Below are 115343 nucleotides of genomic sequence, written 5' to 3' on the forward strand. Positions count from 1 at the left end.
AATAAAAGGAAAGGCAGCGGGGAAACCGACTGCCTTTCCTTATTAAACACGTGCTAGCATACGATCAAGTGAGATACGTGCTTCTATAGCTGTATTTTCATCTACTTCAATGCGATTTTGTGGCTGACCAGCAGCAATACTTTCTAGTGACCATAGTAAATGTGGTAAATCGATGCGATTCATCGTTAAACAAGGACAGAAGTTTTCGTTTAAAGAAATAATATGCTTATCTGGATGTTCTTTGATAATGCGGCGCACAAGGTTCATTTCTGTACCAATTGCCCAAGATGAGCCACTTGGCGCTTGGTTAATTGTATCAATAATGTATTTTGTCGAGCCTGCGTCATCCGCTGCCGCTACAACTTCACGACTGCATTCAGGGTGAACGATAATGCGCATCTCGGGATACGTTTGACGAATCATCGCTGTGTGTTGAACTGTAAAACCTTCATGGACAGAGCAATGACCTTTCCATAAAATCACTTGAATATTTTCAATTGGTTGTTCTGTTTCAAGCTTTTGGCTATGTGGGTTCCAAACAGCCATATTCTCAAGCGGAACGCCCAGCTCATACGCCGTATTGCGACCTAAATGCTGGTCAGGTAAAAATAAAATGCGCTGCTTTTTCGTGAATGCCCATTTAACCATTTCTTTAGCATTGGACGATGTAACGCAAGCCCCACCGTATCTACCAGTAAATGCTTTAATTGCGGCAGTAGAATTAACATAAGTTAGAGGGATAATCGTATCACCGAAAAGCTTTTGTAAAACCGGCCATGCTTGCTCTGTTTGATAAATATCAGCCATATCAGCCATTGAGCACCCTGCGCGCATATCTGGTAAATAAACATGCTGCTCGTCAGTTGTTAGCATATCCGCTGTTTCCGCCATAAAGTGCACACCGCAAAATACGATATGCTCTGCCTCCTTATTTGCTGCTGAAATTTGGGCGAGCTGTAAGGAATCCCCTGTGGCATCAGCGAACTGAATTACTTCATCTTTTTGATAATGATGACCCAAAATAAAAAGTTTGTTTCCTAAACTTTTTTTTATTTTTAATATGCGAGCCTCCATCTCAGCCACTGATAATGTTCGATAATGCTCTGGTAATAAAGATGTTTGCTGTAGTAAATTAGTGATTGACAAGACAATCTTCTCCTTTCAATTGAACAAGTGCGCTAATATCGAAAGCTTGTACGGAATGTGTAAGTGCACCAAGAGAAATCCACTGCACGCCAGATTGCGCATAAGCCTTTAAATTTTCAAGTGTAATACCGCCAGAAGCCTCCGTTGCAATATGACTAGGGATAGAAGGTAGCCACTCGCTTATTTCAGCGGGTGAACGATTGTCGAACATAATAATATCCGCTCCAGCAGCAACAGCTTCATCTAATTGTGCTTTTGTTTCAATTTCTACTTCAATTTTGACAGTATGACCAATTTTGGCACGAGCAGCCTGAACTGCTTTTGTAATGCTTCCGGCAAAAGCAATATGATTATCCTTTAGCATAATTGCATCGTATAAGCCGTTGCGATGATTGTAGCCACCGCCCACACGTACTGCATATTTATCAAGCATGCGTAAACCAGGAATAGTTTTACGAGTATCTAGTATTTTTGCTTCTGTGCCAAGCGTTTTATTGACGGCACGCTGAGTAGCAGTAGCAATTGCTGACATTCGTTGAATTAAATTTAAAATTACGCGTTCACCTATTAAAAGCTTTTGAAGTGAGCCTTGAATATGGGCAATTAAATCACCACTTTTAACAATTTCTCCATCTTTTTTATGAAAAGTAATGACGATAGATGGGTCAAGTAAGCGAAAGCCTTGCTCGATAATAGGGGCACCACAAAAAATTCCGTTATCTTTGGCATAAAAAGAAAATGCTCCTTGCTGATCTACTGAAAAAATAAGCTCGCTTGATAAATCGCCATCACCTATATCTTCATTAAAAAACTGCTTTAGCATTTCCTCGAGTTTGATTATATTCATATAAAGAATCCCTCACTTCCATTTGTCCTTGTGAAAAAATAATCCAGCGATTTGCCCAATTTGTATCCGCGCTAGGGTAGTCTGTACGGATATGTGCACCGCGTGTTTCAGTGCGAGTTAATGCGGCTTTTGCCATTAATATAGCAACAATATGCATCATGTAAAGCTCTAGTTGCTCGCACTTTAAGTTTTCCTTCTTAGTAGAAAGCAGCGTTTGTAATGATGGCAATTGCTGCAAAAAATCTTGAATGCTTAAAGGATTTCGCACGATACCCAATGTTTCCATTATCTTTTGCTGTAATTGGTCTTTAGTCCATAAATGGGGCATAGCACCCTCATTACTGCTTTGCTTAAATATAAAATTTTGCTGCTGCAAGCCTTTTTCAATAATCGCTTGTGCCATTCGCTGTCCAAACGTTATTGCTTCTAACAAGGAATTGCTTGCAAGGCGATTTGCGCCATGTACCCCAGTACAGGCAACTTCTCCTATAGCATATAAAAAAGGGATGGAAGTTTGTCCTGAACTATCCGCAATCACGCCACCCATTAAAAAATGGCTACCTGGTGCTACAGGAATTAAGCCATCTTGTAAAGATATGCCATTTTCAATACATAGCTTTGTAACCGTAGGGAATTTTTCCTTGAATTTTTCAATCATTGAAATATCTAGAAAGGTTTCTTCTCCAGCAAGGCGCTTCATAAATAGTGTGTGCGCCGTAATATGTCGAGGTGCTAAATCACGACCTTGCATAATCGGTTGTCGTTTGGCATTAACAAAAATAGCCCCTGCTCCACGTACCGCTTCGGATATTAAACCTTTTGCCTTGCCATTGCACCATAACAAAGTAGGGTGAAACTGCATAAATTCCATATCGCTAATAGCTGCCCCAGCATGATAGGCAAGGGCAATGCCATCACCAGTATTAGTAGAAAAATTAGAGGTGCAGCTATAAAGAGCACCAGCTCCGCCTGTTGCAATGACAGTGTGATGGGCAAGATAGCGTCTTGAACCTTGATTTCCTGTTGTAAGTGCACCGATACACTCGCCATTTGTATTTAATAGCAATTCATAAGCTGTCTCGTGTTCATTAATTGTAACGGCTCGAGGTAGCTGGTCTATTAAATAATGAATAAAGCATTTGCCAGTTTGGTCTCCTCCAGCATGCAAAATACGGTTATGGCTATGCGCTCCCTCTAAACCGAGGATTGGTTCGCCATTCGTATCCCTATCAACTGGTAGACCTTGTTGTAAAAGCTCATCAATAAGCTGTGCACCATTTTTTATTAATTGCTCAACATTCGATAAAATATGATGATATTCACCTGCGTTTAATGTGTCGTGAATATGGAAGTTAATATTGTCTGTTCGTGTTGTAACGGCAGCAATGCCTCCTTGCGCTCTGTAAGAGCTACTTGTTGTTATAGAAGACTTTGTCACAAGCTGCACCTGAAAATATTGCCCTAATATACGAGCGGCTTGAAGTGCAGCTATACCGCTACCGATAATAAGAACATCTGTCTTTATGTACATAATAAAACCTTCTTTACAGTTGTCTTGACACATATCTTTACATAAAATAAAGAAGAAAACAAGACTTAAGAAGAAAGAAGGGTAGAAAAATATGATTTATTTAGATTACGCAGCAACAGCACCAATGACAGAAAAGGCACTAGCGGTATATTGTGAAGTTGCAAAAAAATATTATGGCAACAGTGCTAGTTTGCACGATTTAGGTGGGCAGTCACAATATTTTGTAGAACAGGCGAGACAGGTCATTGCACAAGCCCTTAATTGTAATAAAGACGGTATTATTTTTACAGGCAGTGGGACAGAGGGAAATATAATAGCAATTTTGTCATTAGCGCTTGCCTCAAGTAAGGGGAAGCATATTATTTCATCACAAGCGGAGCATACGTCTGTTCATGCCGCGTTAAATACATTAGAAAAAATGGGCTATCGTGTTACGAAATTGTCCCTACAGCAGGATGGCTGTATTGATGTGGAACAATTGCGCGCAGCAATATGTGAAGAAACTGCATTGATTGCAATTCAGCATGTCAATTCTGAAATAGGCGCGATTCAGCCGATTGAACAAATAGCTCACATTGCAAAAACACATGATATATTCATGCATGTTGATTGTGTGCAATCTTTTTGTAAATTACCGCTACAAATTCAAGTCGATGCCATCACTGTATCAGCTCATAAAATTGGTGGTCCGAAAGGCTGTGGAGCAATTTATATAAATCCAAAACTAGGTGTGGCACCTTTAGCACCGGGGGTTACACACGAAAAAGGCTTGCGTGGAGGTACGTTAGATACACCGGCCATTGTTGCCTTTGCTACAGCCGTTGAAGAATACCATTATGAAAGAGGCCACTATGAAAAATTGCGTCAATATTTAAAAGAAAGCTTACCAGAAAGCTGTGAACTTATTGAATCAAAGGAGCAATTACCGAATATTTGCGGCGTAATAATGGAAAAGGTTGAAGGGCAGTATGTTTTATTAAAGTTAAATGAAGCTGGAATTGCAATATCTACTGGAAGTGCTTGTGATATTCACAGTGATTCAGGTACAAAGGCCATTTTATCAATGGGCTATTCAATAACCGCTGCTCGCCAATTTTTTAGAATGTCTTTTGGGGAAAGCACATCTATTGAGAGTTTAACAAAAGTACGACAAGCTCTTCTGTTGATTAAGTGAGGCGGCTGTGGGGTTTTTACGATGCAAGGAAAATTTAATTTCACCAATTCACTTCATTCGGAGAAAAATGCGCTAAGCGCAATGTTTCTACCGTTTTCCAAGAGCCTTTTGAAGAAGCACTAACGACAGTGTCCAAAAAAAGCCTGCTCTGCACGGCTTTTTGGATGCTCATTGCAAAAGGATCTTACACGCTTAACATCAAGAAAAAAATTGCCCATGGCTTCCTGCTTTAGGGAGAAGCCGGATTTCTTCATTCAAATGTGCCGATAAGTAATCGACATGAATATTTTCATCATACATATTATTGTAAACGTGATAAATGGGCTTATCTTTCGCTATATTTGCTAAAGTTTGTTGAAACGCTTCCTTTAACTCGTTTGAAAACTGATTAGCGACATGTGTGTGAAAAATAACGATTTGATGCGCATTAGAAATATTCTGAATGATAGATGGTAGTAGTTGAAGCACGTCTCCCTCTAATAATGTTTTGGGTACTTCTGAATGAATAGTTGACGCTTGATGTAATAACTTGCGTCGCTCCTTATGCTCTGGCCATATTAAAGCTTCTAGCCACATATAATCATCCCTATTTTGTAGCTGTAAAACATTCAAATCAATGCCGTAACGGTCAGATACTTGAAAGTCTCTGTAGCACGTCAAAGCATTTCCTATATTCTCGGATTTAAGTAGTACTTGGCTTTCTAGATGACCGTAATAAATAAAGGAATCACCTTCCTTTACTTCATAGCAATATTTATCAACATTCAATAAAAGACCCGCACTTGTGCCAATTTCAATTAAGGCTAACGGTTTTTGAGCTCTTTTCGCAATGTCGCTAAAAATAGGATATAAATAAGCGCTCCGTCGAACTTCATTTGTTTGAACACGCCTTGTTTGAAAGCATTGAATGAGCGCTTGTTCATACTTTTTTACAAACTTTTGTAAGGCTGAATAACTTTCTTCTATAGGTAAAGGATTTAACACGAACGATGGAATGTATTTTTTTAATGGGTCATCATATCTCATTAATAAAAATTGGATTGCTGCAAAAAACAAATTAGGTTTCGGTTGGGATTCGGGAATTTGTATAAGCAATTGCAGCATTTCCTTGTCATGAATAATTTTTTTGCACCAAAAGTAGTATAATGAACTATTATTCTTTGTTTCTATTTCGGCAAAGCGAGTAAACGATAAAATCAATTTTTCCATTGATAATCCTCCATATACTTTGATATTATCACTGTAAAATAATTATCAAATTAAATAAATTAATTAAATTTAATTGAATTGATTAAAAAAATTAATCAGAGGTGTAAAATGGAACTAAAGTGGATTCAGTCTTTTGTCGTCGCTGCTGATACAGGGAATTTCCGTGAAGCAGCGGAAAAGCTATTTATATCTCAGCCGAGTATTACAATACATATTCAGCTATTAGAAGAAAGCTTGCAAGTTAAGTTGTTTCATCGAGAGCACACAAAAATATGGCTATCAGAGGAAGGGAAATTCTTTTTAAAGCAAGCAAAGGAAATTTTACAAAAAGTGGAGGACAGTAAACGCGATACATTGTTTTACGCAAATCAGTATAGAAAAAGCATTACAATTGCTTTATCACCACTTCTAGTAGAAACAAATTTACCACTTATTATTTATCAATTTTTAATGGAGCATAAGGAATATGAAATTAAAATTGCGGTTGTGGATTCAGAGCAAATTGACGAGCAGCTTTTAGCTAATCAAGTACATATAGGTATTGGCATTGGAGGAAGCAGGCATCACCTTATACATGCTGAAAAAATTATGTCGAGTCCGCTACAGCTTGCTGTTCCATTAGATAGTTATGATGATGAGACGGGAGAACATTATGATTATCGTTCTTTATTTGAAAAATACCCCTTACTTACTGGACATTTAAAAGAATCGGTATTGATTGAGCCATTGCTAAAGAAACATTTTTCATTTATACGTACAATGTCAATTTCTCAAACTTATATTGTTAAACAGTTTGTTAAAGATGGACTAGGGATGGCCTTTTTACCAAAATCAACGATATATAAAGAGATGATGGAAGGCAGATTTAATATTATCGATTTTGATTTATTTGAATTACCAGTAATTGATTTATTTATAAAATACGATAAAGAAAATGAGCAGCTCTTGCCCTTATTAAAGAAAATAAGAAACTCTTATATGTATTGAAAAGAGCATGTACTATCAAGTTTCTTAATATACTATTATAATTAATTTCAACTGAGTGAAATTAGCTATTTTCTTTTAGAAAATCACTTGCTATAATGGGCAACAGAGTATTTTATTTTATCCCGCATTAACGGGCAGTAAGACGCCCACTTCAGATTTAATTGAAAATCGACTAATTGAAGCTTCACTTTATCAATTAGAAAAAAATATTATTTTTTTCAAAAAAAGTATTGCATAATGTGAGAGAACATTATATACTAATTCTTGTCTTGAAGAACGGATGAACGTTCTGAAATAGAGAATAGTCTAGTGATGATGGCAAAGAGGTCACACCCGTTCCCATACCGAACACGGAAGTTAAGCTCTTTAGCGCCGATGGTAGTTGGGGGCTTCCTCCTGTGAGAGTAGGACATCGCTAGGCAAATGGAGGATTAGCTCAGCTGGGAGAGCACCTGCCTTACAAGCAGGGGGTCGGCGGTTCGAACCCGTCATCCTCCACCATTCAAAATGCCGGTGTAGCTCAGTTGGTAGAGCAACTGACTTGTAATCAGTAGGTCGTGGGTTCGACTCCTATCGCCGGCACCATTTTGAGCCATTAGCTCAGTCGGTAGAGCATCTGACTTTTAATCAGAGGGTCGAAGGTTCGAGTCCTTCATGGCTCACCATTAAAGACCAAAATTCTTGCGGGTGTGGCGGAATTGGCAGACGCACTAGACTTAGGATCTAGCGCCGCGAGGCGTGGGGGTTCGACTCCCTTCACCCGCACCAATAAAAACAAACCTGTCAGAATAAAAAAAGCACATGCGGAAGTAGTTCAGTGGTAGAACACCACCTTGCCAAGGTGGGGGTCGCGAGTTCGAACCTCGTCTTCCGCTCCAACATGTGCCGGGGTGGCGGAACTGGCAGACGCACAGGACTTAAAATCCTGCGGTAGGTGACTACCGTACCGGTTCGATTCCGGTCCTCGGCACCATTTAAAAAAGCGCCCGTAGCTCAATTGGATAGAGCGTCTGACTACGGATCAGAAGGTTATGGGTTCGACTCCTGTCGGGCGCGCCAAAAAAGTTCGGGAAGTAGCTCAGCTTGGTAGAGCACTTGGTTTGGGACCAAGGGGTCGCAGGTTCGAATCCTGTCTTCCCGACCATGTACAACCAACGGGTAGTAAAAAATTATGGGGCCTTAGCTCAGCTGGGAGAGCGCCTGCCTTGCACGCAGGAGGTCAGCGGTTCGATCCCGCTAGGCTCCACCAACCATAAGTAAAGATCCTGGCGGCGTAGCTCAGTTGGCTAGAGCGTACGGTTCATACCCGTAAGGTCGTGGGTTCGACCCCCTCCGCCGCCATCTTAAGGACCTTTAGCTCAGTTGGTTAGAGCAGACGGCTCATAACCGTCCGGTCACAGGTTCGAGTCCTGTAAGGTCCACCATTTTAAACGTTCGTATAACGGAGGAATACCCAAGTCCGGCTGAAGGGATCGGTCTTGAAAACCGACAGGCGGGTTAAACCGCGCGGGGGTTCGAATCCCTCTTCCTCCGCCATCTTTTAAGAACAACTAAAATTGGTGAACAACATATTGATTATCGCGGGGTGGAGCAGCTCGGTAGCTCGTCGGGCTCATAACCCGAAGGTCACAGGTTCAAATCCTGTCCCCGCAACCAAAAGGTCCCGTGGTGTAGCGGTTAACATGCCTGCCTGTCACGCAGGAGATCGCCGGTTCGATCCCGGTCGGGACCGCCATTTTAAAAAAAGATGGGTCAGTAGCTCAGTTGGTAGAGCATTAGACTGAAGCTCTAAGTGTCGGCGGTTCGATTCCGTCCTGACCCACCATTTCTACGCGGGTGTAGTTTAATGGTAAAACCTCAGCCTTCCAAGCTGATGTCGTCGGTTCGATTCCGATCACCCGCTTCTAAATAGGGCCTATAGCTCAGCTGGTTAGAGCGCACGCCTGATAAGCGTGAGGTCGATGGTTCGAGTCCATTTAGGCCCACCATAAAAGCGTATTCCGAAGTAGCTCAGTGGTAGAGCAACCGGCTGTTAACCGGTTGGTCGCAGGTTCGAGCCCTGCCTTCGGAGCCAATTTTGGGGAAGTACTCAAGAGGCCGAAGAGGCGCCCCTGCTAAGGGCGTAGGTCGGGTAACCGGCGCGAGGGTTCAAATCCCTCCTTCTCCGCCAGCAACGAAGGCCCGTTGGTCAAGTGGTTAAGACACCGCCCTTTCACGGCGGTAACACGGGTTCGAATCCCGTACGGGTCATTTAAAAAGCAGTGCATGTCATAGGACGTGTACTGCTTTTTATTTGCAAACAAAGAATCAAGTAAAAATTCTGATGTTTCGTGCGAATTCCCAGACTTTGCGTGCGAAATCATTGATTCAACGTGCGAATTTCTGCGTCTTACGTGCGAATTTGACTGGTTAATGTGTGAATCATGACTTTTTGACTACTTCATAGTAAGAATTTGTTCAGGAATTTCATAATAAGTATGGCGCCCTTGCTTTATAACTGGAAAAAATTTGAGTAAACGTATCGCTGCATATCTTGATGGTATGTCACATAGCATGCAAAATTGCTGATTTGTTATTTTTGTATCTACTAATAAACGAAAATCATGTAATGCCTGAAAATACGCATATTTATCTTGTAAATGGCAGTGTGAGCAAACAAACCTCCCATGTACAAAATCCATTTTAGAAGCACATTTTGAACAAAATACACCATTTTTTAATTGAGCTAATTTGAAAGAAAACCTCTTTACTGGCGGAGACCGTAGCCCTATAAGTTTTTCATAAAAAACATCTAAATCAAGTAGTGGCTTACTGTACTGCTTTAAACTTTTTTCAATAAAGCTACAAATATAATCTGTATGGAAAATTGGGATGTGGGGACTTCGGTTACCAATAATTGCGCGGCGATTTGCGATGACGACTGCGCCAATTATAGGAACATGTGGGAAAAGAGAGGAAAGAAAACGCGTATGACGTCTTAGCTGCTCAACAGGATTTGGAAAACGTTCAACCACACCATCAGAACGTGTGCGTAGAAGCTGAGACGCCTCGATATCAAAATTCAATTGCCCGGTCATATTTTTCACTTCTAAACAAATAATTAAGGATGAAAAAATAACGATAAAATCAATTTCATGCATGTGCAATGCAGAATCGATTATACAAAAATTGCGCAATATCCGATGCGGTACGGCAAGTTCTTGTAAAAAATAAAAAACCTCATCTTCACCTGCTATACCAGCAGCAGTTAATGAATATTGCTCAACAAAATAATGATAATCAGGATGCTGATCCCCCACTCTCCTTATAATTGCTTCAAGCTGTCTATATTTCAATTAATTTCACCTCCTATCTATTTAATAATATTAGAGAAAATGAATAGATGGAAATGTTTTTTTGAGAAAAATTGAAATATCTATTTTGCCACAAAAATATAGAACGAAGCAAACCTTCAAACAAGCACAATAAAATTTTATTTTTCAATAATGTAATATAAAATTATTTAAAAGAATCCTTTGGCATTCTACAACCACGTCTCATCCAGCTTATCTGCATAAAATTGAATAGCTCTTTTATATTGTTGTACATTTATATCTGAAGAGCTGTTTATGAGACAATTCAGCAGGAGCTCCATAGCTTTTTGATGATCGTTTAAATTATATAAAGTCATGGCATAGAATACTTGCAGGGCTTGATTGTTTGGAAATAGTGCGACCGCTTTGTTTAGAATTTCCTTTGATTGTTCATACTTGCCAAGTGTTCTAAATGTGCTGCCAAGTCCTAGAAGGGCGTTTGCCATGTCCGCGTCATTTAGGTCACCTTGAATAGCTTTTTCGTAGTAAGGAACTGCTCTTGTTTCTTCCCCTAGGCTATCGAAGCTCCATGCACATTGGTAGTTTACATAGGCATTGTTTGGATTTTGTTCCGCTAGTTGTAGTAAAATTTTATTGCATTCTATTAATTTATTTTCTTTTCTAAGTTGAAGTGCGGAATTTAATTGCTCTGTCATGTTCATATGTTGTATCCCCCCTGTTATAAACTATTATAAAAAATTTGCAGTGAAATAAACAGGTTAGAAAAATTTTTTATATAAGATGTTGACCTTGACGTTACGTCAACATTTATAGTAAGCGTAGAGGTGATGAATAGATGAAAATTAATGAACTAGCTAAAATGTCAGGTGTTAGCACACGCACGCTACGCTATTATGATGAAATAGGCTTGCTGTCTCCTGCGATGAAAAATGAAGCCGGCTATCGAATTTATTCACAAAAGGAAATTGATTTACTGCAACAAATCTTATTTTATCGAGCACTTGATATGAAATTAGAGCAAATTAAAGACATCGTTCACGCACCGAATTTTAATGTGATGAATGCATTAGAAAGTCACAGACAGCACTTGCTAGAAAAAAATGCGATGATTGAGCAATTGCTGCAGACGGTAGACCACACAATTCAAGCGTTACAGGAGGGAAAAATGATGTCCAATGAAGAAAAATTTAAAGGCTTTAAAGAAAAGCTACTGCAAGAAAACGAAGAAAAATACGGTAAGGAAATTCGTGAACGCTACGGTAATGAAACGATTGAGGCGTCCAATAAGAAGTTGCTTAATATGACAGAGCAGCAATTTGAGGAGATGGGTCAGCTGGAGCAAAGCTTGTTTGAGCGATTGCAGGAAGCAATGACTGAGGGTAACCCAGCCTCACAGTTAGGAAATGAAGTAGCTGAGCTACACAAGCGGTGGCTAATGTTTTCATGGAAGGATTATTCGAAGGAAGCTCATGCGGGATTAGCGGCAATGTATGTTGCTGATGAACGCTTCACAGCTTATTATGATGAGCGTGTAGCAGTAGGAGCTTCGCAATTTTTACACGATTGTATCGTAGCATATACAATAGAATAATGTTTTAACTTGCCTTTTCGTAATAGACATATTAGAATAGTGGTAAGTTAATAATTGGTATGAGCGATTGAGAGACCGTTAAGAACATATATGCGATAAGTGTATATGCTTTTAATGGTCTTTTTTTCGTACATGGAGGAGGAAAAAGCTATGAGCTCAGCTTCATCGTTACAGCGCAAGCAAACAATTGAAGAGTTGCAAAGCAGGGAGTATGATTTATTAGTGGTTGGAGGCGGTATCACGGGTTGTGGCATCGCACTAGATGCAAGTGCTCGTGGATTATCGGTTGCCTTAGTTGAAATGCAGGATTTTGCAGCGGGAACGTCAAGTCGGTCAACAAAATTAGTGCATGGTGGTTTACGTTATTTAAAGCAGTTTGAAATAAAGGAAGTTGCAGAATTAGGGAAAGAGCGCGCTATTGTTTATGAAAATGGTCCACATGTAACAACGCCAATTTGGATGTTGCTACCGTTTCATAAAGGTGGCACATTCGGCAAATTTTCAACAAATATTGGGCTGCGTGTCTATGATTTTTTAGCAGGTGTAAAGCGCTCTGAGCGTCGCTATATGTTAAATGCCATTCAAACACGTAGCAAAGAACCTTTAGTAAAAACATCCGGCTTGCTCGGTGGCGGTGTTTATGTAGAATACCGTACAGATGATGCCCGTTTAACAATTGAGGTAGCAAAGGCGGCAATTGCAAAAGGTGCAATCTTGCTTAATTATGCAAAGGCAAGTCAATTTATTTATGATGCTAGTGAAAAAATTAGTGGCATCGTTGCACATGACATTGTCGATGATGTGCATTTTACAATTCGTGCAAAAACGGTAATTAATGCGGCTGGTCCATGGGTAGATGAGGTACGCAAAATCGAGGGAGCGCAGCAAGGAAAGCATTTAATCTTATCAAAAGGTGTGCATATTGTTTTTGATGAGGCTAAGTTTCCACTTCGCCAAGCTGTTTATTTTGATACACCAGATGGTCGCATGGTGTTTGCAATTCCAAGAGATGGAAAAACATATGTAGGTACAACAGATACATTTTATAAAGGTGATGCGTGCGAGATGGATATAGAGCAGGCAGACCGTGATTATTTAATGGATGCGATTCACTATATGTTCCCAAAGGTGCAAGTAACAGATGCTGATATTGAATCGAGTTGGGCTGGTGTGCGTCCATTAATTCATGAAGATGGCAAAAATCCATCAGAAATTTCTCGTAAGGATGAGGTGTGGACATCCGCATCGGGTCTTGTTACAATTGCGGGTGGAAAATTAACAGGCTATCGTAAAATGGCTGAAACTGTACTTGATATGATTGTGAAAGACTTAGCACCAAAATTAAATAAACAGATTGCGCCGTGCAACACGAAAAATATTGCCATTTCGGGTGGAGACATTGGAGGCTCACGCAATTTAAAGGCATTTATTTATAAACAAACAAAAAAAGGTATTGAGTTTGGGTTAACGGAACAGCAAGCGACATATATCGCGCAACAGTATGGTAGCAATGCAGATACGCTGTTAGCATATATGGAAAATAATGATACAGCTCTCCCAGCATGGCTTTATGCACAACTTTGCTATAGTATTCAGCATGAGATGGTTACACATCCAAACGATTTTTTAATTCGTCGTACCGGTTATATGTTCTTTCATATTGCACTTGTTCAGCAGTACAAAGCAGAGATTTTAAATGAGATGACGAAACAGCTAGGTTGGACATCTGAACAACGTGCACGATATGAGGAGCAGCTAGAGCAGGAAATTACAAGAGCGACAACAGCTAAATAAACAATAGAGAAGAGGCTGGAGTTGACCGAAAAGTCCATTTTGTTTTGACACCGCATTGAAATCAATGTTTTCATCGCTTCCCTTTTATTGAAGGATAATACTGCTAAAGCCAATGTTCATCCCATTTTTAAAAGAGGCGTTTTCTGTCTATATGAATCAACATTTTGTGAAACATCATCGCTACTGTCCAAAATGTCGGCTATGCAAGGCTTTTTGGACAGCTCCAATCTCTGTTACTATATTAAATATTCGCTGAAAATGCTTTTTCCTGTGGCAATCATAATAAATTGTCACTACCCTCGTCGCAAAGTGGTCGCCTCAAAATGGCTTTTCAGACGTCCCCTTTGTAACAAGGGCTGTTTGAAAATGCAATGCTTTTTCAAATAGCGATTTTCTTTCAAAAGGAGGAATTGTATGCATTTTAATGGGCAAAAAATTATCCCTGCGGCACGTACAGTAAAGCAATTTGATGAAATTTTGAATAGCTCTTTTGAATACATCGTGCTGCTAGAGGTACATATTAGCTTGCTGCTATCTTTGAAGCGGGAGGCGGAGCGCTTCGGAAAAAAATTAATCATTCATGCAGATTTAATTCATGGCTTGAAAACGGATAATTTTGCTGCTGATTTCTTATGTAATGATATTCGGCCAGCTGGTATTATTTCTACGCGTTCCAATGTGTTAGTGAAAGCGAAATCGCGCGGTATTATTGCGATTCAGCGTGTTTTTTTAATTGATACGATTGCGCTAAAGAAAAGCTATATGATGATTGAGACAGCGCAGCCGGATTATATTGAATTACTGCCAGGCATTATTCCGACGATGATTGCTGAAATTTATGAGCGTACGAAAACGCCTGTAATTACAGGTGGATTGATTCGTTCAACTGAGCAACTAGAGCAGGCAATTGATGCGGGTGCTATCGCTATTACGACGTCTGATAAAAAATTATGGGAAAATTTCAAAAAGTAGGTTGACTATCGTTGCATTTTTCTCTAGAATGGATACAAGTTCATACAAAGCGTGGTTAGGAAAAGGAACCCACATTTATGCATCTGCAAAAAATTTTGCAGGCTGTTTAAATGTGGGTCTTTTTTGTGCTTTCGCTTAATACACATTAACTAAAGGGGGATGTAAAATGTCAGCATTTACGGCTGAACTAATTGGTACAATGATTCTTATTTTATTTGGTGGCGGTGTTGTTGCAGGCGTATCATTGTACAAATCAAAAGGAAACGGTGGAGGATGGGTTGTTATTACCTTTGCATGGGGCTTAGGGGTAGCAATGGCTGCTTATGCGGTAGGTGGAATTAGTGGAGCACACTTGAATCCAGCATTGACGATTGGGCTAGCGACGATTGGTAACTTTCCATGGGCAGATGTGCCTGCTTATATCGTAGCTCAAATTGTTGGCGCATTTTTAGGTGCAACATTAGTGTATTTTATGTATTTACCACATTGGAAAGGCACGCAAGACCCTAATGCGAAGCTTGCTGTATTCTCGACGATGCCAGCAATTAATCATCCATTCTCAAATTTAATTTCAGAGATGATTGGTACCTTTATTCTCGTATTAGGAATTTTAGCATTAGGAACAAATACGATTACGGATGGTTTGAATCCATTTTTAGTAGGTATGCTAATTGTCGTAATAGGTATGGCACTTGGAGGACCAACAGGCTATGCCATTAATCCAGCACGTGATTTAGGACCGCGTATTGCGCACTTTTTATTGCCGATTCCAGGAAAACGTGACTCGGGCTGGTCATATGCTTGGGTGCCAATTGTTGGACCAATTTTAGGCGGCTCTTTTGGCGCATTGTTTTTCCAACAAATTTTTGAAGGTAAAAACAGCGTAGCATTTTGGGTTTTAGCTGTTATTATAATTGCAATTTTTGCTCTAGCACAAGCAACAGTAAAAAAAGCACATGATTAATGTATAATAAAGTGAACTTTCAGTTTAGGAGGATTCTTCTTAAAAGATTGTTCGTAGGGAACATAAGCTAAGAAAAGAACTTCACATTCTGTGAAAATGCTTGTGCAATCGACGTGATGTTGACTGAAAATAGGATTTTATAGACTGTTACCCCTCAACATCAATACATATTTTAATGTGGGCGCTTACAGTCTGTTAATACAGAATTTACGCTAGTTTAGATTTTCGAACTACCTGGTAGATGTTTTCTACCAAATTTAAGATAAAATTGGAGGTAATTTTAATGACAGAAAAAAAATATATTTTAGCTTTAGACCAAGGTACAACGAGTTCACGTGCGATTCTGTTTGATGAAAACGGTAACATCGTGCATACTGCGCAGCAGGAATTTCAACAATATTTCCCGCAAGCAGGTTGGGTAGAGCATCATGCAGAGGAAATTTGGTCTTCAATCTTATCATGTATTGCTGCAGTGTTATCTGAAAAAAGTATTGATTCCAAGCAAATTGCTGGGGTTGGTATTACGAATCAGCGTGAAACGACGGTCGTTTGGAACAAAAACACTGGCAAGCCTGTTTATAATGCGATTGTCTGGCAATCGCGTCAAACAAATGCAATTTGTGAGGAGCTGCGAGAAAACGGTTACAATGATTTATTCCGTGATAAAACAGGTCTATTAATTGATGCTTATTTTTCAGGTACGAAAGTGAAATGGATTTTAGAGCATGTAGAAGGGGCGCGTGAGCAAGCAGAGGCTGGCGATTTACTATTTGGTACAATTGATACATGGCTTATTTGGAAGCTGTCAGGTGGAAAAGTACATGTGACAGATTATTCAAATGCTTCACGTACATTAATGTACAATATTTATGATTTAAAATGGGATGAGGAATTACTAGAAATTTTAAATGTACCAGCTTCCATGCTACCTGAGGTTCGTCCTTCTTCTGAAGTATATGGCTACACTGAGGAATCATTATTCTTCGGAGCTTCTGTACCAATTGCAGGTGCAGCAGGAGACCAGCAGGCGGCATTATTCGGTCAGGCATGCTTTGAGGAAGGCATGGTTAAAAATACGTATGGCACAGGCTGCTTTATGTTAATGAATACAGGTGAAAAAGCAGTAAAATCGGATAATGGCTTATTAACGACACTTGCATGGGGCTTAGATGGAAAAGTGACTTATGCATTAGAGGGAAGTATTTTCGTAGCAGGTTCTGCAATCCAATGGTTACGTGATGGCTTACGTATGTTCCGTTCTGCGGAGGAATCAGAACAATATGCGGCACGTGTCGATTCGTCAGAAGGAGTCTATGTCGTACCTGCATTTGTAGGTTTAGGTACGCCTTATTGGGATTCTGATGTGCGCGGCGCAGTGTTCGGCTTAACACGCGGCACATCGAAAGAGCATTTCGTTCGCGCGACGCTTGAATCATTAGCGTATCAAACGAAGGATGTCCTGAGTGCAATGGAGGCAGATGCCAATATTCCATTAGCGAAGCTACGTGTGGATGGTGGTGCAGTAGCTAATAACTTCTTGATGCAATTCCAAGCAGATTTATTAAATGTGCCTGTAGATCGTCCTGTTATTAATGAAACAACGGCTTTAGGTGCAGCTTACTTAGCAGGGCTTGCAGTAGGCTACTGGCAATCAACTGAAGAAATCGGAAAGTATTGGAATTTAGAACGCCAATTCACACCTGATATGGACGAAGCGCATCGTGAAGCGATTTACAGTGGCTGGAAAAAAGCTGTAGCAGCAGCGCAGGCTTTTAAATAATAGAGGAGATTGTCCAAAAAGCAGTGCATTGCCTGCTTTTTGGACTTTTTGATGATGTTTCATCAAAGGTATTACTAGTTAAAATAGAAAAGAGTTTCTTTTGAAAGGTTGTTATTTTCACAAAAAAGATGATTTTGTATAGAAATCGCATTGAAAGAGGGATTTTGCTTCTTCTCTTTCATTTTGGAGAAACACAGCTAAACCCTGTGTTTCTAGCATTTTCAAAGAAAGCTCTTTCTACTTTATAGGAGCAAACACTTTGCAAAAACACCATCATCAGCGTCCAAAATGCCGGCTATGCACGACTTTTTGGCGCCCCCATCCCATTAAATTAAATGTGAAATCAATAAACTGATACCTAGTAAAAAGCCGAAAATCGTGTTTGTTTGTGCTGTATATTTCATGGCAGGCATAACATCTTTGGGCGCTTTATGAGCTCTAAAGATAGCGATTGCCTTTAAGGGCTTGGGCAAGCTAAGTAAAACAAGCAATGCCCATTCGGAAATATCATCAATGATAACGAGACCGATAATCCATAAATATGAAACGATGAAAAATAATGATAAAACGGTAATAGCGCTTTCACGTCCAACTAAAATGGCCATCGTTTTGCGCCCGCCCTCTGTATCGCCTACAATATCCCGAATATTGTTAGAAAGCATAATACCGCCGACTAAAATCATGCTAGGTACTGATAAAAGTACGGCTGCAAGTGTTACAGTGCCAGTTTGAATAAAGAAAGCAATTAAGACGATACCCATGCCCATCACTGCTCCAGATACAAGCTCTCCAAATGGCGAGTATGCGATTGGGTAAGGTCCACCTGTGTATAAATAACCAATGAGCATACAAACAAGCCCAATGGCAGCAAGCCACCAAGATGACATGGCACAAATATAAATTCCTAGTAATAGTGCCAGCCCATAGAAGCAGAGTGCAATCATCATAATTGTCTTTGGTGCAACACCGTGCCGCACGATTGTGCCACCGATGCCGACAGAATGCTCATTATCAAGCCCTCGTTTATAATCATAGTATTCATTAAACATATTCGTTGCCGCCTGAATTAACATGCTGGCAATAAGCATGGCGAAAAATAACAAAAAATTAATGTCATGCTTTGAAATAGCGGCAGCAATTGCCGTTCCTAAAAACACAGGAACGAATGAAGCTGTTAGTGTATGTGGGCGGGTTAAATGCCACCATACTTGAAAGCCCCGTTCTGCCTCAATTACCTTTGTCAATTTACTTCTCTCCCTCAAAATCAATTTCGCTTTGGCTATTGATGAACACAGTTTGCCACAAGCTTATCTTCATTCCAGTATGAATAAAGAAAAAAAGTACCGAATCTATTTTATACGAATATTAGAAAAATGGATAGTGGATACGCTTATTCATATTACAACACAGAAAAAAGTGATATGATAGTATTGATAGTCAAATAATCTTGATTCGGCAAAGAAGAAGCTGTCTAAAAATTGCAGACAGCCTCGTAAATTCTTGTTTTGCATGTACGAGGCTTTTAACAAATATTAAAAGGTAAGACATAGTGAATGCCCGACGGGATAATTGACAAATAATAGATAAGAAAAAATGCTACGTTTACATTGCAACAACGGAGGGAATTTTCATGCAACAAAAGTGGTACAATGCCACTGAAGTAGAAGCGGGCTCTTTAAATGCGGGGACAATCTTCTATATGGAAACAGTCGAGGTAAGCCGCTTATCGGCACTTGCCTTTTTTGCGGCTGGGGAAGAATCTTTTAAAGGGCAGCGCTATTTTTGGCAAAATCGAGAAAAAACATTAACATTAGTTGGCTTAGGACATGCGCATATTATTGAAAATAATTTATCAATGATGCGCTTTGATGAAGTTGAGAAGCAGTGGAAGCAATTAACGAAAAATATTGTAACGGAAGAGGAACTACAGCCCATTTTATTTGGCGGCTTTACATTTGACCCAGAGAATAAAACGGCGGGTGAATGGAGTGCCTTTCCAGAGAGTTATTTTACGGTCGCGACATTCCAACTAATGATTCGAGGCGATAAAGCGTATGTCAGCATTCATTTAATAACAGATGGCGATAACGCAGCGCCCCATTTTGATGAACTGCGTAAACAGCGTGATATTTTAATTCACGCTGCACAGGTAAAGGAAGTCAAAACTTATGCAAAGCCACAAATTACTTCCTATAATGAGCCACATAAAGAGGCTTATTTGCAGTCAATTGATGAGGTGACAGCGAAAATCAAAGCGCAAGAGGCAGATAAAGTAGTAATTGCGCGCTCGCTAGCATTGCAGTTTGAAGAGGCTGTGTCATCACCGCAAATTTTGTCTCATGTTGTCAATGAGCAGCCTGAAAGCTATTTATTCGGTATCGAACGCACGGATATGCTCTTTTTCGGTGCTTCACCAGAGCGCTTAGTAAAGGTTGAAAATGGACGTGCTTATTCCTCCTGTATCGCTGGCTCAATCAAGCGTGGTACGACAGCGGAGGAAGACGAAGCATTGGGACAAAGCTTGTTACAAGATAGTAAAAATCGTGGTGAGCATCACTATGTTGTAGAAATGATTACAGAAACTTTTGAGAAAAATTGTACAACTGTTAAAGTGCCACAGCAGCCAAAGCTCTTAAAAATTCGCGATATTCAGCATTTATATACACCTGTAGAAGGACAGCTTGCAGAGGGAGCAACGATTCTACAATTGGTGAAGGATTTGCACCCAACACCTGCTCTTGGTGGCGTACCACGAGCTGATTCAATGCAAATTATTCGTGCATTTGAGCCGATGAATAGAGGGCTCTATGCAGCACCTATTGGCTGGTTAGATGCAGATGGCAATGGCGAGTTTGCAGTAGCAATACGTTCGGCAGCCTTGCTCGGGAATGCTGCGTATTTATACGCTGGTGGCGGCATTGTAGCAGATTCTGAGGCGCAATCAGAATATGAGGAAACATTAGTGAAGTTTAGACCGATGCTACGCGCGCTGGGAGGAGCAGTTCATGAGTGAACGTGAAATATTAACGAATTATGTGTACCGTATAGTTGCTTCATTATTGCAGCATGGTGTAGAGGAGGTAGTCGTGAGCCCAGGCTCACGTTCAACGCCTCTAGCCTATGCATTTGCGTCAACAGAAAGCGTTAAGATGCATCGCCAAATTGATGAGCGAGCGGCAGCCTTTTATGCATTAGGTATTGCTAAAGCTAGCGCTAAGCCTGTCGTTTTATTATGTACATCCGGCACAGCAGCAGCAAATTATTTTCCAGCAATTATTGAGGCGAAATATGCTCGCGTACCTTTAATCGTATTAACGGCAGACCGACCACATGAGCTGCGTGAAGTAGGGGCTCCGCAAACGATAGATCAAATCCGTTTGTACGGGGGGCATGTCAAATATTCGATGGAATTTCCAATTCCAGATGCAGCTCCGCAAACTGTGCAATTTATCGAGCATCATATAGGACGTGCAGTGGCAATCGCTTCATCAGCGCCATTTGGGCCAGTGCATATCAATATCCCATTACGTGAGCCTTTATTAATTGATTTCAGAAGCTTAAATGAGCTGACATTTAAGGCGAGCTTTTTACAGGAAACCATACCATCACAGGCCGCACGTGATTTTTTAGCACAAACGATTAATGACACAGAAAATGGCATCCTCATTATTGGTGAATTGCCTTTAGGGCTAGATATAGCACCACTTTGGTCCTTTATTCGCAACTGTAAATGGCCAGTATTAATTGAGAGCTTAGCAAATATGCGCGGTGCTGTACCTGAAGACTGTTTGCCATATGTGATTTCAACATATGATGCAATATTGAAAAATGAGCATTTTAAGGAAGCGGTTGCAGCACATACTGTTATTCGCTTCGGTGCACAGCCTGTATCAAAATTTGTTATGCAGTTTTTAACACAGACGATGCCAGAAAAATATATTGTCATTGATGAGGATGCATTATTCCGTGATTCAACGAACAGTTCGACGCACTTCATTCAAGGTAAGCCAGGGGCATGGTTGGAGCAGCTCACGTTGCAAACAGACAGCAGTCATTATTTAACACTTTGGCAGCAGGCGGAGCGGATTGCAAGAAAGCATATCGCAGCATATACAGCGCATGCACAGGATGAGGGAGCATTCGTGCAAAAGATGCTTGAGCTTGTCCCTAATGGCAGTGATATTTTTGTTAGCAGTAGTATGCCAATACGCGATATTGATACATTTTTCCTAGCAACGAATAAGGATATACGCATTTTCGCAAATCGAGGAGCCAACGGTATTGATGGGGTAACGTCAACAGCGCTTGGTTTTAGTACGGTGCACAAGCGACCGACCTATTTAATTATTGGTGATTTAGCCTTTTTACATGATGCCAATGCCTTCATCGCTTCACGTTATCAAGCAAATGATTTAACGGTTGTTGTACTTAATAATGATGGTGGCGGTATTTTTTCTTATTTACCACAGGCGAGTATAGAGGCACATTATGAAGATTTATTTGGTACTCCAACAGCTTTAACTTTTGAGCAGCTTGCGGCAATGTATGATGTGCAATATGAACGTTTGGAGCATTTAGCAACATTTGAGGCAGCGTTGCAAGCAGATAAAAGTGAGCCGCTGCGTTTATTGGAGGTAATGACCGACCGTGCTGTTAACGTCACATCGCATCGTGCACTATGGCAGCGCATCTCTGAGGAGCTGAACAAATGGCTACAGAAATAGATGGCATCAAGGTGCATATACGTAGCTGGAACGACGAGGCATCACAGACAATTGTTTGTCTACATGGCTTCACAGGTAGCTCAAACACATGGCTACCGCTTGCCAACAATCTAGACGCACGTGTAATTGCTATTGATTTAATTGGTCATGGTTACACCTCTGCCCCCGAGGATGTGAAGCATTATACGATAGATGTGCAAGTGGAGTTACTAGACAAACTATTTAAGCAGCTTAACTTGCAGTCAATTATTTTACTCGGCTATTCGCTTGGCGGGCGTATTGCTCTTTCCTATGCTGTTCGTTATCCAAATAAAGTTCAGCAGCTAATTTTAGAAAGTGCATCGCCGGGCTTAAAGGATGAAGAAGAGCGATTGGTTCGTCAAAAGGCAGACAATCAGCTTGCAAATGAAATTGAGCAAAGCGGGCTCGTCGCCTTTGTGGATAAGTGGGAGAATATCCCGCTGTTCCAATCACAAAAGCGGTTGCCAAAGACTGTTCAGCAGGCAGTGCGCGAGGAGCGTTTACAGCAGCGTGAAAAAGGCTTAGCTAATAGTTTGCGTGGTATGGGTACAGGTGTTATGCCGCAGCTATGGGACAAATTAAAAGCGCTTGAGATGCCTATAACGTTAATAACAGGCGAGCTTGATACGAAGTTTGTTGCAATTGCTGTACAAATGAAGGCGCATTTGGCAAAAGTAAAGCATCGAACAATTAAGGATGTTGGCCATGCAATACATGTGGAAAATCCCGCAGAGTTTGCTACAATAGTAAAGGAAGTATTCCATGAAATTTAGGAGGTAACATTTATGACACGTCAATGGACTTCATTACATACGTATGAAGATATTAAGTACGAGTTTTACAACGGTATTGCGAAAATTACAATTAACCGTCCAGAAGTTCGTAATGCATTTCGACCAAAAACGGTAGTAGAATTAATTGCTGCTTTTACGCGCGCGCGCGATGATAAAAATATCGGCGTTATTATTTTAACGGGTGAAGGTGAGCATGCATTCTGCTCAGGTGGTGACCAAAAAGTACGCGGACATGGCGGCTACGTAGGCGATGATGAAATTCCACGTTTAAACGTTCTTGATTTACAGCGATTAATTCGTGTAATTCCTAAGCCAGTTGTAGCAATGGTAGCAGGCTATGCAATCGGTGGCGGTCATGTATTGCACGTTGTTTGTGACTTAACAATTGCGGCTGATAACGCACGTTTCGGACAAACAGGACCAAAAGTAGGTTCATTCGATGCTGGCTATGGCTCAGGCTATTTAGCACGTATTATCGGTCATAAAAAAGCGCGTGAAATTTGGTATTTATGCCGTCAGTATGATGCACAGCAAGCGCTAGATATGGGCTTAGTAAATACGGTTGTTCCATATGCAGAGCTTGAAGATGAAACAGTTAAATGGTGTGAGGAAATGCTAGAAATGTCACCAACGGCACTTCGCTTCCTAAAAGCAGCAATGAACGCTGATACAGATGGTTTAGCAGGCCTTCAACAAATGGCTGGTGACGCTACATTACTTTACTATACAACAGATGAAGCGAAAGAAGGACGCGATGCATTTAAAGAAAAGCGCAAGCCTGATTTCGGTCAATTCCCAAGATTCCCTTAATGCGAATCAAACTATAAAACAAAAGCATGCAATCTAAATTTATTTAGGCTGCATGCTTTTTATTGTTTCCCTCGATATTCTACTTGTATAACATAATAAGCCTATTACATAGCAATTATAAATGAGAGAAAATGATTCAAATTACATAGAAGGTTAGTTATAAGTGTGCTTATATTGTACTTTATTACCTAAAATATTATCAATATTATACTTTTCTATAATAATAAATGCTATAAGTTCCATTGAATTGTTATGCTATTAAACATATAATAAAATTATTACATTTAGTAATAATGGTGTATAAATATTCAATCCTCATTAGCTGTTACTTAATAGGGTACAAACTCTATTTTGTTTATTTATATACAGTATGGTTAAATAGCAAAGATTGAAGGGAGTGATTTATCAAAAAAATTTATACATAAAGACAATCATTAATACTAGGTGAAAGGGGAAAAGAGCATGAATTTTAAAACACTACGCGCAAAAATTTTATATGGTTTTATTATTGTTTTGATAATGATAATTGTACAAGGTGGTTATTCAATTTTTAATAATATTAAAATGAGCAATAACATTGAGTATATGATCAAAACGGAGCTCGAATTATCCATTTATGACCAACATTTAGCGAACTCGGTATCTTCGCGAATAGCTGCAGCAAGGGGCTATGTCTTGTCAGGAGATACAGTAAATAAAGAGCTTTTTTATGAGTATGTAGAGCAATCGTTAAGTAATGAAGAGGCAGTGCGAAAAATAATAAATGCTGAGAAGTTGGCTAATTCTAAGGAATTTGAGGATTTGTCTGCTAGGACTAGAGCATGGCGTGAGCAAATTGAAAATAATGTTTTTTCTGTTTATGATAGTGGTAATAAGGAGCGGGCGGCTACCAATATAGTTGGGCTTGCGGCTGAAGCGCGCGGTATTCAATTAGGGTTTGAACAATTGGCGAGTAGTCGCGAAGATTCAGTTCGTGCTACTGGTGCAGAAGTAATGAAAGAAATGCAGTTTTCTAACACGGTTAATATAATTGCGATAATTATCGTAATCATTGTAGCAATCTCAATCGCATTTTATAGCGCTTCAAGTATTTCAAGACCAGTTAAACGTATTTCAGAGCGCGTTCAACGCATTGCTGAGGGGGATATATCAGATGAAGCATTAAAGGTACATGGACGAGATGAGATAGCGCAATTAACAATTGCAGCAAATGCATTAAGTGAAAAATTAAACGGTATGATGCGACAAATTCAAGATATTTCAAATCAGGTCGTATCTCATAGTGAAGAGCTGCTACAATCAGCAGTTGAGGTAAGGGAAGGTACCGAGCAAGTGGCACTTACGATGAATGAAATTGCAGAAGGAACAGAGGCACAGGCAAGTAATGCAAGTGATTTATCGAGCCACATGGGTGATTTCGTGACGAATGCAAAAGAAGCAAGCAGTAATGGGGAAGATGCCCAACAATACTCGAATAATGTGTTAAACTTAACATCTACAGGCCGTACATTAATGGAAGCATCTACAATGCAAATGTCGAAAATTGATGATATTGTGCATGACGCAGTTGTCAAGGTGGAAGGCTTAAATAATAAAACACAGGCTATCTCACAATTGGTGCTTGTTATTAATGATATTGCCAACCAGACGAATCTTTTAGCTTTGAATGCGGCAATAGAGGCTGCTCGTGCTGGAGAGCAAGGCAAAGGATTTGCTGTTGTAGCAGATGAGGTACGAAAATTAGCAGAGCAAGTATCCGTTTCAGTAGTTGATATTTCGCAAATTGTAGAGGAAATCGTGGAGGAAACAGATACTGTGACGGATTCATTAAAATCTAGCTATAGCGAAGTGCAAAATGGTACAGAGCAAATTACAGAAACGAATCGAACATTCAATGAAATTGAATCGGCAATTTCCGCAATGGCTGAAAATATTTCAACTGTTTCGCAAAATCTATCACAAATTGTCGAAAACTCAGCCAATATTGACAAAGCGGTAGATGAAATTGCAGCAGTGGCAGAAGAGTCCGCAGCTGGAATCGAACAAACTTCTGCTACGATGCAACAAACGGCTGCCACAATGGAAGAAGTGTCTAATAGTTCGAATGAGCTATCGAAAATAGCAGAAGAATTAAATAATCATATTCAGCAGTTTAAGCTTTAGCTTTTTTCAGCATATTTTTTGTGAAGAGTAACCGCAGGAGCAGATGTTTTTTGCGACGAGTAACCGCAGGAGCACATTATTTTTGTACAAATAGCAAAGCGAAAGGTACAGAAGTTTCCATCCCTACAGGTGGCGAGATGCACTTAGAATGAGAAGAGCTCATGTAAAGACTGTGTATCCAGCATCGTACCAGCAGATGTCACAGATTTTGAAGGAAGGTCTAAGTGATGTAGGTCAGATAACGGTTGTCAAACGATGTGATGATTTTAGGTTAATGATTAAAAAGAGTAGAGGTTTTTTATCTTATTAGATTTTTATAGGTTAGATAAAATAGTGACTACAAAATGTCTGGAAAGTATGCGAACGCACTACTTTTCAGACATTTTTTTGCTCGCAATTTTACACAACACATGGCATAATGCAGGATATAAAGTGAACCTTCAGTCCGAGGTGGTTTTTTCGCACGATTCCCTTGGATTGGTGATTGAGGAAGAGCAGGTGAGGCTAGCGATGCGAAAAATTTTAGTTGTAGATGATGACCAACATATTTTACAGTTAGTGAAACTGCATTTACAAGCATGGCATTATGATATTATCTGTGCTGCAAATGGGGTTGAAGCATTACAACAAATGACAGAGGATGTCGATTTAGCAGTTGTTGATGTGATGATGCCAGAGATGGATGGTCTACAGTTAACGAAAAAACTAAAAGAGGAATGGGAAATCCCAGTATTATTATTAACAGCTAAAGGGCAGTTGGAGGACAAGCGAGAAGGCTTTACTGTTGGAGCGGATGATTATGTTGTAAAGCCCTTTGAGCCGGACGAATTATTATTCCGCATACAAGCGATTTTAAGGCGCTATGATAAGCCGACGGAGGCAGCAATTGAAATTGGGGATTTAGTGATTGATAGGCGTACATTGCAAGTTGTGAAAGGTCAAACGAAGCTTGTTTTACCATTAAAGGAATTTGAATTACTTGCTACTCTTGCAAGCAGGGCGCAAATTTTTCAGCGAGATTATTTAATGGAGCAGGTGTGGGGGCTTGATTACGAAAGTGATGATACGTTAAATACACATATTAAACGATTGCGGGAAAAGCTTGTACGCCTTGATAGTACAGTGCAAATCACAACAGTTCGTGGCGTAGGCTATCAACTTGAGGTAGTGCAATGAAAATATATTCTACTTTATATTTTAAATATATTGTAGTGGCACTTGCAATTATGTTTCTTAGTGGCGTTCTGGCATTACTTGCGACAAATACGTATTATCACCGTGTTATTAAAGAACAAAATGATACGAAAAATGTAGCCATTGTTCAAGAAATGACCGAATATATTAAAGAAAACGAGCAGTTAAACTTAGAGGCATATTTGCAAACAATTGCTAGTATCGGTTATCAACTATATGTAATAGACGCAGAGGGGCAGGCTGCATTTTACGGTAGTGATTTTCGTTTGACCGCGCTTGATGATAGCGTAAAGCAGGCTGTTATTGAAGGGCAAATTTACCACGGAATGCGTGATTACCCACGTCAGCTTTTTATTACTGGTTTTTTTGCTAATGATTTAACGAATTCCGTAGGCGTGCCATTCCAATATAAGGGTGATAAATATGCATTGTTTGCACGCCCTGATATACGCCTGCTATTTAATGAAATGCATGTTGTGCTTGGGAATATGATGCTGATTTCTTTAGTTGCTAGTTTAGCTGCTATTTTGCTTGCAGCATGGTATTTGGTAAAGCCGATTCGAGCTTTAACGGCTGCGACAAAGCAAATAGCAAAGGAGGATTACGATGTAGCAATTGAAATTGCACGCACAGATGAACTTGGATTATTAGCGAAAAGCTTTAATAAAATGGCACAAGATTTAAAGCAGCAAGACGAAACACGTAAAAGCTTTATTCGCAATATTTCTCATGATTTACAAACGCCGCTACAAAACATTCATGGCTATGCCAATCTGTTAAAAAATAAGCAGCTAACAGATGAAAACCGCCTGCATTATGCGGATATTATTGAAGCGGAAACGAGCCGTCTTTCAAGCTTAACAAGACAGTTACTCCTGTTAAATTCGCTAGATGAACTTGTCTATAAAAGACGGCAAACGACCGTAAATATTACACAGCAAATTGAGCGAGCGGTGCTGAAAAGTCAGTGGATGATTGAGCAAAAAGAGTTGGCTATATGGCTACAACTGGATGAAGCGATTTTTCATGGTGATGAAACATTGCTCGAAAATATTTGGGAAAATCTTATTGCAAACGCCATTAAATATAATCGACAGGGTGGAGAAATTAATATTAAATTGGTAAATGAGCCAACTGTAATTACGCTAGAAATTTCTGATACAGGCATCGGTATTCGACAGGAGCATTTACAGCATATTTTTAAGCGCTTTTACCGAGTGGATGAGGCGAGACAAACGAAGGGGACAGGCCTAGGGCTAGCGATTGTTCAAGAGGTCGTTCATTTTTATAACGGTCAAATTGCAATAAATAGTAAAGAAAATGAGGGCACGACAATAACGATTCAATTGCCAAAATAGCGTTGCAGTTCAGCTTGAGTTCAGATAACGTCGATACAATACTTCCATATGAAACGATATGGAGGTATTTTATTATGGAAAAAGTATGGAGCATACGATTAATTCGTTTAGCAGCAATTTTTGGTTTAATAGGAGCCATTTTAGGCTCTGATATGGCGGGCTCAGGGAATTACCAATTTAGAGCAATTCATGCACATATGCTCGTTGTTGGATGGTTATCTGTATTTGCATGGGGCTTGTTTTATAAAGTATACCGTGTTCGCATACAAAAATTAGTATCTATACATGGTTGGACAACTGTCATTGGCTCGGTAGGATTAACAATTGGCATGTTATTCTACAATATCAATCCATTTCAAATGAATGAAGTGTTTACATTAATTACATTTATCGCTGGCGGAACAGCATTATTAATCAGCTTTGCCTTGTTTATTGCCATCACATTTTTGCTAGAGGACTAAATTGTGTGAGAATTGTGTGTGTGCCTGGCACCCACACAATATGCTACAATTAATCCAATAAAGGAGGCGTATGAAAATGCAGCCAAATTGGATTAGGCAACGCGCATATTTAACACCGAATCGCATTGGACTTCGCTTCGAAGAGCAGAGCTGGACTTTTCAGCAATTGCATGAAGAAGCATTATATAAAGCAGGACAGTTGGCAACGCTTGCGAAGCAGGGGGAGCGGGTAGCAATTTTAGCTCCCTCTACGCCAGAGCTTATTAAAGTGATTTATGGGTGTATGCATTTGCAGTTAGAGATGGTGCTTTTAAATGGGCGTTTGTCAGCGGAGGAGCTTGCTTATCAAATTGAGGATGCGCAAGTAACAGTCGTATTGGCGGCAGCAAGCGAAGTACATAAATTACCGCAAAATATAGAGTTTGTTACATTTGAGCAGCTTATGAGCGTGCAGGCGGTTGAAGTCGAGATTGCGTCTACTTGGTCAGAGGAACAAACTGTTTCGATTATGTATACTTCTGGTACGACAGGCTTTCCGAAAGGTGTGCGTCAAACTGTAAAAAATCATAGTATGAGTGCCATTAGCTCGGCATTAAATTTAGGAACTACAGAGCAGGATGTATGGCTTTGTACTGTACCTATTTTTCATATTAGTGGCTTTTCCATTTTAATGCGCTCATTGCTGTATGGAGCAACTGTCAGCTTATATGAAAAATTTGATGCGATGGCTTGCGTACAAGAAATAGTTGAGGGACATGTGACAAATATTTCTCTTGTCTCAGTAATGCTTGAGCGTGTTATAAGTGAAATGGAACGCTTGCAAGTGCAAGCACACCCCAACTTCAAAATACTGCTTGCGGGTGGTGGTTTGATACCAGTTGATTATTTACAGCGCGCCGCGAAAGTGCAATTACCTGTTGTGCAAACATATGGTATGACAGAAACCGCATCGCAAACAGCAACGCTTGCTAGCGCTGATGCACTACGCAAAATTGGCTCAGCAGGAAAGCCGCTATTTTTTAATGAGGTGCGCATTCAAGGTACAGAGGAACCATTTGTGGAGGGAGAAATTTGCATCCGAGGCCCTCATGTCACACCGGGCTATATTGGGCGTTTTGCTGAACGTTCAAGCACTGAAAACGGCTGGCTACTAACAGGTGATATAGGCTATTTAGATGATGAAGGCTATTTATATGTGGTCGATCGCCGCGCTGATTTAATTATTTCTGGTGGGGAAAATATTTATCCAGCAGAAATTGAAAATGCTTTACTAGCACATCCAAATGTATTAGAAGCTGGTGTTTGTGGTATAGCAGATGATAAATGGGGACAAGTACCGATTGCCTTTATTATACAAAAACAAGCTGTAAGTGAAGAGGAGTTACGTGCATTTTGCGAGCATAAGCTTGCAAGCTATAAGCTACCAAAGCGATTTTATTTTGTTGAAAGCTTACCACGCAATGGCTCTAACAAGCTGTTGAGAAGAAAATTGAAGGAATTATTGTAAAAGAGAATGGGACTGTCTGAAAAGTCCATTTTGTTTTGCCACCGCATTGAAATCAATGTTTTCATCGCTTCCCTTTTACTGAAGGATAACACTGCTAAAGCCAATGTTCATCCCATTTTTAAAAGAGGCGTTTTCTGTTTATATGAATCAACATTTTGTGAAACATCATCGCGACTGTCCAAAATGCCGGCTATGCAAGGCTTTTTGGACAGTCCCCTTTTATTAGAATAAAAAGATTTGAAGCATATTTTAAATGGTTAAATTCCGTGCTTTTCAATTTTATCCTGCCGTAAGACTCCCACTGAAAGAACATTAAGGATAAGTGGGAGATTAATTGCCCGTAAAAGCCCGATTGGTTCAACTAACAATCAGTAGAGAAAAGCACCCACTAATTGAAGTTTCACTTTATAATGACCAAAGAGATTTCGAGCTTTTGGGAAGATTCTCATTTCATATGCCTTCTTAAAATATAGGCTTTATTGCAATGCCTTGGCTAATTGCTCAATATTATGCTGCATTAAAGTGAAGTAGTTTTCATTGTTTTTAATATCTTCCTTCGTTAAAACACTTAAATTATGCAATGTTAATGCCTCTGCTCCGACCTCTTTTTGGATGACCGTTGTTAAATTTGAAGAAACATTTTGTTCGAAGAAAATATAGCTAATGTTTTCTTCTTTAGCTAAATCAACGATTGCTGCTAATTGCTTTTGTGACGGCTCACTTTGGGAGTTTAGGCCAGCAACAGGAATTTGATTAAAGCCATAATGGCCTGCTATATAGCCGAATGCCGCATGGGATACAAAAAATGTTTTCTTTGTTGTTTCCTTGGCCATTGCTTCAAAATCGGCATGCAGTGTATCAAGCTCCGCAGCTAGTTCCTCATAATTTTTTGTGAAAAGCTCTTGCTGCTCTGGCAATATGTCAACAAGCTCATTTTTGATTGATAATGCAAGCTCCTTTGATAGAACAGGTGATAGCCATACATGTGTATCATGCTCATGATGACCATGTTCTTCGTGGTCTCCATGCTCCTCATCATGCTCGTGGTCATGGTCCTCTTCATCCTCCGCATGCACATGACCTGTGGAAATGTGGAACTGCTCATCCGTTATATTGTCGGCTGTAGCAACTAATTTAACATGCTCATTCGCTAATGTTTTTTTAGCGTTTTCAACAAAGCCTTCTAAGCCCTGTCCAATATAAAAGAATAGTTCAGCGTCTGCTAGTGCCATCATATCTTTTTGTGTCGGCTCGAATGTATGTTCATTCGCTCCAGCAGGATAAATAGACTCCACCTGCACAAAATCTTCGCCGATGCGCTCGGCAAAATATTGTAACGGGTAAACAGTCGTATAAACAGTTAAAGAATTACTAGATGCTTTCTGGTCTTCACTGCCACATGCTGCTAGCAACGCAAGGATTGCTAATAAAAAAAAATAAATAAATTTTTTCATCATTAAATCTCCTAAATAGTAATTATTACGATTTGTGCAATCGACGTTTTTTATCATAACTCAATTACAAAAAAAAAACAATAAAAAAAACCTTCGAAATTTATTTTTTTTTCGAAGGCCACTTTTCAGGCACGGGATCAAAGCCACCTGGATGGAGTGGATGGCATTTTAGTATGCGCATTGTTGTTAAAATAAATCCTTTTATTGCTCCATGCTTTTGGAACGCTTCAAGTCCGTAGCTTGAGCAAGTTGGATGAAAGCGACAAGAAGGAGGCGTCATAGGTGAAATATATTTGCGATAAAATTTAATTAACCAAATAAAAGGATGCTTCATTTTTGTTGCTGCTCATTTTCTTGTTCAGCTGGCATTGAATCAATTGTTTGTTTTGCTGAAAAATTATTTTGACGTGCAACCCAAATAATCACAATGGCAAATGTTGACATTATGGCAATTACTACTATAAAAACTAGTGCAAGATTCATATTTCTCACCTCATATTTATCTCTTATTACTAAGCTGTAAAACATATGCGAACATGCAGGTTCACTTTATTATAAGCAAATTCCTTTTAATTAGCTATACATGTGAATATGAATTACTACTTCGGGTAATGATAAGAAAAAATTGAAGGGAGCATCTGCATGAATAAATACAAAATGTATGTATCGATAACTGATTTGACATGTAGCCATATTCCGAATTTATCGTCCAATGAATTTAAGGTGGAACTAGAGCCTGCTATTGCTCGCATTTTTACAAAGCTTTTCAATCAAATCAATGGTCTTGAAGGTCATAATTTATGGCGAGCACATTTACCTTATATACCTTACCATTATGATGAATTAAATCATGATATTGATACACGATTAAAAAAAATTTATGCGTTACTGCATGAATTCGGTGATAATCATACGAAGGAATTTGTTGAGCAGTTACCATATTTCAAGCTTAAGGGATAAGATGTAAAGACGATAGCGTCTAAAAAGCGTGCGAGGCACTGCTTTTCAGACGCCCTCCTTGAAGGATGCTAGCTCCTTCGTTACACTAATAAGGATAAGGAGTTGGCATATATGTTTACGTTTACAGATGAAAATGGTTTTAAGGTTGTTTTGCGATTTGACCATGGTCCCTTTGAAGTAGAGCCTCGCCATGTGTTGGTGCTCGTGCAGCACAAGGGAAAATGGCTGTGCGCGGTGCATAAGGAGAGGGGAGTAGAATTTCCAGGTGGGAAGCAGGAAGCAGGGGAAACGTTATTACAGGCGGCTATTCGCGAAGTATACGAGGAAACACAGGTGCAGATAAAAGATGTAGAGTGGTTTGCTTATTATGTAGTACATACAAAAACACCGTTTTGTAAGGCAGTATTTACTGCAAATGTAGCGCATATTGAAGAGTTTGTAGGTGAATATGAAACGACAGGGCGATTATGGCTTACGGCAGACGAATTGCTCACTCATCCACATTTAAGCTTCTATATGCGAGATGCAGGTATGAAAAAGATGTTACAGGAAGTGGAATGCAAGTGAAGAAAAATGGAATAATTGAAGAAATAAGACGCTACCCTTCACCGAATGAAAAAGTGCGCTTAGATGAAATCATTTATTGGTCAAATGGCTTGCGTGTAAAGGGCTTGCTAGCTCGACCGAAGCAAGAGGGACAATATGAGGCACTGCTCTATTTACGTGGTGGTCTGCAATTTATCGGAATGGTACGCCCTGCACGAATCGCACAATTTGCCGCACAAGGCTTCGTTGTTTTTGCCCCCTATTACCGCGGTAATCGAGGGGGCGAGGGCAGGGATGAGTTTGCTGGTGAGGATCGTTATGATGCAGTATATGCCGTTGACGTACTAAAGCAGTTTTGCGATGCACAAAAAGTGCATTTATTTGGCTTTTCACGCGGTGGCTTAATGGCGTTATGGACGGCAATATTGCGTGATGATATTGCCTCACTCGTGACATGGGCAGGAGTGTCTGATGCGACTGATACATATTGGCAAAGAGTCGATATGCGCCGAGGGTTAAAGCGTATTATCGGAGGGACACCGAATAAAGTACCAGAGCGCTATAATCAGCGTACTCCCTTATATGAAATTACGAAATTACAGGCGCCTGTTTTAATTATTCATGGCACTGAGGACCAGCATGTGCAGCCGATGCATGCATATAAGCTAGAGCAATATTTGCGAAACAACAACAAGCAAGTAGAAGCTTGGTATGCAAATGGGCTAAAGCATCATTATCCACCACGGCTTAATTGTCAAACAGTAAGGCAGCTTTGCCAGTGGATGAAAAAGCAGCTAATTTAAGCGTCTGATTTTTGCGATGAATAATAAAAAAGTTGATAATATAATTGAAAATACAGCAGAATAAGGCAACCATATATTTGTATTATAAAGATACGAATGTGTTGAATTTGGATGGACAATTTGAGAAACGCCAAGTAATAATATACTAAATGGAAGAATAAGTGGTTTTTCATCCTTAATGTCAAAAATTTGCTGTAAGCCGATAAGCGTCACATAAAAATAAATAAACGCTCGAGTATAAATGGTAATAATCCACATAAATGCGATGATAACTTCAATTCTTTGGAAGAAATTACCGATAGAAATTCGCTGCGCTAATATGTAGGTCGGATAATTTTGTGAAGCTGTATTCATATCCCCTAGCACTAATATGCATAAAGTAATAATGAAAATTAAGACAATCCCGCCTAATAAAATACCTAGATAAAAGCCTTTTTGGGCAGAGTTATTTCTATTGACAGTGTAAGGATAAATCATTAAAAGCATAATCGACGGAAAGGCGAAGATACTCATAAAATAAAGCACGCTTGCAATAAATGTGCGGGGAGGAGTATCCAGCATCGGTTGCATATTTTCAAACTGAATATCTGCTGTAATGAAAATAATAAAAAATAAAAATAGCAGTAGAAATACAAGGAAAAATATTTCAGCAGAGCGGGCAAAAGTTTCTAATCCTAAATAGGCCGCCATAATAACAATAAAAGAAAATAATAGAGCAAATGCAAAATTAGGTGTTTCAGGCATAATTTCAACTTGCATGAAGTTGCCGATATAATACAGCATCTCGCTTGAATTTATAAATGCAAACAGTATAAATAAAATTGCAATGAGCTTGCCTAGCCATTTTCCTAATACTTTTTCGATTATTTCAATCAAAGTATATTTTGGAAATGTATTGGCAAGCTTGACGAAAAGCATAATTAATAAAAAGCTAAGTAAAACCCCAACTATCGCAGCAATCCAAGCATCCTGCTTTGCAAGCTTTGCTAAATAGGCAGGAATAATTAAAATGGATGTACCTATCGAATATAAAAAGGTGATAATTGTAAATTGGCGTGTGCTAATCATTTGTTTACTACTCATTCTACTCTCCGCTCCTTATATGCCTAGCAATGCATGAATGGCATTGCTAATTGGTTGAAAAATAAATGTGATGAAATCTAAAGGACTCGGTAAATAAATATGAAGACTAAGAGCGATGGCTAAAACTGTACCTATTGTAAGTAAAGTTAAAAATAGCCACATAATGGCGGTTCCTTTATTATCACGTAATATAGTCCAATGTGAGCTAATAATTACGATAACAATAACGACAACAACAAATGACATAACCATGTAGCATCACTCCTTTGTAGGGAAAAACGTTGAATTTTGTATAGTACCGGAATTTCTAGTATGCACGTTTACATCTACTGTAACCTCAACATCTGGAAAAAGGGTAGTCCATTCATTTTTTATATCTCTCCATTTTTTGGGTTCTTGCTTGTGTAGCACTTTATTAAATTGGGCAGCGTCAGCTTCATATTTTTGTTGTAAAACATGCAATGTTTTTTCTATTTTTTGTTTGATGATGTCGGATGTTTTATCATTAATTTCTTTTATCGTTTGCTCTTTTGTTAAATCAATTACGCACTTCACTTCACCAACATTTTGCTGAACATTGACTATTACGTGAATTTTAGGTGTATTATTGTCAATTTTTCCTTTGACAGTTGTTTTTGAATGAGTAATTTCTGTTGCTAAATTACCACCGTCAGGACAAGTTATTTGCTCGATTGTACCTTTAATGTTATCTGTTAAAAAATTATAGCCCTTGCTTTCTTCATCTGTCAGTAGCCCAACGATTTTTCCTTGTTTGAAGACAGCTAAACCATTATATTTTAAAATGGTAGGGACAACGATTTGATCAACATTTTCTTTGCTCATGCCTATTTCTTTACTACCAAGAAGCTCAAGAGTAGAGAGTACAAAGCTATTTTCCTCATCGTGTAGTGCATCAATTAATTCATACAAGGCGACAGTTACTGTAGAGCCCCATGCCTTTTCAGAAATTTTGAGAGAGAACCTTATTTTATTGGCTGGTATTTTTTCAACAGGTGTTAGTACACTGACGATGTCTTTCGCCGTTGTTTCATATGCAGCGATAACATTCAAATCATTGCGAAATTCATGGTCGCGTGACAGAAAATCTAATGCAGGCTTAATGCCGCTCTCTATTAATTCACTGCCGAGCACTATAATTTGTAAATGCGAAAAATATGATTTTCGCGGTGCTAACAATGTGACTTTCCGAATAGCCTCAAACAATGTAGCGCCAGTCGCGGAATACGTAGTGACAGGAGAACGCCCACTTGTTGGCTGCTTAGAAGAAATTTCACCGGGATTAACGACTTGAACGGTTACTTCGTATTCATCCCCTTGCTGGTCGATGCCTAATGCAACAACAATGGCGATGTCATTAAGCTCTTTTTTGCTCCAACAACCGCTTAAAAGCAGGCAGATGGAAATGAGCAATAAAATGGAAGCAGTCTTGTGCATTGCTGACACCTCTTTAGAAATGAAAATTTATCCCGCATTAACGGGCAGTAAGACGCCCACTTCAAGATTTAAGTGAAAATACGCTAAAGGATAAGTGGGAGATTAACTGCCCGTAAAAGCCCGATTGGTTCAACTAACAATCAGTGGGGATGAGGAAAACCCCCACTGATAGAAGTTTCACTTTATCCCGCATTAACGGGCAGTAAGACGCCCACTTCAAGATTTAAGTGAAAATACGCTAAAGGATAAGTGGGAGATTAACTGCCCGTAAAAGCCCGATTGGTTCAACTAACAATCAGTGGGATGAGGAAAACCCCCACTGATAGAAGTTTCACTTTATCCCGCATTAACGGGCAGTAAGACGCCCACTTCAAGATTTAAGTGAAAATACGCTAAAGGATAAGTGGGAGATTAACTGCCCGTAAAAGCCCGATTGGTTCAACTAACAATCAGTGGGGATGAGGAAAACCCCCACTGATAGAAGCTTCACTTTATCTTTTATATCTTTTTTTATATTTTGATGCTCTTGTCATATTTGTTTGATTCACTAAACGAGGTCTTTTCGTTAAAAATTTTCTAGGGAATAATAAAACTGCATCCTTTTGACTTTCGAGTATTATTGGTGCAAAAGGGGTCATATATGGAATGCCGAATGAACGTAAGCTACATAAATGTAGAACAAGTGCTAACATACCAATCATGACACCATAAAGACCAAAGCCCCCCGCTAGTAAAATGAAAGGAAAACGTAAAACTCGAACAGAATTCGATAGACCATAGGATGGGAAAATAAAACTGCATATGGCAGTTAAAGCAACAATAATAACTGTAACGGCTGAAACAACACCTGCTGTAACGGCCGCCTCACCAATAACTAATGTACCAACAATCGATATAGCTGGTCCGATTGTGCGTGGCATGCGTAGCCCAGCTTCACGTAAAACTTCAAAGGCAAGCTCCATTAACAATGCTTCGATTACAGCAGGAAAAGGCACACCTTCCCGCTGTGATGCAATACTTATAAGTAATGGTGTCGGTAGCATTTCATGATGAAATGTTGTAACCGCTACATATAAGGAAGGTGCAACTAATGAAATAAGAATAGCTGTAAATCTTAATATTCGAATGAGAGAGCTAACGAGAGCATTTGAATAATAATCTTCAGACGATTGTAAAAACGATGTAATCAAAGAAGGTACGATGAGTACGAATGGTGAGCCATCCACTAAAATAGCTACCTTTCCTTCAAGCAATTCCCCTGCAATAACATCTGGACGCTCTGACGTATACATCGTTGGAAACAATGAGAATTGAGCATCTTGAATTAATGATTCAATATAACCACCTTCTAAAATACCATCAATATCAATTTGATTGAGTCGGTCAAATACCTCTTGAACAATTTTATCATTGGCAATACCATTTATATGGATAATTGCTACATCTGTTTGTGTAACATCGCCAATAATTTTACTTTGAACCCATAAATTAGGGTTCTTTATTTTACGACGAATGAGCGCTGTATTTGTACGCAATGTTTCAGTAAAGGATTCACGTGGTCCGCGTATAACAGACTCTGTTGCAGGCTCCATCACAGGGCGGTCTTTAGGGTCCTTTATATTCGTCGCAAGTGCGGTCGCTAAACCGTCCACTATGATAATGGCGCTCCCATTGAAAAGCGCACTGTAGAGCGTTGCAAATTTTTGTATTTCTTGGACATTGCCAATCGTTAAGCAGTATTGCTTTAAAAAATCAGTTGTTTTTTCAATATTTTCTTCAATTTGGTCTGTTAATAATCCCATGATGGGCTCCAACAATGTATTTGTGATATCTGCTTTATTAACTAAGCCATCTATATAAACAATAGCTAAAGATTGTTTAGTTGATTCTCCGATAAAAAGTTGTCGCACCATCACATCATCACTATAACCAACAGCCTGTTGTATTGTATCAATCGTATGTTGTAATGAAGTAAATAGTGGTTTCTGATGGGCATCAGGTGAAAGCTTAGAAGGGGAATGTGTCTGCGTATCTGAATGTTCCATGTTCCATCTCCTCCAATACTTATAAGGAGAGGATAGTCAAATTTTAATAAAATTAAACGAGTATTTTACGAAAAAGCATTAAATTTAGTGTTGACAACCTTTTAAATCGAGTTATATTTTTATTGTTTTAATAAAAAAAAAACGTCTGAAAAGCAGTGCTTTCGCACGCTTTTTCAGACGTCTCTTTTACTAGTATATTAAACTAATGGACCGCCTTGTTTTGAAATAGCTTCCGAAACATTCTCGAATTTTTGGAAGTTGTCATTGAAAAGACCTGCTAAATGCTTAGCTTTTGTATCATAAGCATTTTTATCAGCCCAAGCATCGCGAGGGTTTAATACTTCAGACGGTACACCTTCAATTGCTGTTGGAATGTGTAAGCCGAATACTGCATCTTGTGTTGTTTCAACATCGCTTAGTTTACCTTCGATAGCAGCACGCACCATTGCGCGTGTGTAAGAAAGCTTCATACGGCTACCTACGCCATATTCGCCACCAGTCCAACCAGTGTTTACTAAAAATACTTGTGAGCCGTGCTCATCAATTTTCTTACCTAACATTTCTGCATAAACTGTTGCAGGAAGCGGTAGGAATGGAGAACCGAAGCATGTTGAGAATACTGGTTCTGGCTCTGTTACGCCACGTTCTGTACCTGCTAACTTCGATGTGAAGCCGCTTAGGAAATGATACATCGCTTGCTCCTTTGTTAATTTTGAGATTGGAGGTAATACACCAAATGCATCTGCAGTTAAGAACACGATTGTTTGTGGGTGTCCTGCTACAGAAGGCTTTGCGATATTTTCAATATACTCAATCGGGTAAGCTACGCGCGTATTTTCTGTTAACGAACCATCGTCATAGTTGCAAATACGTGTATTTTCATCTACAATAACGTTTTCTAATACAGAGCCGAAGCGAATCGCATTATAAATTTCAGGTTCTTTTTCTTTTGAAAGGTTAATTGTTTTTGCATAGCAACCACCTTCAATATTGAAAACGCCATTGTCTGACCAGCCGTGTTCGTCATCACCGATTAATTTACGGTCGCTATCTGCTGATAAAGTCGTTTTACCTGTACCAGATAAGCCGAAGAATAAAGCGACATCGCCCGCTTCACCAACGTTTGCTGAGCAGTGCATTGATAAAATATCTTGCTCTGGTAATAAATAATTCATAATGCTGAAAATAGATTTTTTCATTTCACCAGCGTATTCTGTACCACCGATTAAAATCACTTTCTTTTCTAATGAAACAATAATGAATGTTTCTGAATTTGTTCCATCAACAGTTGGATCTGCTTTAAAGTTTGGTGCAGAAACAATTGTAAAGTCTGTTGTATGTGTAGCAAGCTCCTCGGCAGTTGGGCGGATAAATAATTGATGGCAGAATAAATTATGCCATGCATATTCATTAATAACTTTAATACCGATTTGTGAATCTTTATCTGCACCAGCAAAACCATTAAATACGAAAAGCTCGTCGCGTTCTTTTAAATAATTAACTACCTTTACATATAGTTTTTCAAACACTTCAGAAGAAATTGGACGGTTTACTTTTCCCCAGTCAATTTTATCTTTCGTGCTTTCTTCTTCTACTGTATATTTATCTTTAGGAGAACGACCAGTATATTTGCCTGTTTCAGCACGTAATGCACCGTCAACAGTTAGAATTGCTTCTCCACGAGATGTTGCTTTTTCTACTAACTGTGGAACAGAAAGTTGAACATGAATATTTGTACCGTTTAATAAATCTTTCAGTTCGTTTGCAATTTCTACTGAATTCATCGCTTAAAACCATCCTTTTATTTATAATATTCCCAAGTTTGGTGGGAATTCATTTCTTTTAACTACAAAAAGTATAACACATTAAATGAAATAGTCTATACTAATTCGAGAGAAATTTATGAAATTTTTAGTCGGTAAATCGGAAAAAATGAATGGATGTGTATAGTATTTGACAGCGCAAAAAAAATTATGTATTATATGAAATTGAACGGATACTCTTATCCCGAGCTGGTGGAGGGTCAGGCCCCATGAAGCCCGGCAACCTGCATGACTTTTCACATCATGCGTTGGTGCCAACCTGATGCAAGGAGCTTTCTCCTTGAACGATAAGAGTGAAAGGGAACGAAAATACAATCCTTTCTCTCATGCTTATGAGTGAAAGGTTTTTTTATTGCCTAAAAAAGTTCATCATTGAAAAACCTAGTTGACAAACTAGCTGTCTAGCACTGCGCTTGAAACGATTCGCAACGCTCACTATTATATAGATAAATGCTTAAACAGCAAGACAGCCTTAAACTTAAGACGATGATAAAACTTTTCTTTATGACTATACCTTTCAAAAACCTTGTGTTAAGAGGCGGTAATGGTTTGAGTTGATTCCATATTCATGGGCAGCCATTATGAAAACGATTGATGCACAAAAGTGTAGTGAATCATTAACTGTCTGTAAAAGCCGAAGTGGCGAAGTTTGATAAAGAATGGATGAAATACTCTTCTATTATATTAAAGCATCGCTTAAAAGCTTGACATGGGTAAGGAGTACCGTATCATATTCGCAGGAACTATAGGAGGAAACAAAATGACAAATCGTAGACTATTTACATCTGAAAGTGTTACTGAAGGACATCCAGATAAAATTTGCGACCAAATCTCAGATGCAATTTTGGACGCCATTTTAGCTGAAGATCCAAATGCTCGTGTAGCATGTGAAACAACGGTAACGACAGGACTAGTACTAGTGGCAGGAGAAATTACGACTTCTACTTATGTAGATATTAAAGGAATTGTACGTGACACTGTAGCAGAGATTGGCTATACGCGTGGTAAATATGGCTTCGATGCTGAAAACTTAGCAGTGCTTGTAGCAATTGGCGAACAATCACCTGATATTGCACAAGGCGTAGACCAAGCTCTTGAGGCACGTGAAGGCTCAATGTCAGACGAGGCGATTGAAGCAATTGGTGCAGGTGACCAAGGATTAATGTTTGGGTATGCATGTAACGAAACACCAGAGCTAATGCCGCTACCAATTAGCTTGGCGCATAAGCTAGCGCGCCGTTTAACAGAAGTGCGAAAATCAGGTGAACTAAAATATTTACGTCCAGATGGAAAAACACAAGTAACGGTTGAGTACGATGAAAATAATGTACCAGTACGTGTAGATACAATTGTTATTTCAACACAGCATGATGAAGAAGTAACATTGGATCAAATTCAAGCAGATTTAAAGCGTGTTGTAATTGCACCAGTTGTACCAGCTGAGCTATTAGATGAAGCAACAAAATATTTTATTAATCCGACAGGTCGCTTTGTTATCGGTGGACCAAAGGGCGATGCCGGTTTAACAGGTCGCAAAATCATTGTGGATACTTACGGAGGCTATGCGCGACATGGTGGTGGGGCATTCTCAGGTAAGGATGCGACAAAAGTAGACCGCTCTGCGGCTTACGCAGCGCGTTATGTGGCAAAAAATATCGTTGCTGCTGGTTTAGCAGACCGTGCAGAAGTACAGCTTGCTTATGCAATCGGTGTGGCACAGCCTGTATCAATTGCTGTAGATACATTTGGTACGGGAACAGTGCCATCTTCTCAAATTGTAGAATGGGTCCGTGAGCTCTTTGATTTACGCCCAGCAGGTATTATTAAAATGTTAGATTTACGCCGACCAATCTTTAAACAAACTGCAGCTTATGGACATTTCGGTCGTACAGATTTGAATGTACCTTGGGAGCAAACAGATAAAGCAGACGTATTAAAGGAAAAAGCAGCATTATTAGTGAAATAATAGTGAAGGGGTTGTCCGAAAGCAGGCAGACGTGCTGCTTTCAGACAGCTCTTTTTTTATATAGATTCAGAGCGGAAGTGTAGTGACAAATCTTATTTATAGCGATAGCAAGGTGCCAGATGCAAATGAAGTGAGTGCTCCTGTGGTGTTGACAATAAATAGTCAACATCCTCGTCGCAAGGGAGGGTGTGCTCTTGCGGTGTTGACAATAAATAGTCAACATCCTCGTCGCAAGGGAGGGGGTGCTCTTGCGGTGTTGACAATAAATAGTCAACATCCTCGTCGCAAGGGAGGGGGTGCTCCTGCGGTAGTAACAATAAATTGTTACTATCCTCGTCGCAAACAAATATGTAAAGTCCCTTTACATATTTGTTTGCAATGATTTATAATATTGGCCTTTTTCTACATATTCACGAATAATGCGATCCATGTCTTCACGATCCTCTGCATTTACTTCGCGTACGACCTTTGCGGGACGCCCCATTGCGAGCATATTTGGTGGTATTTTTTTACCTGGGGGAACGAGACTGCCCGCACCAATAAACGCACCTTCTCCAATTTCAGCTCCATCAAGAATGATTGAGCCCATGCCGATTAGTGCTCGTTTGCGAATGGTACAGCCATGCAATGTCACCTGATGACCAACCGTTACTTCATCTTCAATAATTACAGGGTTATTTGGACTTTGGTGTATGCAGCTCAAATCTTGTATACTAACTCGTTTGCCAATAATTGTTGCTGCTACATCACCACGAATAACTGTATTAAACCATATTGTCGATTCCTCTCCAATTGTAACGTCGCCTGTTATCGTAGCGAAATCTGCAATAAATGCAGAGGAATCAATTTTGGGTAGTATTCCTTTATATGGGTAAATCATAATAAAAACGCTTCCTTTCTTTATACACACTATGCAACCATCGTATCAAAAGTAGAGAAAAATAGAAAATAAAATTTAAACAATGCTTAAAAAACCGATTATAATAGAAGAATCTATTGTAGCAATCGTAATAAAAGATATAATGAATCTTCAGTGTTAATATAGGATAAATGTATATAATGAGCGACAGTAGGATAACAATAAATTTAAGTTTTAGAATGTAGGAGGGATTGCAATGTGGAAATGGGAGGCTGATGGGCAGCCAAAGGCAGTTGTGGCAATTGTCCATAGTGCATATGAGCATCATCGCTGGTATGCTTGGCTCATTGAAAAGCTGCGTAGTGCAGGATTTCACGTTGTAATGGGAGATTTGCCAGGCCATGGAGAACAGGCACAGAATAGAGGCTACCATGATGAGGATTTTTTTAAATATGAGGACTATGTAAAACAGTTGGTAGAAATAGGGTTATCTGAAAACTTACCTGTATTTGTTATAGGGAATGGTTTAGGTGCAACAGTATTAATGAATGTTTTACAAAAAAAGAAATTAGAATGTGCAGGCGCCATATTTGTGTCGCCTTGGCTACAGCTCAAGCTACAGCCTGGTAAAATGTCAAATGCATTAACAAGTATTAGTGCGTTGACTTCTAGTGTCAAGCTTCAGCATGATATTACGATGCAACGGATGTCTCGAAATTATGAGGTATATGAGGAGCTAAAGGATGATGTTCCTCATAATACAACTGTTACAGTAAAGTGGTATAAAGATTTGCAACAGCTACTGAAGCGTTTAAAAAATGTAGAAGTGAAATTTCCGAATTTACCTATTTTAATGATGACGGGAGAAAGGGATTCAATTACCGATATACAAGTATCAAAAAATTGGTTATTACAACAACCATTAACGCATTTTCAATATAAAGAATGGTCGGATTGTCAGCACAGTTTATATTTTGAAATGGAAAGAGAAGAAGTATATTTATACACAAAAGATTTTATGAATAATGTGTTGCGCTCGTTAGGCTATATAATTTAACGATGTAAAAATACTAGAATAAAATATTTATTTGATAATAAATTTTGCGGGTTGTGTCATGTGAAAATACTTTACATACAATGTTGACTTTATTTGAAAAATAGGCATTGGAAACGCTTTATTAAAATATTTAATAGATGAAAATTGAGTATGCTAGATGTATTTCTAGTATACTTTTTTTAGCTTAAAGGCTTATGGAATCTAACTTTTCAGAATTTTGGGACACGAAATATTTAGAATCTTTTAAAAAATGTATTGCATAAAAAATGTATATGTAATATAGTAAATTTCAAAATAATACATTGTTTCAAAGGGGGATTTTGATGGAGTCAGTTGTAGGTTTTTTAAATGATGTTTTGTGGGGACCATGGTTTATTTATGCTATTTTGCTAGTTGGACTATTTTTCTCGATTATTACTCGTTTTTTACAAGTACGCCTTATTAAAGACATGTTTGTGTTGATGTTCAAAGGGGAGAAATCTGATAAGGGTATTTCATCATTCCAAGCGATGTCTATTGCTTTATCAGGACGCGTAGGTACAGGTAATATCGCAGGTACAGCAACTGCGATTGGTATGGGGGGACCTGGTGCTGTATTTTGGATGTGGGCTATTGCCTTTATTGGTGCCGCAACAGCTTATGTTGAATCTACTTTGGCGCAAATTTATAAAGAAGAAAAAGAAACAGAATACCGCGGTGGTCCTGCCTACTATATTGAAAAAGGTACAGGACAAAAATGGTTTGGTGTATTATTTGCAGTTATAGCAGTAATTGCAATGTTATTTTTAATGCCTGGTGTGCAATCTAATGCGATTTCAGGTGCGGTAGAAAATGCCTTTGGTTTAGCACCTTGGATTACTGGTGTTATTATTATCGTTTTATTAGGCACAATTATTATTGGTGGGGTTAAATCAATTGCGAATGCGGCACAAGTTATCGTTCCATTTATGGCTGCCGCTTATATGATTATGGCATTTATCATTATTGTGATGAATTTTTCAGAAATACCAACAGTTATCGGTTTAATTTTCTCAAGTGCATTTGGTGCTCAAGAAATTTTTGGCGGAATCGTAGGTTCGGCTATTGCTTGGGGAGTTAAACGTGGTATTTACTCAAATGAGGCTGGTCAAGGTACAGGTGCTCACCCTGCAGCAGCAGCAGAAGTATCTCATCCTGCTAAGCAAGGGATTGTACAGGCAGCATCTGTTTATATTGATACATTATTAGTTTGTTCAGCAACAGCGTTTATGATTTTATTTACAGGTATGTACAATGTCCATGATGAAAAAGGGGATAAAATCGTTGTTCAGCATGAATCAGCAGAATATGAAATTTACCCGACGATTTACACGGGTGAGTTTGGTCAAAATAATTATACAGGTGACGCTCAAATTTCATACGCACAATCAATTAAAGAAGGTGCTACTTATACACAACATGCTGTAGAAAGCGCTATTCCAGGCTTTGGTGCACCATTCGTAGCGATTGCATTATTCTTCTTCGCCTTTACAACAATAATGGCTTATTATTACATTGCTGAGACAAACGTTGCTTATTTATTCTCTGGAACAGCGGAGAAAATTGGTATATGGATTGCTAAATTCGCCATTTTAATTGCAGCCTTTTTAGGTACAGTACGTACTTCAGATTTAGCATGGGCTATGGGGGATGTTGGATTAGGATTAATGGTTTGGGTAAACGTCATTGCCATTTTAATCGTTATGAAACCAGCAATTGTTGCATTAAAAGATTATGATAGACAGAAAAAAGAAGGAAAAGACCCACAATTTGACCCTACTAAGCTGGGTATTAAAAATGCAGATTTCTGGGTTGAACGTAACAAAGGAAAATCATAAGGGAATAATGAAAGCTACCAAAAGTGTATGATTTGCTTTTGGTAGCTTTTTGTTTTAACTATGCTGAACCGCTTGTGTCGCAGGGGATTTTCTTAAAGAAATTGCTGCGCAGCCTAAAGCTGCGATAGCAAAAATGGCACCAAATATAGATAAGTAAATGGCAGATGAAGTGAAAGCAAATACGATGCCACCAACTGCTGAACCAATTGAAATGCCTATTTGTAATGCTGCGGTATTCAAACTTTGCTGAATATCGGATGTTTTCGGTGCTATTTGGATTAAATAATTTTGCAATGGCGGTGTCAATGCCCAGCTTAGTGCCCCCCAAAATACTGTGATAATTAAAAATAACGGTAATGCAATGATTGTAAATGGAATAAGAAGTAGCACAACAGTGAATGAGGCTACGACAAATAATATCGTTTTTTTCGTGCCTAGCTTATCATTTAGCCAGCCACCTAGCGCATTACCGCTAACAGAAGAAACGCCGAATAATAAATAGCAAGCGCTAATCCATGAGGCACTTAAATCAAAAGCTTCTACTAAAAAGGCTGTTAAATAGGCGTATAGCATATAATGCCCTGCTAGCATAAATAATGTCGTAAATTGTGCACTTAACACTTTGACATCTGCTAATGATTTTAGCTGTGTTTTTAATGGAATAATTTCGGCGACAGGCATTTTTTCTAGGAAAATGCTATTTAAGACGATCGATAAAACTGACAATACAGCAATACCTAAAAATACGGCACGCCAGCCGAATGCTTCTGTAATAAAGATGCCAAGTGGAACCCCAATTACGAGGGCTGAGCTCACTCCGATAAAAATATAGCTTAATGCTTTGGCTCGATAGCGTGGTTCTACAATTTTCGCTGCGATTGTGAGCGATAAAACGATAACTAGCGCCGTGCTCATCGCAGAAATAATGCGTGCAATCATAACGACTGTAAATGTCGTGCTTACATACATCATTAAATTACTTAAAGCAAAAATAACTAATGAAATAATAAATAATTGCTTTCTTTCAATTTTCGCTGTTAATGATAGAAGGAGTGGGGCAGATAATGCATAAATAAAAGCGAAAACAGTAATAAGTTGTCCCGCTGTAGAAATTGAAACATTTAAGTCTTTTGCAATATTAGGTAAAATCCCTCCTACAATTAATTCAACTAAACCAACCGCAAACGCAGTAATAGCAAGAATATACACTCTCCAGCTCATAAAATCATCCTTTCTTTCCAAACAAAAAAACTTCTGATTACAAAAATAAAAATTTTTGTAATCAGAAGTTTACGGTTTCTGGTAGAGACCCTCAAACCATATTATTGAGGTTATACATTCGTTATCCTAACATAAAATCAGTCGTCTGACAACTAGTTTATACAGTAAAGGGTTTGTTTATTATCCTTTGTTTTACAAATTCTATTAGGAAATCATTGATTTCTGTTACGGGGTGCAGGGGCAACTAATTTATTTCAGCCTTAGCCAGATTTCCGCACGAGGCCAACACGATGCTGGTCATGGAGGTGTTACCACAGGATGTCGCGACCTTAGTCGCCCCTTCGGCTACAATCAATAGTATGTACCTAATAAAAAACGCATCCCCTTAGTGACACACCTTAAAAGGAAGTTTGCTCTTTCATATAAGAAAAACACCGCTAACCCCAGCATTTCTCCATGTTTTCAAAGATGGCTTTTGCTATTTTCATAAGTAAATATTTTATCTAAACAGCAGAACAACAGCGTCCAAATGGCGGCTACTCTACGGCGTTTGGACGCTCTAAATTTCTCATCTTATAAAAAATCCCTTGCTTTTTGATTAAATCATCGTAATGACCAAACTCTACAAGTTGGTGCTCATAAATAACGAAAATTCGGTCAAAATGTTCGAGCTCATTTAGCTTATGCGTAATGCAAATAACCGTTTGAGGTAATGCTAATAATAAATCAGTGCAAAGGTTTGTTAAATTTGCATCAAGATGGGCAAATGGTTCATCTAATAAATAGACAGGTACATCACGTAGCAGGATACGAGCAAGTGCTAAACGCTGCTGTTCCCCACCTGATAAATTACGCGCTTGCTCTAAAACTTCTTGCTCCAATGCAAATGGTAATTGCAATTTATTTAGTAGCTGCTGCATGCGCATATTACTTTGTTCACTTAATAAATTATCCTTTATTGTACCGCTAAAAAAATGATTGTGCTGAAGCATAATTCCTAGTTTTTGCCAAAGTTCTTCGTGTTGAATTTTGGCGGTCGATTGTCCATTCCATAAAATTTCTCCAGCATTCGGCTGTAAATTATGAATAAGCAATTGGAAAAGTGTTGATTTGCCAGCACCGCTTGGACCAACTATGGCGATTTTTTCGCCCTGCTTTATCGTAAATGATACATTGCGCAATGCTTGAAAATCACTATTTGGATAGCGATAGCTAATGTTCATGGCCTGCAATGTTTGAAAATCACCCTTCTGTAAAGGTTGTACTGATAATGGGGCTGTCTCAAATGCTACCAAACGTTCATAGGCTTGTGCTGATTTTGCTTTATGCATTGGAACAGTGCCGAGTGGAATCGCTACTTCAAAAACAGTTAAAGCGATTAGTAGCAGCATCGCTAAGTAAAGCCCGTCTAAGGAGCCATTGACAACAAAATAAGCGCCAAGAACTACGACAGTAAAGGCGGTCAAGAGCGCAATCGCTTGGTTGACGAGCTGTGCCCTTAATGCAATTTTTTCTTCATTTTGCAAATCTTCCTCAAACAGAATGCTTAGCTTCTGCAAATTTTGCTCCGTAGCAGGTCGTTTGCCCGCAACAGTTAAGTCGGTTAAGCCGTAAAAATATTCCGTTAAGCTTTCTGTATACTGCTGCTGGCTAGTCGATTGCTGTCGGTTTTGCCAAAGCATCGGCAAAATCACAGTGCAAAGAATCATGCTAATGAATAATAGCAATGTAATCCAAACAGAAAACCAAATGGTCACAAGCATTGTGCCAAAGAAAACAAGTAATGCAACGAGTGGTGGATAAGCGACGCGTAAAAAAAATTGCTGTAATGTGTCAACATCTTTGGTCATGCGTGTTAATAAATCGCCACCGCGGTAGCTAGAAAGAAGGGAGTGCGCATGTGGTTGCAAGCTTTGAAAGAAGCGTAGTCGCACTTTTTCAAGCAAGGAAAACGTCACGCGATGTGAAATATAGCGCTCTGCATATTTGCTAACCGATTTAGCAACACCGAATAGCTTTAAAAAGGCTGTTAAAATTAAAATAATATAAAACGGCGGTAGCAGCGCTGCCTTTGAAATTAAAAAGCCGCTTTGTGCAAATAGGGCAACGGCTGTTAAGCCACTAATCGTTCCAGCTAAAAGTGCTAATAAAAAATCCCTTTTTTCACTTAAAATCATTTTCCACATGTTTTTCACCCCTTTTTCAGTTGCCCATTAATTACTTCATAAATCATATCAGCATGTGCGATGCTTTCGTAGCGATGTGCGACAATAACGACGGTACTGCGATGGTGAAATTGCTGAATAAGCTGATGAACAGCCTCTGCTGTTTGAACGTCGAGCGCGGCAGTGGGCTCGTCTAACAACAGAACGGACGGCTTTTTTAACCAAGCCCTTGCTAAAGCAACACGCTGCTGCTCTCCGCCGGATAAACCAAGACCGCCTTCCCCAATTTTCGTCTCAAGCCCATTCTCTAACTGACCGAACCATGCTGTGAGCTCTACTTGCTGTAAAGCTTCAAGCAATTGCTCATCTGAATAATTTGCCCCCATTTGCAAGTTTTCACGTAACGTTGCGGCAAATAAATAGGGCTTTTGCGATACGAGCATCATTCTTTCTCGCCATTTTGTTTCTTCTATAGTAGATTGTTCTTTTTCATCTATAAATAGTTGCCCTGCGTCAGGCTTGATTAACGCTGCTAGCATATGCAAAATGGTTGTTTTGCCATGACCAGATGGTCCGATGATAGCAACGGTTTGCTTTGCAGGAATATGCATTGTAATGGGCCCAATTTCTTGCTGTTGATATTGGATTGAAGCATTTTTTAAAGCGAGAGAGGGAGGTTCGGCAAAATGTGCTGTCCCCCAAATAGGCTCTCGCTTTGGTGTTTTCAACGTATCTTGTAAAATTTCTGCTGCGGCTAGGCTGCCTCTCCCTGTGTGAAAGGCGGCTCCAAGCTCCTTTAAGGATTGATAATATTCAGGAGCTAATGTTAAAACAAAAAAGGCTGGTGCAAAAGTAAGCGTTTGAAAAACAATCATGCGAAAGCCAATTTCTAACGCTACTAAGCCGATACCAAGCGTCGTAATAAGCTCGATAAAAAGGGTAGAGGCAAAGGCGATTTTCAAGACAGTGAGAGTTGCTTCCGTAAATTGCTTGTTATGTTCATTGAGTTTTTGCTCCTGCTCACGTGCTTTACCAAATAGTTTTAATGTTTGTAAGCCGTAAAGCATTTCCAAAAATGTGCTAGAGAAGCGATTCATTTTCGTTAGCTGCTGCTCAGATTTTGCCTTTGTTTGAATACCCACTAAAATATATGTTAAAGGAATAAAAGGAGCAGTAATTAGCATAATAATGGCACTTGTCGGATGCACGAAAAATAAGGTGATAATAATGCTTGCTGGTAGCGTCAAGGTTTTAATGAATTGTGGAATGTAATGTGCGTAATAGCCATGTAATTCTTGAACAGTATGCTGCAAAATAGCAATTTTTTCACCGGTAGGCTTGGCAGATGGTGTAGACCAATGTGCTATTAGTTGCTGACGTACCTTTGTTTTTACACGGCCTGCATAGAGATTTGCGCTAAGCTGTAAAGCTGCCTGTGTAGCAAGTCTTGTACAGATGGCAAGTGCTAAAAGCGCTGCAAATGGCAAAATAGCTTCAAATGATGATTTTTGAATAAAGACGCTATCAACAATTTTCACAATGCTATATGCTTGTCCAATAATCGTCACAGCAAGCATGGCACTATATAGTACAAACAGTAGCAAGTATTTTTTTTCTGAAACTGCAAGCTGCTTTAACCAGACCATCGATACACACCTCGCTTCTTGATATCTATATTGTAAAGGTATAATAAATTTGTCATTTTTGAAAAGGATTACACTCAAGCCATGAACCGTTTTACACACTTTGTGACAAAATTCTGTATGTCGATTATGTGAATAGACGTTTGTACGAAGCTACGAAAATAGATTACCGTAATATTTAATGCTACGATGAAGGCAAGTTAAGTAAGTATTCGTTGAAATATGACTAAGGGAGTGAAGAAGGTGGACTCAACTGTTTTTTGGAGTAGGGCTTTAACTGAGCTGACACTGTCGTTCCATATTATTTTTGCGACGATTGGTGTAGGTGTGCCGTTAATGATTTTAATCGCCCAATATGTCGGCTATAAGAAAAATGATATTCATTATACGATGATGGCAAGACGCTGGGCGCGTGGTTTTACTATTACCGTTGCAGTAGGAGTAGTGACAGGGACAATTATCGGTTTACAGCTGTCCTTGCTATGGCCACAATTTATGGAGCTGGCAGGGCAAGTAATTGCATTACCACTATTTATGGAAACATTTGCATTCTTCTTTGAAGCAATTTTCCTTGGTATTTACTTATATACTTGGGATCGCTTTAAAAATCCGAAATATCATATGCTGTTGCTTATTCCAGTAGGTATCGGTGCTTCCATGTCGGCTGTTTTTATTACGATTGTTAACGCTTTTATGAATGCGCCACAGGGCTTCACAGTAAAAGGTGATGCGCTTATTGATATTCAGCCCTTTATGGCGATGTTTACGCCAGCGATGCCAACAAAAATTGGCCATGTTTTAACGACAAGCTATATGACGGTTGCTTTTATTTTGGCAGCAATTGCAGCTTATCGATTATTGCGTGGGGAAAATCATATTTATCATAAAAAAGCGCTTGTTTTTACGATGAAGCTCGGTTTAATATTTGCGCTTGCTTCAGCAGTTGTTGGCGATTTTTCAGCAAAATATTTAGCGGAATATCAGCCGGAAAAGCTTGCTGCCGCAGAATGGCATTTTGAAACGGAGGAAGGCGCTGATTTAATTTTATTCGGTGTACTTGATAATGGAGAAGTGAAATATGAATTCCGCCTGCCGAAAATGCTAAGCTTTTTATCACATACTGATTTTAATGCAGAAGTAATTGGGCTTGATCAATTCCCAAAAGATGAGCATCCGCCACTTATCATACATTATTTCTTTGATATTATGGTGTCCATTGGCATCTTTATGATTTTATTATCCGCTGCTTTCGTGCTAGGGAAATGGAGACGCTGGTCTTGGGTCGAGGCGAGATGGTTTAGATGGCTTATCGTTTTAGGTGGTCCACTCTCGATTGTTGCTATTGAAGCTGGTTGGTGGCTTGCGGAAATGGGCCGTCAGCCATGGATTTTATACGGTATTATGCGCACATCAGAAGGAGCAACATCCGCGACAGGTGTAGAATATTTATTTATCGCCTTTGCCGTTGTGTACTTTATTTTAGGTGTTGGCAGTATCGTTATTTTACAGCGAATGTTTAAACGTAATCCGATTGAAAAGGAATTAAATTCAAGACAGGATGGTGAAAGCTCATGGCATTAGAAATATTAGGCATATCTGTGTTATGGCTCTTCTTGTTTGGCTATGTCATTGTTGCTTCCATTGATTTTGGTGCAGGCTTTTTCAATGCTTATAGCTTGGTTAGAGGAAACCATCAAACATTGACGAAAATTATTAAGCGCTATTTATCACCTGTTTGGGAAATTACCAATGTATTTCTAGTGTTTTTCTTTGTCGGTGTCGTCGGTTTTTTTCCGCAAACAGCCTATTATTATGGAACGGTATTAATTGTACCTGCATCAATTGCTTTAATTTTGTTGGCAATTCGAGGAAGCTATTATGCATTTGAAGCTTATAGCGGTGTTAGCGGACATAAAGGCTATGCGCTTGCATATGGCGTTGCAGGGCTATTTATTCCCGCCGCTTTTTCAGTCGTTTTAACAATTTCAGAAGGCGGCTTTGTCAATATGGATAGCGGGCATCCGAAGCTCGACTATGGCGCATTGTTAGCTAGCCCATTATCTTGGTCAATCGTCGTGCTTTCCGTTGTGGCAGTATTATATATTTCCGCTGTCTTTTTAACTTGGTATGCTAACAAGGCAGGAGAGCGTGATGCAACGGAAATTATGAGGAAATATGTACTTATTTGGGCAGGGCCGCTAATTATTAGTGCGTTCGGCATTATTATTGAAATGCGCCAATTAAACAATTGGCATTATGAAAATATGCTAGATGTTTGGTGGCTCTTTGCCTTGTCAGGCTTGCTCTTTATGGGAACTGTTTATTTCATATATAAGCGCAAGCACTATAATTGGGCATTAACTTTACTCATTGTCCAGTTTGCATTGGCATTTTTTGCTTATGGTGTTTCGCACTATCCGTACTTGCTATATCCACATTTAACAATTTATGATAGCTTTACCAACGAGGCGATGGCTATTGCATTAGTCATTGTATTTATAGCGGGACTTGCTTTATTATTACCGTCACTTTACTTAGTATTTCGCTTATTTGTATTTAATAAGGAATATGTGTCAGGTAAGTCTGACCACCATGTATAGGAGGGTGAAATCGTGAATGATTTTTTAATATTTGTTGCCCCATTTCTCGTCGTTGTTTTATCAGTAATAGCCGCCTTTTTTGTAGCAACACGCGCAAGCTGGGTGGATGAGGAATAAATAAAAGGGCATGAAGGCACTGAGGATAGTGATAAGTCATAGTTATTACTAAGAAAAGCACATTTTTTTTAGTGAATAATCAACTATTTTCAGTACATTACTTTTGTACTGAAAGCAAGATGGAAGGTATAAAAATCTCCGGGCGAGGAAATTGCAGTTAATTTAGCAGGTGTTTAGAGACGCTCGCTAAATTTAAAAGGGCTCAATCTAAGAACAACGTGTTCAGCCAAGGAGTAATTGATTATAGAAGCTAGGGCTGTCCAAAAAGCCGTGCATAGCTGGCTTTTTGGACAGTAGAGATGACGTTTTACAAAAGTGTTAACTCATATAAATAGAGAAAATCTCTTTTGAAAGTGTGACGAACACTGGCTTTAGCGGTGTTACCCTTCAGTAAAAGGGAAGCGATGAATGCGTCGTCACAACAAATTGGACTTTTAAGACAGCCTCTTTCATGTGTTTTAGGGCTTTATTTGATGACGGAAGTTACATATCCTTCATTTTCTCCAAGGCAATAACAAACGGAGGGGTGTTTTGCTGATTTAAAAATTCATAGCGTAGCACATGTACATATTTTTGAGGTAAGCTGCTAACGTAACGCAGCACCTCATCACGTTCCTCAGCCCCACCCTCATGTCCATGGTAAATCACGAGGACGATGATACCGCCTATTTTTAATAGCTGTAAAAGAGATTGCAGTGCTGCAATCGTAGTGTTTGGTTTCGTGATAATAGAATGGTCGCTCCCTGGTAAATAGCCTAAATTAAAAATGGCTCCTGCTACAGGCTTTGTGACATATTTTGCGATGTTTTCATGACCGTCCTTTAGTACAAGGGCACGATGCTCTAAGGCATTATCCAAAAGAAGATGTAATGTTGCATCCACTGCCTCTTTTTGCACATCGAATGCATACACATAGCCGTCATCTCCAACTAAGTTAGCTAAAAATAATGTATCATGCCCATTGCCAGCCGTTGCATCTACCGCGATATCACCTTCTTGAATCACATCTGCTAAAAGGCTGTGTGCATATTGTAATACTCGTTGTAATTTCATTTTTCGTCCACCTTATAAAACTTACTTTGCCAAGTGTTGCGGCGTTCTAACTCCGCATCAATTCCGTTTAAGACACTCCATTTATTAACGCTCCACATCGGGCCGACCATTAAATCAATTGGGCCATCTCCTGTAATGCGATGGACTATCATGTTAGGCGGAAGTATTTCAAGCTGATTGACAACAAGCTGAATATAATCATCTTGCTCCATCAATTGTAGAAGCCCTTTTTCGTATTGCTTTACTAAAGGTGTGCCTTTTAATAGATGTAGCAAATGGATTTTAATACCTTGCACATCAAGTTTTGCAACCTCTCGCGCTGTTTCCATCATCATATCGTAGGTTTCTAGCGGTAAGCCGTTAATAATATGTGTAACGATGCGGATATTATGACGGCGTAGCTTTTCTACACCTTCCACATATGTCGCGTAGTCATGTGCGCGGTTAATTAAATGTGCTGTTTTTTCATGCACTGTTTGCAGGCCAAGCTCTACCCATAAATAAGTGCGTTCATTTAATTCAGCTAAATACTCAACCACATCGTCTGGTAAGCAATCAGGGCGTGTCGCAATACTTATTCCCATCACACCTTCACAAGCAAGTGCCGCTTCAAATTTTTCCTTTAAAATATCTAAAGGTGCGTGGGTATTCGTGTATGCTTGAAAATAAGCCATCGTTAAGCCATCTTTCCATTTATGCTGCATTTTTGCTTTAATTTTTTCGAATTGTACAGCAATTGGGTCCACTTTATTACCTGCAAAATCGCCACTACCTGCCGCAGAACAGAATGTACAGCCGCCAAAGGCAACCGTACCGTCACGGTTTGGGCAATCGAAGCCTGCATCTAGAGCTACTTTATAAACTTTTTGTCCGAATTCATTACGTAAATAGCGATTCCATGTATAGTAACGCTTCCCGTCAGAAGGGAAAGGAAATTGGTTTATTACCACTATAGTCACTCCTCTAACCATTGATTGTAACACGCAATTTTATCATTTAACATGCAGAAAAATATTTTTCTTGTAAGTTTTGCAAAATAGGCATAGACTGTTATTTCGGATATTGAATAATTAATAAGGGAATTTCATGATAGAGTGCAATTGCTAGCTGAAAATAAAGGAGGAGAGAATGTGCCGAAACAAGTGTGGTATTTGGTCATAGGGATGTTTCTTAATACAGTAGGGAGCTCCTTTTTATGGCCATTAAATAGTATATATATTCATCATCATCTTGGAAAAACATTGACGATCGCAGGAATTGTTTTAATGTTGAACTCATTAGCAGCAGTTATCGGTAATCTATTAGGCGGCTATTTCTTTGATAAAATTGGTGGCTTTAAAACCATTGTCATTGGTGTCACCTTGAATATCGTTACGTTAGGGCTACTTGTGTTCTGGCATGATTGGTGGCCGTATGTCATTCTTTTAACAATTATTGGCTTCAGTGGTGGTGTTGTTTTCCCTGCGATGTATGCATTAATCGGTGCTGCATGGCCAGAAGGAGGACGTAAAGCCTTTAACACATTGTTTTTATCAAATAATGTTGGTGTAGCTGTCGGTCCAGCATTGGCAGGCTTTATCGCAGATGTTAATTTTGAATATGTATTCAAAGCGAATTTCTTTACGTATTTCATCTTTTTTACGCTCGTTGTGCTAACATATAAGCGATTTGATACGAAGAGCATGGCTCCGAAAAATGTGATTGCTGAAAGAGGGAACAAAGAGTCCAGAGCAGGGCTTTATGCATTATTAACTTTATGCTTGGCATTAGTGTTATGCTGGATGTCTTATTCACAATGGAGCGCCACAATTTCTTCCTATACACAAGGCTTAGGCATGTCTTTATCACAGTACAGTGTGATTTGGACAATTAATGGCTTGCTCGTTGTCGGCTTCCAACCAATTATTCGCCCACTCGTTCGCCGGTGGGAAAAGAAATTAAAGCACCAGCTCGTATTAGGACTTGTGCTTATGTCATTTTCTTTCTGCATCGTTGCAATAGCTGAAGAATTTACAATGTTTGCAACGGCAATGGTGATTTTAACGTTGGGAGAAGTGTTTTTCACACCTGTAATTCCTACCATTGCCAATCGCCTTGCACCTAAGGGACGACAAGGCTTTTATCAAGGTATTGTTAATAGCGCCACAACAATTGGTCGCATGATTGGTCCTTTATTCGGAGGATTGATGGTAGATTTATTCGATATGCAGACGTTGATGTGGAGTTTAGTCGTATTATTGCTCATAGCGATTATCCCCGCATGTGCCTGGCACGCAAACAATACGGAAAATTCAGAAAACTAACTACAGTTTAGAAAGAAAGCTAGTACCACGAATAATAATGGTACTAGCTTTTTTGCATACATTAATTCACTTCTTTCGGCAAATGACCTAACACCTGCTGACAAAAAGGAATGCAGTATAGGAACACCCCAATATGTGTGAGTAATGGTTAAATGACCAACATTATGTTAGGCAAAGCCTCAAGCGGATATCACATTTTTGAAGAGGGATCTTTGAGCAAGTTCAAAAAGTCTAGACTCAGTTACGCTAGGGCACGATTGATTTTGGCTATAAATCATAATCATCTTCGCAATAGGTTAAATAGAGGTCAAGGGTTGGATATTTTGTATGGGAAAGATAGGTGATAAGTGAATCTTGGTGTAAGAAGTTGAATGGTGTCGGTGCTTTAGTGTAGTAGTAATAATAAGAACTGTAGGGATAAAAGGCTAAGGTTTCTACTAAAGGAATGGTTGTATTAATCGGATTGCGGTGGATATAACGACTTACAACAATGATATCTAGGGGAGAGGGGACTAAATCTGAAAAAAATCTTTTTTCGTATAGGTGACCACTGTAGTCATATTTCTTTTTAAAATAATCACTGTAGCGCCTATTAATCATCGCCATAATTTTGCTATGAGGAACAAAAGGGGAATGGAGCAATAGGTGATAATGGTTTGGCATAATACAAAATGCAATAATTGAAAATTGATACTTTTGGTAGGTGTACTCCACAATGCGAAAAAAAGCTTGGTAGTCTGTGTGATGTAAAAAAATTGTTTGCCGATTATTTCCGCGCATAACTATATGGAAATAATGGTATGGTGACCAAAGGCGATGTTTTCTAGCCATAACAAACCTCCTTTTTATATTGTTATTAAGTTTAAAAAGAGCTAAAGATATTGTCAAATCACACTAGGCAATAAACTTTATATAAAATGTCGCAAATAGGAAAATTGATTATAAAAAATAGATGAAATTTTAAGTTTGGATAATAAATAAACACCAAAAATTTTTTTTGGTGAATTGTGTGAAAATTGTTTGCGTGCCAGGCACTTTAAAAAAGGCTTGTGCTTTCTAGCTAATTCCATTAGAATGAAGGCATTATATACAACGACTATGACAAGGAATAGTAAATTTCGACACTTTTTAGAGAGCTAGCGGCTGGTGTGAGCTAGCAAGTGAACAAATTGAACTCGCCTTTGAGTTGCTTTTAGTGAAAAAGATTAACTAGAAGCCGTGTTTTCGCGTTAAGAAGCTGGAGCTGAGTGCAGTGTCACTAATTTGGGTGGTACCGCGGGAGTCAAATTTACTCTCGTCCCTTTCTACGGAATGGGGCGAGTTTTTTATTTTTCTAAAAATTCTGTCACTTCAGTTTGAACGGTGGAAAACAAGTCGATACTATGATTTTGAGGAGGAGTAATATGAGTTTTAATCATCAAGAAATTGATAAGAAATGGCAAAAGTATTGGGCAGATAACAAAACATTTAAAACGGTGAATGACAACAGTAAACCAAAGTTTTTTGCATTAGATATGTTTCCGTACCCATCAGGGGCAGGCTTGCATGTAGGACATCCACTTGGCTATATCGCGACGGATATTTTAAGCTCGTTTAAGCGCATGCAAGGCTATAATGTGCTACATCCGATGGGCTGGGATGCTTTCGGGTTACCTGCTGAGCAATATGCACTCGATACAGGAAATGATCCTGCAGAGTTTACGGCGAAAAATATTGCGACATTTAAGCGTCAAATGAATGATTTAGGCTTTTCTTACGACTGGGACCGCGAAATTAATACGACAGACCCTAAATATTATAAATGGACGCAATGGATTTTTATCCAATTATTCAATCGTGGTTTAGCGTATGTAGATGAAGTACCTGTAAACTGGTGTCCAGCACTTGGAACGGTACTAGCGAATGAGGAAGTAATCGATGGTAAATCCGAGCGCGGCGGGCATCCGGTAGAACGTCGCCCAATGCGTCAATGGATTCTACGCATTACGGAATATGCAGACCGTCTATTAGAGGATTTAGATGAGCTTGATTGGCCAGAAAGCTTAAAGGAAATGCAGCGCAATTGGATTGGTCGCTCAGAAGGTGCGGAGGTCACATTTACAATCGATGGTACAGAGCACTCATTTGACGTTTTCACAACGCGCCCAGATACGCTATTTGGTGCAACATATGCAGTATTAGCACCAGAGCATAAGCTAGTTGCTGAAATTACAACAGCTGAACAGCGTGCGCAAGTGGACGCTTATCTTGATAAAGTAAAAACAAAATCAGACCTTGAGCGTACAGACTTAGCAAAGGAAAAAACAGGTGTATTCACAGGTGCTTATGCAGTAAATCCAATTAACGGTGCAAAAATTCCTGTATGGATTGCTGATTATGTACTTGCAACATACGGTACAGGTGCAATTATGGCAGTACCTGCTCATGATGAACGCGACTATGAGTTTGCGAAAGAATTCGGCCTAGAAATTAAAGAGGTGCTTGCAGGCGGTGATATTTCGAAAGAAGCATTTATTGGTGACGGTGAGCATATTAACTCAGATTTTTTAAACGGCTTAAATAAGGAAGAAGGTATTACAAAAGCTATTGCTTGGCTAGAGGAAAAGGGTGTTGGTGAGAAGAAAATTTCTTACCGTCTACGCGACTGGTTATTCTCACGTCAACGCTATTGGGGCGAGCCAATTCCTGTAATTCATTGGGAAGATGGTACAATGACAACTGTTCCACAGGAAGAGCTGCCTCTAATGCTTCCAAAAACAAATGATATTCGTCCAAGTGGTACAGGTGAATCACCATTAGCGAATATTGACGAATGGGTAAATGTAGTAGACCCAGTAACAGGTAAAAAAGGTCGTCGTGAAACAAATACGATGCCGCAATGGGCGGGTAGCTGCTGGTACTATTTACGCTATATCGACCCGGACAATGATGAAATGATTATCGACCCAGAGCTAGCAAAGCGCTGGCTACCTGTTGATATTTATGTTGGTGGAGCAGAGCATGCGGTACTGCATCTGCTATACGCGCGTTTCTGGCACAAAGTGCTATACGATATCGGTGTCGTGCATACGAAGGAGCCTTTCAAAAAGCTATTTAACCAAGGAATGATTTTAGGCGAAAACAACGAAAAAATGTCTAAATCGAAAGGTAATGTAATCAACCCAGATGATATTGTGGCATCACATGGTGCGGATACGCTTCGCCTTTATGAAATGTTTATGGGGCCACTTGAAGCATCCAAAGCATGGTCGACAAATGGCTTAGATGGTGCACGTCGCTTCTTAGACCGCATTTGGCGTCTATTCATTGATGATAACGGTGCTGTGAGTAGCAAAATCGTTGACACAAATGATGGTAAACTAGAGCTTGCTTATCATCAAACAGTGAAAAAAGTGACAGAAGACTTTGAAGCAATACGCTACAATACGGCGATTTCACAAATGATGGTATTTATTAACGAATGTTATAAAGTAGATTCAGTGCCGAAAGAATATGCTGAAGGCTTTGTACAAATGCTATCACCAGTTGCTCGTCATATTGCAGAGGAGCTATGGCAAAAATTCGGTCATACTGAAACAATTACGTACTCAGCATGGCCAACATTCGACCCATCAAAGCTGGTAGAAGATGAAGTAGAAATCGTTGTGCAAGTGCTAGGAAAAGTACGTGCAAAAATTAAAGTTGCTAAAGATATTTCGAAGGAAGACTTGGAAGCTACTGCATTAGCAGATGAAAAAGTAAAAGAATTTATTGTGGGCAAAGACGTAATAAAAGTAGTTGTTATCCCGGGTAAATTAGTTAATATTGTAGTGAAGTAGTGGAAAGAAGGGGGAGCTGTCGAAAAAGATAGCTCCTCCTTTTAATGTAACGAAAGTTTGTTTTCATTACTCAATTTAACCTTAGAGAAAAGCCGCAAAATTCAGTGTTTATCACATTTTAAAAGAAATCCAATAGCAGCTATAGCACGCTTTTGAGATGCCCTTAATGTATAATAGAAGAAATGCCAAAGACAAAGGATGACGACATGACAACATTATTGATTAAAGAAAATTATGTAAAAGAATTAAAAAATGGCTATCCATTAATTTTAAAAGATGCTGTAGAAAATGAGGATGCCTCAATCATAGAAGGAACACTTGTGAAATTAGTAGACAACAAGGGACAATATATTGCAACAGGCTATTATGGTGTGCAAAATAAGGGCGTTGGTTGGGTGCTAACACGTAACGCAAATGAACAAATTGACCGTGCTTTTTTTGCGAAGAGAATTCATGAGGCTGTGACATGTCGAACGAGCTTTTTTGAGGCAGATGACACAACAGCTTTCCGCATTTTTAACGGGGAAGGGGATGGCATCGGCGGTTTAACGATTGATTTCTTCAATGGTTTTTATATGGTGAGCTGGTATAGCGAGGGAATTTATACGTTCCGCGAGGATGTGTATGCGGCACTAATGGAAGTGGTAAATGCACGCGGTGTTTATGAGAAGAAACGCTTTAATGTGAACGGGCAATATGTGGAGCAGGATGACTATGTGTCAGGGGAAGAGGGCGAGTTTCCAATTATTATTCAAGAGAATGGCATGCATTATGCGGTAGATTTGAATGATGGGGCGATGACGGGTATATTCCTCGATCAACGTAATGTGCGTAAAGTCCTGCGCGATTCGTATGCAGCAGGAAAAACAGTGCTCAATACATTTTCTTATACAGGTGCATTTTCGGTGGCTGCAGCACTTGGCGGTGCAACAAAAACAACGAGCGTCGATTTAGCGAAACGTAGCTTGCCAAAAACAATTGAGCAATTTAGTGTCAATGCGATTGACTACGAGGCGCAGGATATTAAAGTGATGAATGTTTTTGATTACTTTAGCTATGCGGCCCGTCATCAATTAACGTTTGATGTTGTCATATTAGACCCACCGAGCTTTGCACGCACGAAAAAAATGACATTTAGCACGGCGAAAGATTATCCAAAATTGCTGAGAGATGCACTAACAATTACAGCGCCAAATGGTGTAATTATTGCCTCGACAAATAATGCTAGCTTCAATATGAAAAAGTTCAAAACCTTCATTGATAAGGCCTTTAAAGATTCAAACAAGCGCTATAAAATTTTAGAGCAGCACCAGCTACCGGAAGATTTTCAAGTGCCACATAATTACCCAGAATTTAATTATTTAAAAGTCGTTGTTATTCAAGTGCTTTAAGGGTAGGGAGTCCTTAGCTAGCTTTAAGAACATCTTTGTTTTTGTTTTATGATAAGATGTTTACTTATGAAAATGGAGAAATCCAACTTTGAAAAGAGGAGAGACATTGGCTTCAGCCGTGTTTATCTTAAGTAAAAGGGAAGCGATGAGATAAAGTGTTGTTAAAGTTTCATATAGACTTGTTTTAGATTCACCTCGACCAAACAGCTCGAAGAAATCTTGGTACAATAACGTGAAAGAGCTGGAAAGCTATAAAAAAAGTATTTTATTCTGTGTTTCTATTGATTTTTTAGGTGGTATCCAATTGCATCGAGGCGTTATAGATGTATATTTTGCTAACTAGGGGGGAATGGATGAAATATTTATATTTATTAAGCATTCTACTACTCGCAGGATGCTCTATAGATGAGCCGCAATCGTTTGTGTTCAATAAGCAACAAAACGAGGTACAGCAAGTGGCTGCAGAAAATTTACGAGCACCCTGGGCAATCGCAAAAATAGAAAATACTTTTTATCTAACGGAACGTGCGGGAAGCATTGTTAAAATTGAAAATGGAAAAATGGAACGACAGCAAGTTGTACTTGAGAAAGAGCTAGCAACAGTAGCAGAGGCAGGTTTATTAGGCTTTGTGCTTGCACCTGATTTTCAGGATTCAAAATTAGCCTATGCCTATTACACATATGTTGATAAAGTAGCGCAGTTTAATCGCATTATAACGCTTTATTTAGAGGATAATATTTGGTATGAAAAAGACTTGCTTATTGATCAAATACCAAGTGGGACATATCATCATGGGGGACGTCTAAAAATTGGGCCAGACCAAAAGCTATATGCAACAGCGGGTGACGCATCGGAAGCAAGCTTAGCTCAAAATCTCCAATCATTAGGAGGTAAAATTTTAAGAGTAAATTTGGATGGCTCGATTCCAAAGGATAATCCATTTCCTAATTCCTATATTTATAGTTATGGTCATCGCAATGCGCAAGGTCTTAGCTGGTTGCCAGATGCTACACTATACGCGAGTGAGCATGGTAGCGCTAAAAATGATGAAATTAATCAAATACAAGCAGGTCAAAACTATGGCTGGCCACTAATTGAAGGAAATGAAACACAGCAAGGGATGCATTCCCCACAGTTTACCTCAGGAACGGAGACAACTTGGGCACCCTCCGGAATGGATTTTTATGATGGTAAATTATATGTGGCAGCATTACGAGGCACAGCCATTTTAGCATTTGACATTGAAGCAAAGCAATACGAGGAAGTTGTAACAGGACTCGGCAGAATTCGCGATGTATATATTGAAGATGGTGTGTTGTATTTTATTAGCAATAATACAGATGGTCGTGGTAATCCACAGAAGTATGATGATAAATTATATAAAATCATTCTCTCCAATTAAGGTCTACTGTTTATACGATTATTTTGTCAACGAATTAAATGAATTCTCTGATTTTCCGCAGTGATATTTTACGATGAGTAACCGTAGGAGTACATGTTTTTTTAAGTGTCAGATACAAAAATTCCCCACCTGCAATCAAACTGTAACAATTGTTTGAAAGCTTGATATAACTATAATCGCATAATGGGGAAAGAAATTTCTTTCGCTTTCCGCAAAAAAATATGCTGAATGTAATTGACAAATAAAACATGCATTGTTAAACTGAACGAGTTGTTAAATTGGAAAGCAAATATTCAAAAAAGAGTCTTTCCAGCAAATACTTTTTGACCACTTTCGGTAAGCTTCATTTGCTGAGGAAAGTTAAGGCCATACGGACAGCCGGGTCAACTGCCGACTGGCAACGTCAAGTTGCTTTATTGATTGAGTTAGAAGCTCAAATTTTATAAGTTGGTTACTTTACAACCAGTGTAGAAATGCACATCAACTTGTGAAACGGTCAATAAGAGTAGTAAAAGTAATTATTTGCTATATAGACTCTAAAAAAACCTATTCGGTTATGTATGAATATTGAAAAGACTTTCCTCTTAGCACTGCTACGGGTTTATTTTGCGCCGTAGAAATGGGTTTTTTTACAAAGGGACTTTTCATAAACAATACATACAAAAGCAAGTGAGATGGTGCGTATACCGTTCACTTGCTTTTTTCTTTTGAACGGATAAGCACTGAATTTAGGGGGGAAAAGGATGAGTACACGATTGTCACAGCACGATGCACCAATTTACGATGCACTACAACAATTTAAAAGTAAACGCATCGTACCATTCGATGTGCCGGGGCATAAACGTGGACGCGGCAACCCTGAACTAACAGCTTTTTTAGGAGAGCAATGTGTCAGTGTCGATGTCAATTCGATGAAGCCGCTAGATAATTTATGCCATCCTGTATCTGTTATTAAAGATGCAGAGGAGCTAGCAGCACAAGCATTCGGGGCAGCTAATGCCTTTTTCATGGTGAATGGCACAACTTCAGCAGTGCAATCGATGATTTTAACAGCGTGTAAGCGCGGTGATAAAATTATTTTGCCACGTAACGTACACCGCAGCGTTATTAATGCGCTTGTTGTATGTGGAGCTGAGCCGGTTTATGTTAATCCAGATATGGATTACAAGCTGGGAATTGCACTAGGAATGAAAATTTCTCAAGTAGAAAAAGCGATTAAAGAAAATCCGGATGCTAAAGCAATTTTAGTGAATAATCCAACATACTATGGCATTTGCTCTGATTTACAGGGCATCGTCAAACTGGCGCATGACCATGAAATGTTAGTGCTCGTTGACGAAGCGCATGGCACACATTTTTATTTTGGTGAAAACATGCCAATTACGGCGATGGCAGCTGGTGCTGATATGGCAGCGGTAAGTATGCATAAATCTGGTGGTAGCTTAACGCAAAGCTCATTTTTATTAATGGGTCCTAAAATCAACGTTGGCTATGCACGGCAAATTGTCAATTTAACGCAAACGACAAGCGGCTCTTATTTATTATTATCAAGTTTAGATTTATCACGTCGTAATTTAGCGTTAAATGGCAAGGAGATTTTTGAGCATGTGATGAAGCTGTCGCAATATGCACGCGAGGAAATTAACAAAATTGGTGATTATTATGCGTATTCAAGCGAGCTAATAAATGGCGATAGCATTTACGATTTTGATGCAACAAAGTTATCGGTTCATACATTGGATATTGGTCTAGCAGGGATTGAAGTATACGATATTTTAAGGGATGAATACGATATTCAAATCGAGTTTGGCGATATTGGCAATATTTTAGCATATGTTTCTGTAGGGGACAGAGAGCGAGACATTGAGCGACTTGTTAGCGCATTAGCTGAAATTCGCCGTCGCTACAAAACAGATAAGGCAGGGCTTATTACGCAAGAATATATCGATCCGCAAGTAATTACAACGCCGCAATATGCGTTTTATGCAGAAAAGGAGCTTTTGCCTCTACGTGAAACGGTTGGACGCGTTTGTAGTGAGTTTGTCATGTGTTACCCGCCAGGCATTCCGATTTTAGCACCGGGTGAAAAAATTACCCAGGAAATTGTCGAATATATTGAATATGCGAAAGACAAGGACTGTACAATTATCGGTCCAGAGGATTTGGAAATTGCACGACTCAACGTGTTAACGGAGGTGCGGTAGGATGGATTTATGGTTTAGCGAAAGCCATACACCGAATGTAAGACTGTCGATAAAAGTAGATAAACAGCTATATAGCGCGCAAAGTGAATTTCAGCGCATCGATGTGTTTGAATCGAAGGAATTCGGACGCTTTCTTACACTAGATGGCTTTATGATGTTGACAGAGAAGGACGAATTTATTTATCACGAGATGATTACGCATGTTCCGATGGCTGTGCATCCGAATCCTAAAAAGGTGTTAATTATCGGAGCGGGTGACGGTGGTGTTGTACGTGAGCTTGTACAATATCAAGCTATTGAGCATATTGACTTAGTCGAAATCGACGAAATGGTCATTGAGGCGGCAAAAAAATATTTGCCACAAACAGCAAGCAAGTTTGATGACCCGCGTGTCCACATTCATATTGAGGATGGCTTAAAATATGTTCGGTTTTGTGAAAATGAATACGATATTATTATTGTTGATTCGACAGATCCATTTGGACCAGGCGAAGGCCTATTTACACGAGAGTTTTATGGGAGCTGTTATAAAGCATTAAAAGAAGATGGCATTATGGTTAATCAGCATGAAAGCCCGTTTTATGATGAGGATGTTGCTGCAATGCAGCGCGCGCATCAACGTATTATTGAATGCTTCCCAATTAGTCGTGTGTATCAGGCACACATCCCGACATATCCATCAGGGCACTGGTTATTTGGTTTTGCATCTAAAAAATATCATCCGGTAAAGGATATGAGTTCAAGCGTTTGGAAGGCCAATAATATTGCAACGAAATATTATAATTCGAATCTGCATAAAGGCGCATTCTATTTACCGAATTACGTACAAAAATTATTAACAGAAGTTGAAAACAAAGGAGACGAGTAAAATGGCAAAGGCATTAATTATCGGAGCAGGTGGCGTGGCATCTGTAGCAGTACACAAATGTGTACAAAATAGCGAGGTATTCGAGGAAATTTGTATCGCTAGTCGTACAAAAGCAAAATGTGACGAATTAAAAGCAAAATTAGATGGCAAAGGTACAATAATTACAACTGCACAAGTTGATGCAGACAATGTAGAGGAGCTTATCGCGTTAATTAACGAGGTAAAGCCTGATATTGTGATGAACCTTGCATTACCATATCAAGATTTAACGATTATGGACGCATGCTTAGCAACAAAAACACATTATATGGATACAGCAAACTATGAGCCAGAGGACACAGCGAAATTTGAATATAAATGGCAATGGGCTTACCATGATCGCTTTAAAGAAGCTGGTATTACGGCACTTTTAGGCTCAGGCTTCGACCCAGGAGTAACAGGTGTATTTACAGCACATGCTTTAAAGCATCATTTTGATGAAATCGAATATATCGATATTTTAGACTGCAATGGTGGTGACCATGGCTATCCATTCGCAACAAACTTTAATCCAGAAATTAATATTCGTGAAGTATCTGCGAATGGTCGTTACTGGAAAGAGGGCGAGTGGATTGAAACACAGCCAATGGAAATTAAACGTGTTTATAATTTTGAAGAAGTTGGCGAAAAGGATATGTACTTGCTATACCATGAAGAGCTGGAATCATTAGCGAAAAACGTACCTGGCTTAAAGCAAATCCGCTTCTTCATGACATTTGGCCAAAGCTATTTAACGCATTTAAAATGCTTAGAAAACGTTGGCATGACTTCAATCGAGCCAATTATGTTTGAAGGTAAAGAAATTATTCCATTACAATTTTTAAAAGCAGTATTACCAGACCCAGCATCACTTGGTCCACGTACAAAAGGAAAAACAAATATCGGCTGTATTTTCCGTGGTAAAAAAGACGGACAAGATAAAACTTACTACGTATACAATATTTGTGACCATGAAGCTTGTTATGCAGAGGTTGGTTCACAGGCAGTTTCTTACACAACAGGCGTGCCTGCGATGATTGGTGCAATGCTCGTTGTCAATGGCGAATGGAACAAGCCAGGTGTATATAATGTAGAGGAATTCAATCCAGACCCATTCATGGATGCATTAAATAAATGGGGCTTACCTTGGAAAGAAAGCTTCAATCCGGAGTTAGTTGACTAATGATGAAGTTTGAACAAGTACCAACACCAAGCTACGTTGTAGATGAAGTGTTAATTGAAAATAACTTGAAAATTTTACATGGGGTTATGGAGCGAACAGGCTGTAAAATTATTTTGGCACAAAAGGCATTTTCGATGTTTTCACTGTATCCGTTAATCGGTAAATATTTAAACGGTACTGCGTCAAGCGGTTTGTATGAGGCTAAGCTTGGTCGAGAGGAAATGGGGAAGGAAAACCATGTTTTTTCTCCAGCATATCGCGAGGATGAAATCGACGAAATTATCGAGCTATGCGACCATATCGTTTTCAATTCCTTTGCGCAAGTGGAGAAATTCGGAGCGAAAGTACGCGCAGCTGGCAAAAGCGTCGGCTTGCGTATTAATCCTGAATGCTCTACGCAGGAAGGACCTGAAATTTATGACCCTTGTGCTCGTGGCTGTCGTTTTGGTGTTACCTTAAAGCATTTCAAGCCCGAGTTATTGGGGCAAATTGACGGCATCCACTTCCATACATTATGCGAGCAAGATTCCGATGCATTGGCAGTGACACTTGATGCAGTAGAAGAAAAGTTTGGACAATGGCTACCGCAGATGAAATGGATTAATTTTGGTGGAGGGCACCATATTACGCGTGAAGATTATAACATTCCACTATTAGAGTCTTGTATTAAACGAATGCAGGATAAATATGGGCTAGAGGTTTATTTAGAGCCAGGTGAGGCAATTGCCTACAGAGCGGGTTATTTAGTTACGACTGTCTTAGAAACATTGGAAAATGGCATGGAGCTAGCGATTTTAGATACATCAGCATCCTGTCATATGCCAGATGTGCTTGAAATGCCTTACCGACCCCCACTTCAAAACTCGGGCAAAGTAGGCGAAAAGCCACATGCTTACCGCTTAGGAGGCCCGACTTGTTTAGCAGGCGATGTGATTGGTGATTATTCATTCGACCAGCCGTTAGCTGTAGGAGATCGTCTCGTATTTGAAGATATGGCGATTTACTCCATGGTAAAAAACAATACATTTAATGGGATGGCTTTACCTGCGATTGTTATTCAAGATGCGAATGGCGAGTGTCGCATTCAAAAGCAATTTAGCTATGAAGATTTTAAAGGACGCTTATCCTAATCCTAGCATATAGTTTAGTTTTAACTTCTTTTAGTAGAAGTCTCCCATCTCTATAGGTGTGAAGATGAATGCAAGCATTAGACGAGATTCAGTGGGTGTTCAAACATCCACTGAATCTTATTTTTTTATTATGCATAATACCTTTACGCAAGAGGTAATTTCAAGCTTATACTGAATGAAAATAAAAAAAAGTGGTTTTTTATGAAAAATGTAACGCATATATGTTAGATATGATAAGATAACTGCAAGAGTTAAAATAGTTAGAATTGTTGTAGAGGAGGGGGCAATTTATGAGGAAAATAGATGATAGGTTTTCTTATATTAAAAACCCAACTAGGCTGTTTGTCATTATTATTACAGCGTTAGTTATTGCATTAGTATTGGAAAATCAATTATATGCTCTCTTCGGTGAACAAAACTATGTGATGGTACATCTTATTGTAGAAATGTTTATAGTTGCAGCAACTGTTGCGATTGTTATGCAAGTATTGACTACCACTCGTTATAATTTAACAAACAGAGCTGTTTATTTAATTTCACTTTTCGGTTCAATTACGGTCATGGAAATTTTGCATACATTGTCTTATGAAGGAATGCCCTTTTTAGTGTATGAAAGTGATGGATATAGAGCTGTTTGGCTATATATTTTTATAAGAATATTATTGCCTGCAGGACTGATTTTTATATTTTCAACACAGCTTAAAATTGTAAAAACAAGCTTTGCGGTATTATTTAGTGCAGCAGTGATAACGGTTGTGTGCAGCGCTATTTATATTGTTTATACACCGACAAAAATTTTGCCGCCACTTGTAAGTGAGCAAGGTCCAACGGCATTAAAAAATACGCTACAGGCAAGTGCGGCATTTTTGCAGCTTATTTTAATTTCCATTATTTTGCGAAGCTATAAAAGGGATAAATATTTACATTATTTATTTGCATCAGTTTGTTTAATTTTGAGCGATATTTTGTTTATTTTCTTTGCTGATGTTTATCATTTTAGCAATTTTTTAGGACATATTTTTCATTTATCTGCTTTTTATATGTTTGTCCAAGCTATTTATTATTCCGCTATTGAAAAGCCTTATCGGGAGATTTCAATCGCTAAAAAATCCTTGGAAGAATCGGAGCAGGCAATGTACAAGATGGCTTATTATGATGAATTAACACAGCTGCCAAATGAGCGCTTCTTCATGGAGAAATTAAATAGCTTTCATAAAACTAAAGCGATTAAAACAGTTATTATTTTAGAAATAGACCGTTTATCAGTCATTCAATCAACGCTAGGCTCCCACTATGCAGATAGCTTAAAATGCAGCGTTGCTGACCGAATACGACACACGCTCCCAAGTAAATATAGTATCTATTTGCTGAGGGAAGACCGCTTTGCTATTTTGCTGTTGGATGATTTAGGAGATGAGGCTATTTTACAAGTTGTAGATAGCTTACAAAAAATAATGCAAAGACCGTTTCCAATCCAACATTTTTCATTAATGAGCCATTTTAATGCAGGAATTGCTCAATATCCAAAGGACGCTACTAATAGTAAGGATTTGTTTAAATATGCGGAGTTTGCGATGTATGAAGCAAGATATAGCGCGAAAAGCGTCCTATTCTATGCATCCTCTATGTCAGAAAAACGTTCAGCAAAATTAGTGCTTGAAAACGATTTACGTCAAGCGATTGTAAGGAACGAATTAATATTAGAATATCAGCCACAACTCCATTTACCATCAGGTAAAATTCATTCTGTTGAAGCATTGGTTAGATGGCGGCATAGTAAACTTGGTCTTATTTCACCAGCGGATTTCATACCGATTGCAGAAGAGACGGGGCTGATTATACCAATTGGGCAGTGGGTATTGAAAGAGGCTTGTATGCAAGCGAAAAAATGGCAGTCTCAAGGGCATTATATAAAAGTTGCTGTAAATATATCATTAGGGCAATTATTGCAGGATAATTTAGTGGAGTTTATCCAAGGGATATTAGCTGAAACCGAGTTAGATGCTCATTATTTACAGTTAGAAATAACAGAAAGCATGACAATGAATATTGAGTCTGTTACAGCGGTTATTCAAAAATTGCAGGAGTATGGTGTGACTATCGCAGTAGATGATTTTGGTACAGGTTATTCGTCACTGTCTTATTTAAAGGATTTCCCCCTAAACTGCTTAAAAATAGATCGCAGCTTTATATGGAATATTGATCGCAGTACAGACGAGGATGCATTGGTACTCATGATTTTATCAATGGCTAAGCATTTAAAGCTAGGGGTTGTAGCGGAAGGGATTGAAACAGAGAAGCAGCTGTCCTATTTAGTCAAAACCTCCTGTGATATTATTCAAGGTTTCCTAATTAGTAGACCATTACCGGCAGAAGTATTAGAGGATAGATTGAAAGAAATTGAAAGCAATGCACAACGATTATTAAAAAAAGTGAATTATGAAGCGAAGTTATTAGAAAAATAACTGATTTAACCAATATATAATAAGGAGCTGCCTAAGGCGATATGGGGCGGCTCTTTTACTTTGAGTTAAAAGTTTACAGAATATTTAATTTATTTGTTATAATAAAGTTTCACAAATAACGATTATTTTTAATATAAGAGGGAAAATAAAAGTAGAAATATGTTAAAATGACAGTTAGATAGCCATTTAAAGGAAATGACTGCAAAGGAATGAGATTATGGGAAAAGAAGTAGATAAATTTATATATATTGAACACCCCATTCGTCTAATGATTATTATCATATTCACTGTAGGTATTTCATTGTTAGCTGATAATTATTTATATGGTATTTTTGGCATGGACAATTATGTTGTTGTCCATCTTATTTTAGAGATGTTAATTATTGCAGCTGCCATATCAATCATTATCCATGTAATAACGGTCATGCGCTACAGTGTAACGAATCGTCTTGTTTTTTTAATCGGCATTTTTGCTAGTATTACTGTTATTGAAGTTTTACATACAATTTCCTATCCGGGCATGCCTTTCTTCTTTTATGAAAGTGATATGTCCCGGACTATTTGGCTTTACATGTTTACGAGATTTAGCTTGCCGATTGGCTTAGGGCTCTTCTTTTTTATAAAACTAAGGCAGGTGGATGCTCGTTATATGCTGGCATCTACTATCATTGCTACAATCATTTTGAGCAGCTATATTATCCTTGTTTATATGCCGTCATCCCCACTCCCACTACTAATCGATGCGCAAGGTGCAACCTCTTTAAAGCTCTCTTTACATGGGTTAGCAATGATTTTGCAAGTAGCATTTATTTTTATTGTAATGAAAAAAGGAACAAAAAAGAAAAATTTATATTATATATTCGCTTCTATTTGTCTATTAATTAGTGATGCTTTATTTATCATGTTTCCAGATAAATTTAGCATTAATAATTTTGTAGGACATTTATTCCAGCTTGTAGCGTACTATATGATTGTTCAAACGATTTATTATTCAGGTATAGAAAAGCCTTATCGAGAAATTTTGGAGGCAAAGGATTCCTTGGAGAAGTCAGAGCGAATTGCTCATAAATTAGCTTACTATGATGAGTTAACAGGGCTGCCGAACGAGCGCTATTTTAAAGAACGATTAAATCATGCTTTGATTGAGAGAAAAGGAGAGAAAACAGTAATTGTTTTAGAAATAGACCGATTATTAATGATTCGGTCGACACTTGGCTCAAATTATGCGGATATTTTTAAACAAAAAGTCGCACAAAAAATTGTACAAATTTTAGCATCGCAATATTCTCTCTATTTATTGAGAGAAGAACTTTTTGCTATATATCTTGAGGATTTGGATGATTGGCATTTGTATAGAATTATTCAGAATTTTCAAAAAATGATGGAGGAGCCATTTCAAATTCAGCATTTCTCTTTAAATAGCCATTTTAATGTTGGTATTGCACAATACCCAAAAGATGCCGATAGCGCAGAAGGGCTTTCGGAATATGCCCAGTTTGCAATGTATGAGGCGCGCAATGACAGCAGCAATGTTTTATTTTATGAGAAGGAAATGGCAGCGAAGCGCGCAAATCGTATTTTATTGGAACATGATTTACGGCAAGCTATCCAAAGAAATGAGCTGTATATTGAATACCAGCCACAATTTAATTTGCAAACAGGTAAAATTTATTCTGTAGAAGCGTTAGTGAGATGGCATCATGGCAAGAGAGGCTTTATCTCGCCGGGAGAATTTATCCCACTTGCCGAGGAATCCGGGCTAATTGTACCAATTGGCCAATGGGTATTAAGGGAAGCGTGTAAACAAGCGAGGGAATGGCAATTACAAAATCGCTTCATTAAAGTGGCAGTTAACTTATCATTAGGTCAGCTATTGCAGGGCAATTTTGTAGAAAGTGTGCAAGAAATTTTAGCGGAAACCGAGCTAGATACAAGCTATTTGCAATTAGAAATTACAGAAAGTATGACCATCAATACAAGCTCAATTATGGCAATTATTCAGGAGTTGCAGGAGCAGGGGATTACCATTGCAGTGGATGATTTTGGAACGGGTTATTCATCTTTATCCTATTTGAAGGATTTTCCGATAGATTGCTTAAAAATTGATAGAAGTTTTGTTTGGAATATTGATAAAAACGAGGAAGAGGATGCGATTGTGTTGCTAATTTTATCAATGGCCAAGCATTTGAAGCTAAATGTTGTAGCGGAAGGAATTGAAACGGAGCGCCAATTAGCTTATTTAGAGCAAGCTAAATGTGATTATATTCAAGGCTTTTTAGTTAGTAAGCCTTTACGTCCAACTATACTTGAAAATAGTTTTGAAGAAATTGAAAAAAATGCACAGCAATTACTAGCAAAAATAAAGTCACAAACTATATAATGACATAGGTAGTGACAATAAAGAGACAAAAGAAAGTAGTGAAACAAATGGCAGTAGCATCACATTCAGTAACGATTCCTGTAGCCGTTGAAAAAGTATGGGATTACGTTAGTAAAATTGAGCATTGGGCAACGATGGTTCCCGCGTATAAGGAGCATGAGCAAATTGATGAACGAAAATCAATTTGGACATTCGAGGGCAGTTTTAAAGGGCTTAAAAAGACAGTTAAAATGGAGTTAAACATTATCGAATGGAATGAGCCTTCTAGCATTAAGTTTGAGCTAAAAGGTTTAACGGATAATTTTACTGGTAGTGGCAAGTTTACTGCAGAAGGTACGGCAGAGCACACGACAATGACAGGCATTATTGAAGTAAATGCAGGTGGCTTATCAGGTGCGGTGTTAACACCGGTCATTAAAATGGTGCTGCCGAAGGTAACGATGCACTTAACAGAAAAAATTGCAAGACATATTCAATAATTTAGAAGATGCGATGAAGTAGAGAAATATCTATTTTCTCGCATTTTTTATATTAAAAAAATGAAACTTTTAAGTTATTACATCAGTCTAACTAAAAATTGCTATTTGGAGGTGAGCGCGTGAAGCAGCATGACGAGCTATTGCAGCAAGCGATGGATGCCTACGGAGATTATTTAGTCCGACTTATTTATACATATGTGCACAATTGGCAAACAGCCGAAGATTTAACACAGGAAACCTTTATTCGATATTATCGTTCACTTTCAAAATATCGTCACGAGGCAACAGTCAAAACTTATTTATACCGTATTGCAATTAATGTTACACACGATTATTTAATGAGCTGGAAACATAAAAAAGTCATTGTTTCAGAAGTATTTCAAAAATGGTTGAAAACAGCACAGACACCGGAGCTAGAAGTACTGCAGAAAGATGAGCAACAACAGCTTGTTCATGCGATAGAAAATTTGCCTAGAAAATATAAAGATGTAATTGTCCTATTTCATTTCGCAGAGTTTTCATTGGATGAAAGCAGTAAGGTTTTAAAAATTCCTGTTAATACAGTGAAAACAAGATTAAGAAGGGCGCGGCACATGTTAGGTCAAGTGTTAGAGGAGGGAGAGCTATATGAAAGACCCAATTCAAAAGGCAATGAAGGACGCTTATAAAGTGGGATTTTTTTCACAACAAAAGAAACTAGAGACACTTCGCAGAGCACAGCGAAAGCAAAGGGCATTATGGCCGTTTTCACTGACGGTGTTGACAACATGCTGTGTGGTGTTTTTGCTACTATTCCTTGTTAAAGGCTCGCCTCATATGACGGAAACGGTTGGTAGTAAAAGTATAGCATCTATTGAGCAGGCTTATATGGAGCGATGGCAACAGTTTACAACAGTAGTGGGAAGTAATTTTGACACGCAGGCTCGGATACAATATTTGTCAGCAAGCGATTGGTTATTACAACAAGCCATCCTCGAAGAGAAAAATGGTCGTTTATTAGCTGAGTTACTTCAGCATATGACATTCATAGTAGGCGATGCTAGTACGGAAGTAGAATTTCCAGAAATCACAACATTTGAGCAGCTAACAGCGCAAGCATCAGATTTAATAGATAAGCTTGAAAAAACCTATGGAGCATGGAATATACAAAAATTAGGGGAAAATCAATTGCCAAATATAGAAATATTTTATATGGATTTCTGGAGAATTATCGGCAAATTTGCTTTGTTTAGTTTTTTTGCTTATTTACTTTATAGCAATTGGCGCAGAAAGCGGAATTATTTTTTTGCGATTATTCAAGTGACAATTTTGCTAGCAATAATCATTAGCTTTATGAAACCTTCCAATGGACAATATGCTATGAATGAACAAGCATTATTTGAACAGTCCGTCGCTTCCTACAAGGAGTTTATGGGGGAATGGGTTGATGTATCAGAGGCTAAAATTGTTGATACAGCAAGGTTTGGTGAACAGTTATCAATTTTAATTGATGCTGGAGATAATATTTATATTTTATCGAATTTTATTTATATAAAGGAGAGGCGAGGTTATTTACGAGAACGTACAATTTGGGGAAGAGATGATGTGTTACAAATATTCTTATCGTCAGCAGTATATGAAGGGGATTCTACAGGCAATATTTTTGCATTACCAGCCAACCATAATATTGGGCGAATTGAGTTTGAAAATGTAATGACAAAAGAAATTGTAACCTTGAATATTTTAACAAATGAAGCAGGTATTTATTATTTCTCTATACCTGTTAGTATGCAAAGTGATGATGGATATTTCGCGATTCATTACTACGATCAACAAGGAAATTTGCTGAAAGGAGAAGAACCGTTTTAAAATTGAAAGAATTGATATGGAAGCTATGCTTTCCAAAAAGGAGCGATTAGCTTGTTAAATCTTGAAATTCGCTCAAATAAACAACATCGCAAAGAGCGTGTCTCAAAATCGCTTTTCAGACACGCCCTTTGTAATTTTTAGTATTATTTTAACAACGCTAAAAATAGAAGCCACAAAAAAATAATTGAGATAGGAGATGACGGCTAAAGTCTATCCGATAAGAGCACTTTGTTACGGCAACGCATTGAAAGAAAGATTTTTGTCTTATGTCTTTTACTTAGGAGAGAAACGCTGACTTTCGCGATTCTTCTCCTAATTTCTATTTTGAAGTGTAAGCTTTTTCGTCGCTATTGTCGAAAAGCTGTGCAACTACACAGCTTATTGGATAGCCCTCTGCGAAACAAAAATTAATTAGAGCCCGCGCTCATTCCCGCAATACGTCCTGTCACAAGGGCAGAAGTAATATTGTAGCCACCTGTGTAGCCATGAATATCTAAAATTTCACCGCAGAAATAAAGCCCAAGCCTTTTCTTCGAAGCCATTGTTTTTGGCTCGATTTCTTTTATTGATACACCACCACCTGTGACGAAGGCTTTTTCCAGAGGTTGTGTGCCATGCACATCCATTGTGAAGGCTGTTAATTCATGAGCTAGTGCACGGATTTTTTCTTGAGAAAGCTCTACACCTGTATGGGTGCTATCAATTCCCGCGCGTTCTAGTAAAAATAATAGCCAGCGTTCTGGTACAAGTGGCTTCCATAAGTTTTTGACCGCTTTTTTTGGCTCGTCTTTAATCTTTTGCTGTAGCATTTGGTAGCAACCCTCTTCATTATATGAGGGAAGTGACTGAATACGTACTTGAACTGCTGCACCACCATTTTTTTGGCGCTCCTTGACGATAAATTGACTACAGCGTAAAATTGCAGGACCACTTAAGCCAAAATGGGTGAAGAGCATGTCCATCGTATGGGTTACGAGTGGCTTGCCCTTTGCATTTAACACAGAAACTGCTACATCGCGTAGTGCTAGCCCCTGTAGCTCGCGTGCCACGATAAAAGGTTCCTTAGATAAGACAGGCACCTCTGTTGGGTAGAGTGCTGTGACGGTATGTCCTGCTCGCTCTGCCCACGGATAGCCATCTCCTGTGGAGCCTGTTTGTGGTACAGCCTTTCCTCCCACTGCGACAATTACTGCATTGGCACGTATTTCAGTGCTATCCTGTAAGCGTACACCGAAAACGCGTTCTTCATCTAGCAACAGTTTTTGGGCGGCTGTATGAAGGCGAACTTCAACATTGAGCTTTTTTAGCTGTTTTTCTAGTGCGTCAACAACATCTTGAGCGCGGTCAGAGACAGGGAACATACGCCCGTGGTCTTCCTCCTTCAAAGCTACACCTAGACCTTCAAAAAATGCGATAATATCTTCATTATTATAAATAGTAAATGGGCTATATAAAAAACGACCATTACCAGGAATGTGACGAATAATTTCTTCAACAGGTAGGCGATTTGTTACGTTGCAGCGTCCACCACCAGAAATGGCTAATTTTTTGCCGAGCTTCCCCCCTTTTTCAATTAATAAAACTTTTTTTTCCTGCTCTGCGGCCGCAATGGCTGCCATTAACCCAGATGGCCCACCGCCAATTACAATAACATCATACATATTCGTTAGCTCACTTTCGCGTACAATTGATCCCGTATTAACAGGCTGTAAGACCCCCACTTTAAAACAGTAGGTAAAATCAAGATGTTTAAGTGGGGGATCAAACAGCCTGTAAAAACTCGAATGGTGAAACTACCAACCAGTTGGGATGTAGGGAAATCCCCACTGGTTGAAGGTTCACTTTATCTACCTTCATCTAATTATACACAAATTGCACAATTTAATTGAGTTAATGGTCTTGTAGATGTAAACTTACAAATAGGCTAATTGCGTCGTAGTAGTAGATTTATCATGATTAAGTAGAAAACGCCTACCTCTATAGGTGGTGCGGATGAATACTTAAATTGTCTTTTATTCAGCCAGTGTCCAAACACTAGCTGATAAAGAGGAACTCAGTCTAAAACAAGTGCATACTAAGATAAAGACTGAGTGACCAACATCGTGTTGGCCTAAGCCTCTGGCGGATGTCAGGGCTTTTGAATTGTGCGAGCACAATTCAAAAACCCGACGCAATTACGCCGAGGCGTAATTGATATAAGAATAGGAAGAAGAATATGTCATCATTAATGAAGGGGACCGCGATTTTAACAATCGGGTTATTTTTATCAAAGCTTTTAGGGCTCGTATACTTATTCCCATTTTATGCGATTGTTGGAGAAGAGAATATGGCTCTTTATCAATATGCATACATACCGTATACGATTATGCTGTCAATAGCGATTTCAGGTTTACCGCTAGCCGTTTCTAAATTTGTTGCTAAATATAATGCGCTAGGGGATTACAAAACGGGTGTACGATTAATGAAATCGGGCACGATTGTGATGCTACTCACCGGCTTATTATCATTTATTTTATTAAATTTACTTGCAACACCACTTGCTAATGCCGTTATTAAAGATGAGGAGCAGTTATATACTGTGGAGCAAATTGCTTCTGTTATTCGTTGGGTTAGCTACGCACTTCTTGTTGTGCCGTTAATGAGCCTAATTCGCGGCTATTTTCAAGGCTACGGGCACTATATGCCAACATCTGTCTCGCAGTTGATTGAGCAAATAGCACGTATTGTTGTCTTGCTAGGTGGCTCTTTCGTTGTAATCGTCTTGTTTGATGGACTGCCTGAAACAGCGATTAAATTTGCTGTGTTTGCAGCATTTATTGGAGCACTGGCGGGTCTAGTTATACTGTATCATTACTGGAAAAAGCTCAAGCCAGAATTTCAAATGTTACAGGCTAATTCCATTACTAGCCATCAAGTAGCGTATACAGAAATTTATAAGGAAATATTTACGTATTCCATTCCAATTATTTTTGTCGGGATAGCCAATCCACTTTTTCAATTAGTAGATATGCTAACCTTTAACGGTGCGATGCTCGCTAAAGGTGTTGATGCTAAGCTAACAGATACATACTTTTTAATGCTCAATCTATTGACGCATAAAATTGTTATTATTCCTGTGATGCTAGCAACGGGCTTATCGATGGCTTTAATTCCAACGATTACGAAATATTATACGCTCGGTCAGCTACATACATTGCGTAGCACGATGGATAAAATGTATCAAGTGTTGTTATTTGTAACAATCCCTGCTGTAGTAGGAATTATGATTTTAGCACCTTCCCTATACCATGTTTTATATGAACAGAGTGAGAATGGGGCATTAGTGTTAATGCATTATGCACCAGCCGCGATATTATTCGCTATCTTTTCCGTTACGGCGTCATTGCTGCAAGGGATTAACTATCAAAAGTGGATTATTTTCAGTTTGTTAACAGGTATTTTAGTGAAGTTAATATTAAATATTCCGATGATTAAATGGCTGGAAGTAGATGGAGCCATTTTAGCGACGATGATTGGCTATGCGGTAACTTGCACAATCAATATTGCCGTTATTCATAAAACATTGCAATACAATGCAAAGGTGGCAATGCGCCGCATATTATTAATTTGTATTTTAACAGTTATTATGACAATTGTTGTTTCTGTTATGTATTTTATTTTACAATGGATTGCGCCAGTCGATAGTAAATTATTAGCATTGCTTTATGTGTTATTATGTGCGGCAGCAGGCGCTATAGTGTACGGCTATTTAGCACTGCGTTTAGGCTTAGCACAAAAGCTACTAGGTGCAAGAGTAACGAAAATTGCGAAGAAATTAGGCATGAATTAATCTTTAGGTCCATCATCATAATTAGGGTGGTGGGCCATTTTTCAATACGTACATATATAAAGGAGAAACTATGCGTCTGGATAAATTATTAGCAAATATGGGCTTTGGCTCACGAAAAGAAGTAAAGCAATTATTGAAGCAAAAGGCTGTAACTGTTGATGCTGTCGTTGTAAAGGATGCCGCTTTGAAGGTCGACCCCGAGGCACAGCATATCGCTGTTTTCGGCGAGCGAGTACAGTATATCGAATTTATTTATTTGATGATGAACAAGCCTCCGGGAGTTATTTCCGCTACTGAAGATGATTATGATAAAACAGTTATTGATTTATTAGACCCTTTTGCCCAGCATTTGAAACCATTTCCGGTTGGACGGCTAGATAAAGATACAGAAGGCTTATTGCTTATTACAAATGATGGACAGCTAGCTCATAATTTATTATCGCCAAAAAAGCATGTGCCAAAAACATATTATGCAAAAATTGATGGGCGAGTAACTGAGGAGGATGTGAAGGCATTTGCCACTGGAGTTGAATTAGAGGATGGTTATGTGACGATGCCGGGACATCTAGTGATTTTAACATCGGCTGAACAATCAGAAATCGAGCTAACAATTCAGGAAGGGAAATTCCATCAAGTAAAGCGAATGTTTGAAGCGGTTAACAAAAAAGTGACTTATTTAAAACGTTTATCAATGGGCCCATTACAGTTAGATAAAAACTTGAAATTAGGAGAATATCGAGAAATTACAGAGGAAGAACTAGCATTATTAATTGAAAATAAATAATAATTTTCGGAATAATTTTTAAAATGTAAAATGATGATAGGAAATATTTATTTCTTATTGTTACTTTTTTTATTTGGCTAGGAAATTACTCATATGTTTACTGGATTTTAAAATTCAAAATGATAAAATAGGAAAAGTGACCGCTTGAAATAGGTAATATGACTTAGTTCCAATTCCTTATTTTTACTTTTGATAATATTTTATTCATGTCTTATAATAGTTTCAAAAAAGGAAGACAGCTACTTGTGCTTGTTGATTACATAAATATCGCTCATTAACGTGCGGATTTTTAACGCTTAGGCTATTCATAATAGACTGTTTTCACATCCTTCTTTTGATAAACGAGAAGTAAAATTCCCAATACAATATTCAATTACACCGAGGTGTAATTGCGTTGGGATTTTGAATTGTACTTGCACAATTCAAAATCCCTGACATCCGCAGGAGGCGATGTTCTTGGACTGAGTTTCTATGATTCAGCGAGTGGTTTGGACACCCATTGAAATCGGTCTTATACTTGCATTCATTTCGCCGCCTATAGAGGTGGGAGACTTCTGTACCTGTCGTTACGCTTTCAGTACAAAAAACATGTGCTCCTGCGCTTACTCGTCACAGAAAACATTGCTGGAAGACGTTAAATTTTAATCATAGTATAGATTATCCATTTTAAGAAGTAAATCTTAATGAGGGAACGTGTTTAGCATGAAAAATTTGCATTTTAAGCTTTTTTTGTCTCTTATCATATTTGCGATTATTTTAGTAACTGTCGTCACATTTACGAACAGGAAGCTAATACAAAATGATATAAAAGAACAAACATTAAGCAATTGGTTGTTGATTGAAAGTCAGGTTATAGATGATTTACAAACAATTGATACGGTACAATATTATTTAGAGGATCAATTAACACATGAAGTGGAAAAAGAGCTACGCAAAATGGCCAATCTATATAATGAAAATCCAGATGTTGCTACATGGGATTTAGAAAGAATGAAAAAGGAACACGGGATGGAAATTTTTATTTTGGATGAGACGAATACGGTAATCCATACTACGTACCCAATTGATTTAGGCATGAATTTTAATGAATGCTGTCAAGAATTGTCGAGGGTTCTAACACAAAGAAGAATGAGTGGGGAGTTTTTCTCTGATGGCTTAGATGGTTCTACTAAGCTAGGGGAAGTATGGAAGTATAGCTATTTAGCTACACCTGACCATAAGTATTTACTGGAGTTAGGTGTGCCAATGAATAAGATACCTTTATTCGGGAATTTTAATTTTTTTGATAAGGCTAAAATCATTATTGGGCAATATGATGATTTATTAGATATTAAAATTTTTAATAAAGCAGGCTTTCACTTAAGTGCGAATGAGGATGAAATTTATTCAGTAAATTCGAGTGACCCGGAATTTCAAGAGGCTTTTCAACGTGCAATTGAAACATCTTCTGTTGTACAATACGAAAAATATTATAATGGTGGCATTGTCGAGACCTACCGTTTTTTACCGTATGATACATTACGAAATAAAGGCTATTCAACGAAGCGAGTTGCTTTTATGAAATATAATAATATGACGGAGTTGGCCTTGCTGAAAAAAAATACGCAGCAATTCTACTTCACATTAGTTATAGCGATTATCACCTCTTTTATTACGCTTGTTGTGCTTAATTTAATTTTGATGAAAACAATAAGATTGGCTGAGCGCGACCCTTTAACAGGTGTGTATAATCGGTCGACTTATTTGGAGAAAATTGAGAGACTATTAAAAAGAAGGCAGCATCAGGAAATTGGTCTGTTATTATTTGATGTAGATAATTTTAAGCAAGTAAATGATCAATACGGTCATTTAAAGGGAGATATGATTTTAGTCGAGCTTGCTAAAATACTTGAACGTCTTGCCCACAAAGAAGGGTTTGTTGTGCGTTTTGGCGGCGATGAATTTGCAATCGTTATCAAAAATGCGACGCTTGAAAAAATGGAGCACATTGCAAATGAAGCGATAGAGGAAGTTCGTCTTAAAAAGGAAAGCAATGATTTAGCTTGGCAAGTGTTATCATTAAGCATTGGAGGAACATTACAAGCAAATATCCAAGAAACAGAGAGAGATTTATATTCTAGAGCAGATGATGCACTTTATGCCTCGAAAAATGATGGGAAAAACCGTTATTCACTATCAGCCATTTCATAATATATGGATAATGCAGAAAAAGAATGCCCCCGACGAAAAGGGCATTCTTTTTGTTACGCTCTCCTAAAAAATAGGTAGAACTAAGATGTCAGTTTTACTTTTTTCTTCGTCGTTGTCCATTTACCTCGACTTGGGCTCATAACCAAGTCGTTGAAGGCTAACACATTCAAATCTCTTTGAATGGTGCGAGGAGTGATGTTGAACTCTTCGACTAAATCCTGTGTAGACACTTCTCCTTTTGTAAGAATAAACATATACACGTCTTTAATACGATTAAGCATTCTATCAGTAGTTGGTTTCATAATTAGTGAACCACTCCTTCGATCTTAATTCTCATGGCAAAGACTAGCGGACGACAATATGTGCGGAGTGCACGTAGGCTTTTGGTTTCTGCCCCAGACAACCCCTTTTCAAAAGTAATCTATCAGAACAAATATTCTGATAATATGATTATAGCGTATATGCTTCATAATTTCTATTAGTTTGAATGAATTCATAAAAAATTTACTTATTATTTACATGAGGTGAAGGAGCCGTCCACAAATATTTTTTCCGACGGCCGTAGCTTCTATATTAAATATTTGCTAAAGCCATCCGTATCTGTAGTTACTCACCGCAAAGGAATCCGTTTCAAAAGGACTTTTCAGATAATCCCTTTAGTGCTGTGTGCCAATAAACAAATGCAACAAACATGCCGCCAGCTATATTGCCTAACGTTACGGGAATAAGATTATAAATAAAATCACTAGCTATAAAAGGACTGTCTGGCATAAAATATGCGACAGCAAATAATGTCATATTTGCAATGCTATGCTCAAAGCTCATCGTTATAAAAGGTAAAATGCAGCAAAAAGTAAATAGTATTTTGGCGCTTTCTGATTGTAATTTAAAGCTACCCCAAACAGCAAGGCAAACAAGTACATTACATAAAACACCGCGTGCAAAAAGCGCTAAAAAAGAAGGGGCTATTTTGCCTGTACTTGCTGTAATGACGTAGTCAGCTAATGCCCCACTCACTAATCCTGTTGCGACAAATGTAATAGCTAACAATAGTGCGCCTATCAAGTTGCCTATATAGCTCGTAAAAAACAATTTATATGTGTGCAACCAGCTAACTGATTTATGAAAAGAGCTGATTGGCATGATGAGGGCATTGCCTGTAAAAAGGTCAGCCCCTGCCATAATAACCATTGTCAATGCAATGCCGAATGTTGCGCCTTGCAGTAGCTTTAATACGGGTAAGTCCGTCATCTGCCCGCCTAATGTCATAAGGAGTAGCATACCAAAGCCGATATAAATACCGCCAAGCATCGTGTTGATGAGATAACTAAGCTTCTGATATTTGTATAATTCATTTCTATGTAGTGCTGTTGAAATTATTTTTTGTAGCATATGATTCCCCCATGACAATTTTCTTTAATCCTTATTAACAGGCTGTAAAAATCGATTGTTCGCTTCATTTTATTTTACCTCATTGCAAGAAAAAGGATAGTGAGCTAGTGCATTTTTCATTGTTTTTTCACATAGAAAGCGTAAAATAGACGATATTAGAAAAAGAGGTGGAAGAAATGAATTGGTTACAAATTGCGCGTGAGCGTCAAGAAGAGCTGCTTGCAGAATTACAGCAGCTCATTTCAATTGAAAGCGTATTAGATGAAGAAGCTGCGTCAAAGGAAATGCCATTTGGTAAAGGACCTCTGGATGCTTTAGATTTTATGTTAAAGAGGGGCGAGGCAGCAGGTATGACAGTGAAAAATGTAGACCAAATGGCCGGCCATATCGAAATGGGCCAAGGGCAGGAGCTATTAGGTATTTTATGTCATGTAGATGTAGTGCCTGTAGGAGATGGCTGGACATATCCTCCGTTTGAAGGACGTGTCGTCGATGGCAAATTGTACGGTCGTGGGGCGATTGATGATAAAGGGCCAACGATGGCTGCATGGCTTGCAATGAAAATGGTAAAAGATAGCGGTATCACTCTATCAAAAAGGGTGCGAATGATTATCGGCACGGATGAGGAAAGTGGCTTTCGCTGTGTAAAACGGTATTTTGAAAAAGAGGAGATGCCGACAATTGGCTTTGCACCAGATGCTGATTTCCCATTAATTAATGCTGAAAAAGGGATTGCACATCTCGTATTTTCTTTGAAAAATAAGCCAACTAGCAATGAACAATTATTATCATTTATTGCTGGAAAAAGAATAAATATGGTACCAGATTTTGCGGAGGCAAAAGTAGCGACAATTTCACAGCAGACTGCTGCAAATTTCCAAAAATTTTTACAGGAAAATGGGGCAGAAGGTTCTTTAACAAATGAACATAATGAATATATAATAACAGTAAAAGGAAAATCAGCCCATGCGATGGAGCCTGAAAAAGGCGTAAATGCTGCTGTACTACTAGCAAAATTTTTGACTACTGAGCTAGCTGGTAACGGTTTAGCCTTTGCTCAGTTTATTGTCGATGTTTTTGGCAAGGATCACTATGGTACGGCATTGCAATTAAACTATTATGATGAAATGTCTGGTGAAACAACATTAAATCCAGGCATGTTGAAATTTGATGCAAATGGTGGAACGATTGAGGTAAGCATGCGTTACGCCGTAACCTATTCCTTTGAGGAAAAGATGACAGCAGCACAACAAGTGCTTGAGAAAGCGGATTTTACAATGGATATTGTCAGCAATTCTAAGCCGCATTATGTATCAGAAACAGATGAGCTTGTTCAAACATTAGTGGCTGTATATCAAAAATATACGAATGACTTTTCGCAAGTTTTATCAACAGGCGGAGGCACATATGCGCGTGTATTAAAGAAGGGGGTAGCTTTCGGTATGCTATTCCCTGGAGAAGCGGATGTTGCGCACCAAAAGGATGAGTTTGTTGAAATAGAAAATTTAGTAACTGCAGCAGCAATTTACGCGGAGGCTATTGCAAAGTTAGCAGGCGAATAAAGTAAAATTTCAATTAGTGGAAGCTTTAACGCATAGAATAGGCTAACAGCGACATAGTCGCATACAAGTATGGGGTTTTTAGTTAATGTATATGTTTACTGATTATAAGGTTTTATTCATTTATCTTTTGCTGGCAGTCAGCGTGTGGATAGAAGATTTACTAATTGTTAATATGGAATAAAGTGGAGAAGAGGTATATATGATGGGGTATAGTTTATTAAATGATCGCATCGTTACAGATGAGGAAGTTGTTATTCATAAAGAGGACCGTGGTTATCAGTTTGGGGACGGAATTTATGAGGTAATTAAAGTGTATAATGGGCAATTGTTCACGGCGCAAGAGCATATTGATCGCTTTTATGTAAGCGCTGAAGAAATTCGTTTGACGATTCCTTATACGAAGCATAAATTGCACCAGTTATTGCATGAGCTAGTAGAGGCAAATGAGATTAATAACGGTCATATTTATTTTCAAATTACACGTGGCGCTTCCGCGCGTAATCATATTTTCCCAAGTGCTGACGTAGTGCCTGTCTTAACAGGAACAGCAGTGGAAACATCACGTCCATTCACTAACTTAGAAAACGGTGTGAAGGCAACCTTTGTAGAGGATATTCGCTGGCTACGCTGCGATATTAAATCATTGAATTTATTAGGGGCGGTATTAGCAAAGCAAGAAGCATTTGAAAAAGGCTGCTATGAGGCTATTTTACACCGAGCTGAAACGGTGACAGAGGGCTCATCAACAAATGTTTTCGGTGTGAAGGATGGTGTATTACACACACATCCAGCGAATAACTTCATTTTAAAAGGAATTACACGTCATGTTGTTTTACAATGTGCGCAGGAAATTGGCTTACCTGTGCAGGAGCAAGCGATGACAAAGCAACAGCTTCTAGCGATGGATGAGGTTTTTATTGCCTCGACAACTTCAGAGGTGACACCAATTATCGATATTGATGGTCAGCAAATTAATGGTGGTCAAGTAGGTGCATGGACACGCAAATTGCAAGCGCAGTTTGAGACAAAAATTCCAGCACCAGTTTCAATCTAAATAGAACGTCTGAAAAGCGTGCTAAGGCATTGCTTTTCAGACGTTTTTTTATTACCTTATAATAATCAAAAGCAATATTCCTTATCTTATTAGATAGAGTAGCGAGCATAGGGTTAACAGCATATCCACAATAGGATATATTTAACGCAAATGATATGTTTAAGGTGTGGAGCGCACTGTTAATAAAGGATTTACTTGTTGATTGGCGTGAAGAGCAGGATGCTCCTACGACTACTCATCGCAAAGTAAACTTTCATTTCGGCGACAAGCCGCCCCCGCAATGGAAATTAACGAATTGTTAAGTATTCTATGTAAAAGAAAGGCTAATCAACACTCATGGGATAATATTTCAATATAGCGGTGTGCTCGCCAGCTTTTAGACAAACTTATATTTTTTTGCTGGCGATTCATGTACAATAGATACTACGAAAGCAAGTAGATGGAGAGTGTTTTGCGATGGCTCAATTAGTAAAAATACAAGATTATATATCTCGTTATGAAATAGATTTAACGCGCTACCCTACACAGTTTGTTCGCTTGAAAAAAGTACAATGGGAGCGCATCAAACACCAATGGGAAACAGGCGGTGAATTAAACCAGCAGTGGGAGCATGTTGATACGACTGAGGATGTCGTTGAAAATGAGAAATCGAGGTTCGCATTTTTAAAGAAATTTTTCTCTCAAAAAAAGCAAATCATAGAGGAGCCTGCGACTGACGAAGTAGTAGCGGATGACGAATTTTTAGACGAGGAAACAACGCTGTTTTTTGAACCAAACATCGTTTATAATCCACAAACATTAGAGGAATTAAAGCGCATGTTTATGGACCAATTTTTCCACTTTCAAATGAAGTGGGCTAGCTCGACATTGCGTGAAAAATCATATGTTGACCCTAAGTATATGCGTGACACGTTACTACGCACATTATTACAAGACTTACCAGATAACTATTTCGTGTTTTATTACCCAATTTTACGTGTGAAAAAAGCGCCAATCGAGTTAGAGGTCATTGTGATTACGCCTGTTGAATGTGTTTGTATTACGGTAGTGGAGGAAGAAAATCAAGCTGTTTATGTTGGCGGTAGCGAACGTTTTTGGGTTAAAAAGGTAGGGAAGCAAGATAAAAAAACACTTAATCCTTTTATTCGATTAAATCGCATGGAAACATTGGTTAAGCAACTTTTTGAGCAAGCAGGCGTAGACATGCCGATACGTAAAGTGCTGCTTTCGCGCAATGGCTATTTTGATTATCCAGGCGCTGTTTATGGTGTGCAGTTTATTGATAAGCGTAAATATGCAGGGTGGCTTCAACAAATAAAGCGGACGGTTTCACCGATGAAGCATATGCAAATTCGAGCTGCACAGTCGATATTAGCGATTGGTCAAACTACATCGTTTCATCGAGATATATGGAGCGAGCAAAAAAAGGATGACGAATAATGCAGCTCCATATTATTTTGAATGCCTATGCAGGTAGTGGCAGAGGGCTTAAGCGTTGGCGAAGTTGGCAACCTGCTTTAAATATTCCTTACATACTACATACAACAGACTATAGAGGGCATGGCTTTAAAATTGCACAAGAAATTGCACAGCAGACAAAAAAACAGCAACGACCGACTTGTATTGTTATTATTGGAGGAGATGGGACAATTCACGAGGTCATAAACGGTGTGCTTCATTGTGAATGGATAACGATTGGCGTAATGGCGGGAGGCTCTGGCAATGATTATGCTAGAACTTATCCCACATTCCAAACGGTTGAGCAGTTGATAGACTTTGTACAGCAGCCTGCAAGAAGGCGGCACGACTGTGGTGTTGTCAAATTGCAAAAGGAGCACGCCTTTATGAATAATTGTGGCATTGGCTTTGATGCGGCGGTTGCCAAAGTTGCCAATGACTCAACTTTGAAAAGGCAGCTCGGCAAAATCGGGCTCGGTAAATTAAGCTATATCTACTTTTTAATTAAAGAATTATTTATTTTTAAACCGTTTGAATTAGAAATACTTATAGATGGAGAACGACATCATATTCACAATGTTTGGTTTGCGACAGTATGCAATCAGCCCTACTTCGGTGGGGGTATGAAGCTCTCACCAGCATCGGAAACCGATGATCAAATGCTTGAGGTAATTGTTGTACATAATATATCGGCAATAAAATTATTATTTTTGTTTGTTACGATTTTTTCGGGTACGCATATTCGTTTACAGGAAGTAATACAGCTTACAGGGCAAAAAATTCAATTCACACATAAGGCGGAGCTGCCTTGTCATGCGGATGGGGAAATATTAACTGAGCCAAACAAGCAAATGCAGTTTCACATTGAGCCATTAAGCTGGTATGCGACAAAAAATAAGTGAATCAGTTATAATAAAGTGAATCTTCAGTCCGCGACAATTTTTCGGATTGCTGTATTAAAACATAGGCTAGGAATTTTGTAGCATAGAAAAGATGTAATAAAGAAATGAGGAAAAGTAAGTGAGATTAAGAAACAAACCGTGGGCAGAAGAATTTATTCATGCACATCCAGATGTCATTTTGCCAAATCCAGAGCAGCATAAGGGCGATTGGTCAAGTGTATTTGGCAATGACCATCCGATTCATATCGAAGTCGGAACGGGCAAAGGACAGTTCATGCTAGGTATGGCGTTACAAAATCCAGATATTAATTATATCGGAATCGAGCTATATGATAGCGTGATTGTTAGTGCACTTGAGCGCATTGTTGAAGCCGACAAGCCTGCTAATTTACGTCTATTAAAAGTAAATGGTGCGAAATTACAAGACTATTTTGCCAAAGGCGATGTTAATCGTGTTTATTTGAACTTTTCAGACCCATGGCCAAAAGCACGCCATGCGAAGCGCCGTTTAACACATGAAAGTTTTTTAGCAATTTACGAAAATGTTTTAATTGAACGAGGGGAAATTCATTTTAAAACAGATAATCGTGGCTTATTCGAGTACTCCTTAGTGAGCATGAATGCTTACGGTATGGCATTAAACTACGTATCTCTCGATTTGCATGCAAATATGCCAGAGGATAATGTGATGACAGAGTACGAGGAAAAGTTTTCGGCAAAGGGGCAGCCTATTTATCGTTTAGAGTGTCAATTTCGCAAGCAAATTGAAGCATGATTTATTGAAAATATAACTTATAAACGATAATCTTCACTGCGGTTGGTGCGGAGTAGCGATATCCTCGTTCTAAACAGTTAATAATGTGTTGCTTATATAAATATTAGCTTGTTTTGTAAGGTGAAATGCCTTGTATTAGGCATACACCCGTTGATTACAGCTATTTTAATTTTTGAATTAGGGGGAGAAATGATGGATCAATATGTATTTCATAATATGAAACTATTTTGGTTAAATGGTGGGGTAACAGCTTTAGATGGAGGAGCAATGTTCGGTGTCGTACCAAGAGCGCTCTGGTCGCGCAAATATCCTGTTAATGAGCTAAATCAAATTGAGCTTGCATGTGAGCCAATTTTAATTCAATACGAAGGTAAAAATTATTTAATTGATTCGGGTGTAGGTGCAGGCAAATTAACGGAAAAGCAGCTGCGCAACTTTGGTGTTTCCGAGCAGTCAACATTGGAAACAAGCTTAGCTGAGCTCGGCATGAAGCCAGAGGATATTGACGTTATTTTAATGACGCATTTACATTTCGACCATGCGGGTGGCTTAACACGCTGGGAGGGTGAGCAGCTTGTTCCGGTATTCCCAAATGCAACGATTTACACGACGCAAATCGAATGGGATGAGATGCGTAATCCGAATATTCGTTCGCGCAACACCTATTGGAAGGAAAACTGGGAGCCTATTCAACATTTAGTGAAAACGTTCGAAGGGGAGCTAGAAGTAGCACCGGGCTTAAAAATGGTGCACACAGGTGGCCATAGTGATGGTCATGCCATTATTCGCCTAGAGCAAAATGGCGATGTGCTCCTACATATGGCAGACATTATGCCAACACACGCACATCAAAATCCACTATGGGTGCTTGCATATGATGACTACCCTATGACGAGCGTGTTTGCCAAGGAAAAGCTGATGAAGGAAGCATTGGAAAATGGTTATAAATTCATTTTCTATCACGATGCCTATTACCGTATGCTTCAATGGGACGCAACAGGCAAGGAAGTTGTTGACAGCTTAAAGCGCAGTAATGAGGCAGTGATTCAGTTTAAATAACAGAGGCGCCCAAAATGCCGTGCAGTAGCCGGCATTTTGGGCGCTGTTGTTTGCCGTTATTATAAAATGTTTGTTTATTAATATAGTGAGTGGATTACCTAATTATACATATAGTTGAAGCTCGTGAAATGATTGAGCGGACGACTGGGGAGACAATCCGATATAATAAAGGTGATTTTCCAAAAGGGCAAGAAGGTATGTATTATATATACACAGATACATCTGTCTATATAGTAAATGCAGAAACAGGGGATTATGTAAAAAGATTGTATGAATAAAATGATTTATTATAAAAGAAAAAAATCGCATGAAATCAGCACTTATGATTTGGTTTCATGCGACTTTTATATTTATAGCTTCGTCAGCTCTAAAACCGCACCTGAGCGGGCGTCTGCTGCGAATTCAAATGATTCCATTTCGCCGTCCATCATGCGTGAAATGCCACCGCGATAAACAGGAGCAGTTGTAAATCCGTTGTTAAACTCTTCTACTTTCATAAACACCCATGAGCCATCAATAGGTGCTTCTTTTTTAAATTCAGCCTTAATTTGCTGTAATACTGTATCTGCTGATAAGTAAGGATCGACGCGTTCACTTACCTCTTTAATAATAATTGCTGCTGCTAATCCCGTCGCTACCCCTAAAACAAAATCTCTCAATTTCATCTTTATTCCCTCCTTGCTCTAACTTTATCACATATAAAAGAGCGTGTAAAAAATAGAAAATTCGAAGGGCGAAATACTTTTACTTTATGTTATAATAGATGCGTAAATTAACAAGGGGAGTGTATCATAAGTGAATCAAGAAACAATGCAGCTTTTCAAAACATTAACAGAGCTTCCGGGAGCACCCGGAAATGAGCGTGCAGTACGTAATTTTATGCGCAGCGAGCTTGAAAAATATGCGGATGAGGTTATTCAAGACAATTTAGGTGGAATTTTTGGTGTTCGTAAATCTACACAAGCGGATGCACCAAAAATTTTAGTGGCAGGACATATGGATGAGGTCGCATTTATGGTCACATCGATTACTGATAATGGACTCATTCGCTTCCAAACACTAGGTGGCTGGTGGAATCAAGTAATGCTAGCACAACGTGTAACACTTTATACAAAAGACCGTGAAATTCCGGGGGTTATCGCTTCTGTACCACCGCATTTATTAACAGATGCGGAGCGTGCAAAGCCGATGGATATGAAAAACATGCTGATTGATATTGGTGCTGATTCTAAGGAAGGTGCAGAGTCAATGGGCGTTCGTCCGGGACAATCTATTATCCCTGTATGCCCATTCACACCGATGGCTAATCCGAAAAAAATTATGGCGAAAGCTTGGGATAATCGTTATGGTTGCGGTTTAGCAATTGAATTATTAAAAGAATTAAAAGATGAGCAGCTAACAAATCATTTATATTCAGGTGCGAATGTAATGGAGGAGGTAGGCTTGCGCGGCGCTGGCGTTTCTGCCAATATGATTCAACCAGACCTGTTTTTTGCTTTAGATGCATCACCTGCTAACGATACATCCGGTGATAAATCGCAATTTGGTCAATTAGGGCAAGGTGCGCTAGTACGTATTTTCGATCGTACAATGATTACGCACCGTGGCATGCGTGAATTTGTATTAGATACAGCTGAATCAAACAAGATTCCATACCAATATTTCGTATCACCGGGTGGTGGCACAGATGCTGGTAAAGTTCACACACAATTAAACGGTGTACCATCAGCAGTTATTGGCATATGCTCTCGCTACATTCATACATCTTCATCAATTATCCATGTCGATGATTATGCGGCAGCGAAAGAACTATTAGTGAAGCTTGTTAAATCAGTCGACAACACTACACTAGAAACAATTAAAGCTAATGTTTAATAAACGAGCTATCGGGAAATCTACTTCCCGATAGCTTTACATATTTTAGCCCTACTCATGTAAACCGCAGTAAACGTAAAAACTGAATTTTTTTCGTACAAGAAGTATTTCCTTAATAAAGAAAACAAATAGGAGATGATGGCGTTGTTAGTAGCAATTGGCACACAAAATAAAGCAAAAACGAATGCGGTAGAAAAGGTGATTCACACTTATTTTCCGCAGGCAAATTTTGTTCATCTAAATGTAGAATCAGGCGTAGCAGCACAGCCTTTGTCTGCTGAAGAAACACGACAAGGGGCGATTAACCGCGCAAAAAATACTTTGCAACAAACAGAGGCAGATTGGGGTTTTGGCTTAGAAGGCGGTGTGCAGCCAGTAGGTGAAGAGCTGTACTGCTGCAATTGGGGAGCAGTTGCATTGAAGGATGGAACTGTTATTAGTAGTGCAGGGGCACAATTTGTTTTACCTAGGTCAGTAGCAAGCGAGGTACGAGCAGGGAAAGAGCTCGGACCAGTAATGGATGCTTTTGCAAAGAAGGAAAATACCCGTCACAATGAAGGCGCAATTGGTATTTTTACGAATAATTTAATAAATCGCCAACAAATGTTTGAGCATATCGTAACATTGTTGGTCGGTCAAATAATGTATTTGGATAGGAAATAAGCAATGTATTTGCACATTTACCTCAAAATAAATTACAATATATGCTGTAATAGAAAGTGAGGGAATTTGTATGAATCGCAAATGGCTTCATGGCCTTGCAATTACGACGCTTGCATTTACGCTAACAGGCTGTGGCAAGTCAGTGCAGGAGCAAATTGAAGTTGGGGTGGCAAGCGCTGAAACAATTTTTCAGGAAAGTGCTGAAGCACCTAACACAACAATTGGTTCAATCGAATTGTTTGTACCTAAATCCTATACGGTAGAGCAAGGTGCAAATGAAATGAACTACATTTTAACTAAAGATAAAGATTCTTATATATTATTTGTCAATACGAATGAACAAGAAGACAGCAAGTTGCATTATGACAATCTCATTGCCGATGAAACGAAAAATATTGTGAAATCACAAGAAATTGAAACAACGAATGAATTTGGTTTTTCAGCAGTTGTTCAGCTTGATGACAAACAGTATGAGTTAATCGTGAGTAGTGGCGGTATTAAAATGACGACGCTTTCTGAAGATCGCAAAATCGAAGAAAAGCTACATACAATGATGCAAATTGTTCGTTCTGTACAAATTACAAAATAACGATATTTATTTTGATTGAGAATTAAAATAAGCCTAAGTAAATGCCACAGGTTTTGAAGCCAAGCTTGCTAAAAATCTGCTGGGATGGTTTTGATAAAGCGTCCAAATGCTACAGCAGGGCGCTCTTTTTTGTTATAATAATATCGGTTTATCCCGTATTAACAGGCTATAAATCCCCTAGGCTTCAAAATAATATGTAAAGAAATATTGGAGTGTGGAACAAACAACCTAGAAAAAACTGATTGATGAAACGACCAATCAGTGGAGGATGAAAAAACACTGAGGGAAGGTTCACTTTATTTAAAAGGAGGGACAAATGTGAAATCTCCAGAACTTGTGGAAACATTAAAAAAACAGCTTGGTGAAGAGCTTTTTGATTGGTCTTATGATAAAGAGACAGATAAAGTGCGTTTACAGCATAAAGTATTGCAGCGTGGGATGGATATTTCGTTGTCTGAAATATTAGCGAAGTATACGACGAAGAAACAGGCGGCAATCGATGAGGTTGTCTATACAATTGAGCAAACATTTGCAGCAATGCTACAGGAGCAGGAGGTAGGTTTTGAGCAATTGTCTGCGGTTTACCCAATTATTCGTTCAGGCTCATTTCCGAAAAAGTCCAAGGACGGGCACTCATTCATAACGACAGAACATACGGCGGAAACGCGAATTTTTTATGCACTTGATTTAGGAACAACGTATCGTTTAATTGATGAAGCAATGCTAGAAAAGCTTGGCGTTACAGCGGAGCAAGTGCGAGAGATTGCACGCTTTTCAGTGAAAAAATTGCCGACCGCAACGAAAAAAGATGAGGTAGCAGGCAGTATATTTTATTTTGTCAATCATAACGATGGTTATGATGCAAGTCGTATTTTAAATGACCAGTTTTTAAAGGAGATGGCCGCGCAAATTGAAGGCGATATGACCGTATCTGTGCCGCATCAGGATGTGCTAATAATAGGTGATATTCGCAATGAAGTAGGGTATGATGTATTGGCGCAGATGACGATGCACTTCTTTTCCGTAGGAGCGGTACCTATCACATCTTTATCGTTTATTTATGATGAGGGCAATTTAGAGCCAATTTTTATTCTCGCAAAAAACAAAGTAAAAAAGGAGCAAGAGAAAAAATGAATGTAGCATATAACAAAGAGCATGTTGGTGATGTGCTTTTAGTACAACTAGCAACAGAGAAAATTATTACAACAGTAGTGGACAGACAAGGCGATGTAGCTTTATTAAAAGAAGAAGCAACAGGGGAAGTAAAGGCATTCAACTTATTTAATGCCAGCAAATATATCGAGCTGACAGCAAGAGGCATTGTAGAGCTAACGCCAGAGCTTGTGGAAAAAATCGAAGCAGCATTAACAGCAAATAATGTCACATTATCATTAGATGTGGATTTTTCACCGAAATTCGTTATCGGTTATGTAGAAACGAAGGAGAAGCATCCAAATGCTGATAAATTAAGTGTTTGTAAAGTAAATGTAGGCGATGAAACACTGCAAATCGTTTGTGGTGCACCGAATGTAGAAGCGGGACAAAAAGTAGTTGTCGCAAAAATTGGTGCAGTTATGCCTTCAGGTTTACTCATTAAAGAAGGAAATTTACGCGGGGTAGATTCATTTGGTATGCTATGCTCAGCACGTGAGCTAGAAATTCCAAATGCGCCTTCTGAAAAAGGAATTTTAGTATTAGCGGAAGATGTTGAAGTAGGTTCAGCGTTTGAAATTCCAACGCGCTAAAATTTTAGAGGCTGTTTGAAAAGGTATTCTCTTTTCAAACAGCCTCTATTTTTGCCTAAGGCTAATCTCACCTCAAAATGAATTATTCAACAAAGGCTTAAAAACACACATTTTAAAATTAAAAAGAACAAGGTAAAACGTGTTTTTTCTTTCATCTAATTGTGAATCATCTTTCAACAAGTCGATAAACCTCCCTTTCTCTTAATATTTCCCTATTTGCACTGCGTAAACTCTGCCTCAATGGCTTAAAATATGGTATGCTTTTAGTATTCTATTTTCTAAAATAATGAGTTTTTTTAAAGAAAAGAGTGAGCATATGAATTGGTTTAAAAAGCAAATAAATAAAATTTTATATACAGATGAGCAATATGATGAGTACGAGCAAGAGGTTGAGCAAAACGAGCAGTTTACGCAACAGCCGCAAATGAAAAAGACAACCTTCCGTTTCCCCCTTATTGCAGATGAGGAGTTAATCGAAAAAAAACCAGCGCCTCAAGCGATGCAGCAACGTCAAATGGACAATATAGAAATAGACCAGTCAACATTTGAGTTGCCAAGGCATTTACGAGAGGAACAGCAGGAGATTTATGATGTAGAGGTATCAGGTATTCGCGAACTATTAGCGCGCAGACAAAAAAACAAAGGGCAGGTCAATGTTTTTCGTAGTCAGCCGCAGGGACGGCGTAATAATTCTTTGAGAGAAGAAAAAGATTTTTTAACGCCTACAAAATCTCGTGAGAAAAATGAGCCAAAGCAAACAACGGTTAGTCCTTTACAAAATCGTAAACGCTTTATACCAACTGATGTACCATCGCCCGTTTACGGTTTTGGTAAGCCTAAGCCGATTGAACAATTGTTGCCGAAGAAAGATGAAGAACTTGCAAAACCGATTGTGCCAGAGGAGCAATCGGCGCCAGCGCCACAATTCACCGAAGCGCCGTTCATCGAAGAAATCCCACAAGCACAAGAGTTAACAGCAACATTTGAGGTCCCATCTTTATCAACGATTGAAATATTAGAGGATGGTCAAGCACCACAGCCAGTAGATTTGAATACATCTGATTATAAGGATATAGAGCAACCGCCTATTATGGATGAGCAGGATGAGTTTGATTTGCTAAGTGAATTGAAGGTGGAAAATTTAAAAATTGAAAACTCAACAATCCATATCGGTCAATTGCATGTGGAGCAAGCGCCGCCATCAGAGGAAGGTGCTATTGAAACAGGTGGCAGCCGTTTGCCATTTAATGTTTTAATGTTAAAGTCTGATAAGCAAAAGCAACTTGCAAAGGAATTTGTTAAGCAACATCTACAACAGCAAGAAATGAAAATGGTGAAAGAAGAGCATGAACAGCAAGTTGCAGCTACTCTAGTTCAAGAAAAGCAGCCAATTGAAATGCCATTACAACAACAAGTAAAGGCTGTTGAAACCGCGCATGAAGTAAAAAATCAAACGGAGGAGCAGTCGCCTGCTAAAGCTACTGCAGCAGTAAAGGAAACGCCGATGCTGCAAGAGAAAACAGTTACTGCTGCTCAGCCAAAGTCGCAATATGAAAAACCTTCTACCACATTTTTAGCGCCTGCTGAGCAAAAAACGGAAGATTATGATTGGATGGAGCAACAAGCGGAGGCATTAGTAGAGGCACTTTCTTATCATCAAGTGACTGCGCAAGTCGAATCAATTATGCAAGGACCGGCTGTAACACAATTTGAAATTACGATTGGGCAAGGCACGAAGGTAAGTAAAATTCGCAACTTAGCTGATGACTTAAAGCTAGCGTTAGCGGCGAAGGATATTCGAATTCAAGCTCCAATTCCCGGAAAGCGCACGATTGGTATTGAAATACCGAATTTAATTTCCCGTGCTGTCCGTTTATCGGAGGTAACGAATAGCGTAGCCTTTAAAGAATCAGAATCGCCAATGGAGGCGGCACTTGGTTTAGATTTAACTGGTAAGCCAGTTACATTAGATTTGCGAAAAATGCCACATGGCTTAATTGCAGGTGCTACTGGCTCTGGAAAATCTGTTTGTATTAACTCAATTTTGGTTAGTCTATTATATAAAGCAGATCCAAATGAATTAAAGCTTATGCTAATCGACCCAAAAATGGTGGAGCTAGCACCATTTAATCATATTCCTCATTTAGTTAGCCCTGTTATTACAGATGTGAAGGCAGCAGCGGCAGCTTTAAAATGGGCAGTTGAGGAAATGGAGCGTCGCTATCAGCTATTTATGCATGCAGAAGTACGTGATATAACACGTTTCAATGCGATAGCAGAGGCAAATGGACAATACGCACAAAAGCTTCCATATTTATTAATTGTGATTGATGAATTAGCCGATTTAATGATGATGGCACCTACAGATGTAGAGGATGCCATTTGCCGTATTGCTCAGAAGGCCCGCGCATGTGGTATTCACTTAATTGTAGCGACACAGCGTCCTTCTGTAGATGTCATTACAGGCTTAATTAAGGCCAATATTCCAACGCGTATTGCATTTGCGGTATCATCACAAATTGACTCACGTACGATTCTTGATATACAAGGAGCAGAACGTTTGCTTGGGCGTGGAGATATGCTGTATTTAGGAAATGGCATGTCAGCACCACAGCGTATTCAAGGGACATTTGTAACGGATGACGAGATTGAGGAAGTAATTCGTTACGTGCGTAGCCAAGGACAGCCTGATTATATTTTTGAGCAAGAGGAGCTATTAAAGAAAGTTGAAACAATTGAGGCACAGGATGAACTTTTTGAAGAAGTATGTCGCTTTGTTTATGAGCAGGGAGCTGTTTCTACATCGTCAATCCAACGCAAATATCATATCGGCTATAATCGAGCAGCAAGGCTGATAGAAATGTTAGAGAAGCATGGTTTTGTGTCAGAGCAGAGAGGAAGTAAGCCACGAGAATCTTTCATCACAGAATCTGATTTAGAAAACTTATAAAAGTGCCAGGCACCGAAACAATTCTGATAATTTACTACAATTTAGCAGAAGATTGTTCAAAAAAGTTAGTTGAATGAAGCTTTTTCCGTATTAACAGGCTGTAGGATTGCCATATTAAAACTAAAAGTTTAAGTGCGGTCAACAGCCTGTAAAAATCGAATTTGGCAAACTTGATGTTGATTACACAAGCGTTTTCATAGAATGTAAAGTCTTTAGCTTGTGTTCTTCTATCAACAAACTACGCGGGATGAGTGAAAACTTTGCTGAAGGACGTTGAACAGCTCTAGCTGCTATAAATGTAGGAAAAATTAGAATAGTCGTTCATTTATTGTTCTACATATTTAATGCTATAATAAATTAGTATTTTTCACTATAACAGATAATAATTACTTTGTAGTGACAGCTATAGACATTATTTGCTGCGGGTAGCAGCAGGATGCGAATACAAAGTTTTAGGTGAAGGAGAGAAGAGGAGTTCATTGTTTTTCTACCGATATAACGCCGATTATATAGATGCTATGCGCATGGATAGGTCTGTTATTGATTGAGCTTCAATCTTCACCCTACTTGAACATATAAATTTTTGCAATTTTAAACAGGATCGCTGTATCCTAGGAGGTTTCAACATGACACGTTATCATTTTACAGGTATTAAAGGCTCTGGTATGAGTCCATTAGCTCAAATTCTTTTTGATTCTGGTGAACAAGTTCAAGGTTCGGATGTAGAAACATATTACTTTACTGAAAAACCATTACGCGATAGAGGAATTATCATTTTACCATTTGATGCAAATAATATTGAGCAAGGAATGACAGTTATTGCAGGAAATGCATTTCCTGATGACCATCCTGAGCTTATACGCGCACGTGAGCTAGGTGTAGAAGTTGTTCGTTATCATAAATTTTTAGGGGATTATAGCAATCATTATACATCTATTGCTATTACAGGCTCACATGGAAAAACATCTACAACGGGCCTAATGAGCCATGTTATTGGCGGCTATATGCCAACGTCTTACCTAATAGGAGACGGAACAGGGGCAGGAATGGAAAATGCAAAGTATTTCGTTATGGAGGCATGTGAATATCGACGCCATTTTTTAGCGTATAATCCAGATTATGCAGTAATGACAAATATAGACTTTGACCATCCAGATTATTTTGCGAGTGTTGACGATGTGTTCGATGCCTTTCAATCGTTAGCGATGCAAGTGAAGAAAGCAATTATTGCTTGTGGAGATGATGAGCAATTGCAGCGCATTCAGGCACAAGTACCTGTTGTTTATTATGGCTTTGATGCTGAAAACGACTTTGCAGCGCGCAACGTTGTTAAGACAACAGAAGGCACAGAATTCGAAGTGTATGTGCGCAATGAATTTTATGCAACATTCTTTATTCCACAATTTGGTGACCATGCAATATTAAATGCATTGGCTGTTATTTCTCTTTGTCACTATGAAGGCATACCGACAGATGTTATTCAGGAGCGTTTGGACACATATGCAGGTGTAAAAAGACGTTTTACAGAAACGATTATCGGGAATACAGTACTTGTAGATGATTATGCACATCATCCAACTGAAATTGCGGCAACATTGCAGGCAGCAAGACAAAAATATCCTGAAAGACAAATTGTTGCGGTATTTCAACCGCATACATTTACGCGCACTCAAACATTTTTACAACAATTTGCGGATAGTTTAGACGATGCAGATGCAGTATATTTATGTGATATTTTTGGTTCAGCGCGTGAGCAATTAGGCGCTCTAACAATTGATGCTTTAGTGCAGCTAGTTGAAGGAAGCAAAGTGCTAGAACTAGATACAATCGAACAACTTAAAGAGCATGAGGGAGCCGTATTGCTCTTTATGGGAGCTGGGGATGTTAATAAATATCAAACAGCATTTGAGCAATTGTTACAAAAAGTATAATTTTATCCCATATAATAGGCAGGATTTTTGAAATGTTTGTCGAATCAGAAATATAACTAGCTATAGGAGGTCATTTTCATGGTAGTCGTACTTTATATCGCTGCATTAGTCGCGGCAATCGGTTTTTTATTTTTATGTGTAAGCATCGGTATGACATTATTTTCAGTGAAAACAACATTAAACAATATCGCAGGAACAGTAGCAGGTATTGAAGGGCAGATGGAAGGAATCACACGTGAAACGACATCGCTGTTAACAAAAACAAATTCGCTTGCTGATGATATTACGGAAAAAGCAGAAAAGCTGAATACTGTTGTCAATGCTGTGAAAGGTGTAGGGGATTCAGTAAATGGTTTAAATGAATCTGTACAGCGTATTACAAATTCCATTTCTTCTGAAGTAACAAAAAATGAAGAAAAAATAGCCCAAGTTGTTCAGTGGAGTAATGTTGCGATGGGGATTGCTGATAAATGGCGCCAGCGTAAAGCGATTAATCCAGATGATGTGACAGTTTATACTGTAGATGGTGTAAATGCCAAGCCTAAAAAATAATGAAAGGATTGATATACAATGACAGAACAAAAAATGACGAACTTACCACAAGTATATACGACTAGAAACGAAGACATTTACGGTGAGGAAACAGTAAATATGAAAGACTTTATTATCGGCGCATTGGTAGGAGGCATTGTCGGTGCGGCCGCTGGCTTATTATTAGCTCCAAAATCTGGTCGTGATTTACGTGGAGCTGTCGCGACACAGGCTGTAACATTACGTGACCGAGGTGTAGAGCTTTCCTCTACAGCGAAGGAAAAAACAGTTCAGCTATCGAGCCAATTAAAAGAGCAATCGACAAATTTAGTAGATAAAGTAAAGGCAAAAACAGCAAAAGCACCAAATGTCTTTGATGATGGTACAGTGTCTTCTGAAGGCGAAGAGCCACTTGAAGAATTAATAAATGCAGTAGTGGAACCAGCTACACAGGAAGACCCGATTGAAAATATGTCTGAAATCGCTCGTCCATCATCAATTTAAGGGCGCTTTTAGTGGAAGCGTAATGCGGTGTTTCTAGCCTCTAAAAAGAGGCTGGGACGTAACTTTATTATTTCGAAAAATGACGAAAATAGATAACAATTTTTCAGCTTTATGGAGTTAAATATTCCGTCTTAAATCAAAAAAATGTTAGACCAACTAGTTTGCGGTCTAACATTTTTTCTTTTTGTCCCAGCCTCTTTGCGACGAGAATAGCGACAATCACAGCAGTAAATCTTTTATGTGCCAAAAGCGAAGAGGCTGTCCAAAAAGCCGTGCATAGCCGTTATTTTGGACAGTAGCGATGATGTTTCGCAAAATGTTGATTCATATAAAGTGAACCTTCAATCAGTGGGGGCTTCGCAGACTCCCACTGATTGGTGATAGAGGAACACAAGCTAGAATCTTCGCATCCTGCGAAAACGCTTGTGTGACCAACATCGTGTTGGCCTCATTCTTAGTTTTTACAGGCTGTTTGATCCCCCACTTAAACATCTTGTTTTTATCTGCTGTTTTGAAGTGGGGGTCTGTGCTCCTGCGGTTACTCGTCGCAAAAGTACAGCCTGCTCCTGCCATTACTCGTCGCAAACAAATTTGTTAATACGGGATAAGCAGAATGCTTCTTTTAAAAATGGGATGAACATTGGCTTTAGCAGCGTTATCCTTCAGTAAAAGGGAAGTGATGAAAACATTGATTTCAATGCGGTGTCAAAACAAAATAGACTTTTCGGATAACTCTTTTTTTAAGTAAATTTAATTTCCAATATATCGCCACCGAAAATTTCTGCATCGAAGGAAGAAGGGATACCATTTCTTAAAATGGTAAAGCCACCTTTCGCTTGTGCAGGAAGTTGCCAGTTTGAAAAGCGGAATACATCTTGAAAAATCCATGGGCTGTGCTCAAGGGCATTCACTTTAATCGTCGCACCATTTGGTACAGTAGCCTGTGGAGAGAGTACAGCACCGTTCACCGTCATTTCGCGTACGATTTTTACGAGCTCAATGCGTTCTCCCTGAAATGTCACTAGCATTCGATCCTCTAATAATAAATCTAAATGATTTGCCAATGTTTGCACAGTAGGCAAAGCATTTTGTGTAAATGCAAGTCGGTCACCATCATTTACAGGATAATGGGTTTTACTTGGTTTTCCGTTAATTAATAATTCGGATGAAAACATTGGTAAATAGAGGGGCTGTCCATCGATATGAACGACATAGGAGCGCAATTGCTCCAGTAAATCTACATTATTTGTCTGCTTTAAAACATCCTCTGCCGTTTCTATTATTGAAATATCTACAATATCTCGATCTTGTAAAGCTTGGTCAAATGTCGCAATCTTCGTATTTATATAAACTTTAGGCTTTACAGTATAAGGAATGTTATTAATTGATATATTTTTTGAAAGTGCAGTATCTACAATATCTTGTACAAGGGCAGTTGCAGCTTGCCCATCTTGTCCTTCAATAAGCGTGATTGTATCGCCATTTTTGATGGAAGATTTTGTAGAGGCTGGCGTACCATTTAATAAAATTTGGGCAGGCTGACCATGCTCTCCGGCAATGAAAATTGCTTGATTATTCACCGTTATGGATAGGGCATGACCAGGCTTACCATAAAGCTGCTTTGCTCGAATATTTGCCGCTAAAAACGCATCGGCTATCGTCATCTCTTTCAGTTCAAATAAGCGTACAATTTGCTCATTCACTGTTACCGTCATGTATTGAATCGGTGTTTTCTTTGCCGCAATTGCGATGCCTATTGGTGTTACAAGCTCTGGTGTTACCGGAATAGATGGTTCTTTCGTTAAATTTTGAATAGCGTCTATGCCGCGAACCGCAACGCGATTTTCTGGTAATTCTAGCACTTTGCCAAGCTCGACTGTTAATTTTGGTGTCAGGCTACCACCTCCGACGAGCATTACTGCTTTTGGGGCCACTTGGTTGTTCAAGCGTAAAATCTCTGTTCCAATCGCATTTGCTAACGATGTAATAGATGGATAAATCGCTTGTATTACTTCTTCGTGAGGCAAATATTGGTCAAAGCCTAAAATATCCTGAATAAGTATATCACTATCTGCTGTATGTAGCTGGCGCTTTGCAGCCTCTGCAACTGGGAAATCTAATAAATAATGGTCGCTTAATGCCTCGGTAATCTCATCGCCAGCTGTTGGCACCATGCCATAAGCAATAATTGTCCCTTTATCAGTAATGGCGATATCCGAAGTACCAGCACCTATATCGACAAGTGCAACATTTAAACGGCGCATCGTAGAAGGAATAAGTACGTTAATTGCTGCAATCGGCTCTAACGTCAGGGCCTCCATTTCTAAATCTGCACGCTTTAATGCTGCTAACAGCGACTCTACAACAACGCGAGGTAAAAACGTTGCAATAACTTCTATTGTTGCCATGTCGCCTTGTTGGTCTAATAGGCTGCCAATTTCTTCATCATCTAATTTGTAATATAATACCGAATAACCAACACAATAATAGTGGCTAGCCTTCGCATCTTCTTTATGTTGTAGCAATTGTTGCTGCGCCTGTTGTACAGCTTGAAGCTCTAAGCGATTAATGTCTTCCTCCGTAAAAATAGGACGGTTTTTTATATTAATCGTAATGCTTGCCTGCTCTGTTTTTAAGGCACGACCTGCTGCTGCAACGCTTACTTTTGTTAAAGGACCATGCTTTTCTTCTAACACCTGTTTAATTTCAGTTATCAAATCTGCTACGTAGAGTACATTATGTATTTGGCCATCTACCATTGCCCGCTCTTTATGTTCTTTAATAACCATATCAGCAACGTGAAAATGCTGATCTCGCTCTTCCAAAATAATGCCAACTACAGAGCGTGTACCGATATCTAAAGCAAATAACTTTGAAGTCATTTGTAATCGCTTCCTTTCGTGTCCTTACTAGAGATAGCTTTAGCGAGTTGAAGCGCTAAATTAAAAATGCGTGACATTTATAAACAAGTTGTCTATAATGATATTATTAATTAAAAATGTATCATACATTTCAGCGTTCTGAAAGAGTATGTGTACTCAGGAAGGAGAAATAAGTAATGAGTCAACACGATTTAGAAGGTTTACGCGGTCAAATCGACAGCTTAAACTTAGAGATTTTGCGCTTAATTAATGAGCGAGCAGAGATTGTTAATGAGATAGGTAAGATTAAAGAGAAGCAGGGTGTGCATCGTTACGATCCCCTTCGAGAACGCCATATGCTGGATTTAATTAAGGAGCATAACAATGGTCCGTTAAATCAAATGACGGTTGATTATATTTTTAAACAAATTTTTAAAACAGCATTAAAGCAGTTAGAGGCAGAGAAGAAAAAAGAATTACTTGTATCGCGTAAAGAGAAATCTGAAGATACAGTTATTAATATTAATGGAGAATTATTAGGAGCAGGTGCACCATCTTTCGTCTTTGGTCCATGTGCAGTTGAATCATATGAGCAAGTGGCGCAAGTTGCCGCATCTATTCGTGATAAAGGTTTAAAATTAATTCGAGGTGGCGCGTACAAGCCACGTACTTCTCCATACGATTTCCAAGGGCTTGGTTTAGAAGGTTTAAAAATTTTAAAGCAAGTATCTGAGGAATACGGTTTAGCTGTTATTACAGAAATTGTAACACCTGCTGATTTAGAAGTAGCACTTGATTATGTAGATGTTGTACAAATAGGTGCACGTAATATGCAAAACTTTGAATTATTAAAGGCAGCAGGGGCAATCAATAAGCCAGTATTGTTAAAACGTGGCTTAGCAGCAACTATTGATGAATTCATTCACGCAGCTGAGTACATTATGTCAAAGGGCAATGAAAATATTATTTTATGTGAGCGTGGTATTCGTACATACGAAAAGGCGACACGTAATACATTAGATATTTCTGCAGTGCCAATTTTAAAGCAGGAAACGCATTTACCAGTAATGGTTGATGTAACGCACTCAACAGGACGTCGCGATTTATTATTACCATGTGCAAAAGCGGCGATTGCAATTGGTGCAGATGGCGTAATGGCTGAAGTTCATCCAGACCCATCAATTGCTTTATCAGACCAGCAGCAGCAAATGGATATTCCAACATTCGATGCATTCTACGACGAAGTGCTAAAGTTCATGAAGCAATATGAAGTAAAAGCTTAAACTTTAAAGTTGTCGAAAAGGAGGTGTCTGAAAAGGAGGCGAACATGCCACTTTTCAGATGCCTTTTACATTTTTCAATGAGATAATAGTCATTGAAAAAGATGTCCTACAGCTTTTTAAGGCATTTTTTTGTCTAACTTCATTTTTTATTGAAATTGGAAATGAAAGTATATATGATGGTATAAAGTGAGTTTTAACATCTTTCAGCGATGTTTTTTGCGACGAGTAACCGCAGCAGCCAATTTTATTTTGTATGAAAACGAGGCAGCAAGGTTTTTTGTACAGATAGCAGGGCGACAGCTATAGATACAGAGGTTTCCCACCTCTACAGCTAGTGAAATGAATGCTTTTTAGGCTCATTTCAGTGGGTGCTGATAAAGAGGAACTCCGTCTAAGAACATCGCGTCCTACGATAACGACATCGTGTCAGCTAAACTTGCGGCGAATGTCACAGATTTTGAAGGAAGCCCTGCGTGATGCAAATCAATTAACCACGGTCATAGGACGTGAAGGCTTTAGGTTAACGTCCACCAAACAGCCCGAAAAAATTTGGACTAAAGTTAGCCGAGGCATCATTGATTAAGGGATATTCAGAAAGACAAAAGCATTTTTTATAAAACTAAAATGTATTTTTACTTGTTTATCTTGTTAATGGGAAATAGAAGATAAGTTGAGAGAAGACGACTGGAGGCGAGTATAGTGACAGTAACAATTTATGATGTAGCGCGCGAGGCCAATGTATCAATGGCTACAGTATCGCGTGTTGTGAATGGCAACCAGAATGTGAAGCCTGCCACTAGAAAAAAAGTATTGGAAGTAATCGAGCGGCTAGAATACCGGCCAAATGCGGTGGCACGTGGCTTGGCTAGTAAAAAAACAACAACAGTAGGCGTGATTATTCCGGATATTTCAAATACAATTTATGCAGAATTAGCACGAGGCATTGAAGATATTGCGACAATGTATAGCTATAATATTATTTTATCGAATTCAGACCAAAAGGAGGACAAGGAGCTGGAATTGCTTGATACGATGTTAAGCAAGCAGGTAGATGGCGTTGTAATGATGACCGATAAAGTATCGAGTAGCATTCAACAAGCAATCAAAGCCTCTCCAGTACCGATTGTTTTAGCAGGCTCTGTTGATGAACAGCAGGAGGCTGCCTCTGTCAATATTGATTATTATGAGGCAGCATATGAAGCTGTTAATATTTTGTTGAAAAATGGACATAAGCGTATCTCATTTGTTTCAGGTCCATTGGATTATACGATTAATGGTATATATAAACTAGCTGCTTATAAGCAGGCATTGCAAGATGCCAATATTGAGCTAGATGAGCAGCTCATTATTGCGGGGGATAGCATATATGATGATGGCATCGCTGCATATGAAGAGTTAACAGCTATTGCAGTACCTCCGACTGCTTATTTTGCAGGCAGCGATGAATTAGCAATCGGCATTATTCATGCGGCACAAGATGCTGGCAAGCAAGTGCCAAATGATATCGAAGTCATTAGCTTTGAAAACTCCAAGTTAGCCCGCATGGTACGTCCACAGCTATCGAGTGTTGCCTTACCACTTTATGATATTGGTGCTGTAGCAATGCGACTTTTAACGAAAATTATGAATAAAGAAGAAGTGGCAGAGCAAACAGTTGTTTTACCATATCATATGGAAATTCGTAGCTCAACGAAGCGTTAAAAATGGAGGGGGCTGTCCAAAAAGCCGTGCATAGCCGGAATTTTGGACAGTAGCGATGATGTTTCGCAAAATGTTGATTCATATAAGCAGAGAACGCCTCTTTTAAAAATGGGATGAACATTGGCTTTAGCAGTGTTATCCTTCAGTAAAAGGGAACATTGATTTCAATGCGGTGTCAAAACAAAATGGACTTTTCGGACAACTCCGTCTCATTAAATTTGCCATCGTTTTAAATGGTAAATAAATAATGATTTTTGAGCATTTATTTGATTTTAAAAGAGCGTAAATCTATACTTTAATAAAAATGGAATAGCTGTCGGAAAATCCTGTGCGTAAGCATGTTTTTCCAACAGCTATTTTTTATTTATGCAAAATATGTAATGCTTTTTGTAGCATTTGTGCATTTTTTTCCTCAATTTCTGCTTTGCGCGGAATCGGGTCATATAGGTCGGTAGGGTCTTCCCAAGTTGGGATAAGCTCATTTGGTGCTTCCTGCTGCCAATGCTCCAGCCAGTTTTTCGGCAATGGACCAGTAGGGCAAGCTAAATCGTTCATTTCTGTCCAAATTAGTGACCAAGCGCGGGGTACAACACGCCAAATATCGTAGCCGCCACCACCAACTGCAATCCACCTACCATCGCAATATTCATGCGCTAATTGATGAGCAAGTTTTGGAATTTCCTTGTAAATTTTCATCGTGCCATATAAATGTGTTAATGGGTCGAGATAATGAGCATCAGCACCATTTTGCGTTAGTACAACATCAGGTTTAAAATGCTCAAACACTTTGCGCATCGCTTGTTCATAAATCATTAAAAAGCTTTCATCCTCTGTGAAAGCATCAATTGGAAAGTTAAAGGATGTGCCGTAGCCTTGCCCGTTTCCGCGCTCGGTCACATTACCTGTACCGGGAAATAAATAGCGTCCTGTTTCATGAATAGACAATGTACATACATTTGGGTCATCGTAAAAAGACCATTGCACCCCATCACCGTGATGGGCATCTGTATCGACATATAATACACGCAAGCCGTACTTTTTCTGTATGTAACGAATGGCTACACTGCTATCATTATAAATGCAAAAGCCCGAAGCTCGTCCGTAAAAGCCATGGTGAAGCCCGCCGCCTAAATTTAGTGCATGGCGTGCCCGACCTTGCAGCACAGCGTCTACAGCTTGTAAAGTACCACCAACGAGCAATGCACTTGCTTCATGCATATTTGGAAAAATTGGTGTATCTTCTGTGCCGATGCCGAAGCTTTCACCTTGTTTAGCTGTGAGCTGACCATGTCCAGCCCTCTTTACAATATCAATATATTTTTCATCGTGTGCAAGGGCAATTTCCTCTTCTGTAGCCATGCGTGCTGGAATAATATCTTCATCTTTTAAAGCGCCGATTTGTTTTAGTAAATCCATTGTTAATAGTAAGCGTTTGTGGTTAAACGGATGGGTGTCCGAAAATTTATAGCCAAGCTGGTCAGGTGAATAGACAAAAAGTGCATTTTTCATACTTGTATCCCTGGTACATTTGGCCACAAAACATGAAAGCCTTGCTTACGTAAATCTTGAATAATTGCTAATGGATTGATAACTTGTAATCGGACGCTCACAATTCGGTTTTCGTCGTTTGTAGCATCAGGATGGATAAGCACGCTTAACACATTCACTTTATGTTGCATAAATATTTTAGAAATATCATGTAGCACACCAGCTTTATCGGAAACGCGAATATCGATTTTAGAACTTGGCTTATGTGCACCAGTTAATTCAATGTAAGTGTATAAAAGGTCTGTTGTTGTAACAAGTCCGACTAATTTACCACCTGAGACAATTGGTAAACAGCTAATTTTAGATTCATAAAAAGTTAAGGCTACCTCTTCAACTAAATCTAATGGATGGCCAACAATTGGATTTTTAATCATCATATTCATTAAAGGTGTATTTTTAATGACGGTTTTTTCTTGCTCATTCAGCTCATCAAGAAAAGCGTGCTTAACATCATGCTCTGTTATAATTCCAACGACTTCCTTTTGTGTATTGACAATCGGTATATGGCGTATGTCATGTTCATGCATTAACTGTGCAGCCTCTCCAACTGTATTTGTAGGGAGTAGTGTGTGCACATTAACTTGCATCATTTCTTCTACAATCATTTTGCAATCCCCTTTGCTTGATTTTTAATACAAAAAACGCCTTTTAAAACGTAGACGATCAAAGCGTTCCATCGTCTCTGCATTGACATGCTTACCAACGCGCCCCATTAGACAGTTTGCTGGATGTGATGCGATTTCTGGGTCGTCTGTCGCAAAATATTCAAAACCTACAGAACTCATCATACGCTCCATCATTTTGCGATATTCCCAGACGTTTAGTCCTGTCCCTTTTAAATCCCAATGCCAATAATATTCAGTTGTAATAACAAGATAGTCTTCCATTGCCTCATCCGCAAACGATATTTCTAACAGTTTTTTTCCTACACCTGTACTGCGATAATCTGGAATGACTTCTATTGCACCAAGCTCAATCATATTTTCGATTTTATCCTCCGCCCAACGCTCGATAGGGTCTGGGTATAAATATGTGACATAGCCAACAACAAGTTCGCCATTGCGAACGATTATAATGCGTCCCTCCTCTAATGAAGCGATACCAATTAAGGCTTTGTGCTGTTGCGGGGCAGGGCGGAATGAAACTAAATCATCATGAAATGCGTAACGAGCTAATTGCTCAGGATGTACAGGGCCTTCTACATGTACAATCCCATGCCTCGTCTCCATTGCAGTGCTAAAAAAGGTTTTTTTATGCTCCATTTATACACCACCTAATTATTCTAATCCTTATTATACAAAAGAATTTAGGGAAAAGGGAAGATGGAAGGGGCTGTCCAGAAAGTAATTTCTTTCATAATAGCCTAATTCCTAATATTGTAATCCCGTTGATAATTCGCAACAAACTAATTTATAAGGAGATTTTGTTTATCATCCGTACAACGGGCATTTAAAAGTTGTGCTAGCCCTTTTTTCGACGTACGGACAATTAAAAAATTAATTTTTTAGAAAATAAATAAAAATTCAGTTGACTAAATAATTATACATATTTATACTAATGCTATCTTATATTTGGAGGGACGGCAATGAAAGTTGGAATTATCGGTGCTACAGGATATGGAGGACTTGAGTTAATTCGCTTTTTACATAATCACCCGGAAGTAGAGAAAATTGAATTATTCACTTCATCAGAAGAAGGAACCATTTTTTCAACAAAGTTTTCTCATTTAGAAGGAATTGAAGACCAGCCATTACAAAAAATCGCTGAAGGAGCTTTGCAAAATTTAGACGTTATTTTTACAAGTACACCATCAGGGGTAACGACTAGTTTATTACCGCCATTATTGCAACAGGGACCAAAATTTATTGATTTGTCAGGTGATTTTCGTTTAAAGAATCGAGCGAGCTTTGAGCAATGGTATAAAAAAACGCCTGCACCGCAGGAGGCAATCGAGCAAAGTGTTTATGGATTAGCAGAATGGAATGAGTCAAAAATTGCTGAGGGACATTTAATTGCCAATCCCGGCTGTTATCCGACAGCAGTTTTATTATCACTATTGCCATTAATAAAAGAAAATTTAATTGACCCGAGCTTTTTAGTTATCGATGCGAAAAGCAGTGTATCAGGTGCTGGTAATAAGCCTACACAGGCAACACATTTTAGTGAAACAAATGAAAATTTCTCAATTTATAAAATTAACGAGCATCAGCATATTCCAGAAATCGAGCAAGCGATTGCAATGTTTGCAAATGTGCAGACAAAAATTTCATTTAATACTCATTTAGTACCAATGACGCGCGGTATTTTAACAACATCATATGCCGCTGTACAGCCTTGCGTTACGCAGGCACAACTGCTCGATTGTTTGCAAGCTGCATATGCGAAACACCCATTTGTACGCGTGATTAAAGAAGCCTCAATGATTGGTACAAATCGTGTGAAAGGCTCAAATTACTGTGATGTGTATGTGCAATTAGATAAGCGCACAAATCGAGCAACGATTGTCGGCGTCATTGATAATTTAGTCAAGGGTGCGGCAGGGCAAGCAATTCAAAATATGAATATACAAATGAACTTACCACAAACGATGGGTTTACAAACAGTACCATTATTCATTTAAGGAGGAAAATAAATGACAGCTATTATTGAATTGAAAAAATTATCTGGAAAAAATATCGTATCTCCAAAAGGCTTTACAGCGGCGGGGGTGCATTGTGGTTTAAAGCATAAGAAAAAGGATTTAGCATTACTTGTAAGTAAGGTACCGGCAAGTGTTGCAGCAGTTTTTACGACGAATGCTGTGCAGGCGGCTCCATTAAAGGTAACGAAGGAGGTTGTTTATAGCACGCAAAAAATGCAGGCAATGCTAATTAATTCAGGCAATGCCAATGCTTGTACAGGCAAGCAAGGGATAGCGGATGCCTATGAAATGCAAAAATTGGCTGCAGAAAAATTAAATATCGACACTAGCTTAGTTGGGGTAGCATCTACAGGGGTTATTGGAGAAATAATGAAAATGGAGCCGTTGAAAAAGGGTGTTGCCATGCTAGTACCTAATGATGATTTAGAGAGCAGCATTGATTTTGCACAGGCCATTTTAACGACGGATACAGTGATGAAAAATACAACCTATGTAACGACAATTGATGGCAAAGAAATTGTTGTTTCTGGTACAGCAAAGGGCTCTGGGATGATTGAGCCAAATATGGCAACGATGCTAGGTTTTATTACGACAGATGCCAACATACAATCAAATGAGCTGCAAAAGGCGCTATTACAAATTACAGATTGTACCTTTAATTCAATTACAGTAGATGGTGATACATCAACAAATGATATGGTTGTCGTCATGGCAAATGGTTTAGCTGGTAATACAGCCTTAACGCCAGAGCATCCAGAGTGGGCAAATTTTTATACTGCACTGCAAGCGGTAGCAGAGGATTTAGCAAAATCGATAGCTCGCGATGGTGAAGGGGCGACAAAATTAATCGAAGTTGAAGTAGTCGGCGCAATGAATGATGCGGAGGCACGTAAAATTGCAAAATCAGTTGTAGGCTCACCACTTGTGAAAACGGCTGTCTTTGGCTGTGATGCCAATTGGGGACGTATTATTGCGGCAGTTGGCTATAGCGGTGCAACGGTCGACCCTGAGAAAATTACGATTCAAATCGGGGGCGTAACAATGGTCGAAAATGGTGAACCAATTGCATTTTCGGAGGAACAGCTTATTACAATACTAAAGCAGCATGAAGTGAAAATTTTCGTTTCTTTAGGCGAGGGTGATGGACATGGCTTTGCTTGGGGGTGTGATTTAACATATGACTACGTTCAAATCAACGCATCATATCGCTCGTAATATTGTCATTAAACTGGGAGGCAGTGCAATAGAAGGCTTGAACAGCGCCTTTTTTCAAAAAATACAGGCACTTCAACGAGAGGGCTATCGCGTTATTATTACACATGGTGGAGGGCCAGCAATTAACCGCACATTAGCTGCTCATCAAGTAGCATCCCATGTGTTACATGGCATACGGGTTACTACAGCAGAAGCAATCGATTTAGTGAAAACAACATTAATTGGGCAAGTAAACCCACTTCTCGTACACGAATTAAATAGAGCAGGAATTGAGGCAATCGGATTAAGCGGCTTTGATGGTCAGTTATTAGAAAGTACATTTTTAGATGAGGCAATCTACGGCTATGTAGGGCAAATTAAAAAGGTAAATACGAAGCTATTAAATACTATTTTAAACACAAATATTGTCCCAGTTATTGCTTGCATTGGGACAACAACAGATGGTCAGGCATTAAATATTAACGGTGATACAGTAGCAAGCGAAGTGGCTCTCGCTATAGAAGCAGAAAGTTTACTTCTTGTCACAGATGTCGCCGGCATCCGAATTGAAGGGCAATATCAGCAGCAAGTGACAAAATCAGCAATTGAAAAATGGATTGCTGATGAACATATTTACGGTGGAATGATTCCGAAAGTACAAGGAGCGCTTGCTTGTTTGGCAGCAGGCATTCCGTCTGTTCAAATTGTAGATGATACATTAACAGGCACAACAATTGTTGGGTGCCAGGCACTCACACAATTCTCGCACAATTCAATTTAAAGGAGATGGCTGTAGGATGAGTGCATTATTTCAAAATTATGCAAGACGACAGATTCATATTGTTAAAGGGCAAGGAACAATCGTGTATGACGATAGTGGGAAGCGTTATCTAGACTTTACAAGTGGGATTGCTGTTTGTTCGCTTGGCCATGCTCATCCAGCGCTTGTGCAAACTTTGCAGGAGCAGAGTGAGAAGCTATGGCATATTAGCAATCTTTTTGAGAGCAAGGGGCAGGAGAAGCTTGCTGCAACATTAGTTCAGGATTTGCCATTAACGTATGCCTTTTTCTGTAATAGTGGGGCAGAGGCTAATGAGGCGGCGATTAAGCTTGCGCGTAAACATACAGGGAAGCATCATATTATTGTTTTTGAGCAATCATTTCATGGGCGTACATTTGGTGCGATGTCGGCAACAGGACAGGATAAAGTGCGAAATGGCTTTGGTCCTTTAGTTGAACAGTTTACGACATTGCCATTTAATGATGTGGTGGCACTTGAAGCCGCTATTGATGAAACAGTGGCAGCGATTATGTTAGAGCCGATTCAAGGTGAGGGTGGCATTAATGAGGTGACGCCAGAGTTTGCAGAAGCTATACAAAAAATTTGTGAAGCGCATAGTATTTTATTAATTGTCGATGAGGTACAAACAGGAATTGGTCGTACAGGGACGCGCTTTGCGTTTGAGCAAACGGCATTAAAACCACATATTGTGTCGATGGCTAAAGGTTTAGGAGGCGGCTTTCCAATTGGCGGCATACTAGGTACGGCAGAATTATTTGAAACATTTAATGCAGGAACACACGGTACAACATTCGGTGGTAACCCGTTAGCCGTGGCAGTTGCACAAACAGTCGTAGAGCATGTTTTTAACGAGGCTTTTTTACAGCAAGTGCAGGATAAATCAGCCTATTTGCAGGCGAGGCTACAGCAGGCATTAAATGACAAAAAGTTCACAATTCAAGGAAAAGGCTTAATGCTTGGTATTTACTGCGGTGGTGAAGATG

Annotated in this window: 92 protein-coding genes, 20 tRNA genes, 1 rRNA gene, 2 riboswitches and 1 other annotated feature (1 of these 116 cut by a window edge); of the genes, 83 read left to right on the forward strand and 30 right to left on the reverse strand. The window is 38.9% G+C overall.

What is annotated here, in order from left to right:
* Window positions 1–42: 42 nt before the first annotated feature.
* Genes nadA through nadB form a run of 3 tightly spaced genes read right to left on the reverse strand, consistent with a single transcriptional unit; the run spans window position 43 to window position 3524 of the window.
* Window positions 43–1146 carry a quinolinate synthase NadA gene (gene nadA, locus MHH70_RS17625; protein WP_342472117.1) on the reverse strand — a complete coding sequence of 368 codons (1104 nt, stop codon included), beginning with the start codon at window positions 1144–1146 and terminating at the stop codon, window positions 43–45.
* On the reverse strand, window positions 1133–1993 hold the full coding sequence (gene nadC, locus MHH70_RS17630; RefSeq protein ID WP_342472118.1) for a carboxylating nicotinate-nucleotide diphosphorylase: 861 nt from the start codon (window positions 1991–1993) through the stop codon (window positions 1133–1135). The genes nadA and nadC overlap by 14 nt, the downstream gene beginning before the upstream one ends.
* Window positions 1950–3524, reverse strand: a complete 1575-nt coding sequence (gene nadB, locus MHH70_RS17635) for an L-aspartate oxidase (protein ID WP_342472119.1) — start codon at window positions 3522–3524, stop codon at window positions 1950–1952. The genes nadC and nadB overlap by 44 nt, the downstream gene beginning before the upstream one ends.
* Before the next feature lie 91 nt (window positions 3525–3615).
* Between nadB and MHH70_RS17640 the strand changes: the two genes are divergently transcribed.
* Window positions 3616–4698 carry a cysteine desulfurase family protein gene (locus MHH70_RS17640; protein WP_342472120.1) on the forward strand — a complete coding sequence of 361 codons (1083 nt, stop codon included), beginning with the start codon at window positions 3616–3618 and terminating at the stop codon, window positions 4696–4698.
* Window positions 4699–4896: 198 nt separating this feature from the next.
* Here the strand turns inward: MHH70_RS17640 and MHH70_RS17645 are convergent, their stop codons facing one another.
* On the reverse strand, window positions 4897–5907 hold the full coding sequence (locus MHH70_RS17645) for a DUF2332 domain-containing protein (RefSeq protein WP_342472121.1): 1011 nt from the start codon (window positions 5905–5907) through the stop codon (window positions 4897–4899).
* A 108-nt stretch (window positions 5908–6015) separates the two neighbouring features.
* Here MHH70_RS17645 and MHH70_RS17650 point away from each other — a divergent pair, with 108 nt between their 5' ends.
* From MHH70_RS17650 to MHH70_RS17755, 22 genes are all read left to right on the forward strand, one after another.
* A complete protein-coding gene (locus tag MHH70_RS17650; protein WP_066167663.1) occupies window positions 6016–6894 on the forward strand; it encodes a LysR family transcriptional regulator in 879 nt (292 codons plus the stop codon).
* Window positions 6895–7199: 305 nt separating this feature from the next.
* A 5S ribosomal RNA gene (gene rrf, locus MHH70_RS17655) occupies window positions 7200–7315 on the forward strand.
* A gap of 4 nt (window positions 7316–7319) precedes the next feature.
* Window positions 7320–7395, forward strand: a tRNA-Val gene (locus tag MHH70_RS17660).
* A gap of 8 nt (window positions 7396–7403) precedes the next feature.
* Window positions 7404–7479, forward strand: a tRNA-Thr gene (locus MHH70_RS17665).
* Between the two features lie 4 nt (window positions 7480–7483).
* Window positions 7484–7559: transfer RNA gene (locus tag MHH70_RS17670), tRNA-Lys, on the forward strand.
* Between the two features lie 18 nt (window positions 7560–7577).
* A tRNA-Leu gene (locus MHH70_RS17675) sits at window positions 7578–7662 on the forward strand.
* Between the two features lie 35 nt (window positions 7663–7697).
* Window positions 7698–7772: transfer RNA gene (locus MHH70_RS17680), tRNA-Gly, on the forward strand.
* A 6-nt stretch (window positions 7773–7778) separates the two neighbouring features.
* Window positions 7779–7867: transfer RNA gene (locus MHH70_RS17685), tRNA-Leu, on the forward strand.
* A 9-nt stretch (window positions 7868–7876) separates the two neighbouring features.
* A tRNA-Arg gene (locus tag MHH70_RS17690) sits at window positions 7877–7953 on the forward strand.
* An 8-nt stretch (window positions 7954–7961) separates the two neighbouring features.
* Window positions 7962–8038 (forward strand) — tRNA-Pro (locus tag MHH70_RS17695).
* A 29-nt stretch (window positions 8039–8067) separates the two neighbouring features.
* Window positions 8068–8143: transfer RNA gene (locus MHH70_RS17700), tRNA-Ala, on the forward strand.
* 18 nt (window positions 8144–8161) lie between these two features.
* A tRNA-Met gene (locus MHH70_RS17705) sits at window positions 8162–8235 on the forward strand.
* Between the two features lie 6 nt (window positions 8236–8241).
* Window positions 8242–8318, forward strand: a tRNA-Ile gene (locus tag MHH70_RS17710).
* A 19-nt stretch (window positions 8319–8337) separates the two neighbouring features.
* A tRNA-Ser gene (locus tag MHH70_RS17715) sits at window positions 8338–8430 on the forward strand.
* 43 nt (window positions 8431–8473) lie between these two features.
* Window positions 8474–8550: transfer RNA gene (locus tag MHH70_RS17720), tRNA-Met, on the forward strand.
* A 3-nt stretch (window positions 8551–8553) separates the two neighbouring features.
* Window positions 8554–8629: transfer RNA gene (locus MHH70_RS17725), tRNA-Asp, on the forward strand.
* 14 nt (window positions 8630–8643) lie between these two features.
* Window positions 8644–8719: transfer RNA gene (locus MHH70_RS17730), tRNA-Phe, on the forward strand.
* Between the two features lie 7 nt (window positions 8720–8726).
* Window positions 8727–8797, forward strand: a tRNA-Gly gene (locus tag MHH70_RS17735).
* Between the two features lie 8 nt (window positions 8798–8805).
* Window positions 8806–8882: transfer RNA gene (locus MHH70_RS17740), tRNA-Ile, on the forward strand.
* Between the two features lie 11 nt (window positions 8883–8893).
* Window positions 8894–8968 (forward strand) — tRNA-Asn (locus MHH70_RS17745).
* A gap of 5 nt (window positions 8969–8973) precedes the next feature.
* Window positions 8974–9064, forward strand: a tRNA-Ser gene (locus tag MHH70_RS17750).
* 8 nt (window positions 9065–9072) lie between these two features.
* Window positions 9073–9144: transfer RNA gene (locus MHH70_RS17755), tRNA-Glu, on the forward strand.
* Between the two features lie 185 nt (window positions 9145–9329).
* On the opposite strand, the gene MHH70_RS17760 is transcribed toward MHH70_RS17755, so the two are convergent.
* Window positions 9330–10229, reverse strand: a complete 900-nt coding sequence (locus tag MHH70_RS17760; RefSeq protein WP_342472122.1) for a nuclease-related domain-containing protein — start codon at window positions 10227–10229, stop codon at window positions 9330–9332.
* A 188-nt stretch (window positions 10230–10417) separates the two neighbouring features.
* Window positions 10418–10903, reverse strand: coding sequence for a tetratricopeptide repeat protein (locus MHH70_RS17765; protein WP_201261933.1), 486 nt, complete (start codon window positions 10901–10903; stop codon window positions 10418–10420).
* Between the two features lie 140 nt (window positions 10904–11043).
* On the opposite strand from MHH70_RS17765, the gene MHH70_RS17770 reads away from it, so the two are divergent.
* From MHH70_RS17770 to glpK, 5 genes are all read left to right on the forward strand, one after another.
* Window positions 11044–11799, forward strand: a complete 756-nt coding sequence (locus MHH70_RS17770; protein ID WP_342472123.1) for a MerR family transcriptional regulator — start codon at window positions 11044–11046, stop codon at window positions 11797–11799.
* A gap of 150 nt (window positions 11800–11949) precedes the next feature.
* Window positions 11950–13593 (forward strand): glycerol-3-phosphate dehydrogenase/oxidase, encoded by a 1644-nt coding sequence (locus MHH70_RS17775; protein WP_107943040.1) that lies wholly within the window; start codon window positions 11950–11952, stop codon window positions 13591–13593.
* Between the two features lie 414 nt (window positions 13594–14007).
* Complete coding sequence (locus MHH70_RS17780) at window positions 14008–14565, forward strand: glycerol-3-phosphate responsive antiterminator (RefSeq protein ID WP_066161718.1); 558 nt, start codon at window positions 14008–14010, stop codon at window positions 14563–14565.
* Between the two features lie 166 nt (window positions 14566–14731).
* Window positions 14732–15529: an MIP/aquaporin family protein gene (locus tag MHH70_RS17785; protein WP_066161721.1), complete on the forward strand. Its 798-nt coding sequence runs from the start codon at window positions 14732–14734 to the stop codon at window positions 15527–15529.
* 283 nt (window positions 15530–15812) lie between these two features.
* Entirely contained in the window at window positions 15813–17309 is a 1497-nt protein-coding gene (gene glpK / locus MHH70_RS17790; protein WP_066161724.1) for a glycerol kinase GlpK, read from the forward strand.
* A gap of 326 nt (window positions 17310–17635) precedes the next feature.
* Here the strand turns inward: glpK and MHH70_RS17795 are convergent, their stop codons facing one another.
* The gene (locus MHH70_RS17795) at window positions 17636–18553 is read right to left on the reverse strand and encodes a 1,4-dihydroxy-2-naphthoate polyprenyltransferase (RefSeq protein ID WP_342472124.1); all 918 of its coding nucleotides are present in this window, start codon (window positions 18551–18553) and stop codon (window positions 17636–17638) included.
* A 386-nt stretch (window positions 18554–18939) separates the two neighbouring features.
* Between MHH70_RS17795 and MHH70_RS17800 the strand changes: the two genes are divergently transcribed.
* The 9 genes from MHH70_RS17800 (at window position 18940) to MHH70_RS17840 (ending at window position 30341) form a co-directional block, all read left to right on the forward strand.
* Window positions 18940–20322, forward strand: coding sequence for an isochorismate synthase (locus MHH70_RS17800; protein WP_342472125.1), 1383 nt, complete (start codon window positions 18940–18942; stop codon window positions 20320–20322).
* Entirely contained in the window at window positions 20315–22033 is a 1719-nt protein-coding gene (gene menD, locus MHH70_RS17805; protein ID WP_066161733.1) for a 2-succinyl-5-enolpyruvyl-6-hydroxy-3-cyclohexene-1-carboxylic-acid synthase, read from the forward strand. Before MHH70_RS17800 ends, menD begins: the two co-directional genes overlap by 8 nt.
* A complete protein-coding gene (gene menH / locus MHH70_RS17810; protein WP_066161736.1) occupies window positions 22018–22827 on the forward strand; it encodes a 2-succinyl-6-hydroxy-2,4-cyclohexadiene-1-carboxylate synthase in 810 nt (269 codons plus the stop codon). The genes menD and menH overlap by 16 nt, the downstream gene beginning before the upstream one ends.
* Window positions 22828–22839: 12 nt before the next feature.
* Complete coding sequence (gene menB, locus MHH70_RS17815; protein ID WP_342472126.1) at window positions 22840–23658, forward strand: 1,4-dihydroxy-2-naphthoyl-CoA synthase; 819 nt, start codon at window positions 22840–22842, stop codon at window positions 23656–23658.
* Window positions 23659–24120: 462 nt separating this feature from the next.
* The gene (locus tag MHH70_RS17820; RefSeq protein WP_066161744.1) at window positions 24121–25821 is read left to right on the forward strand and encodes a methyl-accepting chemotaxis protein; all 1701 of its coding nucleotides are present in this window, start codon (window positions 24121–24123) and stop codon (window positions 25819–25821) included.
* A 510-nt stretch (window positions 25822–26331) separates the two neighbouring features.
* Window positions 26332–26997, forward strand: coding sequence for a response regulator transcription factor (locus MHH70_RS17825; protein ID WP_342472127.1), 666 nt, complete (start codon window positions 26332–26334; stop codon window positions 26995–26997).
* Entirely contained in the window at window positions 26994–28373 is a 1380-nt protein-coding gene (locus tag MHH70_RS17830) for a HAMP domain-containing sensor histidine kinase (RefSeq protein WP_107943034.1), read from the forward strand. Before MHH70_RS17825 ends, MHH70_RS17830 begins: the two co-directional genes overlap by 4 nt.
* Window positions 28374–28447: 74 nt before the next feature.
* Window positions 28448–28834 (forward strand): hypothetical protein, encoded by a 387-nt coding sequence (locus MHH70_RS17835; RefSeq protein ID WP_066161749.1) that lies wholly within the window; start codon window positions 28448–28450, stop codon window positions 28832–28834.
* Between the two features lie 76 nt (window positions 28835–28910).
* Window positions 28911–30341, forward strand: coding sequence for an o-succinylbenzoate--CoA ligase (locus tag MHH70_RS17840; RefSeq protein ID WP_342472128.1), 1431 nt, complete (start codon window positions 28911–28913; stop codon window positions 30339–30341).
* A 476-nt stretch (window positions 30342–30817) separates the two neighbouring features.
* Here MHH70_RS17840 and MHH70_RS17845 read toward each other — a convergent pair whose 3' ends face one another.
* The 3 genes from MHH70_RS17845 to MHH70_RS17855 all read right to left on the reverse strand — a co-directional run bounded on the left by MHH70_RS17845 (window position 30818) and on the right by MHH70_RS17855 (window position 32278).
* Window positions 30818–31795 (reverse strand): zinc ABC transporter substrate-binding protein, encoded by a 978-nt coding sequence (locus tag MHH70_RS17845; RefSeq protein WP_342473229.1) that lies wholly within the window; start codon window positions 31793–31795, stop codon window positions 30818–30820.
* 100 nt (window positions 31796–31895) lie between these two features.
* The gene (gene yidD, locus MHH70_RS17850) at window positions 31896–32129 is read right to left on the reverse strand and encodes a membrane protein insertion efficiency factor YidD (protein ID WP_066161758.1); all 234 of its coding nucleotides are present in this window, start codon (window positions 32127–32129) and stop codon (window positions 31896–31898) included.
* Complete coding sequence (locus MHH70_RS17855; protein WP_161485046.1) at window positions 32126–32278, reverse strand: hypothetical protein; 153 nt, start codon at window positions 32276–32278, stop codon at window positions 32126–32128. The genes yidD and MHH70_RS17855 overlap by 4 nt, the downstream gene beginning before the upstream one ends.
* A 159-nt stretch (window positions 32279–32437) precedes the next feature.
* On the opposite strand from MHH70_RS17855, the gene MHH70_RS17860 reads away from it, so the two are divergent.
* The 3 genes from MHH70_RS17860 to MHH70_RS17870 all read left to right on the forward strand — a co-directional run bounded on the left by MHH70_RS17860 (window position 32438) and on the right by MHH70_RS17870 (window position 34104).
* On the forward strand, window positions 32438–32755 hold the full coding sequence (locus MHH70_RS17860) for a transposase (protein WP_107943031.1): 318 nt from the start codon (window positions 32438–32440) through the stop codon (window positions 32753–32755).
* 111 nt (window positions 32756–32866) lie between these two features.
* Window positions 32867–33322 (forward strand): NUDIX domain-containing protein, encoded by a 456-nt coding sequence (locus MHH70_RS17865; RefSeq protein WP_107943030.1) that lies wholly within the window; start codon window positions 32867–32869, stop codon window positions 33320–33322.
* Complete coding sequence (locus tag MHH70_RS17870) at window positions 33319–34104, forward strand: prolyl oligopeptidase family serine peptidase (protein WP_342473230.1); 786 nt, start codon at window positions 33319–33321, stop codon at window positions 34102–34104. Before MHH70_RS17865 ends, MHH70_RS17870 begins: the two co-directional genes overlap by 4 nt.
* On the opposite strand, the gene MHH70_RS17875 is transcribed toward MHH70_RS17870, so the two are convergent.
* The 5 genes from MHH70_RS17875 to pckA all read right to left on the reverse strand — a co-directional run bounded on the left by MHH70_RS17875 (window position 34096) and on the right by pckA (window position 40471).
* Window positions 34096–35187, reverse strand: a complete 1092-nt coding sequence (locus tag MHH70_RS17875; protein WP_342472129.1) for an endospore germination permease — start codon at window positions 35185–35187, stop codon at window positions 34096–34098. The genes MHH70_RS17870 and MHH70_RS17875 overlap by 9 nt on opposite strands.
* Before the next feature lie 15 nt (window positions 35188–35202).
* The gene (locus tag MHH70_RS17880) at window positions 35203–35439 is read right to left on the reverse strand and encodes a hypothetical protein (protein ID WP_342472130.1); all 237 of its coding nucleotides are present in this window, start codon (window positions 35437–35439) and stop codon (window positions 35203–35205) included.
* 6 nt (window positions 35440–35445) lie between these two features.
* A complete protein-coding gene (locus tag MHH70_RS17885) occupies window positions 35446–36642 on the reverse strand; it encodes a Ger(x)C family spore germination protein (protein ID WP_342472131.1) in 1197 nt (398 codons plus the stop codon).
* Window positions 36643–37133: 491 nt separating this feature from the next.
* Entirely contained in the window at window positions 37134–38687 is a 1554-nt protein-coding gene (locus MHH70_RS17890) for a spore germination protein (protein WP_342472132.1), read from the reverse strand.
* 197 nt (window positions 38688–38884) lie between these two features.
* Entirely contained in the window at window positions 38885–40471 is a 1587-nt protein-coding gene (gene pckA / locus MHH70_RS17895) for a phosphoenolpyruvate carboxykinase (ATP) (protein ID WP_342472133.1), read from the reverse strand.
* A gap of 215 nt (window positions 40472–40686) precedes the next feature.
* A riboswitch (SAM riboswitch) is annotated at window positions 40687–40804 on the forward strand.
* 466 nt (window positions 40805–41270) lie between these two features.
* On the opposite strand from pckA, the gene metK reads away from it, so the two are divergent.
* On the forward strand, window positions 41271–42476 hold the full coding sequence (gene metK, locus MHH70_RS17900; RefSeq protein ID WP_342472134.1) for a methionine adenosyltransferase: 1206 nt from the start codon (window positions 41271–41273) through the stop codon (window positions 42474–42476).
* A 361-nt stretch (window positions 42477–42837) separates the two neighbouring features.
* On the opposite strand, the gene MHH70_RS17905 is transcribed toward metK, so the two are convergent.
* Window positions 42838–43356, reverse strand: a complete 519-nt coding sequence (locus tag MHH70_RS17905; RefSeq protein WP_066161786.1) for a gamma carbonic anhydrase family protein — start codon at window positions 43354–43356, stop codon at window positions 42838–42840.
* A gap of 235 nt (window positions 43357–43591) precedes the next feature.
* Between MHH70_RS17905 and MHH70_RS17910 the strand changes: the two genes are divergently transcribed.
* On the forward strand, window positions 43592–44392 hold the full coding sequence (locus MHH70_RS17910) for an alpha/beta hydrolase (RefSeq protein ID WP_066161789.1): 801 nt from the start codon (window positions 43592–43594) through the stop codon (window positions 44390–44392).
* A gap of 323 nt (window positions 44393–44715) precedes the next feature.
* Window positions 44716–46248: an alanine/glycine:cation symporter family protein gene (locus MHH70_RS17915; RefSeq protein ID WP_342472135.1), complete on the forward strand. Its 1533-nt coding sequence runs from the start codon at window positions 44716–44718 to the stop codon at window positions 46246–46248.
* A 54-nt stretch (window positions 46249–46302) separates the two neighbouring features.
* Here MHH70_RS17915 and MHH70_RS17920 read toward each other — a convergent pair whose 3' ends face one another.
* From MHH70_RS17920 to cydD, 3 genes are all read right to left on the reverse strand, one after another.
* A complete protein-coding gene (locus tag MHH70_RS17920) occupies window positions 46303–47469 on the reverse strand; it encodes an MFS transporter (protein ID WP_107943112.1) in 1167 nt (388 codons plus the stop codon).
* Between the two features lie 38 nt (window positions 47470–47507).
* Window positions 47508–47607: riboswitch (purine riboswitch) on the reverse strand.
* A gap of 398 nt (window positions 47608–48005) precedes the next feature.
* Window positions 48006–49655, reverse strand: coding sequence for a thiol reductant ABC exporter subunit CydC (gene cydC, locus MHH70_RS17925; RefSeq protein ID WP_342472136.1), 1650 nt, complete (start codon window positions 49653–49655; stop codon window positions 48006–48008).
* A gap of 5 nt (window positions 49656–49660) precedes the next feature.
* Window positions 49661–51280 carry a thiol reductant ABC exporter subunit CydD gene (cydD, locus tag MHH70_RS17930; RefSeq protein WP_066161797.1) on the reverse strand — a complete coding sequence of 540 codons (1620 nt, stop codon included), beginning with the start codon at window positions 51278–51280 and terminating at the stop codon, window positions 49661–49663.
* Window positions 51281–51520: 240 nt separating this feature from the next.
* Between cydD and MHH70_RS17935 the strand changes: the two genes are divergently transcribed.
* Complete coding sequence (locus MHH70_RS17935; RefSeq protein WP_235616037.1) at window positions 51521–52858, forward strand: cytochrome ubiquinol oxidase subunit I; 1338 nt, start codon at window positions 51521–51523, stop codon at window positions 52856–52858.
* Entirely contained in the window at window positions 52849–53877 is a 1029-nt protein-coding gene (locus MHH70_RS17940; protein WP_107943023.1) for a cytochrome d ubiquinol oxidase subunit II, read from the forward strand. Before MHH70_RS17935 ends, MHH70_RS17940 begins: the two co-directional genes overlap by 10 nt.
* A 600-nt stretch (window positions 53878–54477) precedes the next feature.
* Here the strand turns inward: MHH70_RS17940 and MHH70_RS17945 are convergent.
* Both MHH70_RS17945 and MHH70_RS17950 read right to left on the reverse strand, forming a co-directional pair.
* Complete coding sequence (locus MHH70_RS17945) at window positions 54478–55047, reverse strand: class I SAM-dependent methyltransferase (RefSeq protein WP_066161808.1); 570 nt, start codon at window positions 55045–55047, stop codon at window positions 54478–54480.
* Complete coding sequence (locus MHH70_RS17950) at window positions 55044–56018, reverse strand: TIGR01212 family radical SAM protein (protein ID WP_107943022.1); 975 nt, start codon at window positions 56016–56018, stop codon at window positions 55044–55046. The genes MHH70_RS17945 and MHH70_RS17950 overlap by 4 nt, the downstream gene beginning before the upstream one ends.
* 159 nt (window positions 56019–56177) lie before the next feature.
* Here MHH70_RS17950 and MHH70_RS17955 point away from each other — a divergent pair, with 159 nt between their 5' ends.
* A complete protein-coding gene (locus MHH70_RS17955) occupies window positions 56178–57350 on the forward strand; it encodes an MFS transporter (RefSeq protein WP_342472137.1) in 1173 nt (390 codons plus the stop codon).
* A gap of 267 nt (window positions 57351–57617) precedes the next feature.
* On the opposite strand, the gene MHH70_RS17960 is transcribed toward MHH70_RS17955, so the two are convergent.
* Window positions 57618–58181, reverse strand: a complete 564-nt coding sequence (locus MHH70_RS17960; protein WP_066161815.1) for a transposase — start codon at window positions 58179–58181, stop codon at window positions 57618–57620.
* A gap of 258 nt (window positions 58182–58439) precedes the next feature.
* Window positions 58440–58655 (forward strand) — a binding site (T-box leader).
* A gap of 98 nt (window positions 58656–58753) precedes the next feature.
* Here MHH70_RS17960 and leuS point away from each other — a divergent pair.
* The 12 genes from leuS (at window position 58754) to MHH70_RS18020 (ending at window position 76537) form a co-directional block, all read left to right on the forward strand.
* Window positions 58754–61168 carry a leucine--tRNA ligase gene (leuS, locus tag MHH70_RS17965; RefSeq protein WP_342472138.1) on the forward strand — a complete coding sequence of 805 codons (2415 nt, stop codon included), beginning with the start codon at window positions 58754–58756 and terminating at the stop codon, window positions 61166–61168.
* 206 nt (window positions 61169–61374) lie between these two features.
* Window positions 61375–62559, forward strand: a complete 1185-nt coding sequence (locus MHH70_RS17970; RefSeq protein WP_342472139.1) for a class I SAM-dependent rRNA methyltransferase — start codon at window positions 61375–61377, stop codon at window positions 62557–62559.
* Window positions 62560–62912: 353 nt separating this feature from the next.
* Entirely contained in the window at window positions 62913–63962 is a 1050-nt protein-coding gene (locus MHH70_RS17975; protein ID WP_342472140.1) for a sorbosone dehydrogenase family protein, read from the forward strand.
* Window positions 63963–64705: 743 nt separating this feature from the next.
* The gene (locus MHH70_RS17980) at window positions 64706–66166 is read left to right on the forward strand and encodes an aminotransferase class I/II-fold pyridoxal phosphate-dependent enzyme (protein WP_342472141.1); all 1461 of its coding nucleotides are present in this window, start codon (window positions 64706–64708) and stop codon (window positions 66164–66166) included.
* Window position 66167: 1 nt separating this feature from the next.
* On the forward strand, window positions 66168–67034 hold the full coding sequence (speE, locus tag MHH70_RS17985) for a polyamine aminopropyltransferase (RefSeq protein ID WP_342472142.1): 867 nt from the start codon (window positions 66168–66170) through the stop codon (window positions 67032–67034).
* 1 nt (window position 67035) lies between these two features.
* Window positions 67036–68235 carry a saccharopine dehydrogenase family protein gene (locus tag MHH70_RS17990; RefSeq protein ID WP_066161837.1) on the forward strand — a complete coding sequence of 400 codons (1200 nt, stop codon included), beginning with the start codon at window positions 67036–67038 and terminating at the stop codon, window positions 68233–68235.
* Window positions 68236–68237: 2 nt separating this feature from the next.
* Complete coding sequence (nspC, locus tag MHH70_RS17995) at window positions 68238–69365, forward strand: carboxynorspermidine decarboxylase (RefSeq protein ID WP_066164282.1); 1128 nt, start codon at window positions 68238–68240, stop codon at window positions 69363–69365.
* Window positions 69366–69655: 290 nt separating this feature from the next.
* Entirely contained in the window at window positions 69656–71830 is a 2175-nt protein-coding gene (locus tag MHH70_RS18000; protein ID WP_342472143.1) for an EAL domain-containing protein, read from the forward strand.
* 217 nt (window positions 71831–72047) lie between these two features.
* Window positions 72048–74210, forward strand: a complete 2163-nt coding sequence (locus MHH70_RS18005; RefSeq protein ID WP_342472144.1) for an EAL domain-containing protein — start codon at window positions 72048–72050, stop codon at window positions 74208–74210.
* Between the two features lie 47 nt (window positions 74211–74257).
* Entirely contained in the window at window positions 74258–74689 is a 432-nt protein-coding gene (locus MHH70_RS18010) for an SRPBCC family protein (RefSeq protein WP_342472145.1), read from the forward strand.
* A gap of 119 nt (window positions 74690–74808) precedes the next feature.
* A complete protein-coding gene (locus MHH70_RS18015; RefSeq protein ID WP_082798889.1) occupies window positions 74809–75357 on the forward strand; it encodes a sigma-70 family RNA polymerase sigma factor in 549 nt (182 codons plus the stop codon).
* Entirely contained in the window at window positions 75317–76537 is a 1221-nt protein-coding gene (locus tag MHH70_RS18020; RefSeq protein ID WP_342472146.1) for a hypothetical protein, read from the forward strand. The genes MHH70_RS18015 and MHH70_RS18020 overlap by 41 nt, the downstream gene beginning before the upstream one ends.
* Window positions 76538–76944: 407 nt before the next feature.
* On the opposite strand, the gene MHH70_RS18025 is transcribed toward MHH70_RS18020, so the two are convergent.
* Window positions 76945–78198 (reverse strand): NAD(P)/FAD-dependent oxidoreductase, encoded by a 1254-nt coding sequence (locus tag MHH70_RS18025; RefSeq protein WP_342472147.1) that lies wholly within the window; start codon window positions 78196–78198, stop codon window positions 76945–76947.
* 554 nt (window positions 78199–78752) lie between these two features.
* On the opposite strand from MHH70_RS18025, the gene MHH70_RS18030 reads away from it, so the two are divergent.
* The 3 genes from MHH70_RS18030 to MHH70_RS18040 all read left to right on the forward strand — a co-directional run bounded on the left by MHH70_RS18030 (window position 78753) and on the right by MHH70_RS18040 (window position 83340).
* Window positions 78753–80366, forward strand: a complete 1614-nt coding sequence (locus tag MHH70_RS18030) for a polysaccharide biosynthesis protein (RefSeq protein ID WP_342472148.1) — start codon at window positions 78753–78755, stop codon at window positions 80364–80366.
* Window positions 80367–80436: 70 nt separating this feature from the next.
* The gene (locus tag MHH70_RS18035) at window positions 80437–81150 is read left to right on the forward strand and encodes a pseudouridine synthase (RefSeq protein ID WP_342472149.1); all 714 of its coding nucleotides are present in this window, start codon (window positions 80437–80439) and stop codon (window positions 81148–81150) included.
* A 702-nt stretch (window positions 81151–81852) separates the two neighbouring features.
* Window positions 81853–83340: a GGDEF domain-containing protein gene (locus MHH70_RS18040; RefSeq protein ID WP_342472150.1), complete on the forward strand. Its 1488-nt coding sequence runs from the start codon at window positions 81853–81855 to the stop codon at window positions 83338–83340.
* 80 nt (window positions 83341–83420) lie between these two features.
* On the opposite strand, the gene MHH70_RS18045 is transcribed toward MHH70_RS18040, so the two are convergent.
* Both MHH70_RS18045 and MHH70_RS18050 read right to left on the reverse strand, forming a co-directional pair.
* On the reverse strand, window positions 83421–83642 hold the full coding sequence (locus MHH70_RS18045) for a DeoR family transcriptional regulator (protein WP_042474511.1): 222 nt from the start codon (window positions 83640–83642) through the stop codon (window positions 83421–83423).
* A gap of 328 nt (window positions 83643–83970) precedes the next feature.
* Complete coding sequence (locus tag MHH70_RS18050; RefSeq protein WP_066161859.1) at window positions 83971–84732, reverse strand: formate/nitrite transporter family protein; 762 nt, start codon at window positions 84730–84732, stop codon at window positions 83971–83973.
* A gap of 176 nt (window positions 84733–84908) precedes the next feature.
* On the opposite strand from MHH70_RS18050, the gene pepV reads away from it, so the two are divergent.
* From pepV to MHH70_RS18085, 7 genes are all read left to right on the forward strand, one after another.
* Window positions 84909–86294, forward strand: a complete 1386-nt coding sequence (gene pepV, locus MHH70_RS18055) for a dipeptidase PepV (RefSeq protein WP_342472151.1) — start codon at window positions 84909–84911, stop codon at window positions 86292–86294.
* A 202-nt stretch (window positions 86295–86496) separates the two neighbouring features.
* The gene (gene dat, locus MHH70_RS18060) at window positions 86497–87348 is read left to right on the forward strand and encodes a D-amino-acid transaminase (RefSeq protein ID WP_342473231.1); all 852 of its coding nucleotides are present in this window, start codon (window positions 86497–86499) and stop codon (window positions 87346–87348) included.
* 456 nt (window positions 87349–87804) lie between these two features.
* Window positions 87805–88788: a nuclease-related domain-containing protein gene (locus MHH70_RS18065; RefSeq protein WP_342472152.1), complete on the forward strand. Its 984-nt coding sequence runs from the start codon at window positions 87805–87807 to the stop codon at window positions 88786–88788.
* On the forward strand, window positions 88788–89708 hold the full coding sequence (locus MHH70_RS18070; protein WP_342472153.1) for a diacylglycerol kinase family protein: 921 nt from the start codon (window positions 88788–88790) through the stop codon (window positions 89706–89708). The genes MHH70_RS18065 and MHH70_RS18070 overlap by 1 nt, the downstream gene beginning before the upstream one ends.
* 118 nt (window positions 89709–89826) lie before the next feature.
* Window positions 89827–90483, forward strand: a complete 657-nt coding sequence (gene trmB / locus MHH70_RS18075) for a tRNA (guanosine(46)-N7)-methyltransferase TrmB (protein ID WP_342472154.1) — start codon at window positions 89827–89829, stop codon at window positions 90481–90483.
* A gap of 192 nt (window positions 90484–90675) precedes the next feature.
* Window positions 90676–91542, forward strand: coding sequence for an MBL fold metallo-hydrolase (locus MHH70_RS18080; protein ID WP_066161876.1), 867 nt, complete (start codon window positions 90676–90678; stop codon window positions 91540–91542).
* A 128-nt stretch (window positions 91543–91670) separates the two neighbouring features.
* A complete protein-coding gene (locus tag MHH70_RS18085; protein ID WP_342472155.1) occupies window positions 91671–91820 on the forward strand; it encodes a hypothetical protein in 150 nt (49 codons plus the stop codon).
* 72 nt (window positions 91821–91892) lie between these two features.
* Here MHH70_RS18085 and MHH70_RS18090 read toward each other — a convergent pair whose 3' ends face one another.
* Complete coding sequence (locus MHH70_RS18090; protein ID WP_066161883.1) at window positions 91893–92207, reverse strand: peptidase M4; 315 nt, start codon at window positions 92205–92207, stop codon at window positions 91893–91895.
* Window positions 92208–92337: 130 nt separating this feature from the next.
* Between MHH70_RS18090 and MHH70_RS18095 the strand changes: the two genes are divergently transcribed.
* The 9 genes from MHH70_RS18095 to MHH70_RS18135 all read left to right on the forward strand — a co-directional run bounded on the left by MHH70_RS18095 (window position 92338) and on the right by MHH70_RS18135 (window position 102330).
* A complete protein-coding gene (locus tag MHH70_RS18095; protein WP_342472156.1) occupies window positions 92338–93417 on the forward strand; it encodes a M42 family metallopeptidase in 1080 nt (359 codons plus the stop codon).
* A gap of 144 nt (window positions 93418–93561) precedes the next feature.
* The gene (locus MHH70_RS18100) at window positions 93562–94080 is read left to right on the forward strand and encodes a DUF84 family protein (protein ID WP_066161889.1); all 519 of its coding nucleotides are present in this window, start codon (window positions 93562–93564) and stop codon (window positions 94078–94080) included.
* Window positions 94081–94150: 70 nt separating this feature from the next.
* Complete coding sequence (locus MHH70_RS18105) at window positions 94151–94669, forward strand: hypothetical protein (protein WP_066161892.1); 519 nt, start codon at window positions 94151–94153, stop codon at window positions 94667–94669.
* A 318-nt stretch (window positions 94670–94987) separates the two neighbouring features.
* The gene (locus MHH70_RS18110) at window positions 94988–95803 is read left to right on the forward strand and encodes a DUF1444 domain-containing protein (RefSeq protein ID WP_107943004.1); all 816 of its coding nucleotides are present in this window, start codon (window positions 94988–94990) and stop codon (window positions 95801–95803) included.
* Window positions 95800–96414, forward strand: a complete 615-nt coding sequence (gene ytpR, locus MHH70_RS18115) for a YtpR family tRNA-binding protein (RefSeq protein ID WP_342472157.1) — start codon at window positions 95800–95802, stop codon at window positions 96412–96414. Before MHH70_RS18110 ends, ytpR begins: the two co-directional genes overlap by 4 nt.
* A gap of 316 nt (window positions 96415–96730) precedes the next feature.
* A complete protein-coding gene (locus MHH70_RS18120) occupies window positions 96731–99364 on the forward strand; it encodes a DNA translocase FtsK (protein WP_342472158.1) in 2634 nt (877 codons plus the stop codon).
* Window positions 99365–99990: 626 nt separating this feature from the next.
* Window positions 99991–101295, forward strand: a complete 1305-nt coding sequence (murC, locus tag MHH70_RS18125) for a UDP-N-acetylmuramate--L-alanine ligase (protein ID WP_342472159.1) — start codon at window positions 99991–99993, stop codon at window positions 101293–101295.
* Between the two features lie 78 nt (window positions 101296–101373).
* Window positions 101374–101847 carry a DUF948 domain-containing protein gene (locus MHH70_RS18130; RefSeq protein WP_066161907.1) on the forward strand — a complete coding sequence of 158 codons (474 nt, stop codon included), beginning with the start codon at window positions 101374–101376 and terminating at the stop codon, window positions 101845–101847.
* A gap of 18 nt (window positions 101848–101865) precedes the next feature.
* Window positions 101866–102330, forward strand: coding sequence for a YtxH domain-containing protein (locus MHH70_RS18135; protein WP_201261909.1), 465 nt, complete (start codon window positions 101866–101868; stop codon window positions 102328–102330).
* 740 nt (window positions 102331–103070) lie between these two features.
* On the opposite strand, the gene MHH70_RS18140 is transcribed toward MHH70_RS18135, so the two are convergent.
* Window positions 103071–105212: a cell division FtsA domain-containing protein gene (locus tag MHH70_RS18140; protein WP_342472160.1), complete on the reverse strand. Its 2142-nt coding sequence runs from the start codon at window positions 105210–105212 to the stop codon at window positions 103071–103073.
* 176 nt (window positions 105213–105388) lie between these two features.
* On the opposite strand from MHH70_RS18140, the gene MHH70_RS18145 reads away from it, so the two are divergent.
* Window positions 105389–106474 carry a bifunctional 3-deoxy-7-phosphoheptulonate synthase/chorismate mutase gene (locus MHH70_RS18145; RefSeq protein WP_066161919.1) on the forward strand — a complete coding sequence of 362 codons (1086 nt, stop codon included), beginning with the start codon at window positions 105389–105391 and terminating at the stop codon, window positions 106472–106474.
* Between the two features lie 699 nt (window positions 106475–107173).
* Window positions 107174–108175, forward strand: a complete 1002-nt coding sequence (gene ccpA / locus MHH70_RS18150) for a catabolite control protein A (RefSeq protein ID WP_066161922.1) — start codon at window positions 107174–107176, stop codon at window positions 108173–108175.
* Window positions 108176–108535: 360 nt separating this feature from the next.
* Here the strand turns inward: ccpA and MHH70_RS18155 are convergent, their stop codons facing one another.
* The 3 genes from MHH70_RS18155 to MHH70_RS18165 are packed head-to-tail and all read right to left on the reverse strand — an operon-like array spanning window position 108536 to window position 110985.
* Window positions 108536–109684: an acetoin utilization protein AcuC gene (locus MHH70_RS18155; RefSeq protein WP_066161924.1), complete on the reverse strand. Its 1149-nt coding sequence runs from the start codon at window positions 109682–109684 to the stop codon at window positions 108536–108538.
* Window positions 109681–110328 carry a CBS and ACT domain-containing protein gene (locus tag MHH70_RS18160; protein WP_066161927.1) on the reverse strand — a complete coding sequence of 216 codons (648 nt, stop codon included), beginning with the start codon at window positions 110326–110328 and terminating at the stop codon, window positions 109681–109683. Before MHH70_RS18160 ends, MHH70_RS18155 begins: the two co-directional genes overlap by 4 nt.
* Before the next feature lie 24 nt (window positions 110329–110352).
* Window positions 110353–110985, reverse strand: coding sequence for a GNAT family N-acetyltransferase (locus MHH70_RS18165; RefSeq protein WP_342472161.1), 633 nt, complete (start codon window positions 110983–110985; stop codon window positions 110353–110355).
* Window positions 110986–111308: 323 nt separating this feature from the next.
* Between MHH70_RS18165 and argC the strand changes: the two genes are divergently transcribed.
* The 4 genes in view from argC to MHH70_RS18185 are tightly spaced (at most 16 nt apart) and all read left to right on the forward strand, a layout consistent with a single transcriptional unit that may run on beyond the window.
* Entirely contained in the window at window positions 111309–112343 is a 1035-nt protein-coding gene (argC, locus tag MHH70_RS18170; RefSeq protein WP_342472162.1) for an N-acetyl-gamma-glutamyl-phosphate reductase, read from the forward strand.
* Window positions 112344–112355: 12 nt separating this feature from the next.
* Window positions 112356–113579 carry a bifunctional ornithine acetyltransferase/N-acetylglutamate synthase gene (gene argJ / locus MHH70_RS18175; protein ID WP_342472163.1) on the forward strand — a complete coding sequence of 408 codons (1224 nt, stop codon included), beginning with the start codon at window positions 112356–112358 and terminating at the stop codon, window positions 113577–113579.
* A complete protein-coding gene (gene argB / locus MHH70_RS18180; RefSeq protein ID WP_342472164.1) occupies window positions 113542–114339 on the forward strand; it encodes an acetylglutamate kinase in 798 nt (265 codons plus the stop codon). The genes argJ and argB overlap by 38 nt, the downstream gene beginning before the upstream one ends.
* A 16-nt stretch (window positions 114340–114355) precedes the next feature.
* Window positions 114356–115343, forward strand: the 5' portion of a protein-coding gene (locus MHH70_RS18185; RefSeq protein ID WP_342472165.1) for an acetylornithine transaminase. Its footprint extends 149 nt past the window's final position; only the first 988 of its 1137 coding nucleotides appear in the window; the start codon lies at window positions 114356–114358; its stop codon lies off the right edge, out of view.

Source organism: Metasolibacillus sp. FSL H7-0170 (assembly GCF_038593115.1).
In the GTDB taxonomy this organism is placed as follows: Bacteria; Bacillota; Bacilli; order Bacillales_A; family Planococcaceae; genus Metasolibacillus; species Metasolibacillus fluoroglycofenilyticus.

Excerpts from the sequence above, each read along its gene's own strand:
- MHH70_RS18140 (WP_342472160.1), bottom strand. The coding sequence starts at position 105,212 with ATGACTTCAAAGTTATTTGCTTTAGATATCGGTACACGCTCTGTAGTT.
- murC (WP_342472159.1), top strand. The coding sequence starts at position 99,991 with ATGACACGTTATCATTTTACAGGTATTAAAGGCTCTGGTATGAGTCCA.
- argB (WP_342472164.1), top strand. The coding sequence starts at position 113,542 with ATGACTACGTTCAAATCAACGCATCATATCGCTCGTAATATTGTCATT.
- MHH70_RS17800 (WP_342472125.1), top strand. The coding sequence starts at position 18,940 with ATGCAACAAAAGTGGTACAATGCCACTGAAGTAGAAGCGGGCTCTTTA.
- MHH70_RS18105 (WP_066161892.1), top strand. The coding sequence starts at position 94,151 with ATGAATCGCAAATGGCTTCATGGCCTTGCAATTACGACGCTTGCATTT.
- MHH70_RS18070 (WP_342472153.1), top strand. The coding sequence starts at position 88,788 with ATGCAGCTCCATATTATTTTGAATGCCTATGCAGGTAGTGGCAGAGGG.
- dat (WP_342473231.1), top strand. The coding sequence starts at position 86,497 with ATGGGGTATAGTTTATTAAATGATCGCATCGTTACAGATGAGGAAGTT.
- nadB (WP_342472119.1), bottom strand. The coding sequence starts at position 3,524 with ATGTACATAAAGACAGATGTTCTTATTATCGGTAGCGGTATAGCTGCA.
- cydD (WP_066161797.1), bottom strand. The coding sequence starts at position 51,280 with ATGGTCTGGTTAAAGCAGCTTGCAGTTTCAGAAAAAAAATACTTGCTA.
- MHH70_RS17780 (WP_066161718.1), top strand. The coding sequence starts at position 14,008 with ATGCATTTTAATGGGCAAAAAATTATCCCTGCGGCACGTACAGTAAAG.
- nspC (WP_066164282.1), top strand. The coding sequence starts at position 68,238 with ATGAAGTTTGAACAAGTACCAACACCAAGCTACGTTGTAGATGAAGTG.
- MHH70_RS17765 (WP_201261933.1), bottom strand. The coding sequence starts at position 10,903 with ATGACAGAGCAATTAAATTCCGCACTTCAACTTAGAAAAGAAAATAAA.
- yidD (WP_066161758.1), bottom strand. The coding sequence starts at position 32,129 with ATGAAGCATCCTTTTATTTGGTTAATTAAATTTTATCGCAAATATATT.
- MHH70_RS18090 (WP_066161883.1), bottom strand. The coding sequence starts at position 92,207 with ATGAAATTGAGAGATTTTGTTTTAGGGGTAGCGACGGGATTAGCAGCA.
- MHH70_RS18135 (WP_201261909.1), top strand. The coding sequence starts at position 101,866 with ATGACAGAACAAAAAATGACGAACTTACCACAAGTATATACGACTAGA.
- MHH70_RS18000 (WP_342472143.1), top strand. The coding sequence starts at position 69,656 with ATGAGGAAAATAGATGATAGGTTTTCTTATATTAAAAACCCAACTAGG.
- cydC (WP_342472136.1), bottom strand. The coding sequence starts at position 49,655 with ATGTGGAAAATGATTTTAAGTGAAAAAAGGGATTTTTTATTAGCACTT.
- MHH70_RS17875 (WP_342472129.1), bottom strand. The coding sequence starts at position 35,187 with ATGAGTAGTAAACAAATGATTAGCACACGCCAATTTACAATTATCACC.
- MHH70_RS17920 (WP_107943112.1), bottom strand. The coding sequence starts at position 47,469 with ATGAGCTGGAGAGTGTATATTCTTGCTATTACTGCGTTTGCGGTTGGT.
- MHH70_RS18030 (WP_342472148.1), top strand. The coding sequence starts at position 78,753 with ATGTCATCATTAATGAAGGGGACCGCGATTTTAACAATCGGGTTATTT.
- MHH70_RS17840 (WP_342472128.1), top strand. The coding sequence starts at position 28,911 with ATGCAGCCAAATTGGATTAGGCAACGCGCATATTTAACACCGAATCGC.
- MHH70_RS17775 (WP_107943040.1), top strand. The coding sequence starts at position 11,950 with ATGAGCTCAGCTTCATCGTTACAGCGCAAGCAAACAATTGAAGAGTTG.
- menB (WP_342472126.1), top strand. The coding sequence starts at position 22,840 with ATGACACGTCAATGGACTTCATTACATACGTATGAAGATATTAAGTAC.
- leuS (WP_342472138.1), top strand. The coding sequence starts at position 58,754 with ATGAGTTTTAATCATCAAGAAATTGATAAGAAATGGCAAAAGTATTGG.
- MHH70_RS18045 (WP_042474511.1), bottom strand. The coding sequence starts at position 83,642 with ATGAAACCAACTACTGATAGAATGCTTAATCGTATTAAAGACGTGTAT.
- MHH70_RS17970 (WP_342472139.1), top strand. The coding sequence starts at position 61,375 with ATGACAACATTATTGATTAAAGAAAATTATGTAAAAGAATTAAAAAAT.
- MHH70_RS18155 (WP_066161924.1), bottom strand. The coding sequence starts at position 109,684 with ATGAAAAATGCACTTTTTGTCTATTCACCTGACCAGCTTGGCTATAAA.
- MHH70_RS18145 (WP_066161919.1), top strand. The coding sequence starts at position 105,389 with ATGAGTCAACACGATTTAGAAGGTTTACGCGGTCAAATCGACAGCTTA.
- MHH70_RS17980 (WP_342472141.1), top strand. The coding sequence starts at position 64,706 with ATGAGTACACGATTGTCACAGCACGATGCACCAATTTACGATGCACTA.
- MHH70_RS18065 (WP_342472152.1), top strand. The coding sequence starts at position 87,805 with ATGGCTCAATTAGTAAAAATACAAGATTATATATCTCGTTATGAAATA.
- MHH70_RS17860 (WP_107943031.1), top strand. The coding sequence starts at position 32,438 with ATGAATAAATACAAAATGTATGTATCGATAACTGATTTGACATGTAGC.
- MHH70_RS17855 (WP_161485046.1), bottom strand. The coding sequence starts at position 32,278 with ATGAATCTTGCACTAGTTTTTATAGTAGTAATTGCCATAATGTCAACA.
- argC (WP_342472162.1), top strand. The coding sequence starts at position 111,309 with ATGAAAGTTGGAATTATCGGTGCTACAGGATATGGAGGACTTGAGTTA.
- MHH70_RS17940 (WP_107943023.1), top strand. The coding sequence starts at position 52,849 with ATGGCATTAGAAATATTAGGCATATCTGTGTTATGGCTCTTCTTGTTT.
- MHH70_RS18025 (WP_342472147.1), bottom strand. The coding sequence starts at position 78,198 with ATGTATGATGTTATTGTAATTGGCGGTGGGCCATCTGGGTTAATGGCA.
- MHH70_RS17975 (WP_342472140.1), top strand. The coding sequence starts at position 62,913 with ATGAAATATTTATATTTATTAAGCATTCTACTACTCGCAGGATGCTCT.
- MHH70_RS17880 (WP_342472130.1), bottom strand. The coding sequence starts at position 35,439 with ATGGTTATGTCATTTGTTGTTGTCGTTATTGTTATCGTAATTATTAGC.
- MHH70_RS17835 (WP_066161749.1), top strand. The coding sequence starts at position 28,448 with ATGGAAAAAGTATGGAGCATACGATTAATTCGTTTAGCAGCAATTTTT.
- MHH70_RS18010 (WP_342472145.1), top strand. The coding sequence starts at position 74,258 with ATGGCAGTAGCATCACATTCAGTAACGATTCCTGTAGCCGTTGAAAAA.
- pepV (WP_342472151.1), top strand. The coding sequence starts at position 84,909 with ATGAATTGGTTACAAATTGCGCGTGAGCGTCAAGAAGAGCTGCTTGCA.
- MHH70_RS18080 (WP_066161876.1), top strand. The coding sequence starts at position 90,676 with ATGGATCAATATGTATTTCATAATATGAAACTATTTTGGTTAAATGGT.
- MHH70_RS18130 (WP_066161907.1), top strand. The coding sequence starts at position 101,374 with ATGGTAGTCGTACTTTATATCGCTGCATTAGTCGCGGCAATCGGTTTT.
- MHH70_RS17915 (WP_342472135.1), top strand. The coding sequence starts at position 44,716 with ATGGAGTCAGTTGTAGGTTTTTTAAATGATGTTTTGTGGGGACCATGG.
- MHH70_RS17910 (WP_066161789.1), top strand. The coding sequence starts at position 43,592 with ATGTGGAAATGGGAGGCTGATGGGCAGCCAAAGGCAGTTGTGGCAATT.
- MHH70_RS17865 (WP_107943030.1), top strand. The coding sequence starts at position 32,867 with ATGTTTACGTTTACAGATGAAAATGGTTTTAAGGTTGTTTTGCGATTT.
- MHH70_RS17905 (WP_066161786.1), bottom strand. The coding sequence starts at position 43,356 with ATGATTTACCCATATAAAGGAATACTACCCAAAATTGATTCCTCTGCA.
- MHH70_RS17945 (WP_066161808.1), bottom strand. The coding sequence starts at position 55,047 with ATGAAATTACAACGAGTATTACAATATGCACACAGCCTTTTAGCAGAT.
- pckA (WP_342472133.1), bottom strand. The coding sequence starts at position 40,471 with ATGAATTCAGTAGAAATTGCAAACGAACTGAAAGATTTATTAAACGGT.
- speE (WP_342472142.1), top strand. The coding sequence starts at position 66,168 with ATGGATTTATGGTTTAGCGAAAGCCATACACCGAATGTAAGACTGTCG.
- MHH70_RS18020 (WP_342472146.1), top strand. The coding sequence starts at position 75,317 with ATGAAAGACCCAATTCAAAAGGCAATGAAGGACGCTTATAAAGTGGGA.
- MHH70_RS18165 (WP_342472161.1), bottom strand. The coding sequence starts at position 110,985 with ATGGAGCATAAAAAAACCTTTTTTAGCACTGCAATGGAGACGAGGCAT.
- metK (WP_342472134.1), top strand. The coding sequence starts at position 41,271 with ATGACAAATCGTAGACTATTTACATCTGAAAGTGTTACTGAAGGACAT.
- nadC (WP_342472118.1), bottom strand. The coding sequence starts at position 1,993 with ATGAATATAATCAAACTCGAGGAAATGCTAAAGCAGTTTTTTAATGAA.
- MHH70_RS17785 (WP_066161721.1), top strand. The coding sequence starts at position 14,732 with ATGTCAGCATTTACGGCTGAACTAATTGGTACAATGATTCTTATTTTA.
- menD (WP_066161733.1), top strand. The coding sequence starts at position 20,315 with ATGAGTGAACGTGAAATATTAACGAATTATGTGTACCGTATAGTTGCT.
- MHH70_RS17640 (WP_342472120.1), top strand. The coding sequence starts at position 3,616 with ATGATTTATTTAGATTACGCAGCAACAGCACCAATGACAGAAAAGGCA.
- MHH70_RS18120 (WP_342472158.1), top strand. The coding sequence starts at position 96,731 with ATGAATTGGTTTAAAAAGCAAATAAATAAAATTTTATATACAGATGAG.
- MHH70_RS17830 (WP_107943034.1), top strand. The coding sequence starts at position 26,994 with ATGAAAATATATTCTACTTTATATTTTAAATATATTGTAGTGGCACTT.
- menH (WP_066161736.1), top strand. The coding sequence starts at position 22,018 with ATGGCTACAGAAATAGATGGCATCAAGGTGCATATACGTAGCTGGAAC.
- MHH70_RS17845 (WP_342473229.1), bottom strand. The coding sequence starts at position 31,795 with ATGAAAAAATTTATTTATTTTTTTTTATTAGCAATCCTTGCGTTGCTA.
- argJ (WP_342472163.1), top strand. The coding sequence starts at position 112,356 with ATGACAGCTATTATTGAATTGAAAAAATTATCTGGAAAAAATATCGTA.
- MHH70_RS17650 (WP_066167663.1), top strand. The coding sequence starts at position 6,016 with ATGGAACTAAAGTGGATTCAGTCTTTTGTCGTCGCTGCTGATACAGGG.
- ytpR (WP_342472157.1), top strand. The coding sequence starts at position 95,800 with ATGAATGTAGCATATAACAAAGAGCATGTTGGTGATGTGCTTTTAGTA.
- MHH70_RS18050 (WP_066161859.1), bottom strand. The coding sequence starts at position 84,732 with ATGCTACAAAAAATAATTTCAACAGCACTACATAGAAATGAATTATAC.
- glpK (WP_066161724.1), top strand. The coding sequence starts at position 15,813 with ATGACAGAAAAAAAATATATTTTAGCTTTAGACCAAGGTACAACGAGT.
- MHH70_RS17960 (WP_066161815.1), bottom strand. The coding sequence starts at position 58,181 with ATGGCTAGAAAACATCGCCTTTGGTCACCATACCATTATTTCCATATA.
- MHH70_RS17890 (WP_342472132.1), bottom strand. The coding sequence starts at position 38,687 with ATGGAACATTCAGATACGCAGACACATTCCCCTTCTAAGCTTTCACCT.
- MHH70_RS17990 (WP_066161837.1), top strand. The coding sequence starts at position 67,036 with ATGGCAAAGGCATTAATTATCGGAGCAGGTGGCGTGGCATCTGTAGCA.
- MHH70_RS18085 (WP_342472155.1), top strand. The coding sequence starts at position 91,671 with ATGATTGAGCGGACGACTGGGGAGACAATCCGATATAATAAAGGTGAT.
- MHH70_RS17770 (WP_342472123.1), top strand. The coding sequence starts at position 11,044 with ATGAAAATTAATGAACTAGCTAAAATGTCAGGTGTTAGCACACGCACG.
- MHH70_RS17950 (WP_107943022.1), bottom strand. The coding sequence starts at position 56,018 with ATGGTTAGAGGAGTGACTATAGTGGTAATAAACCAATTTCCTTTCCCT.
- MHH70_RS18005 (WP_342472144.1), top strand. The coding sequence starts at position 72,048 with ATGGGAAAAGAAGTAGATAAATTTATATATATTGAACACCCCATTCGT.
- MHH70_RS18035 (WP_342472149.1), top strand. The coding sequence starts at position 80,437 with ATGCGTCTGGATAAATTATTAGCAAATATGGGCTTTGGCTCACGAAAA.
- MHH70_RS18040 (WP_342472150.1), top strand. The coding sequence starts at position 81,853 with ATGAAAAATTTGCATTTTAAGCTTTTTTTGTCTCTTATCATATTTGCG.
- MHH70_RS17825 (WP_342472127.1), top strand. The coding sequence starts at position 26,332 with ATGCGAAAAATTTTAGTTGTAGATGATGACCAACATATTTTACAGTTA.
- MHH70_RS17645 (WP_342472121.1), bottom strand. The coding sequence starts at position 5,907 with ATGGAAAAATTGATTTTATCGTTTACTCGCTTTGCCGAAATAGAAACA.
- MHH70_RS18160 (WP_066161927.1), bottom strand. The coding sequence starts at position 110,328 with ATGATTGTAGAAGAAATGATGCAAGTTAATGTGCACACACTACTCCCT.
- MHH70_RS17885 (WP_342472131.1), bottom strand. The coding sequence starts at position 36,642 with ATGCACAAGACTGCTTCCATTTTATTGCTCATTTCCATCTGCCTGCTT.
- MHH70_RS17820 (WP_066161744.1), top strand. The coding sequence starts at position 24,121 with ATGAATTTTAAAACACTACGCGCAAAAATTTTATATGGTTTTATTATT.